Genomic DNA, 108,879 nt, shown 5'->3' with positions numbered 1-108,879 from the left:
GAGCGGCCGAGCCGGGGGAGCCCTCGGCCGACCGCGAGGCCGTCGCTTCCGGCGTCCGGTTCGCGGCCGCCGTCGCCGCGATCAACTGCACGAGCCGGTTCACGCAGCCCGGGCTCCCGACCCGCGACGAGGTCGAGGCGTTCCTCGCCGAGCGCGGGTTCGGGCCCGACGGGAACCCGTAGCGGCCGGGCGGGCGCGCGGGGCGGCCGGCGGGAGCTATCGCGCCTCGTCGGCGGCCGCGACGAGGGCCGCGACGCGGTCGGCGTCGACCGGGGCGGTCGTCTCGCCGCCCGCCTTGAGCGCGGTGCCGACGATCGCGCCGTCGGCGACCGAGAGCAGGTCCGCGACGGTCTCCGGGGTGACCCCGCTACCGACGAGGACGGGCGTGTCGAGGCCGTGGCGCTCGCGCTCCGCGACGACCGACTCCAGCGCGCCGGCGTCGACCGCTTCGCCGGTCCCCGAGCCGGAGGCGATGACGGCGTCGGCGAGGCCGCGCTCGGCGGTGTCGGCGAACGACTCGGCGGTGTACCCCTCGGGCGTCAGCGGCGCGGAGTGTTTCACGTCGGTGTCGGCGAAGACGCCGACGTCGACGCCGAGGCGCTCCCTGAGCCGGAGCGTCTCGTGGGCGCGCCCCTGGAGGATCCCCTGGTCGGTCACGCGGGCGCCGGTGTGGACGTTCGCGCGGACGAAGTCGGCGTCGACCGCGGCGGCGACGGAGAGGGCGGCCTCGGCGTCGTTCCGGAGGACGTTGACCCCGAGCGGGAGGTCGGTCTCGGCCGCGACCGCGGTCGCGGCGCGGGTCACGCCCGCGACGACGTGCGGCGGGACCTCGTCGGGGTAGAACGGCGCGTCGCCGAAGTTCTCGATCACGACGCCGTCGACGCCGCCGCGGTCGAGCGCCCGCGCGTCGCTCGCGGCCCGATCGATCGCCGCGCGCATCGCCGCGCGCCCGTCGTCCGGCGCCCGGGGGGCTCCGGGGAGGGGCGGGAGATGCACCATGCCGAGGAGCGGCGCGGCCGTGCCGAAGGTGGATTCGAACTCCATCGTCGGGAGCGACGCGGCGCCCCGACAAAAGCCTCCCCACAGCGTTTAGGTCGGCGCCCGCCTGAGTCCGACCGAGATGGGAATCGACGCGACGGAGCCCGGCGACGGCGACGTGACGCTCGTCTTCTCGCTCGGGGCCGCGCGCTCGCTCGCCGACCCGGCCGCGGCGTTCGCCGACGCGCGCCGGTGGAGCCGCCACGTCGGCGTCGTCGCGAACGAGGCGGACCGGGTGGCGGCGTTCGCCCGCGAACACGGCGTCGAGAACGACTACGCGCTCCGGAGCTGGGACAAGTGGGGCACGCTCGCCGACGTCCGGGACGAGAGCGCCGCCCCGCGGTACGTGTTCGTCGGCACCACCCGCGCGGACGAGCGCGTCGCGACCGAGACGGGCTACGAGTTCCTCCGGGTCGACGAGGCCGCCGAGAAGGCCGGCTGGGAACTCTCCGAGCCGGGGGCGCCGGACGCCGCCGAGGAGGGGCGCGCCGGTCGGCTCGCGCGGGCCCGGCGCGCGCTCCGGAACGCGCTCTCGCGGTTCCGGTGAGTGACACGCGCCCGTTCGGCGGTCGGGGGCGCCGGCCCTCCGCCCGCGGAAGGTACAAACCCCCCGTCGCCCAACGTGGGGTATGTCCTCACCGCTCGCGGACGAGCCGGTCGAGCCGGCCGGCGACGACGGAGAGCCGCTCGCCGAAGACGAGTACGTCGACTACGCCGACGAACTCGGCGACGCCTGGGAGGTCGTCGACGGGCACCACCTGGAGGCGAGCTACGAGTTCCCAGACTTCGAGACGGCGCTTTCGTTCACGAACGACGTGGGCGAACTCGCCGAGGCGGAGTGGCACCACCCCGACATCGCGCTGTCGTGGGGCGAGGTCGGGATCGAGATGTGGAGCCACGAGGTCGGCGGCCTGACGCGCGCCGACTTCGTGATGGCGGCGCGGATGGACCGCCTGTACGCCGACTACGGGGAGTGACCCGACGCATCAACGAACGGGTTTAAACCCCTGCCGGCGAAACGACGGGTAATGAGCGCGAACGTCTTCCTGGTCCCGATAGACCCGGAGAACTTCGACCGAACGGTCCGGACGCCGGTCGATCTCACCGACTACCCGGATCGCCCCGAACCCCTCGCCGACCTCGACGAGGCCCGCCTGTGGGCCGTCGACGACGACAGCGGCAACGGGTCGACGTTCGAGAAGATGGAGTCGGGCGACCTCCTGCTGTTCTACGCGGACGACGAGTACGTCGCGACCGGCCGCGTCGGCGAGGCGTTCGCGGACGAGGACCGCTGGGCGAGCGGGACGTTCTGGACCGCCTTCCCCACCACCCGCGTGTACACGGTCACCGACTTCGGCGCCGTCTCCGCCCCCAAGCGCGCCGTCAACCGCATCTTCGACTACTCGTCGTCGTACACGCCCGGCTTCATGCGCGTCGCGGACAGCCGCGTGACGACCGAGCTCTCTTCGATCGAGTCCGCGCTGGAACACTACACGAAGCGGAACGCCTGAGCGCGGACCGCGCAGGCGGGTTCTCAGTTCTCGACCGCATCGACCAGCGTCGCGTACGCCGGCTCGTACGCCGCCGCCACGCGGTCGGGCTCGCCGCGGACCTCGCCGGACAGCGCCGGGAGCGGCTCGGTCGCGAGCGGTTCGATCATCTCGGTCACCGCGTCGACGTGCTCCTCGCGGGTCCCCTCGCGCGGGCTGCCGGCGGCGACCGCGCGGGCCTTCGCGTAGCGGTCGCCCGCGTAGATCCGGGCGCGGCCGGGGTCGACGACCGCGACCGCGTCGGTCGCGACCGGGCCGTCGCGAGGCAGCGTCCCGGCCACGTCGGCGTACGATTCGACGACGACCGGGACCGGTGTGCGGGCGACGCGGTCGGCGAGGCGCTCGATCGCCGGTAGGTGCGCCGCGGCCATCACCTCGTTGAACTCGGGCACGTCGCGCACGCGGGTCGCCTCCGCCAGCGGCAGGCGGTCGGTCAGTCCGTCGGGGAGCAGCCCCGCCTCCGCGGCCGCGCCGTTGACGACGAACCGCGTCCCGGCGTCGGTCGTCACGCGGTCGCAGAGGAAGGTGCGGTCGGCGTCGCCGAGCATCCCGGTCCGGCCCGGAGTCGGCTTCCAGAGCCGATGGACCGGGTTGATCGACTCTGGCGTGACGGCCGACGCCGACGGCGACGCGTCGTCGGGCGCCGCCAGCGGGCGAGTGTTCGCGGCCGCGAGCGTGCGGGCGTCCTTCCCGTACAGGCGGCCCGCGTCGGTCGCGACCCGGTAGTCGTCGTGGTCGAACCAGTAGTCGTTGCCGGCGCGGGGCTTGACGCCGACCGCGTCGCCCGCGCGCTCGGCGAGGTGCGCGACCAGCCCCGCCGAGAAGGTGGTCTTCCCGGCGTCGACGCGCGAGCCCCCGGCGACGAGGTAGGTCGGCGGGTCGGAGCGGTCCCCGGTCACGCCGACCCGTCGCCGTCGTCGGCCTCAGCGTCGGCGTCCGGATCGGGCTCGGGGTCCGCGTCGGTGGCGAGCCCGTAGTACCCCGGGCCGTCCTCGGTCAGCGGCTCGGCGACGACCATCTCCTCCGCGTGGACCATCACCCACGGGACCGCCCAGTCGACCAGCACGGCCTCGGTGTCCGGGTCGACCTCGGCGTCCGGCTCTAACCCCTGAAGCAGGCGACCGATCTCGGGGACGGTGTACATCTGGTCCGGCTCGAACAGCTCCGCGGGTTCGTAGAAGTCGCACGGGTAGGTGGCGTCGAACGCCGACTTCGGTTCGGGCATGCGCGGCGATACGCGACCGCGTCCGTAAACGCTGCCGATACGATTTCGACGGTGCGGTGGCGCGTGCCTCCGAGTGGCCGCCGAAGGCGGCCGCGAGGAGCACGCGCGAGGGAGTCAGTCGCCGGAGCGAAGCGACGGCGACTGACGAGGCTGGGGAGGTGTGAGGTGCTGTGCGGTCGCGGTCGGGTGGAACTCCAAGGGGCAGCCGCGAGGGCGACGGCGCGCGACGTAAGGACCGCAAGGAGCGAGCAGCGCGAGCGACTGAGGACCGTGGTTCGAGACGCCTGCGGCGTCTCGTCACCACGAAAGGCGCTTCGCGCCTTTCGAACGACAACGAGCGCACCGAGCCCTCGCGGCTGGGGCTTTGGAAGCGTTCACCGCACACTCGTTGATCGCGTATCGCCGAGCGGCTGGGGCTTCGGAGGTGTTTCTCCCGGTCGTCTACCTACCAACCACTGTACGGAGAGAGGTCACTGATCGGGCGACGTACTGCGAAAAAATGCGGATCTCGACGCGCGTAACGCGTCCTCTCGGGCGCGCTTACTCGAACAGCTCGACGGCCTGCTCGTAGCGGTCCGACGGCTCCTCCCAGTCGACGACCTCGAAGAAGTTGTCGACGAACTCGCCGCGGGCCGGGCCGTAGTCGTGGTAGTAGGAGTGCTCCCACACGTCCAGCGCGAGGATCGGGTGACCGCCCCAGATCGCGCCCTGGTCGTGCTTGTCGACCACGACGTTGCGGAGCTGGTTCGAGAACGTGTCGTACACCAGAAGCGCCCAGCCGCTGGCCGCGGAGGCCGCCGCCTCGAACTCGCCCTTCCAGGCCTCGTACGAGCCGAAGTCCTCCTCGATGCGGTCGGCCAGCTCACCCTCGGGCTCGTCGCCGCCCTCCGGCGACATGTTCTGCCAGAACAGGTCGTGGAGGATGTGACCCGAGGAGTTGTGAGTCACGTCGCGGATGGCTCCGCTAGACGAAGAGAAGTCGTGGGACTCACGGTTCTCTTCGAGCGTCTCTTCGGCGGCGTTCCAGCCGTTGACGTACCCCTGATGGTGGGTGTCGTGGTGCCATTCGAGCACCTGCTCGGAGATGTGGGGCTCAAGCGCGTCGTACTCGTACGGGAGCGGATCGAGTTCGTAGCTCATGCTTGTATCACCTATCACGAACATGTACCGGAAACCTGTTAAAGATAATGCGCCACGCGCTACCACGCGACACCGGACGCGAGTGTTATCGGGAGGTCCGGGTCAGCAACGGTGTCGTTGCGGTTCCGGGAGTTAGGACCGCGCGAGCGGACATCGAGTCTCGATCGGCCGACCGGACGGTGAAGTAACCATATTAAGTTTCGCACCGGAAGACGACCGCTCTCCGATTCGAGTCCAGCACGTGGCGCGCGCCGCGCGGTGTGCGCTGCGCGCTTACGGTGGGACTGGGATTCGAACCCAGGAAGCCGTGAGGCTACCTGCTTTCAAGGCAGGCGCAATGGGCCACTCTGCCATCCCACCACACGTGACCGCTCGGCGTCGGGCGACTAAGTGGTGTCGGATCCGAGGGACCGATCGACGCGCCGCCCCGACCGCTCAGTCTCGCACCAACCGCCCCTCGCCGTCCTCGGCGACCACGTCGAGCCCCTTCTCGTGGACGAACGCGGCCGTGTAGTCGGGCACCACGCGCTCCGCGGCGAACCGCGCGCGGAGCATCGGCACCACGTCGAGCAGGTCGTCGCCGGTCTCCAGCGAGGGCGACGGCTCGACGAAGTCCACCGAGCGGTCTGCGTCGCGGCCGCGCTCCGCGAGCGTCGGCAGCGCCGGCGCCTCGAACGCGCCGTCGAAGTCGATCGGTTCGGTGAACCCCGCGTAGTACGCGCGGCCGTTCGACGAGGGGCCGAGGACGACCTCGGTCGTCCGCAGCTTCATCGCCGCCGAGTCGACGACGGTCCGCGAGAGCAGCGGCGCCGTCGGAGTGACGACCGCGACGGAGTCGGCGCCCTCCTCGCGCAGCAGGTGCGTGACGGTGTTGCCGGCGCGCGCGCCGAACGAGGAGCCCACCTGCCGCTCGAAGCGGACCTCGTCGGTGCCGCCGAGGGTGTCCGCGACGAGCGTCCGGAGCTCCGCCTCGGGGCTCGTCTCGGTCCGGTACTCGGCGGGGAGGTCGTCCTCGTCGGGGTAGTTGACGAGGAGTTCGCCGCCCGAGCGCTCGACCGCGAGGACGGCGTCGCGGAACTGCGCCTCGTAGAGGTCGGCCGCCTCGGCGGGCGACAGCGGCGTCGACTCGGCGATCGCGGTTCCGACGAGCCCCTCGCGGGGCGGGTTCGCCAGCAGGGCGACGACGGTCATATCGGAACGCGGCGCGGGAGCGCCTTCAACTCGCCGCTTCGATCCGGCGGGAGTTCGACCGCGGCGCGGAACCGCGGGACCGGCGCCCGCCGGTCGGCCCGCTCAGGAGAAGTCGCGCCGCATCGCGATCTCGAACCACGGGCAGAGGCGGAGCTGACGGTACAGCTCGGGGTGCTCGTGGAGGTGGTCGTAGTCGGCCCACAGCATGCCGCCGATCTCCTCCTCGTCCGGGTCGAGGGTCGTGTCGTCGAGGGTGACCTTCAGCACCGCACAGACCTCCCACTCGACGCCCTCGTTGGGGTAGTAGCGCTTGTACTCGAACTTGTCCGTCACTCGCAGGTCGTCGTACTGGTCGGGCGAGATGCCGAGCTCCTCTCCGAGCCGCTGTTCGGTGGCCTCCTCCTGCGACTGCCCCTCGACGGGGTGGGAGGCGACCGTGCCGTCCCAGTGGCCGTCCCACAGGCGCTTGGTCGGCGCGCGCTGGGCCAACAGGACGTGTCCGTCCCCGTCGAAGACGAGGCAGGTGAACGCGCGGTGGCGGATCCCGTCGCCGGTGTGCGCGTCGAGCCGGTTCACCGTCCCCTGCGCGACGTCGTCGGGGTCGACGGCGATGACGTCCTGAAGCGCGTTCTCGTGGTCTGCGTCGCTCGTGTCCTCGGGCTCGCTCGCGCCGTCGCCGGCGGGGTCCCCCGATGCGGCCGCGTCTTCGGATCTCATGCGCGGTACGTCGCGGACCAGGGCTAATAAGGGTTCGATACCGCGGCCGCTCGCGCGCCCCAGTGTCGCCTCTCTCCCGGCCGTCGGCGCCCCCGGACGCCCGCACCCGCGCTACCCGCTCTCTGCTCCGGCGTCCGGTCGCGTCCGCCGCGGGGCCGCCCGCGACCGGCGGTGCTTCGACGCTCTTAACCGCGTCCCGGCGCTACTTCGCGCGGATGAGTGACCCGGCGCTCGACGTCGTCGAGTTCGTGTTGACGACGCACTTCTACACGCAGGACCGCGACCTCGACGAGAACGACCTGCCCCCGCGCTTCCGGCAGGTGTTCTGGTCGGCCGACGCCGTCGACGACGCCCCCGGCGGCGTGGAGCGACCGCTGAAGGCGACCGACGAGACCACGCGCACCGCGACCGGGGTCGAGCGGCCGTGGGAGGCGGTCTCCGACCTCCTCTTCACCCAGCGCACGGAGTTCTCCGGCGAGATTTCGCTGACCCAGCCCGCGATGGGGCTGGAGTGGTACCGCGACCGCGCGGACGACGACCGGATCGCCGGGAACCCGACGGTCGTCGCCGCGATGGCGGCCGCCGAGGACCTCGAACCGCCGGTGACCCGCGAGGAGGCTCGAGCGGACGTGCGGCCGGTCCAGGCCGACCGCGTCTGGATCGACGCGCTGCTCGCGGAGTACTTCGACGAGGACGAGGACGGCGAGATGCTCGACCTCGTCAACGTCCGGGCGCCCGAGGAGATCGAGACGACGCTGGCCGACCTCGTGTTGACCGGCGACCAGGAGGGCGAGATCCAGAAGATCGTCAAGGCGATCGAACACCGCGAGTACCTCGCGGAGATCGGCCTCCGCGAGATCGGCAAGCTGCTGTTCGTCGGCCCGCCGGGAACCGGGAAGACGACCGTCTCGCGGGCGCTCGCCCACGAGCTCGGGCTCCCGTTCGTCGAGGTGAAGCTCTCGATGATCACGAGCCAGTACCTCGGCGAGACCTCGAAGAACGTCGAGAAGAGCTTCGAGGTCGCCAAGCGGCTCTCGCCGTGTATCCTCTTCATCGACGAGTTCGACTCGGTGGCGAAGACCCGCCGCTCGGACGAGCACGCCGCCCTGAAGCGCGCGGTCAACACCCTCCTCAAGTCGATCGACGAGGTGTCGCTCGTGCGCGACGAGGTGCTGCTGATCGGCGCGACCAACCACCCGGACCAGCTCGACGCCGCCGCCTGGCGCCGCTTCGACGAGATCGTCAACTTCCCCAAGCCGGACCGCGACATGCGCGCGGACATCCTCCGGGTGGTGACGAAGGAGATGCAGATCGCCGACTTCGACCCCGAGGAGGTGGCCGACCGGACCAGCGGGCTCACGGGCTCCGACCTCCGGATGGTGCTCCGCGAGGCCGTCCTCGGCGCGCTCACCGAGGACCGGATGACGATCACGCAGGCGGACGTGATGGAGGCGGTCCAGGACTTCGAGGAGCGCGACAACCTGAAGAACATGGACATGATCGACGGCGAGGGCGCCGAGGTGCTCGGCGAGACGAGTTCCGGCGACCAGGATCACACCCACGACGAGTCCGGCGACGGCGACGGGTCGCACGACCACGACCACGCCGCCCACGGCGCCTCGCACGACTGACTCGCGGCGACGGAACCGCTCTTCGTCGGAACCGCCGGGGAAAGCACTTATCAAGCGAATTCTAAACTCTCGGCGTGAAGCGTCGGGCGCTCGTCGCGCTGCTCGGAGCCGGGGTCCCCCTCGCCGGCTGTCTGGGTAATTCGGACGCGACCGGTGAACCGGGCCGGCAGTTTACCGGCTCACGTCCCGGGGAGTGCCCCGTTTCGCGGGACTACGGCGTGCCGCTCCCGGACGGGGTGTCCGTGACCGAAGCGCGGTCGTTCGTCGCGGGCTATGAGCCGAAGTACGTCTCCGATCGGCTCGTTGACGCCGACGGCGAACGAGCGTCGGTCGGCGCGGAGCCGTCCACGACCGTCCGAGTGGTCGACGCCGGCGACGACCGGATCGTGGTCGGCGTCGAGACCGTGTGGTCGGTCACGGTCGAGACGGAGAACGGCGAGGGTGTGAAAGATGCGGTGGAGTCCGCGCGGTATTACCTCGACGAACGGGTCGTGAGACGGACGAGCGACCCGGACGAGGACCCCGTTGACGGCGAGCTCGTGGCCTGTGTCCCCGCGTAGTGAATTCGGGCGCGACGACTCACCGCCGCACGCCGACCACCGTGTAGCCGAAGCCGCGGTCGACGATCCGGGGGTCGAGACCGACGCCGTCCATCGCGGCCGCGAGGTCGGCCGGGGTCCTGAACCGCGAGTTCATGCCGATCGCGTGCTCGCCGGCGACGAGCAGTCGCCCGAGCGGGTGGCTCGGGTCGAACTCGCGGATCACGAGCGCGCCGCCGGGCGCGAGCGCGCGGGCCGCCTCCGCGAGCGCGGCGTCGTGGTCGGGAAGGTGGTGGAGGGCGTCGACGGCCGTGACGGCGTCGACGCTCGCGTCGCGGAACGGCAGGCGCCCGGCGTCGGCGGCGAGGCCGGCGAGCCCGCGGCCGCGGCGCGCCCGCGAGAGCATCTCGACGGAGGCGTCGACGACCGCGATGTCCGGGCCCGCCAGCGCGGCCGCCGCGCGGCCCGACCCCCCGCCGACGTCGAGCAAGCGCTCGATCGGCCGCGTCGCGTGGTCGAGGCCGGCCGCGAGCGCCTCGCCGTCCGCCGGCGGCATCGCGAGGTCGTACAGCGGGGCAATCCGGTCGAAGAAGTCCACGTCGCCGAGGCCGTACATGGGCGATCCGACCGCCGCGACGGACAAAGAGCCACCGACCCTATTTACCCGTCCGCCGCCGTACGGTCCCCATGGAGTACGCGCTCGTGTGTCCGCCCGGCGATGGGGAGGCCCTCCGGCTCGACTACCGAGCGTTCGCGTACGCCGGCAAGTTCGTCGTCGGCGGGCCGGGAAAGGCGGTGATCCGGACGCCGGACGGGTCCCCGGCGGCGCCGGGGTGGGAGCCGGACGAACCGCTGCCGGACACGGTCGACCCCGAGGCGTTCGACGACGAGGTGATCGCGGCCGTCTCCTTCTCGGCCGACCGGACCGACCCCGACTGCTGCCGGCTGCGGTACGTCACGGTCCACGCCGCGCGCCGCGGAGAGGGGATCGGTCCGGAGCTGATCGGCGAGACCGTCGCCGACCTTGCCGTCGCCGGCTTCGACCGCGTGAAGATCGCCGTGAACAACCCGTTCGCCTACGAGGCGTGCCACAAGTGCGGCTTCGCCTACACGGGCGAGCGGACCGGGATCGCCGAGCTGGAACTCGAGCGCCTGGCCGGGGCGCCCGCCGACGTCGACCCCGAGCGGTACCGCGGGGGGCTGTCGGCGTTCCGTGAGACGGACGGCGAACTGAGCCGGGCCGAGCGCCGGTTCGTCGCGGAGCGACTGGAGCGCGGGCCGCCGCCGGTGACGGACGCGACGAACGCCGGGGGAGATCCCTAGTTGAGCGACCAGATGGCGTAGTTGAGCGCGGTCGCGAAGCAGACCCACGCGAGGTAGGGGACGAGCAGCGCCGCGGCCCGGCGGTCGACGCGGTCGAACAGCCGGATCGTGGCGGCGACGAGCGGGAGGAGGACGGCGAGGACGGCGAGGCCGAGGTCGGCGCGTTCGAGCCCCCAGAAGGTCGGCGACCACGCGACGTTGACGGCGAGCTGGACGCCGAACAGCGCGAGCGCGGTCCGGACGCGCCCCGCCGGCGCCGCGCCGTCGCGCCCGGCCAGGTAGACGAGGGCCGCGGCGGCGCCGCACAGCGCGTACAGGACCGGCCAGACGACGCCGAACGCCCAGCCCGGCGGGTAGAAGGCGGGGAGCTCCAGCGACGTGAACCACGCGCTCTGCGTCGCCGTGAAGGGGACGCCGAGCGCGCCGATCAGGTTGACCGCGACCGCCGCGGCGGCGATGAGGAGGGCTTCGCGGCGGTCCGGGAGCCGAGAGGTCGCGGTCGTCGCCATGGGCGACCTTCGCGGGCTGAGCGGTTAAATCCGTCAGATCGCGTCGTAGTCCTCGCGGAACGTCTCCAGCGTCGCCGCGAGCACGCCGATCACGATCGGCCCGACGAACAGCCCGGTGAAGCCCACGGAGTAGATGCCGCCGAACACGCCGAGGAGGATGATCCCGGGGTTGAGGTGCGCCCGCTGGTCGATGACGAGCGGCCGGGCGTAGTTGTCGACCATCGCGATCACCGCGACGCCGTACACCGCGAGGAAGATCCCGGCCGTGACCTGGTCGATGATCACGAGGTAGGCCGCGGCGGGCCCCCACACGAAGAAGGCGCCGATGAGCGGTAAAAGCGCCAGCACCGCCATCACGAACGTCCAGAACACCACGTTGGGGATCCCGGCGACCCAGAGCCCGAGCCCGGCGATGACGGCCTGAAGCAGCGAGACGGAGATGTGGCCGATCACCACCCCGCGCGTCATCGCGTCGATCCGGTCGACGAGGTCCGCCGTGACGTCGGGCGGCAGCGGGCTCGTGTCCCGGATCCACCGCACGAACGCCGGCCCGTCGATGAGCGTGTAGTAGAGCAGGAACAGCGCGAGCGACAGCCCGACCGAGGCCCGAAGCCCCGTGGTGACGACGCCGCTGAACCCGCCGAACAGGACCTCGACGAGCAGTTCGCCGGCGGTCTGGAGCAGGTCGGCGACCTCGGGGTCCTGCCCGGTGAGCGCCGCGATCTCCGCTTCGATCGCCGCGACGTTGATCGCGGTGTCGCCCGCGGCGATGGCCGTGAGGTCGCGCACGAACACCCACGAGATGTACGCGAGCGGGAGGATCACCGCGACGATGGCGGAGAAGATGAGCGTCAGCGCCGAGAGCATCTGTCCGAAGCGCTTCGAGACGCGGGCCCGGAGCCACCGCGAGAGCCGGCGGTGGAACGGGTAGAGGACGAACGCGAGGATCGCCGCGGCGATGACGTACTCGACGAACGGGAGAATGACGAAGAGGGTCAGCAGCGCGACCGACCCCATGAGGAGAAGCAGGAACGATTGCCCGCGGTTCATACCCCTCCCTCTGCCCGGCGAACTATAAACGTGGTCGGCGAGTCGAAAGGGATCGAACGACCGCGGCGGCGGAGCCGAGGGTCGGTCGACCCGACGGCGCTCAGGCGCTGGCCTCGTCCTCGTCGAGCCCGGGCGCGGCCGCGGCGTCGACCTCGTCCGGCTCCTCCGTGTCGCCGCCGACGACCGTCTCGCCGTCGTCGGTCTCGACGTACACGTCGTCCGCGAAGCCGGCCAGGGCGTTCTCGTACTCCGGCGAGGCGAGCTTCTCCGGGGTCTCCGGCGCGTCGACGATTCCATCCGGGGGGCGGAAGTCGCCGAGCGGGTCGTCGATCGTGATCCCGTAGTCGGTGAAGAAGGACTCGTACCGGCGGTAGTGGGCCTCCAGCTCGTCGCCGGGGATCTCCATCATCTCCGTCCAGCCGTGGTTGAAGAAGTCGAAGTTCGCCTGGACGTGAGTGATCTCCCGAGCCTCGGCCTCCGGGAAGTCGGCCTCCAACGCGGCGACGTAGGTGTCCATCGTCGCGTCGAAGAAGCTGTCGAGGTGGTCGCGGCGCTCCTCCCGGCGGTCCTCGTCGGCCTTGTTGAGGAAGATGCTCGTGTGGAGGTCGACGAGCTTGTCGTTGGCGACGTCGCCGACGACCGGCGTGGTCAACGCCTTCTTGGCGGCCCAGTGGCGGATGTTCTGCCGGATTTTCATACGCGTCGTTGGGTCGGGACGCTCTTGAATGTGTGGCGTCGAACCGGTTCGGAGCGCCGGCGATAACCACCCCCGGAGAACCCGCTTCCGGCTCAGGCCTCGCCGAGGGCGTACACGTCGCCAGCGTGCGTCGCCGCGACGACGACACTGCCGACGACGGTCGGCGGCGCCCGAACGCCCTGGAGAAAGGCGTCAGTGGGGGACCGCCTGCGAGTGCGGAACGACCACAGTTCTGTCCCGTCGTCGACCGCGATCGCGCGGACGGTCCGACCGTCGCCGAGGTACGCGGTTCCGCCCGCAACCATCGGTGCGGTCGCGCCGGCGACCCCCTCGTCGCTCCACAGCCGCTCGCCGTCGTTGCCGACGGCGACGAGACCGAGTTCGGTCGGAACGACCGCTCGGTCGTCCGCGACAGCGGCCGACCGGCGGACCGGACCGGGGAGGTCGACGGTCCACGCCGCCGAGCCGTCGCTGAGGTCGAGCGCGTACAGCGTTCCGGCCCGCGTACCGACCAGGACGCGACCGTCGGTGACGGTCGGCGTCGCGGTCGCGTCGCCGTCGACGTCGGCCGTCCACAGCTCCTCGCCCGAGGTGGCGTCGTAGGCGACGACGCGGGGGCCGCCCGCCCCGTAGACGACGGTTCCGTCGGCGACGGCGGGCGCGGAGGCGTACTCGCCGAGGTCGTTGCGCCACCGTTCGGTCCCGTCGTGGTCGAACGCCGCGACGGTCTGCGTCTCGTAGCCGCCTCCCACGAACACCCCCTCGTCGGTCACCGCCGGTGCCGTCGTCACGTCCGTGTCGGTCAGCCGCCGCCACATCACCTCGCCGCTCTCCGCGTCGACGGCCGCCAGTCCGCGGTCGGTCTCGTCCCCACCGTTCCAGACCGTCACGTATGCGATGCCGTCGCGAACCGCCGGCGTCGACGACCCGTCGTGACCGACCTCCGTCGACCACCGTACCTCGCCGGTCGCGAGGTCAAGACGAAACAAGGCCCCCGAGAAAGAGACGTACACCCGATCGCCCACGACGACCGGCTGTGAATGATCGTACCGGTACGGCGTCCGCCGCCAGAACACGTCGACATCGTCTGTCGGTCCCGCCTCCTCACGGCATCCCGCGTGCGTCGGTCCCCACTGGAACTGCGAGCGGGACCCGTCCTCAACGCCCTCCGTCTCGACCTCCCGGTTCAGTTCGGGATCCGGTCGGTCTCGGGCCGCCTGTTCGTCGTCCCCGCCGATACGTACGTTGCCGAGGCAACCAGCGACTCCGACGAATCCACCGACCGCCAAGGTGGAGAGGGCAGTTCGTCTGTTCACGGCTCAACGTCCCCGAGAACGCTATAAGTGCCTTCTGTCGTCGGCGCGGTCGAGAGTTCCGCGGTCGGAATTGTTATTGTGCGCGCGGCGCAATACTAAGGTAATCATGGACGCCGAGACCGCGGACGACTGGGCGGCGCAGGTGGAGGCGCAGCGGGAGGCGAAAATCGAGCGGTTCCGCGAGTCGGCGCGGTCGCCGCTGCCGGTCTCGATGCGGGGCGACGGCTTCCCCGGACTGGCGTACTACGATCCGGACCCGGCGTACCGGTTCGTCCTGCCGCTTCACGAGCACGACGAGAAGGAGACGGTGACCGTCGAGACGACCGCCGAGGGCGAACAGACGTACAGCCGGTGGGGGGAGTTCCGCTTCGAGGTCGACGGCGAGGCAGCGACGCTCCAGGCGTATCGGCCGGCAGACGGCGCGGACCGGTTCTGGGTACCGTTCCGCGACGCGACGAGCGGCGACGAGACGTACGGCGCGGGCCGGTACCTCGACTTGGATCCCGACCGCGACCGCGTCGACGGCGAGTGGGTCGTGGACTTCAACCTCGCGTACAACCCCACGTGCGCGTACAACCACGCCTACGAGTGTCCGCTCGTCCCGACGGAGAACTGGCTCGACGTCGCCGTCGAGGCCGGCGAAAAGGACTTCCCCGCGGAGCCGGCCGGAGCCGACCACTGACCGGGGGCGAGGGCCGGTGGTCGTCGGTCGGAGCCGCCGATCGGCACGGCGGGGCGCAGGACGACGACCCCGAGCGCCGGCCGGCGTGAGAGTTTCCGACGGAACGCGTCACTTCGGCCGTTTTCTCCGGCCGTGCGTGTCCGTCGCACGCCCCCGGACGCGGATGACAACCCACATTAACCATGAATCCGAACGGCCGGACATGAGCGATTCGTACGTGATCATCGGTGACGGTATCGCGGGCGCGTCCGCGGCCGAGACGCTCCGCGAGGAAGCGCCCGACGCCGAGATCACGGTTCTCACGGACGAGGGTGAGTCCCTCTACAACCGGATTCTGATCAAGGAGTACGCGAAGGGGAAGCTCCCCGAGGCCCCGATCTCGATCCACCAGGAGGACTGGTACGACGAGCACGACGTCGACCTCCGGCTGAACACGGTCGTCGTCGACATCGACGTGGACGAGGACGCGGTCCGCACCCACGAGGGCGAGACGTTTGAGTACGACTCCCTCCTGCTCGCCATCGGCGGCACGCCCCAGCAGCTCCCGGTCGAGAACGCCGACGCCGACGGTATCCACCACTTCTGGACGTTCCAGGACGCCCGCAACATCAAAGAGAGCGTGGAGGGCGCCGAGAAGGGCGTCATCGTCGGCGCCGGGCTGCTCGGCATCGACTTCGCGGCCATCTGCGGCGCGCAGGGCGTCGAGGCGAAGTACCTCATGCGCGGCGACTGCTGGTGGCGCTACGCGCTCTCCGAGGAGGGCGCGGAGATCATGCACGAAGCGATGCGCGAGCGCGGCGTCGATCCGGTCTTCGACTCCGGCGTCGACCGCTTCGAGGTCGACGACGAGGGCCACGTCGAGGCCGCGGTCGACCCGAACGGCGAGCGCTACGAGTGCGACTTCGCCGGCGTCGCCATCGGCCTGAACTTCAACACCGAACTCGTCGAGGACACGCCGCTGGAACTCGACGACGGCATCGTCGTCGACGAGTTCATGCGCACCAACGTCGACAACGTGTTCGCCGCGGGCGACATCACCACGTTCAACGACCTCATCCTCGGCGAGCACGCGAAGAACGGCTCGTGGGGCTCCGCGAAGGAGCAGGGCACCATCGCTGCCCGCAACATGGTCGACTACGGCAGCGACGAGTTCCGGTGGGTCTCCTCGTACTCGATCACCCACTTCGACTTCCCGTTCCTCTCGTTCGGGCACCCGACGCTCGGCGACGACTCGGTCGAGGCGACCACGGGCGAAAACGAGTGGCGCCGCGTCGCGCTGAAGGACGGAAAGGTCGTCGGCGGCGTGCTCATCGGCGACCTCTCGCCGCAGTCTGCGTTCAAAGAGCTGATGCGCGAGGGCCGCGACGTGAGCGGACAGACGGACCTCCTCATGGAGCCCGGGTTCTCCGTCGACGACCTCGCGGCGACGACCGAGCAGTAGCTCCGGACAGCGGCCACCCTTCGTCCGTTCGCTTCTCGGCAATCGAGCCGCGGGTGTCGCCCTCGTGGCGACCGGCGTCACGTCCGCCGCGAAACGCTTATGATTAATCGTGCCATACGGTAACACATGTCGCTCAGAGACACCGGGCGACGGCTGCGGCTCCGCCGCACCGGCCGCGTCCCGTCGGACGCGCGCGTCCGCCACTACGACGAACTGGACGACGACGAGCAGGGCGTCGTGCGGGAGCTGGCGGGCGAGCCGTGGACGGCGCCCGAGACAGGCGACCTCGACGACGGCGACGTGGTGAAGTTCACCGATTACTACCTGGTCCGGTCGCGGTGACGGCGGCCGCCCACCCCGGGCGACCGGCGGGCTACGCGGAAGCGAAGTTGTTTTCGCCGGCGGGCGGTAAGCGGGGCGCATGGACAGCGGCGGATCTACAGACATGACGCTGGCGTTCGAGTTGGAGGCGCTGAAAGCGCTCGCGGACCCCAACGCGGTGTTCAACAACGCCCGGCAGTGGACGGAGTACGTCGGGGTCGTCAGCGAGAAGCCCACCTACGTCGTCACGAACTTCACGCGGAAACACCGCGTGCGACAGGACTTCTTCTCCGGCCCGCGCGGCGTCGAGGAGAGCTTAGAGAACATCGGCGGGCAGTTCGATACGGACCGGCACGTCTTCGTCGGCGTCGACGACGAGGACGAGGCCGTCGCCGAGGCGACCGGCTGGGAGTTCCTCCAGGTCGAGGACGCCGCCGAGGCCGCGGGGTGGACGCTCGCGACGGGCGATCCGGACGACGACGCGCCCGAGGAGCAGGCGCGCGACGACTGGCCCTGAAGAGACCGGGAGGTGTTTTGACGCGGGCGCCGAAGGCGGACGTATGACCGACCACGGCGACGATAGCCACGACGGCGACCGTTCTGGAGACGGCTATGATGGCCACGGTCACGACCACGGCCACGATGACCACGATCACGACCATGGTGACCACGACCATCACCACCACGACGCGGACTCCGTCGCGGCCGCGGTCGTCACGGTCTCCTCGTCGCGGGGCGCGGACGAGGATCCGGCCGGCGACTACGTCGCGGCGGCGTTCGAGGAGGCAGGCCACGAGGTGTCGGTCCGCGAACTGATCCCGGACGACTACGACAGCGTCCAGGGCACCGTCGACCGACTCGCTCGCCGGAGGGACACCGACGTGGTGGTGACGACCGGCGGGACGGGCGTCACGCCCGACGACGTGACGCCGGAGGCGGTCCGCGGCCTGTTCGCGAAGCGGCTCCCCGGGTTCGGCGAGCTGTTCCGCCGGCTCTCCTACGAGGAGGTCGGCACGCGGACCATCGGCTCGCGCGCCGTCGCCGGCGTCGTCTCCGACACGCCGGTGTTCTGTCTCCCGGGCTCGGAGAACGCGGTCCGGCTCGGCGTCGACGAGGTCGTCCTCCCCGAGGTCGGCCACCTCGTCGGGCTCGCCGGCCGCGGGCTCGACGACGACGGCGAACCGGCCGAGGACGAGAACGGAGAGGGAGGGCCGGGCGACGACGGCGACGGCAACGAAGGCGGCGAAGAAGGCGGGGACGCCTGACTCAGGGGGCGCTCAGACGGCGGTGAGGAAGTTCCGGATGAGGTCGTGGCCCGATCCGGTCAACACGCTCTCCGGGTGGAACTGGACCGCCTCGATCGGGTGCTCGCGGTGGCGGATCCCCATCACGATCGACTCGCCGCCGTGGTCCGTGGTGGCCGTGACGTCGAACGCCTCGGGGACCTCGGTCGCCGCCAGCGAGTGGTAGCGGCCGGCGCGGAACCCCTGGTCGAGCCCGCGGAACACGCCCTCCCCGTCGTGGTCGACGGGGAACGCCTTGCCGTGGACGGGCTCGGGGGCGTGCCCGACGGTCCCGCCGTACTCGTAGACCGCGGCCTCTAAGCCGAGACAGACGCCGAGCGTCGGCACCGACGGCGACAGGTCGCGGAGCACGGACATCGTCACGCCCACGTCGCGGTCGTTCTTCGGGTGCCCGGGCCCCGGGCTGATGATCACGGCGTCGGGATCGGCGGATTCGATCTCGTCGAGCGACGCCGTGTTCTTGAACACGTCGACCGCGACCGGCCCCCCGCCGACCGTCTGGTCGGAGACGTACTCGACGAGGTTGTAGGTGAACGAGTCGAAGTTGTCGACGACGGCGACCTTCATCGCTCCGCCTCCGTGCCGGTGGCGAGCGCCCCGTCGTCGTCCTCGGCGGGCGCCGCCGAGTCGGCGTCGCCGTCCCGCGCTTCGCCCTCGCGGATGCGGTCGATCGCGGTCAACACGCCGTCCATCTTCTGTTCGGTCTCCTCGTACTCGGCCGCGGGGTCGGAGTCGGCGACGAGGCCAGCGCCGGCGCGCACGCCGACGACCGACTCGTCGCCCGACTCGTCGAGCGTCGCGGTCCGGATGACGATCGCGAAGTCGGCGTCGCCGGTCCACGAGTAGTAGCCGACGCCGCCGCCGTACGCCTCCCGCGGGGTCGTCTCCAGGTCGTCGATGATCTCCATCGCGCGCACCTTCGGCGCGCCGGTGAGCGTCCCGGCCGGGAACGTCGCGCGCGTCGCGTCGAACGCGTCGGCGTCGGCCGCGAGCGTCCCCGTCACGGTCGACTCGATGTGCTGGACGTGGCTGTACTTCAGCACGTTCATGAACTCCTCGACGCGGACGGAGCCCGGCTCGGAAACGCGCCGCACGTCGTTACGCGCGAGGTCGACGAGCATCGTGTGCTCGGCGCGCTCCTTCCCGTCCGCGAGCATCTCGCCCGCGAGCCGGCGGTCCTCGACCGGGCTGGTCCCGCGCGGGCAGGTGCCGGCGATGGGGTTCGAGACGACGCGGTCGCCCTGGACCGACACGAGCGTCTCGGGGCTCGCGCCGACGACGGTCCGGTCGTCGTGCCGGAGCACGTACATGTACGGCGAGGGGTTCACGTCCCGGAGCGCCGCGTACAGCCCGAGCGAGTCGACCTCGCCGCGAAGCTCGCGGCTCCGCGAGATCACGCCCTGGTAGATGTCGCCGTCGAGGACGTGGCGCTTGGCGGTCCGAACCGCCTCCTCGTACTCCTCGCGCGGGTCCGCCGACTCCTCGCGCACGCGGACCCCGTCCGGGTCGGGCGGCGCGGCCTCGCGCAGTTCGGCCGCGACCCGCTCGGCCTCGTCGACCAGGTCGTCGTAGACGGCGGCGGGGTCGTCGTCGACGCCGATCACCGGCGTGAACACCAGCTCGGCGCCGCCCTCCCGCTCGTCGAAGACCACAGTCCGCGTCGTGAGCGCGAACTCGGCGTCGGGGAACTCCGTCTCGGGGCGCTCGACGCCGACCTCCTCCAACCAGAGGTCGTACACCGCCTCGTACGCGAGGAACCCGACGAAGCCGCCCGAGAGGATCTGCCGGTCGGTGTCCGGGAAGCCGCGCAGGCTCGCGTCCGGGAACGCCGCGCGGACGCGGTCGACCGCGTCGCCCGCGGCGGGCCCGAGGTCGCCGTCGGTCGCGTCCCCGTCCGCGCCGACGAAGTCGGCGGCCGGCCCCAGCTCGGTCACCTCGGTGCGGTCCGGGTGGACCGAGACGATCGCCTCCGGGTCGTAACCGACGAACGAGTACCGGGCGTGACGGTCCGCCTTGCCGTCCGCGGTAAACGCGCCGTCCGGGTCGCTGGAGGCGACCTTCTCCCCGGACTCTAAGAGGAAGCCGTACGGCCCCTCGCCGACGAGGGTCGCGTACGCGCCCACCGGGGTCACGTCCGCGTCGAGCGCGGCCGACGCGCGGACCACGACCGGCCGCTGGGCGTCGGCCGCGAGGTCGACGAACTCGGCTTTCGTCCGGTCAAGCGGGGGCGCGTCGCTCATGCCAGCTCCATCTCCCGGCCCGCGTTCGCGACGAAGCGGGCGACCGCGTTGTGGTCCTTCCGTCCGCCCTCGATCTCGACGCCCGAGGCGACGTCGACCGCGAAGGGGTCGGCGACGCGGACCGCCTCGGCGACGTTGTCGGCCGTGAGCCCGCCCGCCAGCACGACCGGGGTCGTGAGCCGGGCGGCGAGGTCGCCGGTCGCGCGCCAGTCGTGCGTCTCGCCGGTGCCGCCCGCGCCCGAGTCGTCGGTGGAGTCGACGACCAGCGCGTCGACCGCGCCGTCCAGCTCCTCAGCGCGGGCCGGCTCGTCGGCGTCGACCGTGAGCAGCACCTTCCGTTCCGTCTCCGCGCGGACGTACCGCAGCTCGTCGAACGTCCACTCGCCGTGGAGCTGGATCGCGTCGGGGGCGACCGTCCGGGCGAGCTCGACCGCGCGCTCGGCGGAGTCGGGCATCGTCACGAGCGTCGCGGTGACGAACGGGGGCACGGCGGCGAGCAGCTCGGCCGCCGTCGCCGGGTCGACCTCGCGCGGCGAGTCGACCGGCACCTCCGTGATCACGCCGACCGCGTCGGCGCCCGCGTCGACCGCGGCGCGGAGGTCGGCCTCGTCGGTCAGCCCGCAGATCTTCACCCGGGTCATCAGTCGTCGTCCTCCGCGGTCGCCCCGAGCCCGCCGTCGGCCGGCTCGCCGTCGCCGCAGAGCGCCGCGAACTTCTCGGCGGCCGCGCCGGAGTCGATCGCCTCGGCCGCCCGCTCGACGCCCGCCGCGAGCGTGTCGGCCTCGCCGGCGACGTAGATCGCCGCGCCCGCGTTCGCCAGTATCAGGTCGCGCTTCGGGCTCGTGACGGAGCCGTCGACGATCCCGCGCAGGTCCGCCGCGTTCTCTTCGGGGCTTCCGCCCGCGACCGCGTCGATCGGGGCGCGGTCGAGCCCGAGGTCCTCCGGCGCGATGGTGAACTCGGTCACCGCCTCGCCGTCGACCTCGGCGGCGACGGTCTCGTCGTGGATCCCGATCTCGTCCATGCCGGCGCCGTGGACGACGAGGGCGCGCTCAACGGGCATGTGCGCGAGCGAGCGCGCGATGACGGGCACGAGGTCGGGATCGTAGACGCCGAGCACCTGCGCGTCGGCGCCGGCGGGGTTCGTGAGCGGCCCGAGGATGTTGAAGATCGTCCGCATGCCCAGCTCCTTGCGCGGGCCGATGACGGCCTTCATCGCCGGGTGGAAGACGGGCGCGAGCATGAAGCCGATCCCGTCCGCCTCGATCGCCGCCTCGACGGCGGGCGGCTCGGCCTCCACGTCGGCGCCCGCGACCTCCAGCACGTCCGCGCTTCCCGACGAGGAAGAGACGGAGTAGTTGCCGTGCTTCGCGATCGGCACCCCGGCCCCCGCGGCGACGATGGCGGCGGTCGTCGACACGTTGATCGTGTCGTAGTCGTCGCCGCCGGTGCCGCAGGTGTCGACGAGCGGGTCGCGGTCGGGCTCGATCGTGCGCGCCGCGTCGCGCATCCCCCGCGCGAAGCCGGCGATCTCGGCCTCCGTCTCGCCCTTCGTCCGGAGCGCGGCGAGCAGCGCCCCGATCTGGGCGTCCGTCGCCTCCTCGAAGACCAGCCGCGCGGCCTCGCGCGCCTCGGCTACGGTCAGATCCTCCCCGTCCGTCACGCGCTCGACCGTGTCGTTGAGATTCATTGTGTCCACCGATGTAATATTCCGCGTTGTGATGTACAAGTATGTACACTAATTTAACGCTGTCGCCGCGACGGGAAGCGGTACCGTGGTTCGAGAACGCGGAAGAACGCGGGGAGCGGCGGCCGAGAGCGGAGAAGCGACGGCGGCACGGGCCGGTCCCTACGCCGGGTCGAGCGCCCGCGACCCGTCGGCTTCGACGACGACGACGGGGACCTCCGCGTCGCCGATGACGGTGTCGGTCGTGGAGCCGAAGACGAAGCGGCCGACCGTCCCGGTGGTCGGCGCGCCGACGACGACGAGGTCGTAGTACGCGGACTGCTCGACGATGGCGCCCGCCGCGGTCCGGTCCTCGACGAGCCATCGGTCCGCGCGGTCGAACCCGCCGAGCCTGTCCTCGGCAGCGTCGAGGAGCCGCTCGCCGGCCGCGGCGTAGTCGGTGTCGTCCGCGTCGCCTGCGTCGACGACCGTTCCGGAGGCGTCCTCGTCCGGGCCGGCGTCGGCCAGCGCCGCGTCCGAGGGGACGACGTGGAACAGTTCGAGCCAGGCGTCGGTCGCGGCGGCAATCTCCCGCGCCACGTCGACGGTCGCGCCCGAGTGCGGGCCGGGGCCGACGGCGACGAGGACCGAGGAGACCCGGTCGGGGCGGTCCGCGCGGTCGGCGCCGTTCAGCGACACGGCGGCGGCGGCCGGGACCCCGCCGGCCTCGTCGACCGCGGGTCGGATGACGGGGTCGCCGACCGCGGGCTCGCCCGCGTGGCCGGCGCCCCCGGTTCCGGCCGAACCGCCCGACCCGCCGCGGGCCCCGCCGTTTCGCGTCCCGCCCTCGCGGGCGTTTCCGCCGTCGGCGTCGCTCCCGTTCATGTGCGAACGTCTGACGCTCGTCAGATAAATCCCGTTGGTTCCGAGACCGTTACGGTCCGAGGCGGTGCGCTGCGGGGCCGGACCCGGGACGAGGAGACCCTGGATGCGGGCGCGCTACTCCCGGAAGAACGCCTCGTCCTCGAACGGCTCGTCTTCACCCTCCACCGCGAGCACGTCGAGCGCCGTCACCTCGGCCCCGACGCCGAGCAGGCCGGCGAGGCTCGGCTCGGTGCGTCCCTCGTCGCCGGAGATCAGCTCCTTGATGTAGAGCCCGCCCTCGCCGCCGATCTCGACGGTCGCGCGCCGCGGGCCGCCGAGTTCGGCGGTCGCCTCGTACACGTCGCGCTCGCGGGTGATGCTCGCGCGGCGGTGGTCGACGCGGTTCGGCGTGTACTGCTCGACGGTCGCTCCCTCCAGCTCCGCGACCGCGTCGGCGAGCGCGTCGGCGTCGACGTCGGCGTCGAACGCCACCTGCGCGCGGTACCGCTTCCCGGCGTCGTGCTCCTTCACGCGCTCGACCATCTCGTAGGTCGCGAGCCGGAGGCCCTCGACCTCGACCGCGCCGTCGGCGAACGCGTTGATGTCCGACTGGAGGCGGTCGGTGTCGACCCGGCGCCGGCGCGGCTCCTCAACCTCGATCACGAACGGGCGGCCGGTGCCGAGCATGAGGGCGTCGACGTCCTCGCGGCCCGCGCCGTGGAACGTCGCCTCGGTCCCGTCCATCACGTCCTCAACGATCGGCGCGGTGTACTCCTCGACGCTGTCGTCGTAGAGGTAGCCGGAGCCGCCGCAGTGGTCGCAGGGGTCGGCGCCCTGTCGCCCGGACCCCTTACACTCGCGGCAGGGCCACTCGGTCTGGGGGATGTCGCGCTCTAGCTTCCGGTACCGGCCGTAGACGAACGTGGAGTTCACCTTCGCGTCGATGGCGTCCTCGGCCAGGTCGATCGTGAACTGGACGTCCGGGCGGTCAAAGGAGACCTCGGCGCCCGTGGTCCGCCCGACCCGCTTGCCGACCTCGCGGTTGAACTCCGACTTGAACGGCTCGCCCGCGTCCTCGTCGAGGCCGGCGTCGGCGCGGAGCAGGGCCTCGTTCTCCTCGATCAGCGGCGGCGGGCGCGTGCCCACGTTGTACGTGTCGAACTCGATCCCCTCGACCGCCTCGGCGGCGCGGGCGGCCCAGTCGTCGAACTCCGCGCAGCGCCCCTCGCACACCCAGCAGTCCGCGGTGTCGACCGCCTCGTGGTCCTCGTCGTCGCGCAGCGCGAGCGACACCCGGAGCGCCGAGCCGCGGTCGGCGTTCGACAGCCCGAAGCTCCGGTCGGCGACGAGCCGGCCGAGACAGGCGTCGCACACGGGCCCCGTCTCGGTCGCGCGCGCCGCGACGTCGAGTACGTCCATACGCCAACCAGCGCGCCGGGTGGTAACTGTCTTACTACTCGGTCGAGACGGGGCGGCCGAGCGACGCCTCCCCCCGCGAACGGGGGGCGGAGTCGGATCGTTCAATGCCGCCCGGGCGGAGGGGATCGGTATGGGAACGCCACGCGATACGCGGGAGGAGCAGGTCGCGGAAGTCCTCGACCGGCTCTACGAGGAGTACCCGGACTCGACCATCTCGCTCAACTACTCGAACCGGCTGGAGCTGCTCATCGCCGTGATCCTCTCCGCCCAGTGTACCGACGAGCGCGTGAACTCGGTGTGCGCCGACCTGTTCGAGACGTACGAGACGCCCGAGGAGTACGCGAGCGCGCCCCAGGAGGAACTCGCGGAGGCGATAAACTCGATCACCTACTACAACAACAAGGCGAAGTACATCCGCTCGGCGTGCGCGGACATCGCCGAGGAGCACGGCGGCGAGGTGCCGGACACGATGTCGGAGCTGACCGATCTCGCGGGGGTGGGCCGCAAGACCGCCAACGTCGTCCTCCAACACGGCCACGACGTCGTCGAGGGCATCGTCGTCGATACCCACGTCCAGCGGCTCACGCGGCGGCTGGGGATCACCGAGGAGGAGCGTCCGGAAGCGATCGAACAGGACCTGCTCGACGTGGTCCCCGAGAGCGACTGGCAGCAGTTCACGCACCTCATGATCGACCACGGCCGCGCGACGTGTACCGCGATCAACCCCGACTGCGCCGACTGCGTGCTCGCCGACGTCTGTCCCTCGGAGAAGGGCGACGGCGACCTGGACCTCGCGAGCGGCGAGGCGTGGTGAGCGGGTCGGAGAGCGCCCGGGACCGATAACGTTCGGCACGGGTATTTAAACACCCCACCGATGCGGGGGACACCACGGATCCGTCTCGCCGCGAGGGAACGCGCTCGCCGATTTATACGGGAATTCGGCGTATCGGTAACCGAGGAGAGACACTATGTCCACCAAAACCACGAACGAGTTCGGCGGCGAGATCGGCGGCATCACCCTGTCGGGGAAGGCGCACTCGCTGTCGGCGCTGTTCATCGTCCTGCTCCGGGCGACCATCGGCGGGATGATCCTGTTCGCCGGCCTCGGGAAGGTCTCCGAGTGGCCGTTCGACGCCGCGGGGTACCTCGCGAACGTCGGCTCGGCCAGTCCGGTCAGCGGGCTGTACGCCGCGATGGCGTCGAGTCCGGCGCTCATGGAGGTCGTCAACGTGATCGTTCCGGTCACGCAGGTGCTCATCGGCGCGGCGCTCATCGCGGGCGCGTTCGTCCGCCTGGCCGCGCTCGGCGGCGCGATCCAGATGCTGCTGTTCTACCTCGGCGGGTGGAGCGGTGAGGCGATCGCGCTGTTCGACTCGACGCTGGTGTACGCGATGGTGTTCCTCACCGTCGCCGCGTTCGGCGCGGGTCGCGTCCTCGGACTGGACGCCTACATCGAGCGGATCGAGGTCGGGGGGCAGGCGCTCGTCGAGCGGTTCCCGAAGCTCCGCTACGTCCTCGGCTGAGCGGGACGGTGTCGAGCGCGGTGGGGGAACCGGGCGCGTGACGGCGCGCCGCCGACTCGTTTTCGATCGGGTCGGGGTGCTGTCGGGCCGCTTTTTCGACACCGGTTCGCAGGGAGCGGTACGGCCGGCCCTGCCGATGCCGCCACCGATCGACGAGGCTGGGGGAGACGCCGGATCACCCGTCGGCGACGGTGATCGGGAAGGATTCGCGGACGCTTCGCTCGGAGTCCGCGTCCGGGTAAACGGTTACTCCGTACTGATACTCGCCCGGCTCGGCGGACTCGCCGACGGCGATCGGGACCCTGACAGTCACGCTGGTACGTCCGGACCAGAACCACCGGCGGCGGATAGGAGTCCGCCCCCGAGTCCGGCGACGGGGTGACCTCCCGCTCCGAGGCGCTCAGCCCGAGGGTGATGCCGTCCGGCGGGGGGCGAAAAGAGAAGCCGCCCACGTCGGTGGCCTCGACCGTGACGGTCGCCTCGCCCCCGCGCGGGATCGTCGGCTCTTCGCCGTCGATCGTCGGGTCCCACTCGCCGTCGCGGTCGCCGGCACAGCCGGCCAGCGCGGCCGCGCCGGCGGAAAGGAGTCCGGCGACGAACCGGCGTCGGCTCATGTCTGTGAACGGCGCTCGACGCAGCAAGTGTCTTGTGGGGCGCGTCCGGACTGTGCGGCCGCTTCTGAGCGCGCGTCCGGACCGCCGCCGCGTCTTCCGTCTTCCAATCCTTATAAGAGCGCGCGACCGGTACGAGGCGGTAATGGAACTCGGTTCGCGGGACGCGTTCTCCCGGATGGGGACGCTCGGCATCGAGGAGGAGTTCTACATCGTCGATGCCGAGGGCCGCCCGACGTCCGGGACCGACGACCTCGTGTACGGTCGCGACCCGCCGGCTGCGGTGCCGGAGGGGTTCGACCACGAGCTGTTCGAGTGCACGATAGAGGCCCAGACCGAGACGATGGCGGACCCCGCGGACGCCGCGGACGCGCTCGCGACCGTCCGCGAGGCGCTCGTCGACCACGCCGCCGCCGACGGGTATCGGATCGCGGCCGCCGGCCTCCACCCGGCGGCGAAGTGGCGCGAGCTCGACCACGTGAAGAAGCCCCGGTACCAGGCCCAACTGGACCGCATTCAGTACCCGCAACACCGGAACACGACCGCGGGGCTCCACGTCCACGTCGGCGTCGACGACGCGGACAAGGCCGTCTGGGTCGCGAACCGCCTGCGGTGGCACTGTCCCGTGCTGCTCGCGCTGTCGGCGAACTCCCCGTTCTGGAACGGGTTCGACACCGGGCTGGCCTCGGCCCGCGCGAAGGTGTTCGAGAACCTCCCGAACACCGGCATCCCGTCGGCGTTCGACGACTTCGACGCGTTCCGGCGGTACGAGCGCCGGATGGTCGAGACCGACTCCATCGCGGACCGCGGCGAGCTGTGGTTCGACGTGCGCCCCCACACCGGCCACGGCACGGTCGAGGTGCGGGCGCCGGACGCCCAGCGCGACCCCGAGGTGACCCTCGCGCTCGCCGAGTACGTCCGGGCGCTGGTCGTCGACTACGCCGAGCGGTACGAGGACGGCGAGTCGCCCCCGTCGCTGCGCAGGGAACTGCTCGACGAGAACAAGTGGCGCGCCATCCGGCACGGACACGACGCCGCGTTCGTCGACCGCGACGGCGAGGGGACGACCCCGCTGGGCGAGGTGGTCGACGTCGAGTGCGACCGGCTCGGGATCGACGGCATCCGGGAGGTGTACGAGGCCGAGAGCGGCGCCGCGCGCCAGCGCCGGATCCGCGAGGAGTCGGGCGCCGACGCGCTGCGCGCGGACCTCGTCGTCGCCCCCTGACACCGTCCTCAACCCCTGACACCGAGGCCGAAAGCCCCGAGGCGCGTTCTCGGCGTTCCGTCGGAACGAAAGCGACGAGAAACCCTTTTGCCCGCGTAGCTCCCACTCTCTGTCATGACCGCGAACGATTCACCCTCTGAACCGGGAGACGACGCGGAGGAGTCTCCGACGGAGCGGACCCGGGAGGAGCTGCGGAAGACGAAAGAGCGCCTCGGCGAGGGCGCCGACAGGGCGGTGAAGGGGTTCGACGACAACGTGGTCGACCTGCTCGCGTGGCTGCTCGACACCGAGACGCGGGCGCGCATCTACGTCTACCTCCGCGACAACCCGCACAGCACGAGCGACGAGGTCGCCGACGGCACCGGCCTGTACCCGAGCACCGTCCGCGAGGCGCTCGCCGAGCTCCACGACGAGGGCACCGTCGAGCGCGACAAGCGGAAGGCCGAGGGCGCGGGCAACAACCCCTACGAGTACGAGGCCATCGCGCCGAGCGACCTCGTCCGCGGGGTCGTCGGCGACGTCCAGGCGGAGCTGAACGCCGTCTTCAACCTCGACCGGCGGCTCGGCGGCGAGTCGCCCGACGGCGACACCGAGCCCGTCCAGATATCCGTGGACGGCGACGGCGAGCCCGTCGGCGACGGCGAAGCGGACGCGGACGACGGCGGCGACGAGCCGTCGAACTGAGCCGCCGACGGCGGTTCGGGACCATTTAAGTTCGACCCGCGTAACGGAGAGGCATGAACGTCGCGCTGGGGGGTACGTTCGATCCCGTTCACGACGGCCACCGCAAGCTGTTCGAACGGGCGTTCGAGCTGGGTGACGTCACCGTCGGGCTCACCTCCGACGAGCTGGCGCCCGAGACCCGACACGTCGAGCGGTACGTCCGCCCCTACGACCGGCGCGAGCGCGACCTCGAAGCGGAGCTGGCCCCGCGCGCCGAGGCGCACGGCCGCGACTACGAGATCCGCGAGCTGACGGAGCCGACCGGCATCGCGGTCGAACCGGAGTTCGACGCGTTGATCGTCTCCCCCGAGACAAAGGCGGGCGGCGAGCGGATCAACGAGATCCGCGCCGAGCACGGCCGCGACCCGCTCGACCTGGTCGTCGTCGATCACGTGGCGGCGGAGGACGGCGAGCGCATCTCCTCGACGCGGGTCGTCGCGGGCGAGATCGACGAACACGGCAACCTCACCCCCGACCGAGAGGGGCGGGGCGCGACGCGTCCGGAATGACCGACAGCGACGCGAGCGAGGCGGACGCGGCCGCGTCCCGACGCGCGGCGCTGCGCCAGATCGCCCTCGGCGAGACCGGCTTCGAGCGGGCGACGGTGTGGAGCGCGGTCGGCTTCGCGCTGTCGTACGCGGCCTTCGACGCGACGGCCGCGGTCGGCGTCGGCGACCCGGCGGTCGTCGGGGCCCTGGCCGCGGTGACGGCGGTCGCCGCGGTCGCGTTCGCGGCGACCGGGGGCGGCGCGTTCCCGGCGATCCTGCTGACGTACGGCCCGTTCGCGGGGACGTTCCTCCGGGGACTCGGCCCGGAGCCGTACGTCCTCCCGTTCACCGCCGGCGGCCCGGCCGCCGCCGCGTTCACCGCCCCGCTCGCGCTCGCCGTCGCGGTCGCGGTCGCGGTCGGCGCCGCGTCGACGGTCGTCGGGTACGTCTTCTCGCGCATCGCCGCGTCGCGGTAGGGGACGGAATCCCCCCGTCTCAGTCGTCGAGCGTCCCGTTCAACACCTTCGCGGCGACGAGTATCGGGTCCCACACCGGGCTGAACGGCGGCGCGTACGCGAGGTCGAGCCGCTCGATCTCCGGGACCGTCATGTCCGCCTCGATGGCGGTCGCGAGCGTGTCGATCCGGACCGCCGCGCGGTCGGTACCGACGATGCTCCCGCCGAGCAGCCGTCCCGTGTCGCGGTCGGCGACGAGCGTCACGTCCGTCTCGGCCGCGCCGGGATAGTAGCCGGAGCGCGACCCCGCGGTCACCGTCTCGCTCACCGGGTCGAACCCGGCGGCCTCGGCCTCGTCGCGGTCCAAGATTCCGACGCGAGCGGCCTCGGCGTCGAACGCCTTCACCGCCGCCGTACCCGCGATGTCGCCGACCGGCGTCGGGTCGCCGGCGACCGTCGCCCCGATCGCGCGCCCGGCGCGGTTCGCGGTGAGGCCGAGCGGGACCCAGTCCGGCTCGCCGGTCACCGCGTGGCGCGCGGTCGCGCAGTCGCCCGCGGCGTACACGTCCGGAAGGCTGGTGCGGCCGTGATCGTCGACGCGGACCGCTTCGCCGGGCCCGAGGTCGACCCCGGTGCCGGCGAGCAGGTCGGTGTTCGGCCGGATCCCGACGCCGACGACCGCCATGTCGACGGGGACTCGCTCGGAGGCCTCGCCGCCGCCGCGTCCGACCTCGATCGCCTCGATCCGGCCGTCGCCGACGAGCGCGTCGACCGGGGCGTCGGTGTGGACGGTCACGCCCTCGGCTTCGAGCGCCGCCTCGACGCGGTTCCCGACGGTCTCCCCGAACGGCGAGAGGAGGTGGCCCGAGCGGTGGAACACGTGGACGTCCAGCCCGCGCTCGGTGAGGGCCTCGGCGACCTCGACGCCGACGTACCCGCCGCCGACGACCGCGGCGGTCTCGGGGGCCGGCATCGCGGCGTTGCGGTCGACGCGCTCGCGGTCGACGGCGCTCACGTCTGCGCGGGCCGCGTCGTAGGCGTCCGGCTCGGAGACGTAGGCGTCGATGGCGGCGGCCGCGTCCATGTTGTGTAACGTGAACGCGCCGTCGACGCCGCGTACGTCGAAGGGACCGGTGGTCGCGCGCGCGCCGGTGGCGACGAGCAGGTCGCCGTACGCCCGCTCGAAGCGGTCGCCGTCGGACGTCTCGACCGTCACGCGCTTCGCGTCCGGGTCGACGGCGACGACCTCGCGGCCTCGCCGGAGGTCGATCCCCCGCTCGTCGACCTCGCTCGGCGACAGCGACAGGAGGTCCGACATGCGGTCGACGTAGCCCGCGATGAAGTACGGCATCCCGCAGTAGGCGTACGATATCCACCGGCCCTTCTCGAAGACGACGGCCTCGCGGTCGGGCGCCTCGCGTCGGAACTTACTGGCCGCACTCAACCCCGCCGCGTCGGCCCCGACGACCACGAACGGATCGCTCATAGCCGGATATCGACGGGGCGGGTGAAAAAGTCACGCCGCGGGTGCGGGCCGGGCACGCGACCGGGCGGGTGCGGGCGCGGGGCGCGGAGCGGTCAGTCGCCGTCGTCGTCAGCCAGCCGCGAGAGGGTCTCGCGGGCGTTCGCGACCGCCTTCTCCTTTTTCGCCGGGTACGCTTCGACCTTCGTCCGGACGGTGACCCCCGGGCCGAGCCTGACGTCGCCGCGGAACGCCGCCTGCTTGTCGACGCGGAGGAACAGCGCGCAGTTGTCGTCGACCCGCTCGTCGAGCTCGTCGAGGACGCGGTCGAGGTCCTCCAGCTCGGAGAGCCGGTCGAGGACGTGGCGCATCTCGTCGGCCCGCTCGACCCGGGCCGAGAGCACGACGATCCGGTCCCCGTGGTGGCCCGCGTTCTCGACGCGGTCGAGTTCGACGTCCTCGGGCAGGAGCGAGCGGAGCGCCTGCTCGACGCGTTTGACGTCCTCCGTGGCGTACGAGAACGCGCGGAGGTCGACGTAATGGAAGGGGACTTTCGGCATGCGGTACGGGTGGAGGCGGCGTTACTCCTCGCTCTCGACGGCGTCGAGCGCGTCCTCCGGGACGCCCGTCTCCTGGCCGTCCTCGAAGCTGACCGTGTACGTCGCGTCGCCGAACATCGTCTCCATCACCTGCGTGATCTTCCCCGTCTCGCCGTCGTACTCGCTGTGTTTGTCGTGGAGCACGACCTCGTCCTCCTTCTCGAAGCTCATGGCGATTCGTTCCGCCGGGACGGTTAAAAGCGCGCGGATCCCGACCGAGACGGAGGTGCGAGTCGGCGGCGGCGGTCTCGGGGAACCGCTCCCCGTCGCCTCACGTCACGGCGAGCAGCGCCGCGCCGAACGCGATCATCAGCGCGAGCCCGACCGCGAGCCAGACGAGGGCGCTGTCGACGGCGACCGCGACCGCGACCGCGGCGCCGACCGCGACGAGCCCGAAGACCGCGCCCGCGACCCCGCCGCTCCTGACGAGGCGGTCGAGCGCGTTCACCGCGCGCTGCCCGGGCGGAATCTCCGGGGGCCGCTCCGGGGGCGCCGAGAAGGTCTCGTCGACCGCGACCGACTCGCTCGGGGTCTCGGGCGACGGGTCGATCCGAACGTCGACGTACGCCGTGTTCGAGCCGTAGCCGGTGACGATCTTCAGTTTGCCGCGGACCGGTTCGTCGACGTCGGCCGTCGAGACGTGGACGCGGCGGGTGGCCTCGTCGGCGACGAAGTGGTTGCCGTCGTCGAGCGCGGCCGCCCGGTCGAGGTCGTCGTCGAAGTGGAGGTGGACGTGCGTCGAGCGCCCGCTGTTCTCGAGCACGACCGGGAACGGTCCGTCGGTGACGAACGAGTCCGGCGCGTCGATGTCGTGGACCGCCTCCCCGTTCAGTTCGACGTCGAGTGTCGGCACGAGTGGGACCACGACCCCGCACTAAAAAAAGATTCACACGACCGAGATGTTCCCGGAGACGCGGCGGCCGATCGCCGGAGCGCGGGCGGACGGTCGGGTCCGCTACGCCGCCGCCTCTTCGCGCATGTCCGGCGGCAGGAGGTTCGGGATCCCGTCCTCGATGGGGTACGTCTCGCCGCACTCCGTACAGGTGAGCGTCCCCGCGAGCACCTCCTCGTCGTCCGCCTCGTCGGCGTCGAGTTCGAGGGTCGCCTTGTCGAGCGGACAGCAGATCACGTCCATCAGGGATTCCTTCATACCGCTCAGTTGGAGTGGACCGATAAAAAAGCGTGCGGGTCGCGACCGTCGCGCCGTCTCGGACCGGCCGACCGGGGCGCCGCGGCGCCGTGGTCACCTCGGATAACAACCTCTTTGCCGCCGCGCGCCGCCCTCCGTGACATGGGCATCCCGGCGGAGCGGATCGAGCGGCTGTTCGCCCTCGCGCGCGAGGCGGTCGTCGACGACGAGTACGACCGCGCCCGCGAGTACGTCGCCCGCGCCCGCCGGATCGCCGAGCGGAACCGCTGCGGCGTTCCCAGCGAACTCTCTAGGCGCGCCTGCGACGACTGCGCCGTCTACCTCCGTCCCGGGAAGACGAGCCGCGTCCGGACGCGACCCGGGCGCGTGGTCGTCCGCTGTACGGAGTGCGGCGCGACGGCGCGGTACCCCTACGAGGAGTGACCGCGGCTACTCCGCGCGCTCGCGCAGCCGGTCGAGCACCGAGGCCGTCCCGTCCATGAACCCCTCCGAGACCACCTCGTCGGCGGCCTCGCGGGCCGCGTCGTCCGCGTTGGCGACGGCGTACGACTCGCCGGCGACCTCGAACGTCGAGACGTCGTTCTCGCTGTCGCCGACCGCGACGAACTCGTCGGCGGCGAGCCCGAGCGCGTCGGTGACGACGCCGAGCGCCCGCCCCTTGCTCACGCCCGTCGACTTCACGTGGTAGGCGTAGCCGGTGTCGACGACCTCCACGTCGTCGACGGCCGCGGCGACCTCTCGCAGGAGCGCCTCGTCGGCGTCGGGCGAGCACGCCACCTCCGTCTCGCGCCAGCGGTTCACCGTGTCGCCGTCCCCCCACCCGACCTCGCCGCCGCGCTCGCGAAACGCCTCGACGACGGCCCGCGCCGCGTCCGGGTCGCCGACGACCGTCGTCTCGCCGTCGACGTACGCGACGCCGCCGTTCTCCGCGATCACCGTCTCCTCGCGGCCGAGGAAGTGCGCGAGCGCGACCGGGTACGGGAACGCCTTCCCGGTGGCGAAGACTATCGGGGCGTCCCAGTCGGGCAGCAGCTCGAAGGCCCGCGGGTCGATCCGGTGGTCCGGCGTCGTCAGCGTGCCGTCGATGTCGAGCGCGAGTGGCGGGACCATACCCCGAGTCGGCGGCTCGGCGACAACTGTCTTCCGTTCGAACGAAGCGCGGTCGGGTCGGCCGCGCGCCGTCCGCACGCGGGGCGCCCGCCCGGGACGAGCGCGGAGCGCAGCCGAGGGGTCGAGCGGCGCTACCCGGTCCGGACGCGGCGGTCGAACAGCTCGCGGAAGACGACCGTCGGGAACAGCGGCACGAGCCGGCTCGGCGGCCGGCCCTTGCCGTCGCTCCGGTGGACGGTGACCCGTTCGAGCAGGCCGGCGTCGGCCAGCTCGTAGAGGACGCGCCGCACCGTCGACGCCGACAGGTCGACCCCGGGGCGCCCCGCGATGGCCTCCGTCGCCATCCCCACGGTCGACCGCTCCTCCTCCGTGAGTCCGGCGAGCTCGTAGAGGAGCCGCTGGCGGCTCTCGGGCAGCGCGAGGACGCGGCCCAGCGCCACGCAGGGGCGCGGGACCCCGTCGGTGCCGGCGTCGACGTCGCCCGCTCTGACCGTGGACGCGCCGGCCCGCTCCGCGTTGACAGCCGCGCCCATCACGGCGGCGAGCGCGTCGTGGGCGTCGCCCGCGGCCCACTCGACTATCTCGCGGATCTGGTCGTGGCTGAGCGCGTCGCGGCCGAGCCCGGTCGAACACCGGCTCGTCAGCAGCTCGACGAGCACGTGCCGGCGGTACTTCGCGAACTCGACGGTGGTCTCCGGCTCCCAGTCGACCGCGTCCGGCGGGTCGCGGCCGATACAGGCCGGCGTGAGCTGCTCGCCCACGTCGGTGAGCCAGTCGACGAGCGTCGCCGCGGTCGGCGTCTCGGCCTCGTTCGTGTGGTCGACCGCGACGACCAGGTCGGGCCCGGTGCGCATCGCGTCGCGCAGCGAGTCGGCCAGGTCCTCGGTACCGATCCCGTGGTCGGGGACGTGTTCGTCGCTCATCGCGGCCAGCATCGCGTGGTACAGTCGGAACCGGGTCGAGGCGTTCCGCGCGTCGACGTACACGAACCCGGGAATCGTCGGCTCGACCGCCCGCGTAGTCGTCTGGATCGCCCGGCGCGGGCCGCTGTGGCTCGCGAGTCGGTCGAACAGCGCGGAGACGACCGCCGACTTGCCGCTCCCCTTCGGTCCGTACACGTAGACGCTCGGCGGGAGCGACCCGGAGAAGGCGGGTTCGAACACGTCGAGGAGCCGCTCTATGGCCGGCCCGCGGCCGACCGGCGAGTCGACGTGTCTGACCGGAGACACGGCTTCGAAGTCGGCGAGGACGCTCATGCCGGCGTCGTAGCCGAGCCGCCGCTCGATCCGGTCGTCGATGTTCACGGTCGACCCTCCGGGATAGTCGAACAAAACGGCCCCGAATCGGGACCGGACGACGGCCCTCGGGGCGGACCGCTTCGCTCGCCTGAGCCGCCTACCAGTGGGCGGGCTTGTACCGGTTGATGACGACCGTCGAGACGACGAAGACGACCCCGCTGATGACGCCGGCGATCGCGCCGACCGCCAGCCGGACCGCGGGCGTCCCCTCGGAGACGAGCGCCGTCACGACTGCCACGGCCCCCATCACGACGAGGAGGTTCCGTCGGTCCCGCCGGTCCAGCCCGATCCGGTCTAGCATACCACGTCGTCTCGGCCGGGGCAGTTAAACGCCCCGCGTTCGGCTCGCGACCGCGTCCCGTCGGGCGGGCGGGCGGCGCCGCGGTCCTCCGCGGGCGACGGTCGAGGTCGGGGCGATGGAAACCTATACGACCGTCGGGCGGACTACGACGGGTATGTCGAACGAGGCGGCCGTCGAGACGCTGCACACGGTCGACGACAGGAGCAAGGTCGTCGCGGTCCTGTCGACGGCGGCCGCGTTCGGGGCCGGGATGCTCGCGATCGGCGACATCGAGTTCGTCTCGATCGCCGCGGCCGCGTTCGGGATCGGCGTCCGCTTCGCGTCCGTCTGGGCGGGCGTCCGCGCCTTCGTCGACGACGACGCGGTGACGATCGCCGACCAGCCCTCCGCGGGGAGCTTCCACCACGGCGCGACCGGCGTCGCGCTCGCCGCGGCCGGCGCGACCGCGCTCGTGGGCCGTTCCCTCGGCGTCGAGGTCGTCCCGATCGCCGTCGCCGCGGCGGCCGTCGGCGTCGTCGGGTTCCTCGGGCTCTCGGTGCTGCTCCCCGACTGAGTGACGTGCGCGCTCGGCCGTGGTATCGTGCGTGCCGCTCGTCGACCGGTTCCGAGCGACCGCGGGTGAGCGAGGTTCCATGTTAAAAAGTGCTGCCGGGTGTGAGGTCGCGTTAGATTCCCGTGCCGGGGATCCAGACGCCCCAGTTGAGCAGCCCCGCGATGACCAGCAGGCCGATCGTCAGCGTCCAGACGACGATGGCGGCCGCCGGCGGGTCGAGGTGGGTGTCGCCGTGCGCGTAGAACACCCGCTGTGACGCCTCGCCGGCGAGCGCCGCGAACACGCCGAACAGGGCGCCGAAGAGCAGCGCGGGCGCGGCGCCGAACGCCAGGGGCGCGGTCAGGTCTCCGGCCGACAGGTCCGTGAGCATCAGGATTCCCTCCTGCCACGTCGCGAGGAACGCGGTCGCCCCCGCGAGCGTCATGTGGTGGGTGACCGGGATGCGGTCGACGCCGAGGTTCAGGAACAGCAGCGACGCCGCGCTGATCCCGAAGCCGGCGAACACGGCGATGAGGCCGTGCCCGCCGCTGATCATGTTGTACGTGATGACGCCCGCGCCGAGTCCGGTGAAGAAGCCGATCGCGGCGACGTGCGACCACTTGTACATGTTCGGCAGCCACGGCTCGACGGCGAGGCGGTCCTCGCTGGCCTTCCCGCCGTCGCCTTTGACCTCGCCGGGCTCGCGCATCTCCTCGCGCTCGAACGGCCCCATGTCGAAGTAGCCGTCGGCCTTGTCGCTGACCTTGCCGACGATGCTGTAGCCGAAGACGGCGCGGACCACGAGCGCGCTGATGACGATGCTCACCGGGATCGGGTCGACCGGGAGCGCGAGCTGTCGGGAGATCTGTTCGATGAGGACGCCGAAGACGCCGAAGACGGCCCCCACGGCGAGGACGTCCGGCTTACTCCCCAGCGCGAAGCCGATGTCCTTCGCGTTGTGGTAGTCGAACCCGGACTCCATGTAGCCCTTGTCGGCCGCGTACGCGGCCGCGGCGGCGCCGCCCGCGAACGAGATGTGCGGGCCGAACACCGGGCCGAAACCGACGTCGACGCCGAATCCGCCACCCCCGAGCGAGCCGCCGATGACGAGGAACCCGGTGAAGATGAACGCCGGCAGCGCGCCCAGCGCCGCGCCGAACGCCCCGCCGGCGAGCGCGCCGAGCAGGATGGTCGGGTCGGTGAGGCTCTCGATCACGTCGGTCGGCGCGCCCGGCTCGTAGCCGACCTGTAGCACGGTGTCGGCCGCGACGGCCAACTCCGGGAGCAGTTCGACGCCCATCTACTCGTCCTCCTCGTCTATCGCCCAGTTCTTCGAGCGTTCGACCGCGTCGTCCCAGCGGCTGTACAGCTTGTCGACCTCGTCCTGCGACTTCTCCGGGGTGAACTCGCGGTCGATCTGCCAGTTGTCGCGGAGCTCGTCGACGGTGTCCCAGTAGCCGACCGCGAGCCCGGCGGCGTACGCCGAGCCGAGGGCGGTTGTCTCGTCGACCTCCGGTCGCGCGATCTCCGTCTGGATGATGTCGGACTGGAGCTGACAGAGGAAGTTGTTCTTGACCGCGCCGCCGTCGACGCGGAGGCTCGTCGTCTCCACGCCGGAGTCGGCCTCCATGGCCTCGGCGATGTCGCGGGTCTGGTAGGCGATCGATTCGAGCGTCGCCCGCACGATGTGCTCCTTGCTCGTCCCGCGCGTCATTCCGACGATGGTGCCGCGAGCGCGACCGTCCCAGTGCGGGGCGCCGAGCCCCGTGAACGCCGGGACCATGTAGACGCCGTCGGTCGAGTCGACCGACCGTGCCAGCTCCGCGGTCTGGGCCGCGTTGTTGATCAGGTCGACGTCCTCGAGCCACTCGATGGCGGCGCCGGTGATGAAGATGGACCCTTCGAGCGCGTACTGGACGGGCTCGCCGGACATCTGGAACCCGATCGTCGTCAGCAGCCCGTGGTCGGACTCGACGGCGTCGGTGCCGGTGTTCATCAGGTAGAACGAGCCGGTGCCGTAGGTGTTCTTCGCGTCGCCCTCGTCGAAGCAGGTCTGCCCGAACAACGCGGCCTGCTGGTCGCCCAGCGCCCCGGCGACCGGGACCTCCTCGCCGAGGAAGCCGTCCGGGTCGGTGTGGCCGTAGTAGTCCTCGTCGGAGGACGGCCGCACCTCGGGCACCATCTCCTTCGGCACGCCGAACTCGTCGAGCAGCTCGTCGTCCCACTCCAGGTCCCGGATGTTGTACAGCATCGTCCGGGAGGCGTTGGTGACGTCAGTGATGTGGTTGCCCGTCAGGTTGTAGATGAGCCACGAGTCGATGGTGCCCATCACGAGTTCGCCGGCGCGGGCGCGGTCGCGCAGGTCGCCGCCGCGCGAGCTCTGCATCTTCAGCGGCTCGGCGTTGTCGAGGATCCACTCCGTCTTCGTCGCGGAGAAGTACGCGTCGGCCTCGAGGCCGGTCTTCTCGCGGATCTCCTCGACCTTGTCCGCCTCTTGGAGCTCCTCGACGCGGTCGGTCGTCCGGCGGTCCTGCCAGACGAGGGCGTTGTGGACCGGCTTCCCGGAGTCCTTGTCCCAGACGATCGTCGTCTCGCGCTGGTTGGTGATGCCGATGGCGTCGAGCTGGTCGGCGTCGAGGCCCGCGTCCGCGAGGCCGTCGAGGACGACCTGCTGGGTGTTCTCCCAGATCTCTATCGGGTCGTGTTCGACCCAGCCCGGGTTCGGGTAGATCTGTTCGTGCTGTTCGTAGGCGTTCGCGACGACCTGGCCCTCGTGGTCGAACACCATGAATCGAGTTCCGGTCGTCCCCTGGTCTATCGCACCGACGTACTGTGTCATGTTGTGGATCCCTCCTGTGGCGCTGGTCCGTGCGCGGCGATGACCCGCTCTCCCTCGCCGTCGAGGGAGAGTTCGGGCTCGCGTCCGCCGCCGCGGCGCGCGACCGATCGGTCAGGCCCGTCCGGAGCCGACCCGAGACGGTCGCGAGACGCGCCGCGGCATATCTTCACGGAAGCTACCACGCCGATCGTGAACATAATGTACTACCATAATAATCTTCCTGTTGGAATCCCGGTTCCGACGCGAGTGAAAAAGTTCAATACGTAAATCCGTCGACTGCGTCAGCGACTATAGTACTTGAATGACCCTGATAATTACTGTTAGGGCCCACCGGGAGGTAAAGTAAAGTGGACGTGGTCCAAGGACCTCGCATGGACAGACAAGTGGACGTCGTGGTCGTCGGTGGGGGCTCGACGGGGTGCGGCGTCGTCAGGGACCTGGCGCGGCGCGGACTCGACACGGTCCTCGTCGAGAAGGGGAACCTGACGCACGGCACGACCGGACGGATGCACGGACTCCTTCACAGCGGGGGCCGGTACGCGGTCTCCGACCAGAAGAGCGCGAAGGAGTGTATCGAGGAGAACAGGGTCCTCCGCGACATCGCGGCCCACTGCGTCGAGGAGACGGGCGGGATGTTCGTCAAGCGGCCCGAGGACTCCGAGGAGTACTTCCAGGAGAAGCTGGAGGGGTGTAAGGCGTGTGACATCCCGGTCGAGGTGATCGACGGAGAGGAGGCGCGGCGCCGCGAGCCGTACCTCGCGCGCGACGTGGAGAAGGCGATCGCCCTGCCGGACGGCGCGGTCGACCCCTTCCGGCTGTGCGTGTCGAACGCCGCGGACGCCCGCGAGCACGGCGCGCGGATCGAGACCCACGCCCCGGTGACGGACGTGCTCGTCGAAGACGGGGAAGTCGTCGGCGTCGAGATCGAACACGAGACCGGGCCGGGCAAGCGCGTCCACCGCGAGCCGGGGACGACCGAGGAGATCCGCGCGCGCCACGTCGTTAACGCCACGGGCGCGTGGGCGGGCAACGTCGGCGAGATGGCCGGCGTCGACGTGGAGGTCCGCCCCTCGAAGGGCGTGATGACCGTGATGAACACCCGGCAGGTCGACACCGTGATCAACCGCTGCCGGCCGAAGGGCGACGCCGACATCATCGTCCCCCACGAGACCGCCTGTATCCTCGGCACGACCGACGAGGAGGTGGACGACCCGGAGGACTACCCCGAGGAGGAGTGGGAGGTCGACCTGATGATCGAGACGCTCTCGGAGCTGGTGCCGGAGCTCAGGGACGCGCGGACGCTCCGCTCCTTCTGGGGCGTTCGCCCGCTCTACGAGCCTCCGGGAACGGGCACCGAGGACCCGACCGACATCACGCGCGACTACTTCCTCTTGGACCACGGCGACCGCGACGACCTCCCCGGCATGACGACCATCGTCGGCGGGAAGCTCACCACCTACCGGATGATGGCCGAGTCCATCTCCGACCACGTGTGCGAGACGCTCGGCCACGAGGCGACCTGCGACACCGCCGACGCGCCGCTCCCGGGCTCGGAGAGCGAGGCCCGCATGGAGGAGCTGATGGACGAGTTCGGCCTGCGCTCGCCGGTCGCGCGCCGCTCGGGCCAGCGGCTCGGCTCCCGGGCCGACGACGTGCTCGACGAGTACGACCCGAACCCGATCGTCTGTAACTGCGAGAGCGTCACCCGCGCGGAGGTCCGGGACGCGATCGGCGAGGCCGGCTCCGACCTCAACGCGGTCCGCCTCCGCACCCGCGCCTCGATGGGGAACTGCCAGGGCGGCTTCTGTACCCACCGGATCGCCGCGGAGCTCGCCGAGGAGTACCCCGAGCCGGTCGTGCGGGACGCCGAGGACGAGCTGTACCAGGAGCGCTGGAAGGGCCAGCGCCACGCGCTGTGGGGCGAGCAGCTCTCGCAGGCGATGTTGAACCACATGCTCCACGCGACCACGATGAACCGCGACGGCGATCCCGCGAACCTCGACGAGGAGGTCGACTTCGGCGCGTTCGACGCGGGCGCGGGGGCGCCGAGCCCGGGCGATTCCGACGGGGAGACCGGAACCGCCGCGGCGGACGGTGGCCGCGCAGATGACGACGCGGCGACCGATGGCGGCCGCGCAGATGACGACGCGGCGACCGATGGCGGCCGCGCAGATGACGACGCGACCGCCGACGGAGGTCGCTGATGGCGATCAACAGCGACGTGCTCGTGATCGGCGGCGGGCTCGCCGCGGTCACGGCGGCGGTGTCGGCCGCCCGCGAGGGCGCGGACGTGCGGCTCGTCTCCCACAAGGCGAGCACGCTGCGGCAGGCCTCCGGGCTGATCGACGCGCTCGGCTACGTCCCGGCGACCGAGCCGGCGAAGCCGCTCCGCGACGGGCCGCCGACCGCGGGCCGCGAGCTCGACCGCGACGAGTGGCCGGACCCGGAGGGGCCGCTCGCCGACCCGTTCGAGGGGATCGAGCGGCTGCCGGAGTCGCACCCGTACCGGGTGGTCGGCGCGGACGCGCTCCGCGACGGGCTCGCCCTGTTCGACGACCTCGCGGGCGACGCGTACCGCGGGGGCCACACCGACCGCAACGCGCTCGTCCCGACGTTCGGCGGCGCAGTGAAGCCGACCGCGCGGTACCCGGCCGCGGCCGAGGCCGGGCTCGCGAGCGACGAGCGGCCGATGCTGATCGTCGGGTTCCGGTCGCTGACCGAGTACGACGCGCGCGCCTTCGCCGGGCGCTTGGAGGCGGCGGGCGTCCCGTTCGACGCCGCCGGCGCGGAGGTCGAGTTCGCGGAGGCGTTCCGCGCCGGCGCGAAGATCACCCGGCTCGCGAAGGCGCTCGACCACGACGAGGACATCGACGGCGTTCCCGCCCGCGAGGCGCTGGCGAAGGCGGTCGCGCCGCACCTCCACGACGTGGTCGACGCGGACGGCGGCGTGGACCGCGTCGAGCGCGTCGGCTTCCCGGCGTTCCTCGGCGACGACCGGGGCGACGAGGTGCGCGCGGAGCTCGCCGACCGGCTCGGCGCCGACGTGTTCGAGGTCCCGATGGGACCGCCGAGTCTCCCGGGACTCCGTCTGGAGGACCGCCTGTTCGACGCGCTCGACGCCGAGGGCGTGCGGTTCGAGACCGGCAACCCCGTCGTCGGCGTCGAGTCCGCGAGCGACGGGCGGGTCGAGTCGGTCGCGGTCGACCGGAAGGGTCGGACGGCGCCGTACGGCGCCGACGCGTTCGTGCTGGCGACCGGGGGGCTCGTCGGGAAGGGGCTCGACTCCGACCGCGAGGGCGTCCGCGAGCCCGTCTTCGACCTGTACGTCGACCAGCCGGACGACCGGTACGAGTGGTTCGTCGACGACGCGTTCGGCGACCAGCCGTACGCGCGGTTCGGCGTCCGGCCCGACGAGCGGTGTCGGCCCACGGACGCCGACGGGGAGGCGCAGTACGAGAACGTGTTCGCGGCCGGCGGCGTCGTCGGCGGCGCGGACGCGGCGCGAGAGAAGTCCGCGAGCGGGGTGTCGCTCGCGACCGGCCTCGCGGCCGGGCGGCAGGCGGCGACGGAGGCGAGCCAATGACACGAGACACGGCGGACGACGGCGACGGGGGGGACGCGAACGGGACGACCGAACCGAGCGGCGGACGCGGCGGGGGCCGCGGGCGCGCCGGGTGCGGGAACTGCGGCTGCGGGGAGCCGAGCCCGGGCGTCCCCGAGGCGGGCCGCGACGAGCAGCCGTCGATATTCGTCCCTGACGAGGGGGAGGTCCCGGACGACGGCGCGGGGGCGGCCGCGGACGCGGCCGGCGCCGCGGAGCGCGCCGCCACCGACGGCGGCGTCGAGAGCGCGTCGGGCGGCAGCGACTCGACCGAGCTCGACCCGGACGCGTACGACCCGGTGGACGTGTTCCCCGGCGGCGACCTCGACCTCCGCGAGGGGGCCGACTCCTGTTACAAGTGCACGAGCTGCGACACCTCCTGTCCGGTGGCGGAGGTCGACGACGAGTTCCCCGGGCCGAAGTTCCAGGGCCCGGAGCAGTGGCGGCTCAAGCGGAAGGACGACCACGACATCGACGAGTCGATCACCTCCTGTTCGAACTGCATGCGCTGTGACGACGCCTGCCCCTCCGGGGTGCCGCTCTCGCAGATGCACAACGAGGCGCGCGGGCAGTTCGTAGAGCGACAGATGGAGAAGCTCTCGATGGAGTACGTTCGGAACCGAATCTTGGCCAACTACCGCACGTCGGCGAGCCTCGCGAGCATGTTCCCGCGGACGGCGTCGTTCGCGATGAACTTCGGGCCCGCCCGGTGGGCGATGGAGAAGGTGATGGGGATCCCCAAGGAGCGCGACTTCCCCGAGTTCGCCACGGAGACGTTCCGCGAGTGGTGGAAGGCGCGCGGTGGCGCGCAGGTCGAAAATCCCGACAAGCGCGTGGCCTACTTCCACGGCTGTTACTCCAACTACAACACCCCCGAGGTCGGGAAGGCCATGGTCCGCGTCTACGAGCACTTCGGCTACGAGGTCATGGTGCCGCCCCAGAAGTGCTCGGGCACGCCGATGTTCGCGAACGGGATGCTGAAGGACGCCCGACGCCACGCCGAGACGAACGTCGAGAACCTCGTCGCGGCCATCGGCGAGGGCGCGGACGTGATCGCCTCGTGTACCTCCTGTTCATTGTCGCTGCGCCAGGAGTACCCGGAGCTGTTCGACCTCCACGGGATCGAGGACCTCGCCGAGCACACCTTCGAGGCGCTGGAGTACCTCCGGATCCACGAGGACCTGGAGGGCGAACTCGACGCGGCCGGCGGGCTCGACGACGAGCGCGCGTTCGCGTACCACGCGCCGTGTCACGCGCGCAACCAGGGGCTCTCCCGGCAGGCGGTCGAGACGTTCCGCGGCGTCGACGGCGTTCGGATGGAGGACGTGGGCGACTCCTGTTCGGGGATCTCCGGGACGTACGGCTGGAAGGAAGAGAAGTACGAGAAGTCGATGGAGATCGGCGCGGAGATGTTCGAGCACATGGAGGACGCCGAGGGCGAGGTCGGCATGACGGAGTGTCCGACCTGCGCGATGCAGATGGAGCACGGCACCGGCTACGAGATCGAGCACCCCCTGCAGCTGCTCGAGGACGCGCTCGGCGCGTAGGCGGGGCCGTCCATGACCGGGGGTAAACGCCGCCGAGACGGCGCCTCCGCGGACCGCGCTCGCGCCGCGTCTCGTCGCCGGCGCGCGCGTTCTCAGCGCCGATAACCGCGTGGGAATCCTTATGCGGGGAACCCCCTCAGAGGGGGTACGTGACGCTCGAACAGTTTCTCGATCGCTTCGACGGTCCCGAGCGGTCCGTGGTCGTCGTCAACCGAAGCGACCCGGATCCCATCTTGAACATGCTCGTGGACACGTTCGGCGACGACGCAGTGCGGGTCGTGGAGGGCCGTGTGGTCGAAGGTCCGGACGACCCCGACGCGGGCGGCGCCGGGGACGACGACCGGCTGACCGACGGCGCCGGAGCCCCGCGGCTCGATCGGACGGGCGGTCTCACGGCGCGAGAACTGGCGACGAACGCCGTCATCGACGGGGAGGGCGACGCCGTCCCGTCGCTCGACGTCGAGGTGCTCCGCCGCCACGAGGACGTGCCGTTCGACGGCGGCGACCCCTCCGATATCGAGAACCTCGTGCTGCTCATGGAGGGCGACGAGGTGGTCGCCGGCTCGACGCTCGGCGAGCTCGGCGACGCCGTGCTGTTCGTCAACTCCGACCTGTACATCACCGGCAGCCGGTCGCTCGCCGACGTGGAGCTTCCCTCGGTGATAAGCGGCCTCGACGACGCGACGTTCACGCTCCGCGGGTACCCCGAGTCGAACCGACAGAAGCTGCTGCTCATCACCATCTCGCGGTTCATCGAGCGGGTCGCTTGGACCGCGGGCGACGGGACCCTCCGGTCGTCGTTCCAGCGGCTCTCGCGCATCGACGACGAGGTCGGCACGCGGGACGTGTACGAGCGCGTCGCCGACACCGGCGTCGACACGCACCTCTACGGCGTGCCCGACGAACTCCCGCAGGACCTCGCCGCGGTGATCCACGCCGGGAACGACCCCGACTTCACCGACAGCTGGTTCGTGGTGTACCGGCCCCCGGAGGGACCGCACCCCGCGCGGAGCGATCCGGAAAGCGACCTCGTTCGAGGGGTCGAGGGGGGCGTCGGGCTGCTCGCGGTCGAGACGGAACCGCGCGTCTGGCGCGGCCTCTGGACGTTCGACGCGGACCGCGTCTCGCGGATAAACCGGTACATCGAGCGCAACCTGTAGGCCGATCGAGGATTTCCTCCCGCCGGCGACCGGTCGTATCCAACCCGTGCGTTCATATTCTCGGAGCGGTGACGGGCGGCCATGTTCACGGAGCGGTCCGCGCTCGTCGACGACGGGCGCCCGATGCGCGGGTACGGCGTCGCGGTGACGCCCGGCCGCGACGGGCCGCTCGTCTTCGTGGCCGGCTACGGCGAGCCGAACCGGCTGTACGCCCGCGAGGGCGGCCGCTTTTCCGACACCGCCTGCGGCATCGTCGCCGACGGGACCCGCCACGGGATGGGGGTGTGCGCGTCCGACCTCGACGCCGACGGGTGCGAGGAGGTGTACGTCCACAACTGCGCGCGCGGCGTCGACGGCGGCGACCCCGACCTGCTCTTGAGTCGCCTAGAGGCCGACAGGTACCGCTGGACGGACGTGTTCGCGCGCGAGGTGAACGCCGACCGCATCGACGTGCGCGCCGGGCGGTCCGTCGCGGCGCTCGACCGGCTGGGGACCGGTCGCTACGGGGTCGCCGTCTCCGGGTACGCCGCCCCGCTCGCGTTCTACGAACTCGGCGACGACGGCGAGGTGACCGACATGGCCGAGGCGGTCGGCCTGGAGGTCGACGGGGGCTGCCGGTCGCTGCTCGCGGTCCCGTACCGCTCGCGCGAGGGCGACCTCTTCGCGGGGGTCGAGGGGGGACCGAACCGGCTGTTCAGCAACCGGGACGGGCACTACGACCGGACGGACGGCGGGCCCGACCTCTCGGACCCCGGCGGCGACACGCGGGGCGCGGCGGTCGTCGACGAGGGCGGGACGTTCGCGCTCGCGGTCGGCAACGAGTCGGCGCCGAGCCGGCTGCTCCGCTGTTCGCCCGACGGCGGCTACGACGACGTGGCCCCCGACGCGCTCCGCGACGTGGGCCCCGTCCGGACGGTCGTCGCCGCGGACTTCGACAACGACGGCCGCGAGGAGCTCTTCTTCAACGTCTGCGGCGCGGAGAACCGGCTGTTCGAGCGCGTGGACCGGTCCGGCGGGCCGCCCCGGTGGGAGCCTGCGGACCTCGGGCCCGCCGCGGAGCCGGACGGGTTCGGCACCGGCGCGGTGGCGGCCGACCTCGACGGCGACGGCGCGCTGGAACTGCTCGTCGTCCACGGCGAGGTCGCCGCCCAGCCCGTGACCGCCTACGGCGTCCCCGAGGCGCCCGACGCCGGGTGGCTGCGCGTGCGCCCGACGACGCGACACGGCGCCCCCGCGCGCGGCGCCGTCGCCACCCTGGAGACGACCGAGGGCGTCCAGCGGCGGACGGTCGACGCCGGGGGCGGCTGCCTCTGTCAGACGGAGCCGGTCGCGCACTTCGGGCTCGGCGGCGCGGAGCCGCTGCGCGTCGACGTGCGGTGGCCGGACGGGCGCGAGCGGACCGTCGTCGGCCCGAGCGCCGACCGAGAGATAACGGTCAGGCACCCGTCTCGCAGGGCGACGGACCGCGACGCCCGGACGCGGCGGTAGCGATCGCGCGGCCCCGAGCGAGGGACCGCCGGGGCGGCGGCGGCCGCCGTGGCCAGAACTGCCGCCCTTCGCGGGTTCAAGTGTCCCCGGGCGTACGGGGAGGTATGGTGGATCCGACCTCGGAGCTCGAGGAGGACGTCGACGAGGAGTCCGCGCCGACCTGCGCGACGTGCGGCGAGCCGGCGCTGGGGACCGGACACCGAACGGTCACGTGGGTCGACGGCGGCGACGCCGTCCACCGACACTTCTGTTCGGCGTCGTGCCGCGCGGACTGGGACGACGAGCGGCCCTCCGCGGGCGGGTAGTCGGGGGAGCGACGACGCGACGACCGGGGCGGTGACCGGAGGGCGGACGCGACGACGCGGCGCGGCGGTCGGCGACGGCGGGAGGCTTTTTGCCCGCGGGGGTGGTAGCGTTCGGTATGATATCGCTCGACGAGGCCGTGACGGCCCGACTGGAGTCACACGGGGAGCGGTTCGAGGTCCTGATCGACCCCGACGCCGCCCTCGCGATCAAGCGCGGCGAGTTCGACGACGACTTAGCGGAGGTCATCGCCGCGGAGGACGTCTTCGAGAACGCCTCGCGGGGCGACCGCCCGGCCGAGGAGGACCTAGAGACCGTCTTCGGCACCACGGACCCGCTGGAGATCATCCCGGAGGTCGTCGAGCGCGGCGAGATCCAGATCACCGCCGAGCAGCGCGCGGAGATGCAGGAGCGCAAGCACAACCAGCTGGTGACCACCATCACGCGCAACGCCGTGAACCCGCAGATGGACGACTCCCCGCACCCGCCCGAGCGGATCGAGCGCGCCCTGGAGGAGGCCGGGTTCCAGATCGACCCGATGGAGCCCGTAGAGAACCAGGTCGACGACGCGCTCGACGCGCTGCGGCCGGTGATCCCGATCCGGTTCGAGGAGGTGACGATGGCGGTCCAGCTCCCGGCCGACTACGCCGGGTCCGGCCAGGCGCAGATCCGCGAGTTCGGCGACCTCGAACGCGAGGAGTGGCAGAACGACGGATCGTGGGTCGGCGTGCTCACCTTCCCGGCCGGCCTCCAGAACGACCTCTACGACCTCGTCAACGAGGTCACCTCGGGCGAGGGCGACGCCCGCGTGATCAAGGACAAAGACGAGCTGCGGACCCGCTGACCGGACCGCCGGCTCGCGACGTAACTTCACCGCCTCCGCGGGGTTGATACGGGCGGGCCGCGGCTCGGATCGCATGCATCCACGCGCGGCGGAGTTTGAAGAACTGGCGGCGGAGCGGCACGGCGTCGACGTCGACGTCGACGTGCTGGAGTTCGACGCGGGCACGGAGACGGCGGCCGCCGCGGCCGACGCCGTCGGCTGCGAGACGGGCGCCGTCGCGTCGACCATCGTCGTCTCCCTCGTCGGCGGCGACCGAGAGGGGGCGCACGTCGCGGCGATCACGAGCGGCGCGAACCGACTGGACCTCGACGCGGTCGCCGACTTCTTCGAGGCCGACGCCGCCGAGATGGGCGACCCGGAGCGGGTCCGCGAGGTCGTCGGGTGGAGCATCGGCGGCGTCCCGCCCATCGGGCACGACGCCGCGCTCCCGACCGTCTTCGACCCGACGTTGGCCGAGTACGACACCGTCTACGCCGCCGCCGGGACGCCCAGCGCTGTGTTCGCGATCGGTCCGGACGCGCTCGCCGACCTCGCGGACGCGACCGTCGTCGACCTCACGGAGTGAGTAGCGACGTTCCCGGCGCGCGGAGCCGCCGGCGCGTTGTTAAGCGAGCGCGCTCTCGGCGACTGAGTTATTAACTATGTCTTGTGAAATAATAACCTTTTTCTATTAATCTGCGATACGGATCGGTATGACTCACTCACGACGGTCGGTGCTGCGGCGCGGCGCCGGGCTCGCGGTCGCGGGCTCGGCGGCGTCGCTGGCGGGATGCTCGGGCGGGGGAACCGGCGGCGCCGAGGGGTTCGACTCGGGCTACGCCGCCTTCTTCACCCTCAACGACTGGGCCAACGAGGTCGCGGGCGAGAACGCGACGTTCGAGGACCCTGTCGACGTGGGTCAGCTCGGCCACGGGTGGACGCCGGACGGAACGCTCGCCGCCGAGGTCGCCGCGACGGACGCCTTCGTCTACCTCGACAGCCCGGAGTTCTCGTGGGCGCAGGACCTCGCGGCGACGCTGGAGAGCGACTACGACTCCGTCGCCGTGGTCGACGTGCTCGACGGACTGGAGGGCGATCTGCTCGAATGGGACCACAGCCACGGCGGAGAGGGCGGCAATCACGACGGCGAGGACCACGACGGGGAAGGCGGCACCCACGAGGGCGACGACCACGAGGGCGACGACCACGAGGGCCACGACCACGGCGGCGAGACCCGGCACGACCCGCACGTCTGGGTCGACCCGGTCCTCGCGGCCGAGATGGTCGAGACGATCGCCGCGGGGCTCGGCGAGGCGGACCCGGAGCACGCCGAGGCGTACGCCGCCAACGCCGAGGCGTACGCCGAGGAACTCGGCGCGATCGACGACGCGTTCGAGTCGATCGCCGAGCGCGCCGAGCGCGACGTGGCGGTGTTGGCGGGCCACAACTCCTTCCAGTACCTGGAGGCGCGCTACGGCTTCCGGCTCCACTCGCCGGTCGGGGTCTCGCCGCAGAACGAGCCGACGCAGTCCGAGATCGCCGACACGATCGACATCGTCGACAGCGAGGGGATCGAGGTCGTGCTGTACGACCGCTTCCAGTCGCCCCGGCTCGCCGAGTCGATCGTGGAGAACAGCGACGCGACGGAGGCGGTCCCCGTCACGCCCGCCGGGGGGACGACGCGGGAGTGGAACGACGCCGGCTACGGGTACGTCGACCAGATGACCGAGATCAACGTCCCCGCCTTCGAGCGGGCGTTCGGCGCGCAGTGACCCGGTCGCCGCTCGCTCCGCCCGCGGCGCGGCCCGCCGACGGCGCCGGCGGCGGAGTAAAAGAGCTAAACGTGCGGCCGACCCAGGTCCGGCACACGCAGTGAGCGCAATCGTCGACCTCGACGGCGTGACGTTCGCCTACGGCGACACCGTCGCCGTGAGAGACGTCTCTCTCACCGTCGAAGAGGGGGAGTTCCTCGGGCTCGTCGGGCCGAACGGCTCCGGGAAGACCACGCTCCTCCACCTCATGCTCGGGCTCCACGAGCCCGACGCGGGGTCGGTCGAGCTGTTCGGTCGCCCCGTCGAGGAGTTCGACGACGGCGGGCGGATCGGCTACGTCTCTCAGAAGGCGACCAGCCGGGGCGGCGCGATGCCGGTCACCGTCCGCGAGTGCGTCACCATGGGCCGGTTCGCGCACGCCGGGCGGGGCCGGCTCTCGGCGGCCGACCGCGCCGCCGTCGCGGACGCCATCGAAACGGTCGGCATCGGTGACCTGACGGACCGGCTCGTCTCGGAGCTGTCCGGCGGCCAGAAGCAGCGGGCGTACATCGCTCGCGCCCTGGCGAGCGACGCGGACCTGCTCGCGCTCGACGAGCCGACCGTCGGCGTCGACGCCGAGTCGCGCGACGCCTTCTACGCGCTCCTCGACGAGCTCAACGGCGACGGGATAACGATCATCCTCATCGAGCACGACATCGGCGTCGTCACCGACCGCGCGAACCGCATCGCCTGCGTCAACACCGAGCTGTACCACCACGGCGACACCGAGTCGTTCGTCGAGAGCGACGCCCTCGCCGAGGCGTACGGCACGACCGGACAGGTCGTCCACCACCACCACTGATGAGCGGAGAGTCCGCGGCGGCGGACGGCGAGAGCTCCGCGCGCGACGCGGCCTCCCGCGGTCGGGGCCGACGCCGGACCGCCGAGCTCGCGGGCGTCGGGATCACGGCCGTCGTCGCGGTCGGGATGCTCGGGTTCCTCCTGCTCTACTGGGCGCAGGACCTCCCGGTCGCGAGCGAGCTGTACGCCGCGTTCCGCTCGGTCGGTCGGGGGATGGACGCCGCGCTCGGCACCAACGTGTTCCGGCACCCGGTCATGTGGCAGTCGATGGCGGTGGGGGTGCTCGTCGGGATCGTCGCCCCGCTCGTCGGGTCGTTCCTCGTCCACCGCGAGATGGCGCTGATCGGCGAGACGCTCGCGCACACCGCGTTCGCGGGCGTCGCGGTCGGCATCCTCGTCACCTCCTCGACCGGGTGGAACGGGTCGCTGCTGCTCGTCGCGCTCGCGGTCGGCGTCCTCGGCGCGCTCGCGGTCCAGTGGCTCACGGAGCGCACCGACGCCTACGGCGACGTGCCCATCGCGATCATGCTCAGCGGGAGCTTCGCGGTCGGCACGCTGATCATCAGCTACGGCGACGGGCTCACGGGCGTCAACATTCAGGGGTACCTGTTCGGGAACCTCGCGGTCGTCACGCCGGAGGGCGCGCGCCTGATGGGCGCGCTCTCGCTCGCGGTCGTCGCGGGCGTGGCGCTGGCGTACAAACAGCTCCTCTTCATCACCTTCGACGAGCAGGCCGCGCGGGTCGCCCAGCTGAACGTCACCGGCTACAACACCCTGCTGGTGGTGCTGACCGCGGTCGTCGTTGTCGGCGCGATGCAGGTGCTCGGCGTCATCCTCGTCGCCGCGATGCTGGTCGTCCCCGTCGCGGCCGCCTCGCAGGTCGCGCGGAGCTTCCGCGAGACGATGTACCTCGGCGTGATCTTCGGACAGCTGTCGGTGCTGGGCGGCTTCGCGATCTCGATCGGGTTCGGGCTGCCCTCCGGGGGATCGATCGTCGTCACGGCCATCGCGGTGTACCTCGCGAGCGTCCTCGTCGCCGGGACCTCCGGAACGCCCGTGTCGGCGCACGGCTGACGGCGAGCGGCCGACGTTCCCGTCGCGTGAGCCGGTTCGCGTCCGGTTTCCACAGACCCTTATGTCCCGGCCGCCAGGCACGTCCATGGGAGACACCGAGACCTACACGGTCACCGGCCCCGACGGTGACGAAGAGTCGTTCGAACTGCCCGCCGGCCTCGTCGACGTGCTCAGCGAGCAGGGCGAGCCCTCGACCGCCGTCGTCTCCGACGTGGTCGTCCAGGCGATGGCCCAGCAGGCACACGTCATCGTCCACCACAGCGAGGGCGACGTGCCCGAGGACATCGCGGAGATGGAGGAGACCGCCGCGGAGCTGTTCGAGGAGCGCTTCGGGCAGTCGCTCGAAGACGCGCTCGGCCACTCGCACTGAGCGGAGTCGGCGCCGCTCGGCGCCCGAACGAGTTCGCCCGACCGGCCGCTTAAGCCGGTCGAGTCCCTACGTTTTCGTATGTCTACCGACCCGGCCGGCGCGGACGCGCCGGTGTTGATCTTCGACGGCGACTGCCCGTACTGCTCGGTCGCGGCGGTCGCGCTGCGCCGGCTCGACGGCGTGGTCGCGGTCCCGTGGGAGGCCGACCCAGTCGGGCCGTTCCTCGACGCGCAGTTCGGCTCCCGGCCGTTCGCGATGGTGCTCGTCGACCCCGCAGAGCGCCGCGTGTACGCCGGCCGCTCGGCCGCGGAGGAGCTGGCCGACCGCGCGGGCACCCCCGGGATCGTCGGCGGGCTGGTCCGCGACAACTACGACCGCATCGCCGACGTGGTCGGGACGCTGTCGGGGCGCGCCCGCGACCCGGACGACTTCCACGACACCTACCGCCTCGACGAGGAGGCGGGCGACCTGGTGGGATCGCTCCGGACGGCCGCCTCGGAGGCGCCGGCCGCGCTGTCGTGACCGGGGCGCCGACAGCGGCCGCGACGGGGAGCGACCGATGAGCGACGCGACCGGCGGCAGCTACACGCTCGTCGTCGGCCTCGCTGCGGACGCGACGGTGACGGCGGGGGCGCTCGGCGACCACCGGCTCCCGGCGGGCGCGTACGCCTACACGGGGAGCGCGCTGGGCCCTGGCGGGTTCTCGCGGGTCGACAGGCACCGCCGGACCGCGCGCGGCGACAGCGAGACCCAACACTGGCACGTCGACTACCTTCTCAGTCACCCGGCGGCGCGGATCGACCGCGTCGTGCGGAGCGTCGGCGTCGACGTCGAGTGCGCGGTCGCCGAGCGCCTGCCGCCCGGGCCGATCGACGGGTTCGGCGCCTCCGACTGCGGCTGCGGGGCTCACCTGGCCGGCCCCGAGGCGCTCGACGCCCTCGCGGAGCGCGCGCTGACGGCGCACGAGGCCGCGGTCGCGTCGTCCGGGGACCCGAACGCGACCGTCGACGTGGTCGACGGCTCCGCGGAGTGAGGCGCCGGGCGGCTCCCCTCAGAGGTCGTACCGGTCGACCACCTGCCGGAGCTGCTCCTCGCGCCCCTCCATGGCGTCGTCGCGGAGGGCCGCCTCGTCCTCGGTGGGACAGTCCAAGTCTGGGACCGGCGTGGGGCGCCCGTCGTCGTTGAGCGCGACGAACGTGAAGTAGGAGGTCGTCGTCCGTCGCGTCTCGTCCGTGCGGGGATTCTCGGCGCGCACGTCGACCTTCACGTCGACGCTCGTCCGGCCGGTGTTGAACACGTACCCCTCGACGATGGCGACCTCGCCCATCTCGATGGGCGCGATGAAGTCGACGTGGTCCATCGAGGCGGTGACCACCTGCCGGTTCGCGAAGCGCATGCCGGCGATGGCGCCGCAGATGTCCATCCAGTGCAACACGGCGCCCCCGAGCGCGCGGCCGAGGTTGTTCGTGTCGTTCGGGAGCAGCATCTCCGTCATCTCGGTGTGCGAAGAGGCGAGCGTGGCCGTCTCGTCCATGCCAGTCGTGGGAGGGCCGGCGACTTGAACGGCCGGCTTCCGGCACGGGCGGCGGCCGGCGGACGCGGCGCGAGTACGCTACCGCTCCTCGGAGGGTCCGTCGTCGTCGAACCGGATCGAGTCCGGCGGCCGACCGGCCTCGTCTATCACCTCGTCGGTGACGACGATCGGACAGTCGACGCGGACCGCCAGCGCGAGCGCGTCCGACGGGCGGGCGTCGAAGACGAACCGCTCCGGCTCGCCGTCGTCGTAGCGCTCGGCGTCGACCTTCGCGTAGAAGGTTCCGTCGCGGAGGTCGTCGACGCGGACGCGGTCGATCGCGCCCCCGAACTCCGTGAGGATGTCCACGAGGAGGTCGTGCGTGAGCGGTCGGTCGAACGGTTCGCCCTCCAGCGCCATTCCGATCGACCGCGCCTGGTCGCCGCTGACGAATATCGGGACGTACTCGCCGCGCGCCGAGAGGATCACCGCCGGGACGTCACCGCTCGGCGCCGAGCCCGCACCGACCCCGACGACCTCGGCTTCGTGTTCCATACGGGAACGTGGTGGCGGCGGCTTGAATAGCTGTCCCACGCGCGGCCTCAGTTCGACGCGCGGTACCAGTACGCCCACGCGAGCGTGAACACGAGCGCGGCCCCGAGGAAGAACACGGCCCCCGGCTCGACGAGCGAGACGGCGTACTGCGCGACCGGGTCGCCGACGAGCTCGACCGCGCCGTCGGCTCCCTCCGCGGCGGTGTTCTGGTCCGGGACGCTCTCGACCGTCGGACCGCCGCCGTCGCCGCCGTCCGCGGTGGCGGTTCCCACGTCGCCGCCGCCGGAGCGGGCGGTGAACTGCGAGCCGAGCGAGCCGACCGCGAGCAGGCGCTGGACCGCGACCGCCGCGAGCCCGATGACCCCGTAGCCGCCGAGCAGCCGCATGAGCGCGGTCTTGATCCCGGTCGACTCCTCGGACCCCCCCGCGAACAGCACGAGCGGCTCGTCCGCAGCGGCGTACACGTCCATCTCGCGGCCCTTCTCCGAGTAGGCGGTGTCGACCACGTCGACGAGGTCGGCCTCGTCGAGCCGCGAGAGGTGGTACTGGACGTTCTGGAGCGAGGTGTCGACCTCGTCGGCGATCTCCGACTTCGTCGCCGGGCGGTCGTGGAGCGTCGAGAGGATGGCCCGCGCCGTCTCGGAGCCGAGGGCGGCGATGAGGTCGTCGGCCTCGTCGTCGTCGACGCCGACGACCCGGGGTTCGCGCTCCTCGGGAGTCGCGTCCGGCAGGGAGGGCAACAGCCGAGACATACGCTCTCATGGGGCGCGTGAGGATACAAACTTGTTGGATCGTCGGGGACGAGTCGGCGCTCGCGGGGCGGATCCCGCGATCGACTCACAAACCCTAAACGCGGCGACCGAGTACGACGGGTGATGACAGAGACGTCACGGGGGAGCGGCGACGCGCCCCCGTCGACCGACCGGTCCCCGCGGGCCGACGGCGGCGACGTGGAGGGGGCGACGCGACGCGCGCGCTCCGGCGGCGAGGGGAGCGTCACGGTCGTCGGGACCGCGCACGTGTCGGAGCGCTCCGTCGACGAGGTCGAGGAGACGATAGAGCGGGAGCGGCCCGACGTCGTCGCCGTCGAACTCGACGAGGGGCGCTACCGGCAGCTCAACGGCGAGACCCCGGACGACCTCGACGCCGGCGACCTGCTCAAGGGGAACACCGTGTTCCAGTTCCTGGCGTACTGGATGCTCTCGTACGTCCAGACGCAGCTGGGCGAGCGGTTCGACATCGAGCCGGGCGCAGACATGAAGGCCGCCGTCGACGTCGCCGAGTCGCTCGGCATCGACGTCGCCTTGGTCGACCGCGACATCCAGACGACGATCCAACGGTTCTGGGCGCGCATGACGATACCGGAGAAGCTCCGGCTCGTGGGCGGGCTGGCGTTCGGCGTCAGCGACCCCCGCGTCGCCGGGGTGATCGGCGGGCTCATGGTCGGGATCCTCGCGGGCCCGGCGATCGGGCTCTTCGGCGGCGCCGTCGGGATCACGACCGGGGTGCTGACGAGCGTCGCCGCGGGCGTCCTCGTCGCGCTCGTCGTCGGCATCGCCGTCGATCAGGTCGGTACGCTCGCGCTCTCGCCGGACCAGCGGCTCTACGCCGCGGCCGGCACCGGGCTGGCCGCCGGCGTCGCGGCCGGGGTCACCGGCGTCGCGAACGGCCTCGTCTCGACGTACCTCGGCGGGTTCCCCGTGGCCGCCATCGGCGGCTTCGGGATCGGGATCGGCCTCGGGCTCGTCGTCGGGGCCGTCCTCGCGCTCGCGGTCGGCGCGTTCGCCGGCGGCGAGGTCGACCCCGAGGCCGGCGGGATCGAGGAGCTCGACGAGGCCGACCTCACCGACACGGACGTGGTGACGATGATGATGGAGGAGTTCCGGCAGTTCTCCCCGGGCGGCGCGGAGGCGCTCATCGACGAGCGCGACGCGTTCATCGCCCACCGGCTCGTTGCGCTCCGCGAGGCCGGCCACGACGTGGTGGCCGTCGTCGGCGCCGGCCACCGGGCGGGGATCGAGGGCTACCTCGCCGACCCCGCGACGCTCCCGCCGATGGAAAGTCTGGTCGGCCAGGAGTCCGGGCGCGGGCTCCCGTGGAAGAAGGCGATCGGCTACGCGATCACCGTCGGCTTCGTCGGCTTCTTCCTCCTGCTCGCGCTGGGCGGAGCCGGGAACGCCTTCCTGCTCCGCCTGTTCGGCGCGTGGTTCCTTATCAACGGCGTCTTCGCGTTCGCGTTCGCGAAGGTCGCGGGCGCGCGCTGGCTCTCGGCCGGCGTCGGCGGCGCGGTCGCGTGGCTGACCTCGATCAACCCGCTGCTCGCGCCCGGCTGGTTCACCGGCTACGTCGAGCTTCGCAGCCTGACGGTCAACGTCGCCGACATCGGCGCGCTCAACGACCTGCTCGCCGACGAGACGCGGTCGGCCGCCGAGCTGGTCTCCGCGATGCTCGACGTGCCGCTGTTCCGGCTCATCGTCGTCGTCGCGATGACGAACGTCGGGAGCATCGTCGCCAGCTTCCTGTTCGCGGCGTACGTCATCCCGGCGATGTTCGGCGCCGAGGTCGGCGGCGTCGAGGACGTCGGCCGGCTGCTCGTCGAGGGGGCCATAAACGGCGCGGACCTCGTCCGCGGCGCCGTGGGGGGGATCGCATGAGCGGCGGGAGCGCGGTCTCCGGGCGCCGGATCGCCGGCCTGTACTTCAGCGGGACCGAACTCCGCGACCTGCTCGTCGCGTGGCTCGCCCTCGGCGTGGCGTTCATGCTATTCTTCGTCGGCGGCTCGGGCGGGATCGGTCGCATCCTCGCGGCGGGCGTGGTCCCGCCGCTGTTCGTCGCCCTCTCGACGGCCGGGGTCGCCTTCCTCCTCCACGAGGTCGCGCACAAGGTCGTCGCCGTCCACTACGACCAGGTCGCGGAGTTCCGCGCGGACAACAGCATGCTGTTCCTCGCCGTGATGAGCTCGCTCCTCGGGTTCATTTTCGCCGCGCCGGGCGCCGTCCACCACCGCGGCCGGCTGACGCCCCGCGAGCACGGCCACATCGCGCTGGCCGGCCCCGTCGTGAACCTCGGGCTGATGGCCGTCTTCTTCCCGCTGTTCGCGCTCGGCGGGATCGTCGGGAGCGAGATCGTCACGGTCCTCGGCGCGCGCGGCATCGCGATCAACGCGTTCCTCGCGGCGTTCAACCTCGTCCCGTACGGCCCGCTCGACGGGAAAACGGTGCTGTCGTGGAGCAAGCCGGTGTGGGCCGCCGTCTTCGTCCCCTCCGCGCTGCTCGCGTTCGGGCTCGTCTTCGTCCTCGGCCTCGGGTTCGGCGGGCCGTTCTGACGGGCGACGCGACCGGCCCGCGACGGGCCCAGCGGAACGGTGCGTTTTTGCTCCGCGGGCGTGCCCCCACAGACATGACCGAGGGCGACGGGAGCGACGACGGGGGACCGGACGCCGACGACGAACTCACCTACGCGGACGCGGGCGTCGACATCGACGCGAGCGAGGCCGCGACCGCGGCGCTGATCGGCGCGGTCGGCGCGGACACCGAGGCGGAGGGCTCCGGGAGCGAGTACGCCGGCCTGCTCGACATCGGCGACCGCTACCTCGCGCTGGCGACCGACGGGGTCGGGACGAAGCTGCTCGTCGCGGAGGCGCTCGGCGACTACTCGACGGTCGGCATCGACTGCGTCGCGATGAACGTCAACGACCTCGTCGCGGCCGGCGTCCGCCCCGTCGCGTTCGTCGACTACCTCGCGGTCGACGAGCCTGACGAGCGGTTCGCCGAGCAGGTCGGCGAGGGGCTTGCCCGCGGCGCCGACCTCGCCGACATCGAACTCGTCGGCGGCGAGACGGCCGTGATGCCGGAGGTGGTCAGCGGGCTCGACCTGGCGGGCACCTGCGCCGGCCTCGCCGCGAAGGACGGCGTGTTCGACGGGCGAGCGGAGCCGGGCGACGCCCTGGTCGGCTGGCGCTCGTCGGGGATCCACTCGAACGGGCTCACGCTCGCCCGAGAAGCCGTGACGCGCGACCACGAGTACGCCGACCCCTGCCCGTTCGACGGCTACGAGACGCTCGGCGAGGCGCTGCTCGAACCGACCGCCGTCTACACCGACCTCCTCGACCCGATGCGCGCCCACGGCGTGCGCGGCGCGGCCCACGTGACCGGCGGCGGCTGGACGAACCTCGAACGCCTCGGCGACCGCCGCTACGTCGTCGAGGACGCGTTCGACCCCCAACCCGTCTTCGAGTTCGTTCGGCGCGAGGGGAACGTCTCCGACGAGGAGATGCACCGCACGTTCAACATGGGGACCGGCTTCGTCGCCGCCGTCGAGCCGGACGCGGCGGAGTCGCTGGCGGCGGAGACGGACGGCCGCGTGATCGGCCGCGTCGAGGCCGGAGTCGACGCCCCGGACGGCGACGCGACGGTCGCGATCCGCGGGCTGGAGCTCTGAACGGTCGCGTCCGAGGTACCGGCGAGCGTTGCGGCCGCCCCGGAGCGGCGGCGTCGCGTGCCGCCGAATGACGCCTTATCACCGCCGTCGGCGTAGTTCATGACGATGACCGACGGGGGCGCCGCGGACGACGAGACGGGAGGAGACGGAAGCGGCGGCTCCCGACGGGACGACGAGCGCGACGGCGACGAGGAGGAACCGGACCGGGGACACCTCGACGACGTGGAAGACGGCGCGGGCTGTACGGAGATCTGGGAGCGGCTCTCCGAGCGCCGGGAGGAGTGAGCGCGGCCGCGCGTCTGGAGTCGTGAACGCGGCCCCGCGTCGAACTCTTACGACAGCTGCGCGGCGATGTCGGCCTCGGTGATGATCCCGACGGTCTCGCCGCCGTCGGTGACCATTACAGCCTTGTAGTGGTCGAGGAGGTTCCGGACCTCGTCGACGGTCGCCGACGGCGCGACCGTCGGGAACGACTCGCTCATCACTTCGCTGACGGGGTGGTCGCCGACGTTCTCGCCGGCGTGGACGACGTCGCCCTGGCTGATCGACCCGACGGGCACGCCGTTCTGGAGGACGGGGAGCTGCGAGTACGCCTCCGCCTCCATCAGCTCGACCGCCCCGCTCACCGCGTCGTCCGGCGCGACGCTGATCACCGTCTCGTTCATCAGGTCGGCCGCGCGGACGACCTCGCCTTCCGCCTCCTGGAGGGCGTTGACGATCCGGCGCAGCGTCGAGAGCCGCGGGTCGACGTCGCCGCCTTCGATCCGCGCGATGAGGGGCTGGGAGACGTCCGCGGCGTCGGCGAGCTCGCTCTGGGTCAGCTCCAGCGCGGTCCGGCGCTCGCGGAGGTCTTGGGGCGTCGGCAGTTCCATACCGCTAAATTACCCGAGGTTATTAGAAAAGCTTTCGGCACCGACCGATCTCGCGCTCGCGTTTACCGCTCCGGCGCCTCCTCGTCCTCGTCCGCCTCCGTCTCGAAGACGTCGATGACTTCGAGTGGCACGTCGCGGAGCGCGCCGCCGACCTCGCTTTTCGCGATCCGCTCGGCGTGCTCCTCGCTGTCGGCGTTGAAGATGTCGATCTCCAAGAGGAGTCCCACGAGGGCCGTGTTGGCCGCGAGGAACGCGGCGTCGAACGGCTCGCCGCAGGCCGGACAGCCGGTGACGCCGGGCTCGACCTCGACGTACTGCTTGTCCGTCTCGTTGAGTCGCTTACCGGCCTCGCTGACCGCGACGCCGATGGCGTCGTCGGTCTCCTCGACGTCACGGACCAACCAGGCGGCTTCCATCGCGACTTCGTAGTTGCTCATATCCGGCCGGATGGGCCGCAGGGTTTCTTGTCTTGTGGTTCGCCCGCGGCGGCGCGAGCGCTGAAGCCGGACCGATCGGCGGCGAAACGCGCCTTACAGGCGGTCGACGACCGCCGCGGTGACCTCGTCGGTCGTCGCCGACCCGCCGAGGTCGCCGGTTCGAGGCCCGTCGGAGAGGACGCCCTCCACCGCGTCGCGCACCCGCCGGCCCTCCTCGACGTGCCCGAGGTACTCCAGGAGCATGGCCGCCGAGAGGATCGCCGCCGTGGGGTTCGCGACCCCCTCGCCGGCGATGTCGGGCGCGGTCCCGTGGACCGGCTCGAACAGCGCGTTGTCGTGGCCGACGTTCGCCGAGGGGAGCAGGCCCAGCCCGCCGACGAGTCCCGCGGCCAAGTCGGAGAGCACGTCGCCCGCGAGGTTCGGACAGACGACCACGCCGTACCCGCTCGGGTCGAGCGGGAGCTTCGTCGCGAACGCGTCCATCAGCTCCTCGTCCGCGTCGACGCCGCGCTCGGCGGCCACGTCAAGCACCTCCTCGCGGAACCGGCCGTCGGTCTCGCGCATCACGTTCGCCTTGTGCGCGACCGTGAACCCCTCGTCGGGGTCGCCCGCGGGGCCGCGCCCGTCGCGGACGAACTCGCAGGCGTACTCGGCCAGCTCCCGGGACGCCGACGAGGTGACGACCCGCGTCAGCGTCGAGAGGTCGTCGGAGAGCCGGTCCTCGTGGCCCGAGTACACGCCCTCGGTGTTCTCGCGGAGGAACACCACGTCCGTCTCCGGGCGGAGCGCGTCGACGCCCGGGAACGCCTTCGCGGGCCGGACGTTGACGAACGAGTCGACCGCCTCGCGCAGCGGGAGGATGACGTCGGCGGCCGTCTCGCCGGCCGCGCCGAACAGCGTCGCGTCCGCGCCGGCGACGCGGTCGTACGTCTCGGCGGGGAGCGCCTCGCCGGTCGCCGCCTTCGTCGCGTCGCCAGCGTCGGCGGCGACGAACTCGAACTCGACGTCGAGCGACTCCAGCACCTCGACGGCGGCCGGCACGACCTCGCGGCCGATGCCGTCGCCCTCGATGACGACTATCTCGTCGGGCATCCGGTCAGTCGTCCCCCTCGACGTACGGCAGGTCGGCGACCGTCTCGTCGACCTTGCTCCGGTTCGAGTACATCAGCGCGGTCGTGTCCCAGATCCCCTCGACCAAGGCCTCGCGCATCGCGTCGTCGACGTCGACGTCGATGACGGTGTCGCCGTAGGTGACGGTCTCGTTCTCGACGTCCACGTCGATGTCGCCGTCGGGGTTCGCCTCGATCCACTCCTGGAGTTCGACGACCGTCTCGTGGTCCGTCGTGACCGCCGGGATGCCCAGCGACTTGCAGTTGTCGCGGAAGATCTCCGCGTACGACTCGCCGACGACGCCGTCGATCCCCCACCGCATCATCGCCTGCGGCGCGTGCTCCCGGGAGGAGCCGCAGCCGAAGTTGGAGTTGACGACCGCGATCGACGCCCCCTCGAAGCGGTTGAGGGGGTGGTCGTTGAACTCGCCGTCGTCGTCCCGCCGGGCGTCGTAGAAGAGGTAGTCCGCCATGTTGTCGAACGTGACCTCCTTCATGAACTTCGCCGGCAGGATCTGGTCGGTGTCGACGTCGTCGCCGGGGATCGGGACCCCCGTGCCGGACACCTCGGTGATGTGCTGGTCTTCGCTCATCGCGTCTCACCCCCGGTGAGACCGATGGCGAAGGCGTCGTCGCACGACGGAGTCGCGCGACGGAAGTCGTCTGCGTCGTTCGCGCTCATCAGTCGGCCACCTCCTCGACGCCGCCGGCGCCCCCGGTCGGCCCGTCGTCGAGGTACTCGCGCGCGTCGGCGACCTCGCCCTCGACGGCCGCGGCCGCGACCATCGCGGGGCTCATCAGGACGGTGCGGCCGTCCTTCGACCCCTGCCGCCCGATGAAGTTCCGGTTCGACGAGGAGGCGCACACCTCGTCGCCCTCCAGGGCGTCGTCGTTCATCGCTAGGCACATCGAACAGCCGGCGCGGCGCCACTGGAAGCCGGCCTCGATGAACGTCTGGTCGATGCCGCGCTCCTCGCACTGCTGGCGGACGGTCTCGGAGCCGGGGACGGCCAGCGCGCGGACGTCCTCGTCGACCGTGTTCCCCTCCAAGATCTTCGCCGCCTCCTCGAAGTCGGAGAGGCGGCCGTTGGTACAGGTGCCGAGGAACGCCACGTCGACGTCGTAGCCGAGCATCGACTGGCCGGGCTCGATCTCCATGTGGTCGAGCGCCTGCGCCGCGGCCTCGCGGTCGGTCCGGGCCTCGAAGTCGTCCGGGTGTGGGACCGGCTCCGAGATCTCGATCACCTGTCCGGGGTTGATCCCCCAGGTGACGAGCGGGTCGAGCCCGTCGGCGTCGACGGTGACCACGTCGTCGTACTCGGCGTCGTCGTCGGAGGCGATCGACTCCCAGTACGCCTTGCGCTCCTCGAACGCCTCGCCCTCGGGGACGTACTCGCGGCCCTTCAGGTACTCGTAGGTGGTCTCGTCCGGGTTGATGTAGCCGGCGCGGGCGCCGCCCTCGATGGACATGTTACACACCGCGAGCCGGCCCTCCATGTCGAGCGCCTCGATGGCGGGGCCGCCGTACTCGTACACGTGCCCGACGCCGCCGTCGACGCCAAGGTCCTGGATCACTTTCAGGATCACGTCCTTCGCGTAGACGCCCTCGCCGAGCTCGCCCTCGACGTCGACCCGGCGGACCTTCTGCTTGTCCGCGGCGATACAGCCGGTCGCGAGCACGTCGCGGATCTGGCTCGTCCCGATGCCGACGCCGATGGAGCCGAACGCGCCGTGGGTCGCGGTGTGGCTGTCGCCGCAGGCGACGGTCATCCCGGGCTGGGAGAGCCCGAGTTCCGGGGCGACGACGTGAGTGATCCCCTGCTTGCCGGACTCGAAGCCGAAGAACGTGATCCCGCTGTCGCTCACGTTGCGTTCGAGCGCGGAGAGCATCTCCTCGGCCTGGTCGTCGGCGAGGGGACGCTCGCGCTTGTCGGCCTCGGTGGGCGCGATGTGGTCCGTCGTCGCGAACGTCCGGTCGGGATACGCGACGTCGAGATCGCGCTCGCGCAGCATGCCGAACGCCTGCGGGCTCGTCACCTCGTGGACGAGGTGGAGCCCGATGAACAGCTGGTCCTGCCCGTTCGGGAGTTCGGTGACCTTGTGTCGGTCCCACACCTTGTCGTACAGCGTCCCCTCGCTCATCAGGCGGTCACCTCTGCCGACTCCTCCTCGTCCTCGTCGGCCGACTCCTCCCACGCGAACAGGCCGCGCAGCTCGTCGCCGACGGCCTCGATGTCGTGGTTCTTCTCCGCGGTCCGGAGCTGCGTGTAGGAGGGCCGCCCGGCCTGGTTCTCGGCGATCCACTCGCGGGCGAACTGCCCGTTCTGGACCTTCTCTAAGACCGCCTCCATGTTCTCGCGGGCGTGCTCGTCGACGACCGCGTCGCCCTGCGTGAGCCCGCCGTACTCCGCCGTGTCGGAGACGGAGTCCCACATCTCGCCGAGCCCGCCCTCGTACATCAGGTCGACGATGAGCTTCAGCTCGTTGAGGCACTCGAAGTACGCCATCTCGGGGGAGTAGCCCGCGTCGACGAGCGTCTCGTACCCCTGCTTGACGAGCGAGGTGACGCCGCCACAGAGGACGGCCTGCTCGCCGAACAGGTCGGTCTCGGTCTCCTCGCGGAACGTCGTCTCGACGACGCCGGCGCGCGTACAGCCGATGGCGGCCGCGTACGCGAGCCCCTCGTCGCGGGCGTCGCCGGTCGCGTCCTGATACACCGCGAGCAGGCCGGGCGTCCCCTGGTCGTTCTCGTAGTTCCGGCGCACGAGGTGGCCGGGCGACTTGGGCGCGACCATCGTCACGTCGACGTCCTCCGGCGGCTGGATCTGGTTGTAGTGGATGTTGAACCCGTGCGCGAACTGCAGCGTGTCGCCCGCGTCGAGGTTCGGTTCGATCGCGTTCTCGTACACGTCCGGCTGGACGGTGTCGGGGACGAGGACGCTCACCACGTCGGCCTCGGCGGCCGCGTCGGCGGGGGTCTCGACGCGGAGCCCGTCGCTCTCGGCGGCGGCCCGCGAGGAGCTGTCCTCCCGGAGGCCGACGATCACGTCGACCCCGCTGTCGGCGAGGTTCTGCGCGTGGGCGTGGCCCTGCGAGCCGTAGCCGAGGACGGCCACCGTCTTGTGCGCGATGGCCTCCTCGTCCGCGTCGTCGTCGTAGTATACTGTCGAGTCGAACGTCTGCGTGTCGTCTTCGGTCATGTGTATCGTGTTGTGTCCGCGTGGGTCCGCGTGTCAGTCGTCGTGCGTCGTCGGCTCGCCGGCCGTTCCGGGTTTCTCTCCTGGCGCCGTGGGGGTGTCGCCGCGCGCGAGGGCGGTCGGGCCCGTCCGCGCGATCTCGACGATGCCGAACCGGTCGAAGGCGCTTATCGCGCTGTCGACGCTCGCCTTGTCGCCGGTGAGCTCGACCGTGATCGTGTCCGGGCCGGCGTCGACCGTCCGGCCGTCGTACATCTCGGAGACGGCGTGGACCGCGGCGGGGTCGTCGGCCTCGACCTTCAGCAGGACGAGCTCCGAGGTGACCGCGTCGCCCGCGACCTCGCCGACCGAGATGACCGGCTTCAGCTTCGCCATCTGCTTTTCGATCTGGTCGATGCCGGGGTCCGTCTCCTCGACGACCATCGTGATCCGCGAGTGGCCGTCGACGGTCGTCGGCCCGACCGTCAGGCTCTCGATGTTGAACTGCCGGCGGGAGACGAGTCCGGAGACGCGCGCGAGCACGCCGGGCTCGTCCTCGACGAGCGCCGAGATGACCGCGCGCCGCGACTCGTGTTCGGCCTCGACGACCGGGTCGATCCGGATCCCCTCCAGATTCCGGCGCCCCTCGGGGTGGTCGCGCTCGTCCGGCCCGGGCTGCTCGTCGGGGAGGGGCCGCGAGTCGGCCTCCGGCGCGCCGGCGGACGGGGAGTCGCCGCTCATAGCTGGTCCTCCGCGGCCGCGAACTTCCCGTTCGCGCCGCCGCTCGGCACCATCGGCAGGACGTTCTCCCCGGGGTCGACGTGGAAGTCGACCACGGCCGGCCCCTCGTAGTCGAGCGCTTCCTCGACCGCGGGCGCGACCTCGTCGTAGTCGTCGACGCGCAGCCCGAGGGCGCCGAACGCCTCCGCGAGCTTGTCGAACTCGGGCATCCACGTGTAGTCGGACGCCATGTGGCGCCCCTCGTAGAAGGCGTCCTGCCACTGCCGCACCATGCCGATGTACTCGTTGTTCAGCACCGCGATGGTGACGTCTAGCTCCTCCCGGACCGCGACCGACAGCTCCTGCATCGTCATTAGGAAGGAGCCGTCGCCGTCGAAGCAGACGACGTCGCGGTCCTCCTCGCCCATCGTGTCGGCGGCGACGCGCGCGCCGACCGCGGCGGGCACGCCGTACCCCATCGTGCCGAGCCCGTGCGAGGAGACCCACGTGCGAGGCTCCGTGTACGTCCAGAACTGCGAGGCCCACATCTGGTGTTGCCCGACGCCGGTCGTCACGATGGTGTCGTCGTCGGTCGCCTCGTCGAACGCCTCGACGACGAACTGCGGCTTCAGCGGCTCGTCGTCCGGCGTCGCGTACGTGAGCGGGTACGTCTCCTTCCACTCCTCGCAACGCTCGCGCCACGCGGCGGCGTCGGGCGCCTCGCGGACCGCCGCCGTCAGCTGGTCCAACACGCGCCCGGCGTCGCCGATCAGCGGGTAGTCGGCGTGGACGTTCTTGCTGATCTCCGCGGGGTCTATGTCGACGTGGATCACCTCGGCCTCGGGCGCGAACGTGTCGATGCCGCCCGTGAGGCGGTCGTCGAACCGCGTCCCGACCGCGATCAGGCAGTCGGTGTGAGTGATCGCGAGGTTCGCGTAGCCGGTGCCGTGCATCCCCGCCCACGAGAGCGAGAGGTCGTCGTCCTCGGGGAACGACCCGATCCCCGGCATCGTCGTGGTCACGGGGATCCCGTAGCTCCGGGCGAACGTCCGCGCCTCGTCGCTCGCGTCGGCCTTGATGACGCCGCCGCCGAACAGACAGAGGGGACGCTCGGCGGCCTCGATGGCGCGCGCGGCCGCCTCGACCGCGTCGGCGTCGGCGTTCGGGTCGGGGTCGGTCCCCGCGGGCGGCGTCGCCGGCCCGGGCGTCCGATCGGTCTCGTCCTGCGTCACGTCCTTCGGGAGGTCGACGAGGGTCGGCCCCGGGCGTCCGGCCCGCGACAGCTCGAACGCCTCGCCGACGGTGTCGCCGACGGTGTCGGCCCCACCCGCGAAGTAGTTGTGCTTCGTGATGGGGCGGGTGACCCCGATCGTGTCCGTCTCCTGGAACGCGTCGTTCCCGACGAACTCCGTCGGGACCTGGCCGGTCAGCGCGACCATCGCGTCGGAGTCCATGTCGGCGTCGGCGATGCCCGTGACGAGGTTCGTCGCGCCCGGGCCGGACGTGGCCATACAGAGGCCCGGCTCGCCGGCGACGACGCCGTACGCGTCGGCGGCGTGGGCCGCGCCCTGCTCGTGGGCCATCGTCACGTGCCGGATCGACGAGTCGTACAGGGCGTCGTAGACGGGCATGATCGCGCCGCCCTGAACGCCGAAGGCGGTCTTCGCGCCCGCGGCCTCGAGGGCGGCGACGACCGACTCGGCGCCGGTCGAGACGGCGCCCGCGGCCGGTCCGTCGTCCGGGTCGGTCGGTTCCTCGGTCGCGCCGTCGTCCGACTCGTCGGCGTCGGATCGCGGCTGTGCTGCTGTGTCGCTCATTGTCGTGGTGGTGTGCGGTGTTGCATCTGGCGGGTTGTCGTGTCGGTCGCTGCGAACGCGGGGCGGCCGGGGGCGGCCTCGACCCGTCGAGCGCGGCACTCCGGGGTTCGGGAACGGTCCGGCCGCCGGCGTTCGGCGGTGCGTCGCGTCGGTGAGGAAGGGGTAGTGTAGGGGGTCAGACCCCTACGATGATCGGCGCGACGGCTCCCGGGACGCTCGCGCGCGCCGCGGCCGTGGAACGCCGTCGCATCTCGCCCGAGGCAACGCGGCCGGGGTATAAATTCCTGTCGGGGGACGCGGCGCCGGGCGGCGCGCGGCCCCTCGGTCGGGTGCTCCCGCGACCGTCCTCGCGGTCGCTCGGGGGGCGCTCCGGTCGGGACGGGGTCCATCAGACCCGGACCTCCTCCTCGCGCGCGACGCCCGCCTCCTCGGCGAACCGCTCGACGTCGCCGGCGGTCACCTGCCGCTTGCCGGCGCCGTACTCCTTGACCCGCTTGGTTATCTTCCGGACCTCGCTGTCCGTCGGGTCGAAGCCGGCCTCCACCAAGTGCTTGCGCACGCTGTGCGTGCCGGTGTGTTTGCCCAGCACGAACTCGCGCTCCGCGCCCACCATCTCCGGGGTCATCACGCCGGTCTCGAACGTGTCGGCGTTCTCGATGACGCCCGCGGCGTGGATGCCGGACTCGTGGGCGAACGCGTTCCGCCCGGTGATCGGCTTGTTCGCCGGCACCGGGATGTCCGAGGCCTCCTCGACGATCCGGGCCAGCTTGGTGATCTGGGTCGTGTCGATGCCCGTGTCGACGCCGTACACCGACTCGACGGCCATGACGACTTCCTCGTAGGCGGCGTTGCCGGCGCGCTCGCCGATCCCGTTGACCGACACCTGCGCCTGCTCGGCGCCGTTCTCGAAGCCGGCCACGGCGTTCGCCGCCGCCATCCCGAAGTCGTCGTGGGTGTGGACGTCGACGCGGGCGTCGGTCGCCTCCACGACGGCCTTCACCGTCTCGCCGAAGCTGGTCGGCATCCCGACGCCGCAGGTGTCGGGGATGTTGATCCAGTCGGTGCCGGCGTCGGAGACGGCCTCGACGATGTCGATCAGGTACTCCGGGTCCGTCCGAGTGGCGTCCATCGGCGAGAACATACACTCGACGCCGGCGTCTTTCACCTGCTCGACGGCGTCGACCGCGCGCCCCTTCGCCTCCTCGCGGGTCGCGTGCATCGAGTCCTCCAGCTGGACGTCGCTGGTGGAGACGAACACGTGGACCATCTCGACGCCGGAGTCGAGCGCGGCGTCGATGTCGCCCTCGACGACCCGCGCCAGCCCGCAGACGGTGGTGTCCGTCGCGGCGGCGATGTCGCTGACGGCCTCGAACTCCGCGTCCGAGTTGACCGGGAACCCCGCCTCGATGACGTGGGTGTTCATGTCGTCCAGCGTCGCCGCTATGCGGCGTTTCTCGTCGTAGCTGAACGACGTCCGTGGTGACTGTTCTCCGTCTCGCAGGGTCGTGTCGAAGATCCGTACCGGACCTATGTCGACGTTAGAAGCTATCGTGCCCTGGAAGAACTCGATCCGCCGGGGTGTCCGACGAAGCCTCCGTGATGTCTGTCATCGACTCACGACAAGACGGTCGGCTACTTAACGGTTTGGACGATCGCAAAATCGGAGCGGACCGGCAGTTCGGCGCGCCGCGAGGGGAACCGAAAGAACCGCAGGACAGCGCCGGCATCATTACACCTTAAGGAGATTATACACACACCGGTGATCGGGGACGTATTCCGATCCGGAAGCCGATTAATAAGCCGGATCGACGTTCGTTTCTTTCGCTCCGCAACCGGCGCGCGGTGGGAACGCGCGTCGCGACACGCGGTGGCACGAGGCGACGGAAGGCGGCGGGCAGCGCGCGGCGCCGCGGATCGGCGTGCGGCGCCGCCGGTGCGCGTCAGGGATCGCTGCGGTGCGCCCTCACCGACCGAGCGCCGCCGTCACCTCGCGCCGGAGCGCGACCAAGTCGGCGTCCGCCCGATCGCGGGGGCGGTCGATGTCCACGTCGACGACCGACTCGACCGTGCCGGGCTGGCCGCCGAGGACGGCGACGCGGTCCGCGAGGTAGACGGCCTCCTCGACGTCGTGGGTGACGAGGACGACGGTCGTTCCCCGCTCCGCCCACACGTCGAGCAGGTGGTCCTGCTGGTCGGCCTTCGTCAGGCGGTCGAGCGCGGAGAAGGGCTCGTCGAGCAGCAGCACGGACGGGTCGTAGGCGAGGCCGCGCGCGAGCGCGACGCGCTGGGCCATGCCGCCGGAGAGTTCGCCCGGGCGGCTCTCGGCGAACCCGTCGAGCCCGACCGTCTCGATCAGGTCGTCGACGCGCTCGCGGGCCGCCTCGGTATCCGGGTCCACGTCGGCCGGGAGCCCGACGGCGACGTTCTCGCGCACGTCCGCCCAGTCGAGCAGCCGCGGCTCCTGGAACACCATCCCGACCGCGTCGCTGCCGCCGTCGCGCACGTCCGTCCCGTCGACCGTGACGCGCCCGCCGAACTCGGCTTCGAGCCCCGAGAGCACGCGGAGCAGCGTCGACTTGCCGCAGCCCGACGGGCCGACGACGGCGACGAACTCCCCGTCCACGACCGCGAGGTCGACGCCGTCGAGCGCGACGGTGTCGTCGTACCGCACCCGGAGGCCGTCGACCGCGAGGACGGGGTCCGCGTCCGGGGGCGCGGCGTCGGCGGTCGGCGGCGCGAGGTCGGCGTCAGCGTCCGACGACACGGTCTCTCACTCCCTTCACCGCGAGGTCCGAGCAGTTGCCGAGGAACGCGAAGAGCAGGATCGACCCGACGATGACGTCGGGCCGCGCGAGGGTCCGCCCGTCGCTCAGCAGGAACCCGATCCCCTGGCTCGCCGCGATCAGCTCCGCGGCGACCACGAACATCCACGCCAGCCCGACGCCGCCGCGGACCCCGACGAGCAGGTCCGGGAGCGCGGCCGGGAACACGACCCGCCGCAGCGACTCGAGGCGGCCGAGGTCGTACACCTCGGCGACTTCCAGCAGCTCCTCGTCGACCGCGGCGATACCGGTCGAGAGGTTGAGGTACACCGGGAAGAACGCGCCGACGGCGATGAGCAGCACCTTCGCGGTCTCGCCGATGCCGAACCAGAGGAGGAACAGCGGCACCCACGCCAGCGACGGGATGTTCTTGAGGCTCTGTAAGAGCGGGTCGAGGAGGTCGCTCGCGGTCCGCGAGAGCCCGGTCGCGGTCCCGAACAGAATTCCGACGGCGATTCCGAGGCCGGCGCCGAGAACGACGCGCTGAACCGTGATCGCGACGTGGCCCCACAGCTCGCCGGAGGCGGCCATCCCCCGGAGCGTCTCCGCCACCCGCAGCGGCGCCGGCAGCTGGTGGGCCGCGAAGACCCCGGTCGCGACCGCGACGTGCCAGCCGACGACCAGCGCGGCGGGGACGAGCAGGCCGAGCAGCGGCCGAAGCCGGCTCGCGGCGGAGAGCGGGACCGGCCCGAGACCGCGCGACTCGGCGCTCCGGGCCGACCCGTCGCCGTCCGACCCGCGGCGGGCCTCGGACTCGTGAGGGGTGTCCGCGGCCATCTCAGGCGACCTCGGTCGCGAACTCGGAGTCGATCAGCTCGTCGACGGCCCCGGCCGGGTCGGCGTCGTCGGTCACGAGCCCCTCGCGTTCGAGGACCGGCGAGAGGTCAGAGAGCAGTTCGCGGTGCGGTTCGCCCGGGATCGGCTCGGAGAGGTCGGTCCGCCGAGTGAACACGCGCTCCGCGACCGGCGCGGACATCTCGGAGGCGTCCGCGAGGATCCCCGCGGTCGCCTCGGGGTTCTCGACCGCCCACTGGCGGCCGCGCTCGTAGGCTTCCAGGACGCGGCGCGCCTGCTCCGTGCGGTCCGCGAGGAACCCGTCGAGGAAGTTCAGGAAGCCGTAGGTGTTGTACCGCGGCTCGCGGAAGAACAGCTCGGCCCCCTCGTGTTCGAGCTCGAGCTCGGCCATGTGCGGGTCGAGCCCGGCCCACGCGTCCACGTCGCCCCGGACCAGCGCGGACTGCCCCTCCGGGTGCTGGAGGTTGACGACCTCGACGTCGTCCTCGCTCAGCCCGGCGTCACCGAGCGCCTGGAGCAGGAAGAAGTACGGGTCCGTCCCGCGGGTCGCGGCGACCCGCTTCCCCTCCAGGTCTGCGACCGACTCGATCCCGGTCTCCCGGAAGGTGACGAGGGCCGTCCACTCCGGCTCCGAGTAGACGTACGGCGTCGTGATCGGCACGCCGTTCGTGCGCGCCATCAGCGCCGCGATGCCGGCGGTCGAGGAGACGTCGGCCTCGCCGCTCTGCGCGTACTCGTTCGCCTGGTTGCTGCCGAGGCTCAACACCCACCCGACGTCGGTGCCGGTGTCCGCGAACGTCGCCTCGAGCCAGCCCTTCTCGCGCAATACGAGGCTGACCGGGTTGTAGTACGCGTAGTCGACCGTCACCGTACCCGAGCCGCTCCCGCCCCCGACACAGCCCGCGGCGAGCGAGCCGCCGATCGCCGCGCCGGTACCGCGCAAGAACTGTCTTCGCTCCATCGTGACTCCTCGTACCGGTGCCGCTCATAAACCGATATGGCTATTGAGAATATTCATCCACGCCTATGATGCCCTATGGTTATTTATTTTCATCAGTGGCGACGGTTCACACGCGAACAGACCGCGGCGTCGCTCGCGCTGTCGCCCGGACGCGCGGTTCGCTCGCGGTCGCTCGACCGCTCGAAGGCGTTCGGCTCGCGTTCCGGGTACCGGATCATGTTGCGGAGTCCTCGCGGCGTCCGGTCTCGGCCGCGAAGAGCATCCACTGAGGAAACGAGTTCCTCCGCGATTACATCCCCATGTCGGCGGCGGCGTCCGGCACCGGGAGGTCGGGGACGGCGACGCCGAGGAGTTCGGCGGCGTGATCGAGCGCCATGTCGAGCCCGTAGTACCGCTCCAACTCGTCGCCGTCGGGGCCGGGCCGGACCTTCAGCATGGCGTACCCCTCGACGTTCTGCGCGACGGTCGCCTCGCGGCCGTCCCGCGAGAAGGTGAGCCGTCGTTCGCCGTCCGTCTCCTCGTACCGCGCCTCGATCCCGTTCGCCGACGCGGCCTCCGTGTCGGTCATACCCGCGATACGGGCCGGACCCTGTCGAACCTGTCGGTCGTTACCGGGGGTCCCACCCGTGGAACTCGGTTCCGGGCTCCAGTTCGAGGTCGAACGCGTCGATCATCCCGCCGAGCGCGTCGTACCCCCGCGCGGTCGCGGCGATACCGACGATCGCCTCGTCGTCGTACAGCGCCGCGACCTCGTCGTGCGCCACCGCGTCGACCTCGCCGCGGACGACCGCGAGGGCGTACTCGATCAGGGTCGTCTCGCCGTCGCCGAAGGGACCGGTGTCACCGCGCCCGAGCGCTGCGATCGCGTCGTCGTCGACCCCAGCCCCACGGGCGATGTTGACGTGTTGGTGCCACTCGTAGCGGTTGCCGACCTCGCTCGCGACCGCCAGGATGACGAGCTCGCGCTCCCGCTCCGTGAGGCCGCTGTCGGTCCACAGCGACCCGAGGAACGACCGCAGCCCCGCCAACACCTCGGGGTTGTTGCCGACCGACTGGTACACGCGGAGCGGTTTTCCCTGAAGCGACGACTCCAGGAGGTCCTCGTGCTCGTCCGGCACGTCCGACGCCTCGGCGTAGGGAACGCGGGCCATGGCGCCCGGTCGCGCTCGGGGAGCATAGGTGTGTGCCACTCGGTATCGCTCGCCGCGAGCGGCCGCGGGGGCGCGGCGGCGATCCGCGATGGCAAGCTTAAGGGACGCCACGCACCAACCGAGGGTAATGAGCACCGAGGTCACCCGCCGGCGGGCGTGGCTGATCGCCGCCCGGCCGCAGACGCTCCCGGCCGCGGCCGCGCCGGTGATCGTCGGCGTCGGCTTGGCGCTCGCGGACGGGGTGTTCGCCCCGCTGCCCGCGCTGGCGGCGCTCGTCGGCGCGGCGCTGATCCAGGTCGGGACGAACTTCGCGAACGACTACTACGACGCGATCCAGGGCGCCGACACCGACGACCGCGAGGGGTTCACCCGCGTCGTCGCCAGCGGCCTCATCGAACCGGCCGAGGTGAAGCGGGCGATGTGGCTCACCTTCGCGGCCGCCATCGGCGTCGGCACCTACCTCGTCGCCGTCGGCGGCGTCCCGATCCTCGTGATCGGACTCGCCTCCGTCGCGGCCGGGATCGCGTACACCGGCGGCCCGTACCCGCTCGGCTACCACGGGCTCGGCGACCTCTTCGTGTTCGTCTTCTTCGGCGTGATCGCCGTGACGGGGACGTACTACGTCCAGGCCGCGGCGCTCCTCGCCGGGTGGTTCCCGGTCGGGGTGCCCGGTGAGGCCGTCACCGTCGGGGCCGCGGTCGCGAGCCTCCCGATCGCCGCGCTGTCGACGAACATCCTCGTCGTCAACAACCTCCGCGACCGCGAGGAGGACGCCTCGACCGGCAAGCGCACGCTCGCCGTCCGCTTCGGCTACCGGTTCGCCCGCGGCGAGTACCTCGCGATGCTCGCCCTCGCGTACCTCGCCCCGCTGTGGTTCGTCGCGCGCGGGGACGGCCTCGCGACGCTGCTCCCGCTCGTCACGCTCCCGCTGGCGGCGACCGTCGCGCGGACCGTGTTGACCGAGACCTCCGGCGAGGCCCTCAACCCCGCGCTCGAATCGACCGGCAAACTGCTCGCCGCGTACGCCGTCGCGTTCGCGGTCGGACTGGCGGTGTGACCGACGACGACCCGCGCGGCGGGGAGCCGGCCCGGACCGTTCGACACCGGCCGTTCGCGCTCGACCTGACCGGACCGCTCGGCACCGCCCGCGGGGAGATCGGCCGCCGGGAGGGGTTCGTGGTCACCGTTGAACGAGAGACGGCAGAGGACGGCGCGGCCGGCCTCGGCGAGGCGACGCCGCTCCCGGGCTGGACGGAGTCGCGGGAGGCCTGCGAGGCCGCGCTCGACGGCCTCGGCGACCGGAGCGAAGTCGACTCGCCCGCGGAGGCGCTGGACGCGGCGTCGACGCCGGCCGCGCGCCACGGCGTCTCCCTCGCGGTCGCCGACGCCGCGGCCCGCGAGCGCGGACGGCGCCTCGCCGCTCACCTCGCGGACACGGCCGGCGCCGGGGTCGCCCCCGCGGACGCGGTCCCGGTCAACGCGACCGTCGGAGACGGCTCTCCGGCGGAGACCGCCGCCGACGCGAGGCGCGCGGTCGAGGCGGGGTTCGACTGCCTGAAGGTGAAGGTCGGCGCCCGCGGCGTCGGCGCCGACGTCGAGCGCGTCCGCGCCGTCCGAGAGGCCGTCGGCGACGCGGTCGCGCTCCGCGCCGACGCGAACGGCGCGTGGGACCGCGAGACGGCGTCCCGCGCGCTGGACGCGCTGGCCGCCTTCGACCTCGCGTACGTCGAACAGCCGCTCCCGGCGGACGACCTCGACGGCCTGGCGGCGCTTCGCCGGGGCGACCCGGCCGACGGCGACGGGAGCGACGGCGGAGGCGAGGGCGACGACGGGAGAGACGACGGCGGCGGCGCCCCGATCGCCGCCGACGAGTCGGTCGCGGCCCGCGGGATCGGCGCGGTGCTCGACGCGGGCGCGGCCGACGCGGTCGTGCTCAAGCCGATGGCGCTCGGCGGGCCGGATCGCGCGCTCGCGGCCGCGATGCGGGCGCGAGAGTCCGGCGTCGACCCGGTCGTCACCACCACGATCGACGCGGTGGTCGCCCGGACGGCCGCCGTCCACGTCGCGGCCGCGGTCCCAGACGTGTCGCCCTGCGGCCTCGCGACCGCGTCGCTGCTCGACGGTGACCTGGCGCCGGACCCCTGTCCGGTCGAGGGCGGCCGGATCGCGGTCCCGACGGGTCCCGGTCTCGCCGGGGGCGCGTTCGACGACCTGCGGCGGTAGCGGGACGGGGGCGGACCCGGCGCTCGCCGCGGGGGGACGGACTTTTCACCGCGACCGGCGAACGGAGGGGTATGAGCGAGTGGACCGACGCCATCGTCGGCGAGCGGATGACCGTCGACAACCAGTTCAACGAGCGCGTCGCGGCGTCGCGCTTCTCCAGCCAGGAGTGGGGACTGATCATGACGGCCACGGAGTTCGAGATAAAGAACGCCGACGATCCGGAGGCCGCCCGCGTCGTCGCGGACACGTCGAGCCTGCCAGCGATCATGCCCGAACTGGAGAACCTCCGGTCGCAGATGGCGGGGATGGGCGGCGCCCCCGGGGGCGACTCGGGCGGCTCCGGCGGCGGCGGCGTCGTGGACTCGATCAAGGGCGCGCTCGGGCTCGGCGGTGGCGGCGGCGGGCCGTCCGACGAGGAACTGGAGGCCGCCGAGCGGCTCGTCCAGGAGTACGCCGACGAGCTACAGGCGCACCTAGAGGAGGTCGGCAAGTGGGAACAGGTCCGCGTCGCGTATCAGGAGTAGCGGGGCGGCCCGGGACGCGGGGGCGACGCCGGACTTACTTCAGGTCGCTGCCGCGGAACAGCGTCAGCTCCTCCGCCTCGTAGATGTTGATCAGTTCGCTCACGACCTCGTCGTACTCCTCGTCGTCGACCCGGAGCGCGTCGAGCCGCTCGACCGTCTCCTCGTCGAGGTGGATCTGGGGCATACACGGAGATTGGTCGGCCGAGGGATAAAAAATGTCGCCGGGCGTGATCCGCGACGGCGTCGCCGAGGCGGACTCGGTTCGCGGCGCTCGGCGCAGCGTCAGTCGCGTCACTCGGACTCGCTGCGGAGTTCGGTCGGATCGCCGGCGCCGGACTCGTCGGTCGCGAGCGCCTTCCGAGCCGATGCTTCGACGTCCTCGACGGTGAGATCGACTGTCGGGGGCACGAACTGACCGTTGAGGAACAGCGTGGTGTCGGGCTCGGTCGACCAGTCTGCCACCACTTCCGAGGAGAGAATCGGCCGCTCCGTCGGGTCGCGTCCCACGAGCCGGGTCTTCTCGTCGAAACAGTCGTAGACGATCTGATACTCCGCCCCGAGCCACGAAGCCGGGGAAAGCACCGTTCGCCAGGTGACTCGGTGTTGCGACTCCGAGACCGACTCGACGGAGATGAGCCTCGGCGTCGGAGGGTTCGGAGGCATCACGTTGGTCGAGCAGTTGCCCGCGAAGCGGACCGGGGGGTGACTGGGAAGCCGTAGCGTCGCGAGGGCCGTGTCGAGCGGGAGGCCTTCCGCGGCGAGCAGTTCGATCGCGGTTCGAATCTGGTCCGCCGGGATGTGACCGTCGATCACCGCGGCCCCGGTGCCGCCGCGGCGGACCGTGTCGACGGCGACGGCGGGACGTGAGCTTCCCTCGAAGACGCTGACGGCCGGAGCCGATCGGTCGTCGGCCGCCGGGTAACGAGGGAGGTCGTCCGCGACCGGCAGGCCTTCGCGAACGGAGAGATCGGAGTACAACAGGTCGATCGACGGGTCCGACAGCGCGTCCGCGACTGAGTCCGTCGTCGGCGTTTCGAGAATCGAGAGCGACCCGACGCCGGCCGGCGTCGACGGGCTCGTGAGCGCCTCGCGCAGTCGCCGCGCTCGCTCTTCGGACCGAACGAGGAGGGTGACGTTCGCGCCTCCGGCGTCCGGGGGCGTCCGCCGAAGCTCGTGTTCGTACGCCGCCGGGAGCGCCGCGGCGGTCCACTCCGGTATCGAGTCCGGGACGGGAACCGAGTCGCCCTCGCAGGAGGAGAGCGATCGGCTGCCGGTCGGCCAGTCCGCCGTCGTGACTCCGACCGGATCTCCCGAGCGAACCCCCTCGGCGGAGCCACGGACTCGAATCGGCGCGAGAATGTTGGCCAGGTGCGGCAGGAGCTCGGCCCCTTCGGGGCCGGGACGAAGCACCGCTTCCGCCGCCCACTCGGGAGCGTACGGCTCAACGGTTTCCGCGTCGACCTCGAGGAACTCTATCAGCCGTTCGCTCAGCGGGAGATCGGCTAGGTTCGGCGGGTAAAACGGCAGTTGCGGGCCGACCAGGTCGTACTCCGCCCTGTCGGAGATCGTGTAGCCGTCGGTCCGCACGAGCGTGTCGAGGAAGAACCACGTGCGAAGCAGGTCCGCTGCCCGCTCTTCGAGCCGGTGGCCGTCGGTGGGAAGCCGCTCCGTGTACCCGTTGTCGAGCCGGACGGCCGGCGCCTCGCCGATCGTCATCCGGGCCCCGAGGTAGTAGGCGAGCGTCGAGAGGCGGTACACGTCGGCGTACGTCGGTCGGACGACCACCTCGACGCCCGTGTCCGGGACGGTCAGCGGGCTCGGGATTTCGAGCGACTCCCCTCGGTGGATGCGGGGCGGGTACCCCCGAAGCGTCGGCCAGGACCGCTCCGCGGAAAACTCCCTGATGGACGATCCCAGCACCGACACCGCCTCCGCGAGGGCTTCCGGGTCGTCCGGGACGGTGATCGTCGCCTCCGGCCGGGTATGGAGCGAGCGGACGCCGAGGGAGACGGTCGCGGGACGGTCCAGCGATATCTCGACCGATTCCGGTCCCTCGACGCCGCTGACCGACACCTCCGCGTCTTCAAATCTGAGGGTCGACTTCACTGCGCCCGTGGTCTCGACACAGTACGATCCCCGCGGGAATTCCGTTGGATCGTTCGGGCGCTCGACGAACTCGCCCTCGGCGTCGCGAACGACGATCGACGTGTACGCCGGGACGGCGAGCGACGTCGCCTCGAAGCTGACGGCGTTGTCGACCGGGGAGGGGAACAGGGCCGGGAGCGCCGGCGAGAGCTCCGGCTCGCGGTCGGCGCGGAACTCCATCTCTTCGCCCTCGATCACGTCGCGGACCGTGAGCGTCGTCCCGTCGACCTCGAACCCGATGCGCTCGCCCGAAACCCCGTCTTTCACGAGCTTATTCTGGTTCGCCAACACGTATGAGCGTGTCGATAATCACGCGGTAACAGGATTCTGAAACGTATTCCGAGCGCTCACGCACCACGGCAAATGCCGTCCTGACAAAAATATTAACACGCCCCCGCACGGAAAAAGAGTATGAACGGTGCCGGGTCAGAGCCGATCGAACGGGCACTCGCGGCGGCGTTTCCGGACCGGGCCGTGGACCGATTGACGGGCGTCGGCCCCTCGTGGAACGGCGCCAACGAGACGGTTGGCGTCGTCTTCGCCGACGGCGGCCGGGCGTTCCTCAAGGTCGCGCTGGCCGACGAGAGCCGCCGACTCGCCCGCGAGCGCGCCGTGCTCCGCTACGTCGCCGAACACGGGCCACTCGCGGTTCCCGAGGTGCTGGCGGCCGAGCCCGACGGCAACCCGGCGTACCTCGCGACGGCGCCGGCGCCCGGTCGCGGGCTGTTGGACGCCTACGAGGCGGCGAGCGGCGACGAGCGCGAGCGACTGCTCCGCCGCGTCGGGGCCGCGCTCGCCGCGCTCCACGCCGACCGGTTCCCGGACCACGGGGAGATCGTCGGCGCGGGGACGGAGCGCGGGAGCGCGGCGGAGCGCGCGGCGACCGCGGAGAAAGAAACGTCCGCGGGACCCGACGGGCCGACCGGGCTCTCGATAGCGTTCGCGCCGTGGTCCGACGTGCTGCTCGCAACGGTCGAGCGGACGCGCGAGATCGGCACCAGCGAGCGGCTCGCGAGCCACTACGACGCGGTGATCGACTGCGTCCGCGCGAACCGGGAGACGCTCGACGAGGCGCCGGCCGCGCTGCTCCACGGCGACGTCACGAAGCCGAACCTCTTCGTCGACGCCGACGCGGTGGCGGCGATCGACTGGGAGCTGTCTCACGTGGGCGACCCGGCGCGGGACCTCGTCCGCGCCGAGGACCAACTGCTCAACGGCTTCGATTCGACCGGCCCGGAGCGGTTCGCCGCCGCCCTCCGCGAGGGGTATCGCGAGCGGGCCGGGGGGCTCCCGGCGGGGTTCGAGCGGCGCCGCCCCGTCTACGAGGTCGTCAGGGTGCTCGGGCGGTCGGGGTTCGTCGACCAGTGGGCGACGTACCTCGACGAGCCGGTCGACGCCCTGATCGAGCGCGCGGACGCCGAGTTACGGGCGCGGCTCGACGCCGTCTGACCGCGGCGGGGGTTCGGCCGCCCGCCTCAGCGGTTCCACGCCGCGTCGTCCGGGTCGATCCGTCGATCGCCCGGGTCAAGCGCGTCGATGGCGTCGAGGTCGGCGTCGGGCAGGTCGACGTCGAGCGCGCGCAGGTTCTCGCGCACGTGGTCGCCGCGCGCCTTCGGGATCGGGGCGACGCCGCGGTCGAGCGCCCACGCGAGCGCGACGACCGCGGGCGAGCAGTCGTTCCGCTCCGCGATCGCGGCGACCTCCGGGTTGTCGAGGATCTCGCCCCGACCGAGCGGGGAGTAGCCGACGAGGCGGTGGTCGAACTCGGCCGCGAGCCCGCGCAGCTCCGGCTGGCGGAACCGCGGGTGGCACTCGACCTGGTGGGCCGCGATCGGCGCGTCGAGGATCTCGCGCGCCTCGCGCAGCAGGTCGGGGGTGAAGTTCGAGACGCCGACGTGGTCGGTCACGCCGGCGTCGCGGAGGTCGTCGAACGCCGGCAGCGTCGCCTCGGCGTCGTACGCGCGGATCGGCCAGTGGACGTACAGGAGGTCGACGCGGTCGGGTCCGAGGCGGTCGAGGCTCTCGCGCGCCGTCTCCCGCACGTCGTCGGGGGCGAGGTTCTCGGGGTGGACCTTCGTGGCGACGACCACGTCGTCGCGGTCGACGTCGCTCGCGGCGATCCCCGCGCCGACCGCGGCCTCGTTGTCGTACATCTGCGCGGTGTCGACGTGGCGGTAGCCGGCGTCCAGCGCCGCGGCGACGGTGTCGGTACAGGTCTCGGGGTCGTCGAGCCCGGACGTTCCGAGCCCGATCGACAGGTCGAGCGGTGGCACGCGAGACGGTTCCGGGCGCGGAGTGAAAAAGGCGCGCGAGCCGGCACGCGGCGATCCGACGCCCCGGCCGGTGCCGCCGCCTCCAGCGTTCCGTCCCGCACGCTTAATCCGTCGCGGCCGTAGGGTGGCCTGATGCCGACCGGCCCGGCGCTCCCCTCGACCCCCGAGCCGCTCCGGCTCGGCGCGTTCGCCGACCCGGTCCTCGTCGACCCGGGACCGCGGCTGCTCCGCGCCGTCGTCGCGGGGTACCGCGAGGCCGCGCCGGCGCTCGTCGAGCCGAGCGTCGCGGACCTGTCGGGCGGCGCGGGCGACACGGGCGCGGACGACCCCGACCCGTCGGAGATCCCGACGCTGAAGGTGCTCGCGGGCGAGAGCGCGGTCGACGACGCGACGGCGGGGTTCCGGTCGGCGAGCCGGCTCGCGGCGCTCGTCGACGCCGACGCCGTCGAGCTCCGCGTCCTCGACGCGCCGCAGCCCAACCCGGTGCTGGCGGGCGAGGAGACCGGATTCGCCCTGATCGGCAGCGAGCGCGCCGGGGCGGCCGCGGAACCGGGTGGGTGGTACCCGGTCGGCGACGACGCCTCGCTCCGCGAGCGGTACGGGTCGCGGTTCGCCGAGGCGGAGCCGTACGGGCTCCGGACGCCCAGTCGGCGGCGGGTGTACGAGGGGATCGCCGCGCGGTGCGACGAGTCGGTCGCGGCGGCGGTCCTCCGCGCGCTTGACGTGACGGACGGCGCGGGCGACACGGGGGACGACGCCGGCGATACGGTAGACAGCGCGGGCGACACGCCGGGGGGTTCGGGCGACGCGAGCGCGGACGGTCCCGACCCGGAAGCGGCCCGCGTCCGCGCCTACGCGGTCGGCGCGCGAGAGGGCGTCCTCGACCGCACCCTCCGGCGGGCCTGCGAGGACGCGGGGCTCGGGAGCCCCTCGACGTTCACGCGGATAAAGCGGCTCCTGCGGGCGGCCGACCTGATCGAGACGGTCGCCGAGCCGCAGCCGGTCGGGCGACCGCGGGAGCGGCTGGCGCCCCGCGGCGCGCTCGCCGCGGCCAAGACCCCCGAAGAGACGGTCGCGGCGGTCCGCGACGTGACGGAATGAGAACGGTGCGAGCGACGAGGCCGCGGAACCGATCGCGGCTCGTCAGTCGTCGGTCGTCTTGATGTCCGCGGAGAGCCCCTGCGCCATCTCGATCTCCTTCGAGTTGTTCAGGGTCCACGCGGTGCGGTCGGTGACGGCCTCGATGGCCTCGCGGGCGGAGGGGTAGCCGTTACCGGACTTCTTCACGCCGCCGAAGGGGAGCTGGACCTCGGCGCCGATACACGGGAGGTTCCCGTACGCCAGCCCCAGCTCGGCCCGGTCGCGGTAGTAGTTGATCTGTCGGTAGTCTTCGGAGATGATCGCGCCGGCCAGCCCGTAGTCCACGTCGTTCTGGATCTCCACGGCGCGCTCGACGCCGCCCTCGTACTCCAGCAGGGCGACGTGGGGCCCGAACACCTCCTCGTGGGTACACCGCAGGTCGGCGTCGGGGTCCGCCTCGTAGACGAACGGGCCGATCCAGTTGCCGTCCGCGTGGCCGTCGGGGACCTCGTCGGCGTCGAGTTCCGTCCGGTCGACGAGGACGTTCACGTCCTCGTCGCGGGCGAGCTCGTTGTACTCGGTGACCTTCTCCAAGTGCTCCGGGTCGATCAACGGCCCCATGAACGTGTCCTCGTCGAGCGGGTCGCCGACCGCGACCGACTCCGCGACCTCGACGAACCGCTCTTTGAACTCGTCGTACACGTCGGTGTGGACGATCAGGCGCTCGGAGGAGACGCAGCGCTGGCCCGTCGTCTTGAACGAGGACATCACCGCGGAGTGGACCGCGACGTCGAGGTCCGCCTCCTCGGTGACCACGACGGCGTTCTTGCCGCCCATCTCGCAGGCCGCGCGCTTTCCGGGGACGCCGCCGAGCTTCTCCTGGATGTGGTGGCCGACCTCCGCGGAGCCGGTGAAGAGCACCGTGGAGACGTCCTCGTGTTCGACGATCGCGTTACCGGCGTCGCCGAACCCCTGGACCATGTTGAACACGCCGTCCGGGATCCCGGCGTCGTCGAACATCTCCGCGATGATCTGCGCGCACCACGGGGTCTGTTCGGCGGGCTTGAACACGACGGTGTTCCCCTCGACCAGCGCGATGGCCATGTGCCAGTACGGGATCGCGACCGGGAAGTTCCACGGCGTGATACAGCCGGTGACGCCGCGCGGCTTCCGGCGCATGTACGCGTCCTTCGAGGGGATCTCCGAGGGGACGATGTCGCCCTTCGGGTGGCGGGCGTCGCCCGCGGCCCACTCGACCATGTGCGCGGCCTCGACCACGTCGGCTTTCCCCTCGCTGATCTCCTTGCCGCACTCCTTCGAGACGATCGCGCCGAGCTCGTCCGTCCGGTCGCGGAGCTCGTGGTAGACGTCCCACAGGTACTCCGCGCGCTGGATACGCGAGAGCTCCCGCCACTCCTCGAACGCCGCGTCCGCGGCGTCGACCGCGCGCTCGACGTCCTCGGGAGTCCCGCGTCGGAACTCGCCTAAGGACTCGCCCGTCGCGGGGTTCGCGCTCTCGAAGGTCTCGGACCCGTCGCCGTCGACCCACTCGCCGTCGATGTAGTGCTGGTAGGGCTGCGCCATGTGTGGCGGTTACCGTCGGCACGTCCAAATAACCCACCCTACCATGGGCGGCAGGGTCTTTGTGGTGCGCTACCAACTGTGTCGGATAATGGCGACGACCGACGCGGAGGGGCGGGAGGACTGGGGCGGGACCAGGCTGACGCTCGACCTGTGGCATCCGAACTGCTGGGCCATCGAGGCGACGGGCAGGACGGACGGCGGGGTGCTCGCGCACGCCATCTACAACTCGCCGCGGACCGACGCCGACGCGCCCGACTCTGTGAACGGGCTGTTCACCGCCTTCGCGGACACCACGGACGAGGTCGAGGCGCTCCTCGACGCGATCCGCGACTCCGACCGCGCCGGCAACCTCCTGGAGCTACAGGAGCGGTTCGGCCGCGCGCGGGACGCCCCGGGGAACGTCGTCCGCGAGTTCTTCCTGGAGTACGACCCCGCAGACATGGTGTGTCCCACGCTGCTCGAACACGGCTTCGTCCACAGCGCGCCGGTCCGGATCGAGGACGGGCGAGAGGAGTGGCAGGTGTGCTTCGTCGGCGAGCGGACGGACATCCGCGAGTCGCTCGACGCGGTCCAGGCGGCGTCCGGCGCCGAGGTGACGGTGGAGTCGATGTCGTCGACCGGGCACGCGGGGCGGACCCCCCGCGAGCAGCGGCTCGACACGTTGACCCCGACCCAGCGAGCGGTGTACGAGCACGCGCGCGAGGTCGGCTACTACGAGTGGCCCCGCGAGGCGTCGACCCGGGAGCTCGCCGACGACATGGACGTCTCGAAGACGACGCTGCTCGAACACCTGCGGAAGGCGGAGTCGAAGCTCCTGGACCCGTGACCCGGGGCGCGGGTCAGCGGCCGACGACGGCTCGCAGCGCGAACAGCGCGTTCGACTTGCGCTCCCGGACGCGCCGGTAGAAGTACGAGAACCACTTGCTGCCGTACGGGATGTACTGGTACACGGTCACCCCGTCCGCCGCGAGGTCGAATTGCGCCGACTCGCGGACGCCGGTCAGCATCTGGACCTCGTAGGGGGTCCCGTGTTCGGCGTGGAGCTCGGCCGCGTGCTCGATCATCGCCGGGTCGTGGCTCCCGACCGCGACCCCGTCGTCGAACGCCTCGAACATGTACGCGAGGCAGTCGCGGTACGACTCGTCGACGCGCGCCTTCTTCTTGTAAGAGATGTCGGCGGGCTCGTCGTAGGCGCCCTTGACCAGCCGGACCTTGCCCGGCAGCGCCGCGAGCCGTTCGAGGTCGCCCCGGGTCCGCTTCAGGTTCGCCTGGACGCAGACGCCGACGTTGCCGCCGGTCTCGCGCGCGTGTCGCTCGAAGGCGTCGAGCGTCACGTCGGTGGTCTCGTGGTCCTCCATGTCGATCCAGACGAACGTCCCGTCCCCCTCGGCCCCCTCGTTGGCCGCCGCGACGATCCGCGCGAGGTTCTCGCGGAAGACGCTGTCGCCGACGTCGAGGCCGATCTGACTCGACTTCACCGAGACGCAGGCGTCGACATCGCGGTCCGCGATCGATCCGACGAGGTCGACGTAAGCGTCCGCGTCCTCGTCGGCGGGCGGCCGCTCCTCGTAGTGCTCGCCGAGCAGGTTCAGGATGCCGGCCACGCCGCGGTCGTTCAGCCCCTCGACGTGGGCGAGCGCCGCCTCGGGCGTCTCCCCGGCGACGAAATTGCTCGCGATGGGCGGTAGCATGTGTACACCGCGACCCCGGGCCGGTATATACTGCCACCCGACCAATTCTTGCGAACGTATATGAGTTGTATAAATACTCGACGCTGCCCGTACGTACGAATTCGGCGGGCCGAACCGCTCGTCCCGACCATGGACGGGCCGGGGTTGAGATACCCGGATGTGCTCGGAACTACCGGATACATATGTCACGAGATACCACGGACGTGGCGGACCGGCGTACCCTGCTGAAACTGACCGGCGGTGCGGGGCTGATCGCCCTGTCCGGCTGCCTGAGCACGACGGACGACGGCGGTGACGGGAGCGACGGGGGCGACGGCAGCGACGGGAGCGACGGGGGCGACGGCAGCGACGGAAGTGACGGGGGCGACGGCGGCGACGGGAGCGACGGCGGCGGCTCGACCGGCCCGTACGAAATCGGGATGGTCGACTCGCTGACCGGGTCGCTGTCGGCGTTCGGCGAGCGGAACCAACGCGGCGTCGAGCTCGCGCTGTCGCGCGTCAACGACGTCGGCATCAACGGCCGCGACCTCGCACTGATCACCGAGGACTCCGAGAGCGAGAACCAGGGCGGCATCGCCGCCGCGCAGAAGCTCGTCAACCAGGACGGCGTCCCGTTCCTCATCGGCGCGGTCGGCTCCGGCGTCTCGCTCGCTATCTACGAGAGCGTCGTCGAGGGGACCGACGTGGTCCAGCTGAGCCAGAACTCCACCGGGCTCAACCTCACCGACTTCCCGGGGCTGCTCCGGATGTCGCCGTCCGGCCGCAGCCAGTCGCTCGCGCTCTCGAACATCATCGCCGACGACGGCTACGACGAAGTGGCGATCACCTACGTCAACAACGACTACGGGCAGAGCCTCACCGACGCGTTCGTCGAGGCCTACGACGGCGACGTGGTGTACAACACGCCCCACGACCAGGACCAGCAGTCCTACTCCGGCGTCGTCTCCGAGATGAACGGCTCCGGCGCGGACGCGTGGCTGTTCGTCACCTACCAGGCCGAGTTCGCCACGATGGTCAACGAGGTGTTCTCGTCGGGCTACGAGGCGCAGTTCTACGGCGCCGATTCCGTCTCCGGCGACAACGTCTTGGAGAACACCCCTGAGGGGAGCATCGACGGCATGAAGATCGTCGTCCCCTCCGCGCCCGTCGAGGAGGAGAACTACCAGTCGTTCGCGGACGCCTTCGAGTCGGCGTACGACCGGCAGCCCACCTCGTGGGCCGCGTACGCGTACGACTGCGTCATCAACGCCGCCTTGGCGATCCAGGCCGCCGACGAGTTCAGCGGCGCGGCGCTTCAGGATACCGTCCGGCGCGTCTCCGGCCCCGAGGGCGAGCAGGTGACCTCGTTCGAGGCCGCCAGCGAGATCCTCGCGGACGGCGGCGGTCCCGACGACGTGGACTACCAGGGGGTCAGCGGGCCCATCGACTTCAACGAGGCCGGGGACCCGGTCGGGTTCCTCCAGGTCTTGGAGGTCCAGAACCACGAGTACGAAGGCATCGACTTCGTCGAAGGCTGACTCCGACCGATGACCGTCCTCGGATACCTGGCCAACGGGCTGGTCTTCAGCAGCATCATCGTCCTCGGGAGCATCGGGCTGTCGCTCGTGTACAGCATCGCGGACTTCGCGAACTTCGCGCACGGCGACACGATGACGATCGGCGCGTACACCGCGCTCGTGACGTTCGGCGCGATCGGCGGGCTCGGCGGCGCGGTGCTCGGACTGCCGTTCGGGTTCTTCGTCGCCTTAGTCGTCGGCATCGTCGCCGCGGCGGTCGTCGCGGTCGTCACCGAGCGACTGATCTACGAGCCGCTGGAGATCGACTCGATCGGCCTGCTTATCACCTCCATCGGGATCGCCTTCGTCTACCGCGCGCTGATCCAGATCCGGTTCGGCTCCGACTTCACGCGGTTCGACATCCAACCGCTGCGGCCGATCGAGTCGCTCGTCCCCCTCGGGATCCGGGTGACGCTCCACGACGTGGCGATCGTCGTCTCGGCCGTGATCCTCGTCGTCGGGCTCCACGTGCTGCTCCAGTACACCGACCTCGGCCGGAAGATGCGCGCGATGGCCGACAACCCCGACCTCGCGCGGGTCAGCGGGATCCGGACGAAGCGGGTCAAACTCTGGACGTGGGTCATCGGCGCCGGGCTCGCCGGCGCCGGCGGCGTGTTCCTCGGGCTGTTCAACCAGCTCTCGCCGCGGATGGGGTTCAATCTCCTCCTCGTGATCTTCGCGGCGGTGATCCTCGGCGGGATCGGCTCCGTCTACGGCGCGATGGCGGGCGGCTTCCTCATCGGCATGATCAACCAGCTCACACCGTTCTTCTCCGACGTGGTCGAAGCGCTCCCGATCTGGCCGGGGTGGCTCGCGCGCCTCCTCGAGAGCCTGGTCAGCATCGAGTACGCGAACGCGATCGCGTTCGTGATCATGGTCGCGGTGCTGTTGGTTCGCCCCAACGGGATCGCCGGCGAGGGGGCGACATGAGCCGACTCGACGACGCGAAGGCGGCGGTGACAGACCTGAGTCACCCGGAGCGGTGGGTCCTCGGCGTCAGCGCCGCGTTCGCGCTGTTCCTGCTGGCCGCGCTGCTGACGGGGGGGCTCGGGCCGACGTACTTCCTCTTCCTCGTCGGGCTCGCAGGCATGTACGCGCTGCTGTCCTTCGGGGTGAACGCGCAGTGGGGATACACCGGGCTGATCAACTTCAGCGTCGCCGCGTTCTTCGGGATCGGCGCGTACGGCTCCGCGCTGATGACCGCCGAAGGCTCGCCGATCGCGGGCGGGCTCAGCCCGCTCGTCGGCCTCGCCGTCGCCCTGTTCGTCGCGCTCGTGCTGGCGCTCCTCATCGGGATCCCGACGCTGCGGCTGCGGGCCGACTACCTCGCCATCGCGTCGCTGGGGCTCGCGGAGGTCATCCGGCTCGTCGTCCTCAACGAGCGCTGGCTGACGAACGGCAGCGCGGGGGTCCGGGGTATTCCCGGGTTCTTCGCCGGCTGGCCGGTGCTGTCGACGTTCCCGGAGGCGATGCCCGGGCTCCGGCTGGAGGTCGTGCCGGGGTCGCCGGTGTTCTTGGAGACCGCGTTCTGGCAGGCCTCGCTGAACGTCCTGCTGGTGCTCGCGTTCGCGGGGGCGACCTACTTCGTCCTCCGGCGCGCGCACCGATCGCCGTGGGGCCGAGTCCTGCGGACGATCCGCTCCGACGAGGACCTCGCGCGGGCGCTGGGGAAGAACACCTACTCGTTCAAGATGCAGTCGTTCGTCCTCGGGAGCCTGATCATGGCGCTGGCGGGCGTGTTCTACACGCACCTGAACCTCTACGTCGGACCGGGCGACCTCGACCCGATCACGACGTTCTACGCCTGGGTCGCCGTAATCTTGGGCGGCAGCGGCTCCAACCGGGGCGCGCTGTTCGGCGGGATCGTGATCGTCGCGATCCGCGAGGGGACACGGTTCCTCAACGACGTGGCGCTGCCGGTCGACCCCGCGCCGCTGCGGCTGCTGCTCATCGGCGTCGTGATCATCGCCGTCATGCGCTACCGGCCGCAGGGGGTCCTCCCGCCGCAGCGGGAGCTGATCTGGCCGAGCGCGGTCGACGGGGGCGGACGCCCCGAGCGGCCGGACAGCGGCGTCCGCGAGCGCAAGGGAGGTGGTGACGGTGAGTGAGGGCGCGCTCCCCAAGCAGGACGCCGTGTTGCGCGTCGACGACCTCCAGAAGTCGTTCGGCGGGCTCGCGGCGACCGACCACGCGACGTTCGCCGTCGAGCGCGGCACGATCACCGGGCTCATCGGGCCGAACGGCGCCGGCAAGTCGACGCTGTTCAACCTCATCTCCGGCTTCTACGAGCCGGACGGCGGGACGGTGGAGGTCAACGGGACCGACGTGACCGGCATGGAGCCGTATCAGGTCGCCGACCACGGGCTCGTCCGGACGTTCCAGACGCCGCGCAAGCTGGAGGGGATGACGGTCCGCGAGGCGATGCTGGTCGGGCCGCGGAAGCAGCCCGGCGAGTCGTTCCTGACGCTGTTCGCGTCGCCGGGGACGGTCGCCGACAGCGAGTCGGCGAACCTCGCCGAGGCCGAGCGGATACTGGCGGACTTCGAGATCGACCACCTCGCCGCGCAGCCCGCGACGGACATCTCCGGCGGGCAGATGAAGCTCGTCGAACTCGCGCGGGCGATGCTCGCCGAGCCGGAGGTCCTCCTGCTCGACGAGCCGGTGGCGGGGGTGAACCCGACGCTCGCGAAGAAGCTGAAGCGACAGATACGGCGGCTCAACGACCAGGGGACGACGTTCCTGCTCATCGAGCACGACATGGAGTTCGTGATGGACCTCGCCGATCCGATCGTCGTCTTAGACCAGGGGCACGTGCTGACCGAGGGGACGCCCGAGGAGGTCCGGAGCGACGACCGCGTCATCGACGCGTACCTCGGGGGTGGCGCGTGAGCGACGCTTCTGAGGCGGGCTCGGCCGCCGGGACCGACCCGGTGCTCGCGCTGTCGGGCATCGACAGCGGGTACGGGGAGGTACAGGTGCTCGACGACTGCTCGGTCCGGCTCGACCCGGGCGAGATCGTCTGTCTCGTCGGCCCTAACGGGGCCGGGAAGTCGACGGTGCTCAAGACGGCGTTCGGCATGCTGACGCCGTGGACGGGGACCGTCGAGTACCACGGTCGCGAGATCGGCGGCATGGCGCCCGAAGAGATCGTCCGCGAGGGGATCGGCTACGTGCCGCAGACCGACAACGTGTTCGGCTCGCTGACGATAGACGAGAACCTCCGGATGGGCGGGGTCGCCCGCGACGGCGGCCTCGACGCGGTCATCGAGACGCTGTACGACCGGTTCCCGATCATCGAGGAGAAGCGGACCGCGAAGGCCAAGACGCTCTCCGGCGGCCAGCGCCAAGTGCTCGCGTTCGCGCGGGCCCTCGTGATGGAGCCCGACGTGCTCCTCATCGACGAGCCGTCGGCCGGCCTCGCACCGAACACCGCCGACGACGTGTTTGCGGACGTCCAAGAGGTCAACGACATGAACACGGCGATCCTGATGGTCGAGCAGAACGTGACGAAGGGGCTCGGCATCTCCGACCGCGGCTACGTCCTCGACCAGGGAACGGTCCGGTTCGAGGGGACGCCCGAGGAGCTGTTGAACGACGACGAGGTCTCGCAGCTGTACCTCGGGGGGTGATCCCCCGCGGTCCGGTCGCGCGGCTCCGGGTCACGTCGTCCGCTTTTCGAGTTCGCCGGTCAGCTCCGCTGCGTCGAAGTCGTGGTCCGGCCGGATCGCGACGAAGTCGAGGAACCGCCGCGCCGCGAGGAGCTCGTCCGTCGAGTAGCTCGTCAGCGCGGCCGAGACCGTCTCGGCGGCGCCGACCAGCGGCTCCAGCGCCGCCAGCGCGCTCGCGAGGTCGTAGGCGCGCGCCGCCTCGCGGCCGTCCTCGCTCACGCGGGTCGCGTCGATGACGTGGAGCTCGCCGTCGGCGACGAGGACGTTCTCGGCGCGGAGGTCGCCGTGCGCGAGGCCGGCGTCGTGGATGGTCCGGAGCGTCTCGAACAGCTCGGGGGCGAGCTCGGCGACGGCCGCCGCGTCGAGTTCGCCTAAGGTGCGGAACTCGGGCAGGTACTCCAACACGAGCACGCCGAGGTCGCCGACCTCGGACGCCTCGACCGGCTCGGGCGCGTTGACGCCGAGCTCGCGGACGCGCCGGGTCGCCTCCAGCTCGTGGCGCGCCATCTCGTAGGGCGTCTCGTGGCGCTCGAAAAAGCCCTCCGTGCCGGCCGAGAACGCGCCGAGGTTCCGCCCGGTGGTGAACAGCGCGTGGACGAGCGTGTTCTGTCGCGTGATCACCTTCACGAAGAGGTCCTCGTCGACGACCATCGGCGTCGACAGCCAGTTGTCGGCGTCGAGGAAGCGCACCCGCATCTCGTCGCGGTCGTACCGGGCCGCCAGCTCGCGCGCGACCCGCTCGATGTCGGGCCAGTCGACGCGACCGCGGACGAGCTGCCGAAACTCCATACCGTCGGAACGCGGCGACGCGTCATAAGTCGTCGGCTCGCGGACCGTCCGGCGCCGCGGTTTATCACGGTCGTTCGCATCGTTTATGTCCGCGGGTCGCAATCCTTGCCCATGGACTTCGAGGTACCCGGCGAGCACCGGATGATACGCGACACCGTCCGGGAGTTCTGCGAGGAGGAGATCGCGCCCATCGCACAGGAGATCGAGGACGAACACCGCTTCCCCGAGGAGGTGTTCGAGTCGCTCGCGGACCTGGACATGATGGGCGTCCCGGTCTCGGAGGAGTACGGCGGTCTCGGCGGCGATCAGCTGATGTACGCGCTGGTCACGGAGGAGCTCGGCCGCGTCTCCGGCGGGATCGGGCTCTCGTACGCGGCCCACACCTCGCTGGGCGCGAAGCCGATCGACCTGTTCGGGACCGACGAACAGAAGGAGCGGTGGCTCCGCCCGCTCGCGGAGGGGGAGGGGCTCGGCGCGTGGGCGCTCACCGAGCCCGGCAGCGGCTCGGATGCCTCCGACATGGACACGACCGCCGAGTACGACGCCGACGCGGACGAGTACGTGCTGAACGGTACCAAGCAGTTCATCACGAACGCGAACGTCGCCGACTCGATCCTCGTGAAGGCGGTGACGGACCCCGAGGCGGGGTACGACGGCATCTCGACGTTCATCGTCGACCCCGACGCCGACGACGGGTTCGAGGTGACGACCGTCTGGGACAAGATGGGCCTGAACAGCTCGCCGACCTGCGAGATAGCCTTCGACGACGTACGGATCCCGGCGGACCGGCTGCTCGGCGAGGAGGGCGACGGCTGGACGCAGACGATGAAGACGCTCGACGGCGGGCGGATCTCCATCGCCGCGCTCTCGGTCGGGCTCGCGCAGGGCGCCTACGAGGCCGCGAAGGGGTACGCGGGCGAGCGCGAGCAGTTCGGCAAGCCGATATCGAAGTTCGACGCCGTCCGCGACAAGGTGGTCCACATGCACCGGCAGATCGAGCGCGCCCGCCTGCTGACCCACCGCGCCACGTCGAAGTACGACGCCGGCGAGTCGGTCACGCGCGAGTCGGCGCTCGCCAAGCTCGACGCCAGCGAGGCCGCCCGCGAGGTGGCCGAGGAGGCGGTCCAGACGCTCGGCGGCTACGGCTACACCACCGACTTCGCGCCGCAGCGCTTCTACCGCGACGCGAAGCTGATGGAGATCGGCGAGGGGACGAGCGAGATCCAACACGTCGTCATCGGGCGCGAACTCGGCCTCTGAAGGGACCGTCTCCCGCCCTCAGCCGCCCGCCGGCCGTCTCAGGGGAACTCGATCAGGTCGTCGTCGACGCCGCGTAAGCTCTCGGCGAGCCGCGACCCGTCCGGCACCGCTCGCACGAACGGCGCCGACCCGAACGCCGCGTCGCCATTGACCGACACGAGGCCGAGGTCGGCCGGGTCGCCCTCCAGCCCCGTCAGGAACGCGACGGTGCGGACCGCCGGCACGTCGCCGGCGTACGCGTCCCGGTCGACGGAGCCGTACAGCGTGCGGTTCGTCGCGACGTGATGGACGCAGGTGGGCGTCGGCGCGAAGCAGAGCAGGTAGCGGGCGCCCGGCTCGGTCCGCCCGAGCTTGGGACGCAGCGCGTGGCGCTCGTCGGCGTGGAAGTACCGCTCCATCCGCCGGTACTGTCGGAGGACCTCGTTCGCGCCGGTGGCGCGGCGGACCGCGGCGTCCGCCTTGAGCTCGATCACGCGGTCGACCGGCTCCGGCGTCCGCGTCCGGACGAACAGGTCGACGACGCCCTCGCGCCCGTCGGCGTCGTACGGCTCTTCGAGGCGGATCGCCGGGTCGTCGCCCGTCGCCTCGTAGTGTTCGACGAGCCGCGTCGCCAGCGCGTCTTCGCGCATGTCTCTCGGGAAGCGTCGGAGCGCGATAAAGCCGGGCTTCGTGACCCGATTCGGCGGGGGAATACGTGAGCCTCACACCGTCGTGCATTCCCGAAAATCGAAACGTATCGCGGGGTTTGTATGGCTCGAAACCCTACGTTAGGTGATGTCTGATAACTTGTCCAGACGGCGGTATCTCGCCGGAACCGGCGCAGCGCTGACAATCGGAACGCTCGCCGGCTGTTCCGGCGGCGGTGACGGCGGCGACGGCGGCGACGGCGGCGACGGCGGGAACGTCATCGAAGACGTCCCGAGCGAGATCGACGACTACCTGTCGGAGGCCCGCATGTACGACGGGACCATGGCGGATCTCACGGGCCAAGACGAGATTACCATCGAGGTCGGCGCCGGCGACGTGGGGTTCGCCTTCGCGCCCGCCGCGGTCCGGATCGACTCGAGCACGACCGTCGTCTGGGAGTGGACCGGCGTCGGTGGGGGACACAACGTGGCCTCGGTCGAGGGGTCCGAGTCCGACTTCGACAACGGGGAGACCATCGCCGAGGAGGGATACACGTTCGAGCAGTCGTTCGACAACACGGGTATCCAGCTGTACCAGTGTACGCCCCACAAAGCGAACGGGATGCTCGGCGCGATCGAAGTCGTCGAGGCCTAAGCGGGCCCGGTAGGCGGTCCGAAGAGACGCGGTTTTTCTGCGGGGTGCGGAACTCAAGAGAGGAACGACCACCGGACGTCGACGATCCGGTCGTGCTCGCTGGTGACCGTCGGCCGCGCGAGGTGGTCGTTGGCGTTGGCGCCGACCTCGGCGAGCCGCGACAGCGCCTCTTCGAGCGTGCGGTCCGAGCGCCGCACGGCGGCGTCGCGCTCGTAGGGGGCGTCGATCGGGTTCGCCCGGGAGTTCGAGACCGCGATCGCGTCGGTGAGGTCGCCGCCGATCGCGTGCGGCGGCTGGTGGAAGTGCCAGTCGCCGACCGTGAGGAACAGCCACACGTCGCCGTTGATGGCGTGGTACTCGCCGGTGACCCCGTCGGCGTCGTACGCGACCACACGGGAGAGCACGGCGGTCTTGAGCCGGTAGAGGGCGTCCTTGCGGGCCGAGCGGACGTTGCTCTCGGTGACGTCGCCGCGCTCGTAGGCCGCGGTGGCCTCGTCGGCGAACTGCTTTGCGACCTTGTTGACGACGTACAGCGATTCGAGCAGGTCGTCCGTCGGTTCCAGCGGAGTCACGGGAGCACCGGTCGTATGCTGCGACCGACCGCAGGTCCGGTCGTCGCGCGGATAGGCGTTTCGGGATCCGGGACCCCCGGATGGTTAATTCTTTAAGCGCAGGGACGAAGTGGGGCGTAAGATGGCGCACGACTCCGTGAAACTGTATTCGGCGATATACGTCGCCCTCCTCGTCGCGGCGACGCTGAACTTCGCGCTCTTCGAGACGTCGTTCATCGAGTTCTCGTACACGACGGCGATCGCCGGGACGCTGGTGATCGCGACGGTCAAGACGCTGCTCATCGTCGCGTACTTCCAGCACCTCCGGTGGGAGAACCGCTCGCTGACCTATCTGATGGGCCTCGCGCTCGCGCTCACCATGCTGCTGATGGCGGCCGCGACGTACTCCATCTCGTAACGTCCCCGCGACGGCCGCGGACTCTCCTTCCCGAACCTCCTCTCGACACCTCTCGCTTTCCGCGGAGCGATGCCGCCGTTCTCGTTGCCGCCGCATGGTATTACTTGCTAATATTAGTTAGTTATAACACAGTCCGAAACGGACCCTCGGACGAGATGGCGTTCAGCGATCGACTCCTTGAGGCCGGATCGGACATCTGGGACGCACAGAAGGGGCACCCGTTCGTCGTCGAACTGGCGGACGGAGAACTGGACGAGGCGGCGTTCAGACACTGGGTGAGACAGGACTACCGGTACCTGCTCGACTACGCGCGCGTCTTCGCGATCGCGGGGACGAAGGCGGACGACGAGGAGACGACCCGGCGGCTGACGGCGGCCGCGCACGCCACGCTCGACGACGAGATGGACCTCCACCGCTCGTTCGCCGCAGACTACGGCCTCTCGGCCGCGGATCTGGAGGCGGTCGAGAAGGCGCCGACCTGCGCGGCATACACCGACTTCCTCGTCCGGACGGCCCACGAGGGGTCGATCGCGGAGACCGTCGCCGCCGTCTACCCGTGCGGGCAGGGCTACCTCGACGTCGCCGACCACATGGCCGACCGCGCGACCGAGGAGCACCGCTACACCCCGTTCATCGAGAATTACACGAGCGACGCCTTCCGCGAGACGGTCGCCTGGATGCGCGACCTCGTGGACCGGCACGCCGAGGCGTACCCCGGCGAGCGCGACGCGATGCGGGCGGCGTTCCTGCGGAGCGCGCGGCTCGAACACGCGTTCTGGGAGATGTGTTACACCGAAGAGAAGTGGCGCGTCTGACGCGGCGTGTCGACGGAGCGCGCCGGCCAGCGGTCGCACCGACGGCGCGGTCGGCGCAGAACGGGTACTCGCGCGGCTCGCACCGGATAGAGGGACCCGTTGCGTGCGACGGAAATCTCGACCGAGTTTTTAGTAGTCGGGGTGGTATCTACACGCATGGACCTACGCGAAGCAACTGCCGAAGACGTCGACGCGGTCCGGTCGGTCGCCCGCGAGTCGCTCGTGGCGTCGTACGGGCACGCCGTCGACGAAGCGCTGTTGGACGAGGCCGTCGAGGAGTGGTACGACGCCGGAGACCTCGGCGACGACGTCGAGGACGACGACGCGGTGTTCCCGGTCGCCGTGGTGGACGGGGTCGTCGTCGGGTTCGCGGAGAGCTACGTCGTCGGGCGCCGCGAGCGGGTCGGCGAGATAGACTGGCTCCACGTCCACCCCGACCACCGTGGCTCGGGCATCGGCTCGGCGCTGCTAGAGCGGGTCGAGTCGGCGCTCCGCTCGGCCGACGTCGACCGTATCGAGGCGCGCGTCCTCGCCGACAACGAGGCGGGCACGGAGTTCTACGAGCGCGAGGGGTACGAGCTCGCCGGCGAGCGCGAGGTGGACATCGGCGGCGAGCTGTTCGCGGAACGGGAGTTCCGGAAGCAGGTCGGGCGGCTCAGGGGCATCTCCGAGGCGACGTACCAGACGGAAGACGGAGAGACCGTCCACGTCGCGTTCGACGAGAGCGACCGCGGCTCACAGGCCCCGTTCTACGTCGCGTACGTCGACCCGGACCACGAGCGCCGCTACGGCTACCTCTGTGGCAACTGCGAGGGGACGGACATCGCCATCGACACGATGGACCGGATGGAGTGCCGCGACTGCGGGAACCGGCGGAAGCCCGCGCGGTGGGACGCGGCGTACTGAGGGGGCGTCGCCGCCCGGAGCGGCGCGACCGCCTCAGAGCGTCTGCTTCACGCCGATGACGCGCTCCTCGGCCTCGCGGCCGGGGTCCCACTCGCTCCCGTCGCGGTCCGACTCGCGGTGCTCTTCGACGGTCCGCGACATCGCCTCGTCGACCGGCGTCGACTCCCAGCCCAGGTCGGCGAGCGCGCACGTGTCGAGCAGGTGCGGGTACTCGCGGTAGAGGGTGAACTCCTCCGGGTCGAGCCCGCCGGCCGCCAGCGCGTCCGCGCTCGCGGGAACGACGTCGACCTCGGTGTCCGCCGCGTCGGCGATGGTCTCCAGCGTCTCCCGCAGGGTGAGCGCCCGCCGGTCGCCGACGTTGTACGCCGCGCCCGGTTCGCCGCGCTCGGCGACGATCCGCAGCGCGCTCGCGACGTCCTCGACGTACGCCCGGTGCCAGAGGTTCTGTCCGTCTCCGGGGACGACGACGCGGTCGTGGGTGAGCACGCGGTCGATCCAGTAGTCGAGCCGCTCGGTGTAGTCGTACGGGCCGTAGACGATACACGGGCGGACGGCCATCGCGTTGACGCCCGCCTCGGCGGCCGCGAACACCTCGCGGTCGCCCTCGGCCTTCCGGTTGCCGTACGTCTCGTGGCCGTCGTCGACCGCCTGCGCGTCGGTACACGGCTCCAGCGGCGTCTCGCCCTCCCGCTTGGGGATCTCCTCGGCGGCGTAGCTGGAGCCCGAGGAGATGTAGACGTAGCCGTCGACGTCGGCGAAGACGTCGGTCGCGCTCGCCACGTCGGCCGGGTGGTACGCGACGCAGTCGATCACGACGTCCGGTTCGACCGACAGCTTCGCGGCCCGGAGCGCGGTCTCGTCTTTCCGGTCGCCCTCGACGTGGGTCACCCGGTCGTCGTCCGCGAAGGGGTTCTCGTGGTTCCCGCGGTTGAATATCGCGACCTCGTAGTCGTGCGCGAGCAGCTCCGCGACGGTGTGTCGGCCGATGAACCGCGTGCCGCCGACGACGAGCGCCGTGTCTGTCATACGCTAGATCGGACGAGGGACGTGAAAAGCGTGGCCGAACCGGAATTCGAGCCGTCCGGCTCAGTCGTCGTCGCCGCGGGGGCCGTCGCCGCGCCACCGACGGTAGAGGAGGTACACGACGCCGAGGCCGATCCCCCAGGTGCCGACGCCGAACACCGCGACCGCGGCCCCGGAGAGGAACTCGCCGAGCGGAACGCCGAACATACCGTAGTTCGGCGCGTCCGCAACATAAACGCTCCGAGAGAGGTAGGTTCTCGGGGCGGGAGGTCGTACGGGCGCCCATGTCGGAACGCACTCGTCGGCGGCCCTGGCTCGCCGCATTGCTCGCGCTCGTCGTCTCGGGACTGGGTCACGCGTACCTCCGCCGGTGGGCCCGCGGGCTCGGCTGGTACCTGACGGTCGCCGCGGCGGTGTTCGTGTTCGTCCCGGAGTCAGCGATCTCGGGCGCGCTCGCGGGCGACCCGCCGGCGGTCTCGGAGATCGCGCCCGCCGCCGCGGTCGTGGTCGCCAGCGTGGTCGACGCGTACGTCGTGGCGGTCCGACACAACCGGACGTCAGAGCGGGACTCCGACGCGTCCCGAGCGACGGGCTCGCCGGACACGGTACCCGGTCCCGGCGCCGCGTCCGCGGAGGTTGCGGACGGCGAGGCGGAACCGGAGTCCGGCGAGACGATCCGCTGTCCCGAGTGCGGAAGGGAGACCGACCCGACGTTCGACTTCTGTCAGTGGTGCGCCGAACCGGTCGGTGAGAGCGACGCGTGACGGCGAAAAAACGGGGCCGCGAACCGCCTCAGAAGAGGTAGAACAGCGGGAAGACGAACACCCAGACGATGTCCACGAAGTGCCAGTAGAGGCCGAAGTACTCGATCGGCCGCTCGTCGTCGAGGTAGTGACCCTGGTACGCCCTGACGAACAGGAAGATTGCGACCACGAGACCGAGCAGCACGTGGATCCCGTGGAGCCCGGTCGTGACGTAGTAGATCGACGCCTGGATCGGGTCGCCGTGGGCGTTCGCGGAGATGGTCACGCCCTTGTCGAAGACCTCGTGGTTCCACTCCCACATCTTGATCGCCATGAAGACGAACCCGAGCAGGATGGTCGACCCCAGCGACGCCAGCAGGCCCTGCCGGCTCTTCCGGCGGGCCGCGACCAGCGCTAAGATCACGGTGAACGAGGACGTGAGTAGCACGAAGGTGTTGATCAGTCCGGGTAGCGGGTCGGTCAGCGGCTCCCACGTCATCCAGCCGGCGTTGTACCGGATGAAGATGGCCGCAGACAGCAGCGCGCCGAAGACGAGCACGTCGGACGCCAGGAAGAACCACATCCCCAACTTCACCTTCTCGACGCCGTTGAACGGCCACCGCTCGGCGAACTCGGTCGGCGGGGCGTAGAAGTCCTCCGTCCCCCACTTCACGCCGGTGTAGAGGAGTCCGCCGATCCCGGCCAAGATCGCGGTCGGGTAAAGCAGGTTGGAGATGACGACGTCGCTCTGGAGCGCCGTCTCGCCCAGTTCGACGGTCACGGAGTTGGCGAAGCCGGAGAGGCCGAACAGCAGGACGCCGAGGGCGAGCGACAGTGCTAACGGCCAGATGCTCGCGTGACTCGGATGTTTGTCCCAGTGAGCGTAGCTCGAGATGTGCGACGAGTGGGTGTCGCCGCCGTCGGTGGCGACGTTACCGTCCTCGTCCGTCTTCACCGCGGGCCCGCCGTCCGGCACGTAGTCTTTCACGAACTCCAGCTTTCCGGAGGCGTACGACGGCCTGTTCGGCCAGTTCTCCAGCGGCGGGGGCGAGGAGACCGCCCACTCCGCCGTCCGCGAGTAGTCCCACGGGTTGTCGCCGGCCGGCTCGCCGGAGACGTAGGACTGCGCCAGGTTGTAGAACATGATGAAGAAGGAGAGTCCGAGCACGAACGCGCCGATCGTCCCGAACTGGTGGTAGATCTGGAACTCGGGGTTGTACTCGAACACCCGGCGCGGGGTCTCCCAAGCGAGGAACATCGAGAAGTAGACGGCGTTGAAGCCGAGGAAGAACGTGACGAAGTGGAGTTTCCCGAGGAACTCGTTGTACATCTTCCCGGTCACCTTCGGGAACCAGTAGTAGATCGCGCCAACGAGCGCCGTCGCCCCGCCGAACATCACGTAGTGGAAGTGCGCGACCACCCAGTAGGTGCCGCGGAACTCGTAGTCGAGCACGATTGCGCCGAGGAAGACCCCGGTGATCCCGCCGAGGATGAACAGGAGCAGCGCCCCGAACGCGAACAGGAACGGCGTCGTGAACTGGATCCGCCCCTTGATCAGCGTGTAGATCAGCGAGAAGACGATCAGGTCGAAGGGGAGGGATATACCGATCGTCGTCGCCATCATCAGCGTCTTGATCTCCAGGTTAATCGTCGTGAGGAACATGTGGTGCATCCACACGAGGAACGACTGGACGGCGATCAAGCAGATGGAGATGATGACCCACTTGCGACCGACGAGGCGGCGGCCGGAGAACGTCTGGAACAGTTCCAGCATGACCCCGAGCGCCGGGAAGAAGACGATATACACCTCCGGGTGGCCGAAGAACCACCAAAGATGGCTCCACAGCAGGGCACCGCCCTCAGTAGCGGAGAAGTAGACGCTCCCGAGCACCCGATCGGAACCGAGAATCAACAGCGCACCGAGCAGCGCCGCGAACGCGAACAGCATCATCCACACCGTCGCGAGGATCGACCACGAGAACAGCGGCATGTCCATGATACCCATCCCCTCGGCGCGGGAGTGATGAATGGACGTGAGGAAGTTCACGGTCGACGCGGTGACGCCGATAATGAACATCGTGAGCGCGAGAATCGCGCCGGTCGACCCGATGCCGGGCGTGTACATCGGCACGTTGAGCGGCGCGTACATCGTCCAGCCGGCTGTGAGCGTGCCGCCCTGGAAGAAGCTGATCCCGAGCAGCACGCCCGAGAACAGGTACATCCAGTACGATAGGGCGTTCAGCCGCGGGAACGCGAGGTCGTCCGCGCCGATCTGGAGCGGCACGAAGTAGTTCGCGAACCCGAACGCGAACGGCGAGAGGAACCAGAACACCATTATCAGCCCGTGCGCGGTGACGGCCTCGTTGTACGCCAACCCCGAGAGGATCTGGCTCGTCGGGTCCCACAGCTGGAGGCGGATGAGCAGCGCCATCACGCCGCCGAACAGCAGGAAGAACAGCGCGGTGATCGTGTACAGGATACCGATGTCCTTGTGGTTGGTCGTGACCAACCAGCGCTTGACGGAGGTCGTCGGCGGGAGTTCGCTCATGCGTTCACCCCGCTGAGTACTCCGGACTCGTGCGCGGAGGTCTCGATACTGGCGCTCTCCGAGCTGTTTCCGGTGTTAGCGTACCACTCCTCCCACTCGTCTTGCGGAATGACCGTGATCTGGCCCTTCATCTGCGAGTGACCGGGGCCGCACAGTTCGAAGCACTCGACGGGGTACGTCGCCTCGCCGCCTTGCGCCTCGACCTCCGCCGAGCTCACGGAGAACCAGTTATCGTTGTAGTCCCCGGGAATGGCGTCTGTCTTTATGCGTAAGTCCGACGATCCGAAGTTGTGCCAGACGTCCCTCGACGTCACGTTGATGTCGATCCGCTGGTCGGCGGGCACGATCAGCTCACCCCGTTCGGTGTGCCCGTTCGGATACTCGTACTCCCAACCGTACTGGTAGCCTTCGACCATGATCTCGATGTCGCCTTCCTCATCGGTGTCCGGCCCTTCCTCAACGTAGAGGAGGAGCCCGTACGAGTACACGACGAGGCTGATGACCACGATCGCGCTCAACCCGAACGAGAGGAAGAGCTTCTTGGCTTTCGGACCGCCCTGTCCCGTCGGGAGCTCGCCGACGACCGGCGCGTCGAACTCCTCGTCCGACCGGTTCCCGTCGTCGCGGTACTTGTACACGTTCCACAGCGTGTACGCCACGACGATGGTACCGACGAGGGTGCCGAGCGCGAGGAAGACGAAGAAGATCTCGTCGAAGACCTCCGCCTGTGCGCGCCAGTCGCCCCCTTGTTGTAGGATAACTGGATCTATCATGTTCGTCTGTCTGCTCTTGTACCACCCTTAGCGATGGTACACTTATCTCTTGTGTAGCGGGGCGGGCCATCGGGGAGTGAACGGGTCCGTTTCGCCCCCCGAGCGGGACCCCGCCGGCCGGTCGAACGGTGCCGCGGTCGAGGGGACCGATCGGTGCGGAGACCCCGCGTCAAAGGCGCGTCGAAGGGTATTTGTACGCGCGAACGGAGCCCCTAACAACGGAAATCCATGACATCACTCACCCTCTTGAGTACGGGGCTGATGGGCCTCCTCGTCGTCGCCACGTTCGTCGCGGTCGCCGAAATCGGGGCGAAGCGAGTCGCTCCCGGCCGCGACGAGACGGGCGGACGCTACGAGGCCGTCGTCGAGACGCTCGGCGACGTGGTCCGGACGCCGGTCGTGTGGGCGGTCTCGTTCGTCGGCATCACCGTCCTCGTCGGCGGGAGCATCCTCCTCGGCGTCGGGAGCTTCGGGATCCCCGAGGGCCTCGCCGGGACGCTGGTGAACGTCGCCTTCCTGGCCGTCGGGCTGCTGCTCGTCGGCTTCGTCTTCCTCGGCGCCTACTTCGCGACCCGGAGCCGCGGACTCGGGAACGCGCACGGCGTCGCCGCGGGCACCCTGGCGACCGGCGCCGCGTTCCTCGTCCTCGTCACGGTCCAGCTGGTCGTCGGCGTGGTCGGCTGACTCGGTCTCTTCTGTCTCTGCCGTCCGGTCGAAAGTCGCGTGGTACGCAGCGTCAGCGCTCGGCGTCGCGGAGCCCGTCGTCGAGCCCGAGGCCGACGAGCGATCCGTACCGGTCCCACACGACGACGAGCGAGGGGACGAGCAGGATCGAGCAGAGGTAGGCGTAGAACACGCCGAGCGCGAGCAGGACGCCGAAGTCGCGCAGGAGGGGGATGACTGCGAGCCACAGCACGCCGAGCCCGGAGACCGTGGTGAGCATGCTGCCGGTGAGCGCGCCGCCCGTCCCCGCGATGGTGACGTCGAGCGCCTCGTCTATCGGCAAGCCCGCCTTGTACTCGTCGACAAACCGGTGAACGAAGTGGACGGTGTAGTCGACGCCGAGCCCGATGGAGACGGAGAGGATCGGCGCGTTGATCGGCGTCAGCGGGATGTCGAACAGCCGCATCGACCCGACGAGCAGGCCGACGGTGACGAGCACGGGGACCAGATTGAGGAAGCCGTAGACCGCCTTCCCTTCGAGGTAGGCGTACGAGAGCGCTAAGAACAGCGCCGTGAGCCCGAAGGCGGCGAACAGGCTGCGGATCGCCGACTCCGTCAGCAGGTCGATCACCGCCTCGTTGACCACGAGGGATCCGGTCGGAACCGCGTTGAGCGGCGTGCGCTCGGCGAGCTCGCGCACGTCGGCGACCGCCTCGGAGTTGTCGACGCCGGGTCGGATCGTGTAGTCGATCCGCGCGCTGCCGCGGTCGGCGGCGACGTACCCGCGGGCTCGGCCGTCCGCGGAGGAGTCGAGGAGCGCGTCGTACACCTCGTCGACGTTGCGGTCGGGCACGCCGTTGCCGAGGCGGTCGTTGCGCTCGACGAGCGCCGCGAACTCGGGATCGCGCGACGCGCGGTCCCCGATCACGGTGACGACGCTCGTCGCCTGCGCGCGGCGCTCGTCGGTCGTCGCGAAGGTGTCCGGGGGGTTCCGCGTCGTGCGGTGGATCAGCTCCAGGGAGTCGTCGTCCCTGATCGACTGGTCGATGTACAGCGTCACCGACCCCACGAAGTCCTGCTCGAACTCCTCCTCGAAGAGGGTCAACACGTCGAGGAACGTGTACTCCGTCGGCGCGAACGGCTCCGGGAGGTCCGCGTACGTCTCCAGCCGGTCCTGGTCCGGGAAGAACGCCTCCTCGGAAAACTCCGTGTTCACGCCGGTCCCGTAGGCGCCGCCGACCGCGCCGCCGACGAGGAGGAGCGCGACGACCGCGACCGGGGCGATCCGCGAGAGGTCGACGCCGACGTGGAGGACGCGCGCGAGCCGCGAGCCGCCGGCGCCGAGGGCGCTCGTCCCGAACGTCGGGATCGGGAACCGCTCGCGCAGCCGGTCGACGAGCACCTTCGCCGCGGGGAGGAAGACGCCGAATATCACGAGCGTGAACGTGATCCCCGCGGCCGCCACGATCCCGAAGTCGCGGTTCGGATCGAACGGGCTCACGACGTTGGAGACGAGCCCGAACACCGTGGTGATCGTCACCAGCAGGAAGGCGATGAGCAGCTGGTCGGTGGTGGTCCGCATCGACGCCTCGATGCCGGTCCCGGTCGCCCGCTCCTCGCGGTAGCGGTTGACGATGTGGATCCCGAAGTCGATCCCGACGGCGAGCAACAGCGGGAACACCGTCACGAGCGAGTCCGAGAACGGGATCCCGGCGTACCCCATGAAGCCGAACGTCCAGAGGAGCGACAGGAGCAGCGCGGCGATCCCGATCGCCATGTCGAACGGGTCGCGGTACGAGAAGATCAGGAACCCGACGATCAGGATCAGCGCCGCCGGGAAGACGATGATCGCGGTGTCGGTCAACAGCGCCGTGATCTCCGACTGGAGGACGCCGTCCCCGAAGAGGATGACGTTCTCGCCCGCCTCGTTACCCGGAACGGAGTCGACGACCTCGACGCTTCGGGTCTGTAGCTCGGTCACCCGCGCCGTCGTCGCCGCGTCGGGCAGGTCGTAGGTGATCCCGACGATGGCGGTGTCGGCCGCCTGCGCGGTGGGGTTGTAGTCGACCGACACCTGGGCCGCGATCGCGCCCGTCGCGTCGGCGTCGGCGATGGCCGTCCGCAGTTCGGCGGGCGTCGCCTCGGTCACGGCGTCGCGCCGCTCGGCCGCGGTCGAAGCGCTCGGGTCCAACCGCCGCGCGACCGCGTCCGCGTGGCTCGACGTCGACGCGACCCGGAGCGTCGAGCGCGACTCCAGCCGGTGTTGCGTCTCCAAGGTCCGCACGAGCGCGTCGCGGGAGAGGACGTTACCGTCTGAGACGATCACCTGCGCCGACGTCGCGGAGCCGCCGATCGAGGTCTCGAACTCCTCGTCGATGTCGTCGAGCGCGCGCTGGGCGGGAATGTCCTGCGTGAACTGGTCCGCGCCGGCGCTGGTCTCGATGCCCGTCAGCCCGCCGGCGAAGCCGGCCGTCACGACGAGGAACACCGCGACGACCGCCAGCGGCCGCTGCGTGACGACGCGGTCGATCTCCTCGATCAGCCGGTCGGCCGCGGTCACCGGTGCCCCGCTGTCCCGCGGTCGGTCGGCGGGCGGCCCCTCGGCGGGCGACCCGGCGCGGTGGTGCGTCCGCTCATCCGATCACCGTCGTCGGTACCAGACGGCGCCGCCGACCGCGGCGGCGACGAGCAGGGCGGCGACGGCGACGAGGCCGAGCGGCGGCCCGCCGTCGTCGACCGATTCGGTCACGGTCACCGGGACCTGGGTGATGTCCGAGATGCGGTCGTTCCCGCGGGCGTCCTCGTAGCGGAAGTCGAGCTCGACCGGGTGGTCCTCGACGCTCGCGCTCCCCGCGGCGGCCACCTCGAACCAGATCCGCGCGGACTCGCCGGGTTCGAGCTCGTCGACGAACGCCTCGTCGTTGACGGCCGTCAACGGGCTGTCGGCGTAGAGTCCGGCGTTGATCGACGAGAGGGTCTCCGGCCGCCGGTTCGTGATCGTGGCGTTGATCCGGCGGGTGTCGCCCGCCTGGACGGTCGCGTTCTCGACGGCTAACTCGAACTCGGGCTGTCGCGGCGCGACCTCGACGCGCCGGGTCTGCTCGGCAGTGAGGGTCGCGTCGCCGCTCTCGTACTCCGTGGTGAACCGGAACTGCCGCGGCCCGGGGTCGGCGCTCCCGCTCACGTCCGCGTCGAAGGTGAACTCCGCCGACTCCCCGGGCGGGATCCGCGGGAGCGCGTACCGGCTCTCGCCGAGGCTCACGCGGTTGCTCCCGGAGTCGGCGACCAGGACCGCGTTCTCGACGGTACGCGGTCCCTCGTTCGTGATCGTGCCGGTGACCGTCCCGGAGTAGCCGACTTCGAGCGTGCCGGAGACGTCGTCTAAGGAGAACGACTGCTCGCGGAGCGGGACGACCCCGGCGCGGGCGGGCGCCGCCGTCTCGTCGAGGCCGTTCGGGTCGCGGTAGTCGACTGTCGAGGAGAGCGCGTAGGCGCCGCCGGCGAACGACTGCCCGACGGTCGAGTCGAAGGTCACCGTCCGGTTCTCGCCGGGCGCCCAGTCGCCGACGAACGACTGTCCGCCGCCCTGCCCGAGGGTGACGCCGGGCGCGGTCGTGCTCCCGGAGACGACCGCGTCGCGGGCGGTCTCGTCGCCGACGTTCGCCAGCGTGACGGTCACGTCGCCGCTCCCGCCGACCTGCGCGTCGGTGTCGGTCTCTAAGACCGCGAACCGCGCGCCGTCGTCGACGACGATGGTGACGTCGAAGTCGTCGATGCCGCGGCGGTCCTTGTGGTCGTTGAACTCTGGGATGATCTCGAAGGTGTAGCGGTAACGGAGGGTCGCCTCCACCTCGTATCGCCCGTCCGGCACGTCCTCGGGCACGGTCACGTCGAGCGGCACGGCGACCGGGCTCGCGGCGGTCGAGACGTCGCCGACCGGGATCTCGCCGTCCTCGACGTCGATCGGCACGCCGCCGTCGTCGACCTCGACGGTGAGCCCGCGCGCGGTCGTCACACGGGAGTCGAGCTGGTTACCGATCTCCATCTCGCCGGTGTTGACGATGTCGAGCGTGATTGAGGACTCCGCGCCCGCCGGCACCGTTCGCTGCGAGGCGAAGACCTCCAGCACCGGCGACCCGCGGACCTGTCGCGGGGTCGGATCGCTCGTCTGCGCGACGACGCCGTCGGCGGTCGGGGCCCCGGACAGGGCGGCCGAGTCCGCCGGCGATCCGCCCCCGCTCGGCGCCGCGGCGCCGGCGAGCGAGACGCCGACCAGGAGGGCGCTCGCCGCGGCGAGGGCGAGCGCGGCGGTGGCGAGTCGCGCCGGTCGGCTCATCGGTCCCCTCCGGCGGGGCCGCGCGAGGGTCTGGCCGCGCGGAGCGGCCGGTCGTACCGTGACGCGTCGGAACGAGTCATACGTCCCCGAGCGAGCCCCGCGACATAAGCGTGTTGAATGAACGTTCAATCAAGAGCTGTATATACCGGGGGCGAATACGTCGGGTATGGACGACCCGTTCGCGGAGCCCTCGAACACCCGGCAGGCCATCCTCGGCGCGGCGTTCCGCGCGCTCTGCGAACACGGGTACGCGAACGTCACGATCCAGCGGATCGGCGACGAGTTCGACAAGAGCCCGTCGCTCGTGTACCACCACTACGACGGGAAAGACGACCTGCTGCTCGACCTCCTCGGCTTCCTGCTCGACCAGTTCGAGGCGTCCGTCGCGGACGGGTCCCTCGTGGAGCCGGCGGACGACGCCGCGGCGGCCGCGGCCGACGAGGTGCCGGAGATGCCCCCCGAGGCCTTCGATCGCTCGGCCCGGGACCAGCTCGACGACTACCTCACGGCGGTCGTCGACCCCGCGTCGCTCGACGACCCGTACGCCCCCGACGAGCGGTTCGTCACGGTGATGACGGAGCTCCGCGCGCAGGCCGCGAGCGACGAGGCGTACCGCGACCACTTCGACCGCAGCGACCGCGTCTTCGGCGAGTATCTCGAACGACTCGTCCGCGAGGCCGCGGCCGAGACCGACGACGACGGGTCACCGGGCACCGCGGACGACTCACCCGGGCGCGATCCCGACCACGTCGACGCCGCCGAGGTGGCCGTGACGCTCCAGACGTTCGCGACGGGCGGGATGTTCCGCTGGGCGACGGCGAACGGCGGCTCCTGGGTCGCGGGCTCGCGCGCCGGGATCGACCGCTACCTGGAGGCGATGCTCCCGCTCGTCGACGCGAGCGGTGCGGGAGAATAGCGGCCGGAGCCGCTCTCAGCGGTCCGTAACGCCCTCGGCGTCCATCCGCGAGACCTCCTCTTCGAGCCACTCGCGGAGCCACTTCACGCGCTTGATCCGCTGGTGCGCGATGCTCTCGGCGGTGTCGGAGACGACGCGGTCGGTGTGGTCGCGGGCGCGCTGGAGCACGCGGTCGACCATCTTCGCGGCGTCCATGTGCGTCCGCGACTCGTACCCCATGCGCAACAGCATCAGGACGGCGCCGTTGGCCCCGACCTTGTCGAGCACGTCGGCCTCGATCAGGCACCGGCTCTCTAGGGGGACGTCGTCGAGGTCGCCCGTGTACGAGTGGTCGACGACCGCGCCGCACACCTCTTCGATGAACGACTCGGGGTAGTTGCCGCGGCTCTGGAGGTACTCTCGGGTGACGCGCGCGCCGGCCTCCGCGTGGACGTCCTGTTCGGCCTCCAGCTTCGCGACGTCGTGGAAGACGGCCGCGACCCGCACGACGTCCACGTCGGCGCCCTCGGCCTCGGCGATCTCGGTCGCGAGGTCGACGACGTTGAGGATGTGGTTGAAGCGGTACGACGCGGAGTGCCAGGGGTACCAGCGCATCCGTCCGCCGTCGTCCTCGCTCTCGACGCTGGCCGCGAGGTAGTCGCGAACGAACCCCTTCATCTCCTCGAAGTCCTCGTCGCTCACCTCCGTTTCCTTAATTTCGACGCCCACCGGGACCACCTCGGGCGAAAAACTCGTGATTCATTACCGTCACCGAGGAGCGTTTCGGTCTTAGGCGTTACGACGGAGTATCCGGCCGCTGACGCGACGACCGATCGGTCGCGGCGGCGCCCCGGGCGGGCGGCGGCGGCGCGACGCGGGACGCTTAACAGGGTCGGGGGCGCACCGGCGTCTATGCTGAGTCCCTTCGGGAACGACGACCGCGCTCGGTTCCAGCGGGCGGCGGCGGTGAACGTCGCCGGCAACGCCGTGAAGATCGCGGTCGAGGGTGCGGCGGGGCTCGCGTTCGGCAGCGTCGCGCTGGTCGCCGACGCCGCCCACTCGGTCGCCGACCTCGTCGCGAGCGCGGTCGTGTTCGTCTGGGGGGGCTCGCGGTACGAGAGCGCGGACGAGACGCACCCGCACGGCCACCAGCGGATCGAGCCGCTGACGGCGCTTTTCGTCGGCGCGACGGTCGCGATCCTCGGGCTGCTCCTGCTGCGCGAGTCGGTCCGCGGGCTGGTCGGGTCGGCCGAGGTGACGGCGAGCCCGCTCCTCGTCGGCGCGCTGCTGTTCGCGATGGCCGACATGTACCTCCTGTACCGGTACACGGAGCTGGTGAACGCCGACCTGGGCTCGACCGCGCTCGACGCGCTCGCCGTCGACTGCCTCAACGACATCTACACGACGATCGCGGCGCTCGTCGGCGTGTTCGGCGTGTTCCTGAACGTCCCGATCCTCGACCCGGTCGCCGGCGCGCTCGTCAGCCTCCTCGTCGTGTATCAGGGTGTCGAGATCGGCCGCGAGAACGTCACGTACCTCGTCGGGGCGGCGCCGCCTTCCGGCGACCGCGAGCGCGTCGTCGCCGCGCTCCGCGATCACCCGGCCGTCGAGGGGGTCCACGACCTCACCGTCTACTACGACGGGACCGACCTGGAGGTCGAGGTCCACGTGGAGGTGGACGGGGAGATGACGCTCCGGGCGGCCCACGACGTGGAGACGGAGCTCGTCACGAGCCTCCGCGCGCTGGAGGACGTCGGGGACGTCCACGTCCACCTCGACCCGTCCGGGCTCGGGGAGTGGAAGGACGCGCCGGAGTGGGAGGACGCGGCGGACGGGTCGCACGCGTCGGGGGAGTCGGACGCGCCGGCGGAGTGACGCGGGGCGACCGCGTGGTCGGTCTGGAGCCCCGGGGCGCCGGGGGCGTGCGGGTTTTGCCCGTTCGTCCCCTACGATCGGATATGCTGGAACGCCGCTGGCTGGAGATGACGTGGCGGGACGGACTGTTCGCGCACTGGGCCGTCGACCCGTCGACCGTCGCCGCGGCGCTGCCCGACGGGCTGTCGGTCGCGACCCGCGACGGCGACGCCTACCTCGGGGTCGTCCCGTTCGTGATGGACGACATCCGCCCGCGGGGGGTGCCGGTCGGCCTGTCGTTCCCCGAACTCAACCTCCGGACCTACGTGGAGGGCCCGAACGGGCCCGGCGTCTACTTCCACAGCCTCGACGCGGACGACCGGCTCGGCGTGGCGGTCGCCCGCGGGCTGTTCCGGCTCCCCTACTACCGCGCCGAGACGGACGTTCGACGCCCGGGGGCGTGGGACGGGGTCGGCGGCGGGGGCACGGACGCGGGCCGCGCCGTGCGGTTCGCGAGCCGGCGCGTCCACGACGGCGCCCCGCACGCGCGGTTCGACGCGACGTACGCGCCGGCCGGCGAGGCGTTCACGCCGGAACCGGGGTCGCTGCCGGCGTTCCTCACAGAGAACTACCGCTTCTACACCGCCGGCTCCGGCGGGCGGCTGTACGTCGGCGAGATCGAACACGAGCCGTGGACGCTGCGCCCGGCCGCGGCGGAGATACGAGCGAACACGCTGTTCGCGGCCAACGGGTTCGACGAACCGGACGGCGAGCCGCTGCTCCACTACGCCGAGCCGATCGCGGTCGCCGCGGACCGGATCCGCCGGGTCTGAGGGTCGCGGGGCGTCCGCCTCGGCCGCGCGCGACTCGCTACGGGAAGAGCCCGCGGTACTCGTGCGCCTTCGCCGTGCGCTCCAAGGCGAGCGTGTACGCCGCGGTCCGCAGGTCGGGCAGATCCTTCTCGTCGTACTGGTCGATCGTCTTGTCGAACGCGCTCCCGATGCGGCGCTCGAGCTCGGCGTTGACGGTCTCCAGCGGCCACGAGAACTCCTGGGCGTTCTGGACCCACTCCAGGTACGAGACGATGACGCCGCCCGCGTTCGCGAGGATGTCCGGGACGACCTGGATGTCGCGCTCGGTGAGGACCTCGTCGGCGGCGACCGTCGTCGGCCCGTTCGCGGCCTCGACGACCGCCGAGGCCCGGAGGTCGTCGACGTTGTCGGCGGTGATCACGCCCTCGACGGCGGCCGGGATGAGCACGTCGACGTCGAGGGTGAGCAGCTCCGCGTTGGTGATCCGGTCGGGGTCGTCCCAGCTCGACCCGTCCGCGTTCCCCCGGTACTCGTCCGCGACGTACTCCTCGATCAGGCCGCCGGCGTCGACGTGCGCGCCGAGCGCCGCCACGTCGAGGCCGTCCGGGTCGTAGGCCGCGGCGGAGACGTCCGAGGTCGCGACCACGTTGGCGCCGGCCTCGTCGAGGAGCCGGGCCGCGTTCGACCCGACGTTGCCGAACCCCTGGATGGCGACGGAGGCGTCGGAGAGGTCGCGGTCGAGGTACTCGAAGAGCCGCTCGGTGACGAGCGAGACGCCGCGGCCGGTCGCCTCCACGCGGCCCGGCGTCCCGCCGATCTCCAGCGGCTTCCCGGTGACGACCTGGGGGACGGAGTACCCCTCGTACATCGAGTAGGTGTCCATCATCCACGCCATCGTCTGCGGGTTCGTGTTCATGTCGGGCGCGGGCACGTCGATCTCGGG

121 protein-coding genes and 1 tRNA gene (2 of these 122 running past the window's edge) are annotated in these 108,879 nt (G+C 71.1%); 59 read left to right on the top strand and 63 right to left on the bottom strand.

Annotated elements, in window-relative coordinates:
* Positions 1-182, top strand: the 3' end of a protein-coding gene (locus EXE50_RS01770) for a carbohydrate kinase family protein (RefSeq protein WP_137704186.1). It extends 979 nt beyond the left edge of the window; 182 of the gene's 1,161 nt are visible here — the last part of the coding sequence; its start codon lies beyond the left edge, outside the window; its stop codon occupies positions 180-182.
* A gap of 34 nt (positions 183-216) precedes the next feature.
* Here EXE50_RS01770 and EXE50_RS01765 read toward each other — a convergent pair whose 3' ends face one another.
* Complete coding sequence (locus tag EXE50_RS01765; RefSeq protein WP_137704185.1) at positions 217-1,044, bottom strand: BtpA/SgcQ family protein; 828 nt, start codon at positions 1,042-1,044, stop codon at positions 217-219.
* A gap of 76 nt (positions 1,045-1,120) precedes the next feature.
* Between EXE50_RS01765 and EXE50_RS01760 the strand changes: the two genes are divergently transcribed.
* From EXE50_RS01760 to EXE50_RS01750, 3 genes are all read left to right on the top strand, one after another.
* Positions 1,121-1,585: a hypothetical protein gene (locus tag EXE50_RS01760; protein WP_053772098.1), complete on the top strand. Its 465-nt coding sequence runs from the start codon at positions 1,121-1,123 to the stop codon at positions 1,583-1,585.
* Between the two features lie 82 nt (positions 1,586-1,667).
* The gene (locus tag EXE50_RS01755; RefSeq protein WP_137704184.1) at positions 1,668-2,015 is read left to right on the top strand and encodes a 4a-hydroxytetrahydrobiopterin dehydratase; all 348 of its coding nucleotides are present in this window, start codon (positions 1,668-1,670) and stop codon (positions 2,013-2,015) included.
* Positions 2,016-2,066: 51 nt separating this feature from the next.
* Positions 2,067-2,549 carry a hypothetical protein gene (locus tag EXE50_RS01750; protein ID WP_137704183.1) on the top strand — a complete coding sequence of 161 codons (483 nt, stop codon included), beginning with the start codon at positions 2,067-2,069 and terminating at the stop codon, positions 2,547-2,549.
* 23 nt (positions 2,550-2,572) lie between these two features.
* On the opposite strand, the gene EXE50_RS01745 is transcribed toward EXE50_RS01750, so the two are convergent.
* The 6 genes from EXE50_RS01745 to EXE50_RS01720 all read right to left on the bottom strand — a co-directional run bounded on the left by EXE50_RS01745 (position 2,573) and on the right by EXE50_RS01720 (position 6,861).
* On the bottom strand, positions 2,573-3,487 hold the full coding sequence (locus EXE50_RS01745) for an ATPase (RefSeq protein ID WP_053772101.1): 915 nt from the start codon (positions 3,485-3,487) through the stop codon (positions 2,573-2,575).
* Positions 3,484-3,813, bottom strand: coding sequence for a DUF5827 family protein (locus EXE50_RS01740; RefSeq protein ID WP_053772102.1), 330 nt, complete (start codon positions 3,811-3,813; stop codon positions 3,484-3,486). The genes EXE50_RS01745 and EXE50_RS01740 overlap by 4 nt, the downstream gene beginning before the upstream one ends.
* Positions 3,814-4,353: 540 nt before the next feature.
* Positions 4,354-4,953 (bottom strand): superoxide dismutase, encoded by a 600-nt coding sequence (gene sod, locus EXE50_RS01735; protein WP_053772103.1) that lies wholly within the window; start codon positions 4,951-4,953, stop codon positions 4,354-4,356.
* A gap of 276 nt (positions 4,954-5,229) precedes the next feature.
* A tRNA-Ser gene (locus tag EXE50_RS01730) sits at positions 5,230-5,313 on the bottom strand.
* A 75-nt stretch (positions 5,314-5,388) separates the two neighbouring features.
* Entirely contained in the window at positions 5,389-6,144 is a 756-nt protein-coding gene (locus tag EXE50_RS01725; RefSeq protein ID WP_053772104.1) for a DUF2064 domain-containing protein, read from the bottom strand.
* 102 nt (positions 6,145-6,246) lie between these two features.
* Positions 6,247-6,861, bottom strand: a complete 615-nt coding sequence (locus EXE50_RS01720; RefSeq protein ID WP_137704182.1) for an NUDIX domain-containing protein — start codon at positions 6,859-6,861, stop codon at positions 6,247-6,249.
* Positions 6,862-7,076: 215 nt separating this feature from the next.
* On the opposite strand from EXE50_RS01720, the gene EXE50_RS01715 reads away from it, so the two are divergent.
* Positions 7,077-8,492 (top strand): ATP-binding protein, encoded by a 1,416-nt coding sequence (locus EXE50_RS01715; RefSeq protein WP_053772106.1) that lies wholly within the window; start codon positions 7,077-7,079, stop codon positions 8,490-8,492.
* Between the two features lie 74 nt (positions 8,493-8,566).
* Positions 8,567-9,052 (top strand): hypothetical protein, encoded by a 486-nt coding sequence (locus EXE50_RS01710; protein WP_053772107.1) that lies wholly within the window; start codon positions 8,567-8,569, stop codon positions 9,050-9,052.
* A gap of 19 nt (positions 9,053-9,071) precedes the next feature.
* Here EXE50_RS01710 and EXE50_RS01705 read toward each other — a convergent pair whose 3' ends face one another.
* On the bottom strand, positions 9,072-9,647 hold the full coding sequence (locus tag EXE50_RS01705; protein WP_137704181.1) for a class I SAM-dependent methyltransferase: 576 nt from the start codon (positions 9,645-9,647) through the stop codon (positions 9,072-9,074).
* Positions 9,648-9,718: 71 nt separating this feature from the next.
* On the opposite strand from EXE50_RS01705, the gene EXE50_RS01700 reads away from it, so the two are divergent.
* Positions 9,719-10,354 carry a GNAT family N-acetyltransferase gene (locus EXE50_RS01700; protein ID WP_137704180.1) on the top strand — a complete coding sequence of 212 codons (636 nt, stop codon included), beginning with the start codon at positions 9,719-9,721 and terminating at the stop codon, positions 10,352-10,354.
* Here EXE50_RS01700 and EXE50_RS01695 read toward each other — a convergent pair.
* From EXE50_RS01695 to EXE50_RS01680, 4 genes are all read right to left on the bottom strand, one after another.
* On the bottom strand, positions 10,351-10,863 hold the full coding sequence (locus EXE50_RS01695) for a TspO/MBR family protein (RefSeq protein ID WP_137704179.1): 513 nt from the start codon (positions 10,861-10,863) through the stop codon (positions 10,351-10,353). The genes EXE50_RS01700 and EXE50_RS01695 overlap by 4 nt on opposite strands.
* Positions 10,864-10,896: 33 nt before the next feature.
* Positions 10,897-11,913 carry an AI-2E family transporter gene (locus tag EXE50_RS01690; RefSeq protein ID WP_053772111.1) on the bottom strand — a complete coding sequence of 339 codons (1,017 nt, stop codon included), beginning with the start codon at positions 11,911-11,913 and terminating at the stop codon, positions 10,897-10,899.
* Positions 11,914-12,013: 100 nt separating this feature from the next.
* Complete coding sequence (locus tag EXE50_RS01685; protein ID WP_053772112.1) at positions 12,014-12,610, bottom strand: DUF6149 family protein; 597 nt, start codon at positions 12,608-12,610, stop codon at positions 12,014-12,016.
* 92 nt (positions 12,611-12,702) lie between these two features.
* Complete coding sequence (locus tag EXE50_RS01680; RefSeq protein ID WP_137704178.1) at positions 12,703-13,926, bottom strand: PQQ-binding-like beta-propeller repeat protein; 1,224 nt, start codon at positions 13,924-13,926, stop codon at positions 12,703-12,705.
* Positions 13,927-14,032: 106 nt separating this feature from the next.
* Between EXE50_RS01680 and EXE50_RS01675 the strand changes: the two genes are divergently transcribed.
* The 5 genes from EXE50_RS01675 (at position 14,033) to EXE50_RS01655 (ending at position 17,635) form a co-directional block, all read left to right on the top strand.
* The gene (locus EXE50_RS01675; RefSeq protein ID WP_053772114.1) at positions 14,033-14,608 is read left to right on the top strand and encodes a DUF1684 domain-containing protein; all 576 of its coding nucleotides are present in this window, start codon (positions 14,033-14,035) and stop codon (positions 14,606-14,608) included.
* A 202-nt stretch (positions 14,609-14,810) separates the two neighbouring features.
* Entirely contained in the window at positions 14,811-16,049 is a 1,239-nt protein-coding gene (locus tag EXE50_RS01670) for an NAD(P)/FAD-dependent oxidoreductase (RefSeq protein ID WP_137704177.1), read from the top strand.
* Between the two features lie 126 nt (positions 16,050-16,175).
* On the top strand, positions 16,176-16,391 hold the full coding sequence (locus EXE50_RS01665; protein ID WP_233559299.1) for a hypothetical protein: 216 nt from the start codon (positions 16,176-16,178) through the stop codon (positions 16,389-16,391).
* A gap of 79 nt (positions 16,392-16,470) precedes the next feature.
* Positions 16,471-16,887, top strand: a complete 417-nt coding sequence (locus EXE50_RS01660; protein WP_137704176.1) for a hypothetical protein — start codon at positions 16,471-16,473, stop codon at positions 16,885-16,887.
* Positions 16,888-16,930: 43 nt separating this feature from the next.
* Positions 16,931-17,635 carry a molybdenum cofactor biosynthesis protein B gene (locus tag EXE50_RS01655; RefSeq protein WP_137704175.1) on the top strand — a complete coding sequence of 235 codons (705 nt, stop codon included), beginning with the start codon at positions 16,931-16,933 and terminating at the stop codon, positions 17,633-17,635.
* A 12-nt stretch (positions 17,636-17,647) separates the two neighbouring features.
* On the opposite strand, the gene trpG is transcribed toward EXE50_RS01655, so the two are convergent.
* From trpG to EXE50_RS01625, 6 genes are all read right to left on the bottom strand, one after another.
* Positions 17,648-18,241 (bottom strand): anthranilate synthase component II, encoded by a 594-nt coding sequence (gene trpG, locus EXE50_RS01650; protein WP_137704174.1) that lies wholly within the window; start codon positions 18,239-18,241, stop codon positions 17,648-17,650.
* Positions 18,238-19,914 (bottom strand): anthranilate synthase component I, encoded by a 1,677-nt coding sequence (gene trpE, locus EXE50_RS01645; protein ID WP_137704173.1) that lies wholly within the window; start codon positions 19,912-19,914, stop codon positions 18,238-18,240. Before trpE ends, trpG begins: the two co-directional genes overlap by 4 nt.
* The gene (locus tag EXE50_RS01640; RefSeq protein ID WP_137704172.1) at positions 19,911-20,555 is read right to left on the bottom strand and encodes a phosphoribosylanthranilate isomerase; all 645 of its coding nucleotides are present in this window, start codon (positions 20,553-20,555) and stop codon (positions 19,911-19,913) included. Before EXE50_RS01640 ends, trpE begins: the two co-directional genes overlap by 4 nt.
* Positions 20,555-21,604, bottom strand: a complete 1,050-nt coding sequence (gene trpD, locus EXE50_RS01635) for an anthranilate phosphoribosyltransferase (RefSeq protein WP_137704171.1) — start codon at positions 21,602-21,604, stop codon at positions 20,555-20,557. The genes EXE50_RS01640 and trpD overlap by 1 nt, the downstream gene beginning before the upstream one ends.
* A 159-nt stretch (positions 21,605-21,763) precedes the next feature.
* Positions 21,764-22,465, bottom strand: a complete 702-nt coding sequence (locus EXE50_RS01630; RefSeq protein WP_137704170.1) for a universal stress protein — start codon at positions 22,463-22,465, stop codon at positions 21,764-21,766.
* Between the two features lie 114 nt (positions 22,466-22,579).
* Positions 22,580-23,863: a tRNA pseudouridine(54/55) synthase Pus10 gene (locus tag EXE50_RS01625; RefSeq protein ID WP_053772123.1), complete on the bottom strand. Its 1,284-nt coding sequence runs from the start codon at positions 23,861-23,863 to the stop codon at positions 22,580-22,582.
* Positions 23,864-23,993: 130 nt separating this feature from the next.
* On the opposite strand from EXE50_RS01625, the gene nth reads away from it, so the two are divergent.
* Positions 23,994-24,677 (top strand): endonuclease III, encoded by a 684-nt coding sequence (gene nth, locus EXE50_RS01620; protein WP_137704169.1) that lies wholly within the window; start codon positions 23,994-23,996, stop codon positions 24,675-24,677.
* A gap of 154 nt (positions 24,678-24,831) precedes the next feature.
* The gene (locus EXE50_RS01615; RefSeq protein WP_137704168.1) at positions 24,832-25,386 is read left to right on the top strand and encodes a DoxX family protein; all 555 of its coding nucleotides are present in this window, start codon (positions 24,832-24,834) and stop codon (positions 25,384-25,386) included.
* Between the two features lie 175 nt (positions 25,387-25,561).
* On the opposite strand, the gene EXE50_RS17100 is transcribed toward EXE50_RS01615, so the two are convergent.
* A complete protein-coding gene (locus EXE50_RS17100) occupies positions 25,562-25,699 on the bottom strand; it encodes a hypothetical protein (protein ID WP_158293647.1) in 138 nt (45 codons plus the stop codon).
* Between the two features lie 443 nt (positions 25,700-26,142).
* On the opposite strand from EXE50_RS17100, the gene EXE50_RS01610 reads away from it, so the two are divergent.
* From EXE50_RS01610 to EXE50_RS01595, 4 genes are all read left to right on the top strand, one after another.
* The gene (locus EXE50_RS01610; protein WP_137704167.1) at positions 26,143-27,222 is read left to right on the top strand and encodes a glutamate--cysteine ligase; all 1,080 of its coding nucleotides are present in this window, start codon (positions 26,143-26,145) and stop codon (positions 27,220-27,222) included.
* Between the two features lie 114 nt (positions 27,223-27,336).
* Entirely contained in the window at positions 27,337-27,906 is a 570-nt protein-coding gene (locus tag EXE50_RS01605; RefSeq protein ID WP_053772128.1) for a winged helix-turn-helix domain-containing protein, read from the top strand.
* A gap of 53 nt (positions 27,907-27,959) precedes the next feature.
* The gene (locus EXE50_RS01600) at positions 27,960-28,454 is read left to right on the top strand and encodes a phosphopantetheine adenylyltransferase (protein ID WP_053772129.1); all 495 of its coding nucleotides are present in this window, start codon (positions 27,960-27,962) and stop codon (positions 28,452-28,454) included.
* Positions 28,451-28,909, top strand: a complete 459-nt coding sequence (locus EXE50_RS01595) for a hypothetical protein (protein ID WP_137704166.1) — start codon at positions 28,451-28,453, stop codon at positions 28,907-28,909. Before EXE50_RS01600 ends, EXE50_RS01595 begins: the two co-directional genes overlap by 4 nt.
* A 19-nt stretch (positions 28,910-28,928) precedes the next feature.
* On the opposite strand, the gene EXE50_RS01590 is transcribed toward EXE50_RS01595, so the two are convergent.
* From EXE50_RS01590 to EXE50_RS01570, 5 genes are all read right to left on the bottom strand, one after another.
* Positions 28,929-30,374 carry an FAD-dependent oxidoreductase gene (locus tag EXE50_RS01590; RefSeq protein ID WP_137704165.1) on the bottom strand — a complete coding sequence of 482 codons (1,446 nt, stop codon included), beginning with the start codon at positions 30,372-30,374 and terminating at the stop codon, positions 28,929-28,931.
* A gap of 92 nt (positions 30,375-30,466) precedes the next feature.
* Positions 30,467-30,910 carry an RNA-binding protein gene (locus tag EXE50_RS01585; RefSeq protein WP_121598950.1) on the bottom strand — a complete coding sequence of 148 codons (444 nt, stop codon included), beginning with the start codon at positions 30,908-30,910 and terminating at the stop codon, positions 30,467-30,469.
* Positions 30,911-30,931: 21 nt separating this feature from the next.
* Positions 30,932-31,120, bottom strand: coding sequence for a hypothetical protein (locus tag EXE50_RS01580; RefSeq protein ID WP_017342881.1), 189 nt, complete (start codon positions 31,118-31,120; stop codon positions 30,932-30,934).
* A 100-nt stretch (positions 31,121-31,220) separates the two neighbouring features.
* Positions 31,221-31,802, bottom strand: coding sequence for a hypothetical protein (locus tag EXE50_RS01575; RefSeq protein ID WP_173228113.1), 582 nt, complete (start codon positions 31,800-31,802; stop codon positions 31,221-31,223).
* 102 nt (positions 31,803-31,904) lie between these two features.
* Entirely contained in the window at positions 31,905-32,099 is a 195-nt protein-coding gene (locus EXE50_RS01570; RefSeq protein WP_199236359.1) for a methytransferase partner Trm112, read from the bottom strand.
* Between the two features lie 141 nt (positions 32,100-32,240).
* Here EXE50_RS01570 and EXE50_RS01565 point away from each other — a divergent pair, with 141 nt between their 5' ends.
* Complete coding sequence (locus EXE50_RS01565) at positions 32,241-32,522, top strand: ribonuclease P protein component 4 (RefSeq protein WP_053772134.1); 282 nt, start codon at positions 32,241-32,243, stop codon at positions 32,520-32,522.
* Between the two features lie 6 nt (positions 32,523-32,528).
* Here EXE50_RS01565 and EXE50_RS01560 read toward each other — a convergent pair whose 3' ends face one another.
* From EXE50_RS01560 to EXE50_RS01550, 3 genes are all read right to left on the bottom strand, one after another.
* A complete protein-coding gene (locus EXE50_RS01560; RefSeq protein ID WP_053772135.1) occupies positions 32,529-33,209 on the bottom strand; it encodes an HAD-IIB family hydrolase in 681 nt (226 codons plus the stop codon).
* 131 nt (positions 33,210-33,340) lie between these two features.
* Positions 33,341-34,513: a Cdc6/Cdc18 family protein gene (locus EXE50_RS01555; RefSeq protein WP_137704164.1), complete on the bottom strand. Its 1,173-nt coding sequence runs from the start codon at positions 34,511-34,513 to the stop codon at positions 33,341-33,343.
* A gap of 91 nt (positions 34,514-34,604) precedes the next feature.
* The gene (locus tag EXE50_RS01550) at positions 34,605-34,808 is read right to left on the bottom strand and encodes a hypothetical protein (protein WP_053772137.1); all 204 of its coding nucleotides are present in this window, start codon (positions 34,806-34,808) and stop codon (positions 34,605-34,607) included.
* Between the two features lie 154 nt (positions 34,809-34,962).
* Here EXE50_RS01550 and EXE50_RS01545 point away from each other — a divergent pair, with 154 nt between their 5' ends.
* Positions 34,963-35,361, top strand: a complete 399-nt coding sequence (locus tag EXE50_RS01545) for a hypothetical protein (protein ID WP_137704163.1) — start codon at positions 34,963-34,965, stop codon at positions 35,359-35,361.
* 112 nt (positions 35,362-35,473) lie between these two features.
* On the opposite strand, the gene EXE50_RS01540 is transcribed toward EXE50_RS01545, so the two are convergent.
* Together EXE50_RS01540 and glpK are read right to left on the bottom strand one after the other, a co-directional pair.
* Positions 35,474-36,640 (bottom strand): hypothetical protein, encoded by a 1,167-nt coding sequence (locus EXE50_RS01540; RefSeq protein WP_077152306.1) that lies wholly within the window; start codon positions 36,638-36,640, stop codon positions 35,474-35,476.
* Entirely contained in the window at positions 36,641-38,179 is a 1,539-nt protein-coding gene (gene glpK / locus EXE50_RS01535; protein ID WP_121598956.1) for a glycerol kinase GlpK, read from the bottom strand.
* A 371-nt stretch (positions 38,180-38,550) separates the two neighbouring features.
* Between glpK and glpA the strand changes: the two genes are divergently transcribed.
* The 14 genes from glpA (at position 38,551) to EXE50_RS01465 (ending at position 52,190) form a co-directional block, all read left to right on the top strand.
* The gene (gene glpA, locus EXE50_RS01530) at positions 38,551-40,383 is read left to right on the top strand and encodes an anaerobic glycerol-3-phosphate dehydrogenase subunit GlpA (RefSeq protein WP_137704162.1); all 1,833 of its coding nucleotides are present in this window, start codon (positions 38,551-38,553) and stop codon (positions 40,381-40,383) included.
* On the top strand, positions 40,383-41,762 hold the full coding sequence (glpB, locus tag EXE50_RS01525; protein WP_137704161.1) for a glycerol-3-phosphate dehydrogenase subunit GlpB: 1,380 nt from the start codon (positions 40,383-40,385) through the stop codon (positions 41,760-41,762). Before glpA ends, glpB begins: the two co-directional genes overlap by 1 nt.
* A complete protein-coding gene (locus EXE50_RS01520) occupies positions 41,759-43,327 on the top strand; it encodes an anaerobic glycerol-3-phosphate dehydrogenase subunit C (RefSeq protein WP_137704160.1) in 1,569 nt (522 codons plus the stop codon). The genes glpB and EXE50_RS01520 overlap by 4 nt, the downstream gene beginning before the upstream one ends.
* Before the next feature lie 149 nt (positions 43,328-43,476).
* Positions 43,477-44,487, top strand: a complete 1,011-nt coding sequence (locus EXE50_RS01515; protein WP_053772143.1) for a hypothetical protein — start codon at positions 43,477-43,479, stop codon at positions 44,485-44,487.
* A gap of 81 nt (positions 44,488-44,568) precedes the next feature.
* Positions 44,569-45,975: a CRTAC1 family protein gene (locus EXE50_RS01510; protein ID WP_053772144.1), complete on the top strand. Its 1,407-nt coding sequence runs from the start codon at positions 44,569-44,571 to the stop codon at positions 45,973-45,975.
* Between the two features lie 104 nt (positions 45,976-46,079).
* On the top strand, positions 46,080-46,280 hold the full coding sequence (locus tag EXE50_RS01505; protein WP_053772145.1) for a hypothetical protein: 201 nt from the start codon (positions 46,080-46,082) through the stop codon (positions 46,278-46,280).
* A 116-nt stretch (positions 46,281-46,396) separates the two neighbouring features.
* Positions 46,397-47,122, top strand: a complete 726-nt coding sequence (locus tag EXE50_RS01500; RefSeq protein ID WP_137704159.1) for a ribosome assembly factor SBDS — start codon at positions 46,397-46,399, stop codon at positions 47,120-47,122.
* A 73-nt stretch (positions 47,123-47,195) separates the two neighbouring features.
* Entirely contained in the window at positions 47,196-47,687 is a 492-nt protein-coding gene (locus EXE50_RS01495) for a YbaK/EbsC family protein (protein ID WP_053772147.1), read from the top strand.
* Between the two features lie 127 nt (positions 47,688-47,814).
* Entirely contained in the window at positions 47,815-48,873 is a 1,059-nt protein-coding gene (locus EXE50_RS01490) for a metal ABC transporter solute-binding protein, Zn/Mn family (RefSeq protein ID WP_053772148.1), read from the top strand.
* Positions 48,874-48,973: 100 nt separating this feature from the next.
* A complete protein-coding gene (locus EXE50_RS01485; RefSeq protein ID WP_053772149.1) occupies positions 48,974-49,714 on the top strand; it encodes a metal ABC transporter ATP-binding protein in 741 nt (246 codons plus the stop codon).
* Positions 49,714-50,787: a metal ABC transporter permease gene (locus EXE50_RS01480; RefSeq protein ID WP_137704158.1), complete on the top strand. Its 1,074-nt coding sequence runs from the start codon at positions 49,714-49,716 to the stop codon at positions 50,785-50,787. The genes EXE50_RS01485 and EXE50_RS01480 overlap by 1 nt, the downstream gene beginning before the upstream one ends.
* 85 nt (positions 50,788-50,872) lie before the next feature.
* Positions 50,873-51,157 carry a hypothetical protein gene (locus tag EXE50_RS01475; RefSeq protein WP_121562133.1) on the top strand — a complete coding sequence of 95 codons (285 nt, stop codon included), beginning with the start codon at positions 50,873-50,875 and terminating at the stop codon, positions 51,155-51,157.
* 78 nt (positions 51,158-51,235) lie between these two features.
* Positions 51,236-51,679 (top strand): hypothetical protein, encoded by a 444-nt coding sequence (locus EXE50_RS01470; protein ID WP_053772152.1) that lies wholly within the window; start codon positions 51,236-51,238, stop codon positions 51,677-51,679.
* A 37-nt stretch (positions 51,680-51,716) separates the two neighbouring features.
* Positions 51,717-52,190 carry a DUF123 domain-containing protein gene (locus EXE50_RS01465; RefSeq protein ID WP_137704157.1) on the top strand — a complete coding sequence of 158 codons (474 nt, stop codon included), beginning with the start codon at positions 51,717-51,719 and terminating at the stop codon, positions 52,188-52,190.
* Between the two features lie 18 nt (positions 52,191-52,208).
* On the opposite strand, the gene EXE50_RS01460 is transcribed toward EXE50_RS01465, so the two are convergent.
* The 3 genes from EXE50_RS01460 to EXE50_RS01450 all read right to left on the bottom strand — a co-directional run bounded on the left by EXE50_RS01460 (position 52,209) and on the right by EXE50_RS01450 (position 53,977).
* On the bottom strand, positions 52,209-52,691 hold the full coding sequence (locus EXE50_RS01460) for an acyl-CoA thioesterase (RefSeq protein ID WP_053772154.1): 483 nt from the start codon (positions 52,689-52,691) through the stop codon (positions 52,209-52,211).
* Positions 52,692-52,769: 78 nt separating this feature from the next.
* Positions 52,770-53,225, bottom strand: a complete 456-nt coding sequence (locus EXE50_RS01455) for a bifunctional nuclease family protein (protein WP_053772155.1) — start codon at positions 53,223-53,225, stop codon at positions 52,770-52,772.
* Between the two features lie 47 nt (positions 53,226-53,272).
* Positions 53,273-53,977, bottom strand: a complete 705-nt coding sequence (locus tag EXE50_RS01450; RefSeq protein ID WP_053772156.1) for a winged helix-turn-helix domain-containing protein — start codon at positions 53,975-53,977, stop codon at positions 53,273-53,275.
* A 123-nt stretch (positions 53,978-54,100) separates the two neighbouring features.
* Between EXE50_RS01450 and EXE50_RS01445 the strand changes: the two genes are divergently transcribed.
* The 4 genes from EXE50_RS01445 to EXE50_RS01430 all read left to right on the top strand — a co-directional run bounded on the left by EXE50_RS01445 (position 54,101) and on the right by EXE50_RS01430 (position 57,950).
* The gene (locus EXE50_RS01445) at positions 54,101-55,879 is read left to right on the top strand and encodes a TraB/GumN family protein (RefSeq protein ID WP_137704156.1); all 1,779 of its coding nucleotides are present in this window, start codon (positions 54,101-54,103) and stop codon (positions 55,877-55,879) included.
* On the top strand, positions 55,876-56,550 hold the full coding sequence (locus EXE50_RS01440; protein WP_053772158.1) for a metalloprotease: 675 nt from the start codon (positions 55,876-55,878) through the stop codon (positions 56,548-56,550). Before EXE50_RS01445 ends, EXE50_RS01440 begins: the two co-directional genes overlap by 4 nt.
* A 74-nt stretch (positions 56,551-56,624) precedes the next feature.
* On the top strand, positions 56,625-57,665 hold the full coding sequence (purM, locus tag EXE50_RS01435) for a phosphoribosylformylglycinamidine cyclo-ligase (RefSeq protein WP_121598973.1): 1,041 nt from the start codon (positions 56,625-56,627) through the stop codon (positions 57,663-57,665).
* A gap of 105 nt (positions 57,666-57,770) precedes the next feature.
* Positions 57,771-57,950, top strand: a complete 180-nt coding sequence (locus EXE50_RS01430; protein ID WP_053772160.1) for a hypothetical protein — start codon at positions 57,771-57,773, stop codon at positions 57,948-57,950.
* A gap of 47 nt (positions 57,951-57,997) precedes the next feature.
* Here EXE50_RS01430 and EXE50_RS01425 read toward each other — a convergent pair whose 3' ends face one another.
* From EXE50_RS01425 to EXE50_RS01360, 15 genes are all read right to left on the bottom strand, one after another.
* Entirely contained in the window at positions 57,998-58,537 is a 540-nt protein-coding gene (locus tag EXE50_RS01425; RefSeq protein WP_006628588.1) for a CBS domain-containing protein, read from the bottom strand.
* Positions 58,538-58,599: 62 nt separating this feature from the next.
* Positions 58,600-58,974 (bottom strand): DUF555 domain-containing protein, encoded by a 375-nt coding sequence (locus tag EXE50_RS01420; protein WP_121598975.1) that lies wholly within the window; start codon positions 58,972-58,974, stop codon positions 58,600-58,602.
* A gap of 93 nt (positions 58,975-59,067) precedes the next feature.
* Complete coding sequence (locus EXE50_RS01415; RefSeq protein ID WP_053772162.1) at positions 59,068-60,066, bottom strand: isocitrate/isopropylmalate family dehydrogenase; 999 nt, start codon at positions 60,064-60,066, stop codon at positions 59,068-59,070.
* A 4-nt stretch (positions 60,067-60,070) separates the two neighbouring features.
* Positions 60,071-60,676: a 3-isopropylmalate dehydratase small subunit gene (leuD, locus tag EXE50_RS01410; protein WP_053772163.1), complete on the bottom strand. Its 606-nt coding sequence runs from the start codon at positions 60,674-60,676 to the stop codon at positions 60,071-60,073.
* An 88-nt stretch (positions 60,677-60,764) separates the two neighbouring features.
* The gene (leuC, locus tag EXE50_RS01405) at positions 60,765-62,225 is read right to left on the bottom strand and encodes a 3-isopropylmalate dehydratase large subunit (RefSeq protein WP_137704155.1); all 1,461 of its coding nucleotides are present in this window, start codon (positions 62,223-62,225) and stop codon (positions 60,765-60,767) included.
* Positions 62,225-63,283, bottom strand: coding sequence for a ketol-acid reductoisomerase (gene ilvC / locus EXE50_RS01400; RefSeq protein WP_053772165.1), 1,059 nt, complete (start codon positions 63,281-63,283; stop codon positions 62,225-62,227). The genes leuC and ilvC overlap by 1 nt, the downstream gene beginning before the upstream one ends.
* 33 nt (positions 63,284-63,316) lie before the next feature.
* Entirely contained in the window at positions 63,317-64,000 is a 684-nt protein-coding gene (ilvN, locus tag EXE50_RS01395) for an acetolactate synthase small subunit (protein WP_053772166.1), read from the bottom strand.
* Positions 63,997-65,796, bottom strand: a complete 1,800-nt coding sequence (gene ilvB / locus EXE50_RS01390) for a biosynthetic-type acetolactate synthase large subunit (protein ID WP_053772167.1) — start codon at positions 65,794-65,796, stop codon at positions 63,997-63,999. Before ilvB ends, ilvN begins: the two co-directional genes overlap by 4 nt.
* 388 nt (positions 65,797-66,184) lie before the next feature.
* Positions 66,185-67,345, bottom strand: a complete 1,161-nt coding sequence (locus EXE50_RS01385) for a LeuA family protein (RefSeq protein ID WP_199241413.1) — start codon at positions 67,343-67,345, stop codon at positions 66,185-66,187.
* Between the two features lie 414 nt (positions 67,346-67,759).
* On the bottom strand, positions 67,760-68,560 hold the full coding sequence (locus EXE50_RS01380) for an ABC transporter ATP-binding protein (RefSeq protein WP_053772169.1): 801 nt from the start codon (positions 68,558-68,560) through the stop codon (positions 67,760-67,762).
* A complete protein-coding gene (locus tag EXE50_RS01375) occupies positions 68,544-69,395 on the bottom strand; it encodes an ABC transporter permease (RefSeq protein WP_053772170.1) in 852 nt (283 codons plus the stop codon). Before EXE50_RS01375 ends, EXE50_RS01380 begins: the two co-directional genes overlap by 17 nt.
* Before the next feature lies 1 nt (position 69,396).
* Positions 69,397-70,374, bottom strand: a complete 978-nt coding sequence (locus tag EXE50_RS01370) for an aliphatic sulfonate ABC transporter substrate-binding protein (RefSeq protein ID WP_137704154.1) — start codon at positions 70,372-70,374, stop codon at positions 69,397-69,399.
* Between the two features lie 92 nt (positions 70,375-70,466).
* The gene (locus tag EXE50_RS17835) at positions 70,467-70,592 is read right to left on the bottom strand and encodes a hypothetical protein (RefSeq protein WP_255510278.1); all 126 of its coding nucleotides are present in this window, start codon (positions 70,590-70,592) and stop codon (positions 70,467-70,469) included.
* Between the two features lie 71 nt (positions 70,593-70,663).
* Positions 70,664-70,942: a hypothetical protein gene (locus tag EXE50_RS01365; protein WP_053772172.1), complete on the bottom strand. Its 279-nt coding sequence runs from the start codon at positions 70,940-70,942 to the stop codon at positions 70,664-70,666.
* Between the two features lie 40 nt (positions 70,943-70,982).
* Positions 70,983-71,525 carry a carboxymuconolactone decarboxylase family protein gene (locus EXE50_RS01360; protein WP_053772173.1) on the bottom strand — a complete coding sequence of 181 codons (543 nt, stop codon included), beginning with the start codon at positions 71,523-71,525 and terminating at the stop codon, positions 70,983-70,985.
* A gap of 127 nt (positions 71,526-71,652) precedes the next feature.
* Between EXE50_RS01360 and EXE50_RS01355 the strand changes: the two genes are divergently transcribed.
* The 3 genes from EXE50_RS01355 (at position 71,653) to EXE50_RS01345 (ending at position 74,272) form a co-directional block, all read left to right on the top strand.
* Positions 71,653-72,582 carry a 1,4-dihydroxy-2-naphthoate polyprenyltransferase gene (locus EXE50_RS01355; protein WP_053772174.1) on the top strand — a complete coding sequence of 310 codons (930 nt, stop codon included), beginning with the start codon at positions 71,653-71,655 and terminating at the stop codon, positions 72,580-72,582.
* Complete coding sequence (locus EXE50_RS01350; RefSeq protein ID WP_137704153.1) at positions 72,579-73,748, top strand: mandelate racemase/muconate lactonizing enzyme family protein; 1,170 nt, start codon at positions 72,579-72,581, stop codon at positions 73,746-73,748. The genes EXE50_RS01355 and EXE50_RS01350 overlap by 4 nt, the downstream gene beginning before the upstream one ends.
* 71 nt (positions 73,749-73,819) lie before the next feature.
* Positions 73,820-74,272 (top strand): DUF5799 family protein, encoded by a 453-nt coding sequence (locus EXE50_RS01345; protein ID WP_137704152.1) that lies wholly within the window; start codon positions 73,820-73,822, stop codon positions 74,270-74,272.
* A gap of 34 nt (positions 74,273-74,306) precedes the next feature.
* Here the strand turns inward: EXE50_RS01345 and EXE50_RS17290 are convergent, their stop codons facing one another.
* Positions 74,307-74,456: a hypothetical protein gene (locus tag EXE50_RS17290; RefSeq protein ID WP_199241412.1), complete on the bottom strand. Its 150-nt coding sequence runs from the start codon at positions 74,454-74,456 to the stop codon at positions 74,307-74,309.
* Positions 74,457-74,563: 107 nt separating this feature from the next.
* Positions 74,564-76,684, bottom strand: a complete 2,121-nt coding sequence (locus EXE50_RS01340; protein WP_137704151.1) for a hypothetical protein — start codon at positions 76,682-76,684, stop codon at positions 74,564-74,566.
* Between the two features lie 144 nt (positions 76,685-76,828).
* Between EXE50_RS01340 and EXE50_RS01335 the strand changes: the two genes are divergently transcribed.
* Entirely contained in the window at positions 76,829-77,866 is a 1,038-nt protein-coding gene (locus tag EXE50_RS01335) for a phosphotransferase family protein (protein ID WP_137704150.1), read from the top strand.
* A 26-nt stretch (positions 77,867-77,892) separates the two neighbouring features.
* Here EXE50_RS01335 and EXE50_RS01330 read toward each other — a convergent pair whose 3' ends face one another.
* Complete coding sequence (locus EXE50_RS01330; protein ID WP_137704149.1) at positions 77,893-78,690, bottom strand: aldo/keto reductase; 798 nt, start codon at positions 78,688-78,690, stop codon at positions 77,893-77,895.
* A 132-nt stretch (positions 78,691-78,822) separates the two neighbouring features.
* Here EXE50_RS01330 and EXE50_RS01325 point away from each other — a divergent pair, with 132 nt between their 5' ends.
* The gene (locus tag EXE50_RS01325; RefSeq protein ID WP_137704148.1) at positions 78,823-79,791 is read left to right on the top strand and encodes a DUF5821 family protein; all 969 of its coding nucleotides are present in this window, start codon (positions 78,823-78,825) and stop codon (positions 79,789-79,791) included.
* A gap of 42 nt (positions 79,792-79,833) precedes the next feature.
* On the opposite strand, the gene EXE50_RS01320 is transcribed toward EXE50_RS01325, so the two are convergent.
* The gene (locus EXE50_RS01320) at positions 79,834-81,354 is read right to left on the bottom strand and encodes an aldehyde dehydrogenase family protein (RefSeq protein ID WP_137704147.1); all 1,521 of its coding nucleotides are present in this window, start codon (positions 81,352-81,354) and stop codon (positions 79,834-79,836) included.
* An 88-nt stretch (positions 81,355-81,442) separates the two neighbouring features.
* Here EXE50_RS01320 and EXE50_RS01315 point away from each other — a divergent pair, with 88 nt between their 5' ends.
* Positions 81,443-82,180, top strand: a complete 738-nt coding sequence (locus tag EXE50_RS01315) for a helix-turn-helix domain-containing protein (RefSeq protein WP_137704146.1) — start codon at positions 81,443-81,445, stop codon at positions 82,178-82,180.
* A 13-nt stretch (positions 82,181-82,193) separates the two neighbouring features.
* Here the strand turns inward: EXE50_RS01315 and EXE50_RS01310 are convergent, their stop codons facing one another.
* Positions 82,194-83,045 carry a proline dehydrogenase family protein gene (locus EXE50_RS01310; protein WP_137704145.1) on the bottom strand — a complete coding sequence of 284 codons (852 nt, stop codon included), beginning with the start codon at positions 83,043-83,045 and terminating at the stop codon, positions 82,194-82,196.
* A gap of 182 nt (positions 83,046-83,227) precedes the next feature.
* Between EXE50_RS01310 and EXE50_RS01305 the strand changes: the two genes are divergently transcribed.
* From EXE50_RS01305 to EXE50_RS01285, 5 genes are read left to right on the top strand one after another with little or no spacing between them, the layout of a single operon-like run.
* A complete protein-coding gene (locus EXE50_RS01305; protein ID WP_137704144.1) occupies positions 83,228-84,562 on the top strand; it encodes an ABC transporter substrate-binding protein in 1,335 nt (444 codons plus the stop codon).
* Positions 84,563-84,571: 9 nt separating this feature from the next.
* Positions 84,572-85,531 carry a branched-chain amino acid ABC transporter permease gene (locus EXE50_RS01300; protein ID WP_137704143.1) on the top strand — a complete coding sequence of 320 codons (960 nt, stop codon included), beginning with the start codon at positions 84,572-84,574 and terminating at the stop codon, positions 85,529-85,531.
* On the top strand, positions 85,528-86,709 hold the full coding sequence (locus tag EXE50_RS01295) for a branched-chain amino acid ABC transporter permease (RefSeq protein ID WP_137704142.1): 1,182 nt from the start codon (positions 85,528-85,530) through the stop codon (positions 86,707-86,709). Before EXE50_RS01300 ends, EXE50_RS01295 begins: the two co-directional genes overlap by 4 nt.
* The gene (locus tag EXE50_RS01290) at positions 86,702-87,490 is read left to right on the top strand and encodes an ABC transporter ATP-binding protein (protein ID WP_137704141.1); all 789 of its coding nucleotides are present in this window, start codon (positions 86,702-86,704) and stop codon (positions 87,488-87,490) included. The genes EXE50_RS01295 and EXE50_RS01290 overlap by 8 nt, the downstream gene beginning before the upstream one ends.
* Positions 87,487-88,230 carry an ABC transporter ATP-binding protein gene (locus EXE50_RS01285; RefSeq protein WP_137704140.1) on the top strand — a complete coding sequence of 248 codons (744 nt, stop codon included), beginning with the start codon at positions 87,487-87,489 and terminating at the stop codon, positions 88,228-88,230. Before EXE50_RS01290 ends, EXE50_RS01285 begins: the two co-directional genes overlap by 4 nt.
* 30 nt (positions 88,231-88,260) lie before the next feature.
* Here EXE50_RS01285 and EXE50_RS01280 read toward each other — a convergent pair whose 3' ends face one another.
* Entirely contained in the window at positions 88,261-89,058 is a 798-nt protein-coding gene (locus tag EXE50_RS01280; protein WP_137704139.1) for an RIO1 family regulatory kinase/ATPase, read from the bottom strand.
* 111 nt (positions 89,059-89,169) lie between these two features.
* Between EXE50_RS01280 and EXE50_RS01275 the strand changes: the two genes are divergently transcribed.
* On the top strand, positions 89,170-90,318 hold the full coding sequence (locus EXE50_RS01275) for an acyl-CoA dehydrogenase family protein (RefSeq protein WP_137704138.1): 1,149 nt from the start codon (positions 89,170-89,172) through the stop codon (positions 90,316-90,318).
* A gap of 38 nt (positions 90,319-90,356) precedes the next feature.
* On the opposite strand, the gene EXE50_RS01270 is transcribed toward EXE50_RS01275, so the two are convergent.
* Complete coding sequence (locus tag EXE50_RS01270) at positions 90,357-90,947, bottom strand: hypothetical protein (RefSeq protein ID WP_053772183.1); 591 nt, start codon at positions 90,945-90,947, stop codon at positions 90,357-90,359.
* A gap of 145 nt (positions 90,948-91,092) precedes the next feature.
* Here EXE50_RS01270 and EXE50_RS01265 point away from each other — a divergent pair, with 145 nt between their 5' ends.
* Complete coding sequence (locus EXE50_RS01265; protein WP_137704137.1) at positions 91,093-91,599, top strand: halocyanin domain-containing protein; 507 nt, start codon at positions 91,093-91,095, stop codon at positions 91,597-91,599.
* A 53-nt stretch (positions 91,600-91,652) separates the two neighbouring features.
* On the opposite strand, the gene EXE50_RS01260 is transcribed toward EXE50_RS01265, so the two are convergent.
* Complete coding sequence (locus EXE50_RS01260) at positions 91,653-92,171, bottom strand: hypothetical protein (protein WP_121598995.1); 519 nt, start codon at positions 92,169-92,171, stop codon at positions 91,653-91,655.
* A gap of 121 nt (positions 92,172-92,292) precedes the next feature.
* On the opposite strand from EXE50_RS01260, the gene EXE50_RS01255 reads away from it, so the two are divergent.
* From EXE50_RS01255 to EXE50_RS01245, 3 genes are all read left to right on the top strand, one after another.
* A complete protein-coding gene (locus EXE50_RS01255; protein WP_053772186.1) occupies positions 92,293-92,568 on the top strand; it encodes a cytochrome C oxidase subunit IV family protein in 276 nt (91 codons plus the stop codon).
* Between the two features lie 155 nt (positions 92,569-92,723).
* Positions 92,724-93,383, top strand: coding sequence for a thiaminase II (tenA, locus tag EXE50_RS01250; RefSeq protein WP_137704136.1), 660 nt, complete (start codon positions 92,724-92,726; stop codon positions 93,381-93,383).
* 156 nt (positions 93,384-93,539) lie between these two features.
* On the top strand, positions 93,540-94,289 hold the full coding sequence (locus EXE50_RS01245) for a GNAT family N-acetyltransferase (RefSeq protein ID WP_121598997.1): 750 nt from the start codon (positions 93,540-93,542) through the stop codon (positions 94,287-94,289).
* A 33-nt stretch (positions 94,290-94,322) separates the two neighbouring features.
* Here EXE50_RS01245 and EXE50_RS01240 read toward each other — a convergent pair whose 3' ends face one another.
* Together EXE50_RS01240 and EXE50_RS17285 are read right to left on the bottom strand one after the other, a co-directional pair.
* Positions 94,323-95,315 carry an NAD-dependent epimerase/dehydratase family protein gene (locus tag EXE50_RS01240; protein ID WP_121598998.1) on the bottom strand — a complete coding sequence of 331 codons (993 nt, stop codon included), beginning with the start codon at positions 95,313-95,315 and terminating at the stop codon, positions 94,323-94,325.
* A 60-nt stretch (positions 95,316-95,375) separates the two neighbouring features.
* A complete protein-coding gene (locus tag EXE50_RS17285; RefSeq protein WP_199241411.1) occupies positions 95,376-95,519 on the bottom strand; it encodes a hypothetical protein in 144 nt (47 codons plus the stop codon).
* Between the two features lie 77 nt (positions 95,520-95,596).
* Here EXE50_RS17285 and EXE50_RS01235 point away from each other — a divergent pair, with 77 nt between their 5' ends.
* Positions 95,597-96,076 carry a zinc ribbon domain-containing protein gene (locus EXE50_RS01235; RefSeq protein WP_137704135.1) on the top strand — a complete coding sequence of 160 codons (480 nt, stop codon included), beginning with the start codon at positions 95,597-95,599 and terminating at the stop codon, positions 96,074-96,076.
* Between the two features lie 28 nt (positions 96,077-96,104).
* Here EXE50_RS01235 and EXE50_RS01230 read toward each other — a convergent pair whose 3' ends face one another.
* Positions 96,105-98,603 (bottom strand): cbb3-type cytochrome c oxidase subunit I, encoded by a 2,499-nt coding sequence (locus tag EXE50_RS01230; RefSeq protein WP_137704134.1) that lies wholly within the window; start codon positions 98,601-98,603, stop codon positions 96,105-96,107.
* On the bottom strand, positions 98,600-99,376 hold the full coding sequence (coxB, locus tag EXE50_RS01225; RefSeq protein WP_053772192.1) for a cytochrome c oxidase subunit II: 777 nt from the start codon (positions 99,374-99,376) through the stop codon (positions 98,600-98,602). The genes EXE50_RS01230 and coxB overlap by 4 nt, the downstream gene beginning before the upstream one ends.
* 261 nt (positions 99,377-99,637) lie before the next feature.
* On the opposite strand from coxB, the gene EXE50_RS01220 reads away from it, so the two are divergent.
* The gene (locus EXE50_RS01220; RefSeq protein WP_053772193.1) at positions 99,638-100,060 is read left to right on the top strand and encodes a hypothetical protein; all 423 of its coding nucleotides are present in this window, start codon (positions 99,638-99,640) and stop codon (positions 100,058-100,060) included.
* Between the two features lie 52 nt (positions 100,061-100,112).
* Here EXE50_RS01220 and EXE50_RS01215 read toward each other — a convergent pair whose 3' ends face one another.
* Together EXE50_RS01215 and EXE50_RS01210 are read right to left on the bottom strand one after the other, a co-directional pair.
* Positions 100,113-102,599, bottom strand: coding sequence for an RND family transporter (locus tag EXE50_RS01215; protein ID WP_137704133.1), 2,487 nt, complete (start codon positions 102,597-102,599; stop codon positions 100,113-100,115).
* Between the two features lie 81 nt (positions 102,600-102,680).
* The gene (locus EXE50_RS01210; RefSeq protein WP_137704132.1) at positions 102,681-104,375 is read right to left on the bottom strand and encodes a COG1361 S-layer family protein; all 1,695 of its coding nucleotides are present in this window, start codon (positions 104,373-104,375) and stop codon (positions 102,681-102,683) included.
* Between the two features lie 166 nt (positions 104,376-104,541).
* Between EXE50_RS01210 and EXE50_RS01205 the strand changes: the two genes are divergently transcribed.
* Positions 104,542-105,291, top strand: a complete 750-nt coding sequence (locus EXE50_RS01205) for a TetR family transcriptional regulator (RefSeq protein ID WP_137704131.1) — start codon at positions 104,542-104,544, stop codon at positions 105,289-105,291.
* A gap of 15 nt (positions 105,292-105,306) precedes the next feature.
* On the opposite strand, the gene EXE50_RS01200 is transcribed toward EXE50_RS01205, so the two are convergent.
* Positions 105,307-106,008, bottom strand: a complete 702-nt coding sequence (locus EXE50_RS01200) for an HD domain-containing protein (protein ID WP_053772197.1) — start codon at positions 106,006-106,008, stop codon at positions 105,307-105,309.
* A 174-nt stretch (positions 106,009-106,182) separates the two neighbouring features.
* Here EXE50_RS01200 and EXE50_RS01195 point away from each other — a divergent pair, with 174 nt between their 5' ends.
* Entirely contained in the window at positions 106,183-107,145 is a 963-nt protein-coding gene (locus EXE50_RS01195) for a cation diffusion facilitator family transporter (protein WP_137704130.1), read from the top strand.
* An 83-nt stretch (positions 107,146-107,228) separates the two neighbouring features.
* Positions 107,229-107,957, top strand: a complete 729-nt coding sequence (locus tag EXE50_RS01190) for a YqjF family protein (RefSeq protein ID WP_137704129.1) — start codon at positions 107,229-107,231, stop codon at positions 107,955-107,957.
* A gap of 37 nt (positions 107,958-107,994) precedes the next feature.
* Here EXE50_RS01190 and EXE50_RS01185 read toward each other — a convergent pair whose 3' ends face one another.
* A protein-coding gene (locus EXE50_RS01185; protein WP_137704128.1) for a Glu/Leu/Phe/Val dehydrogenase crosses the window boundary here: on the bottom strand, positions 107,995-108,879 show its 3' portion. 405 nt of this gene lie beyond the right edge of the window; only the last 885 of its 1,290 coding nucleotides appear in the window; its start codon lies beyond the right edge, outside the window; its stop codon occupies positions 107,995-107,997.

This window comes from Halorubrum sp. ARQ200, from assembly GCF_005435115.1.
Taxonomy (GTDB): domain Archaea; phylum Halobacteriota; class Halobacteria; order Halobacteriales; family Haloferacaceae; genus Halorubrum; species Halorubrum tropicale.
The sequence above is the reverse complement of the archived record's forward strand: the minus strand, read 5'-3'. Positions and strand labels throughout refer to the sequence as shown.

Coding starts and splice junctions, on each gene's coding strand:
- EXE50_RS01440 (WP_053772158.1), top strand. CDS start 55,876: ATGAGCGGCGGGAGCGCGGTCTCCGGGCGCCGGATCGCCGGCCTGTAC.
- EXE50_RS01640 (WP_137704172.1), bottom strand. CDS start 20,555: ATGACCCGGGTGAAGATCTGCGGGCTGACCGACGAGGCCGACCTCCGC.
- EXE50_RS01255 (WP_053772186.1), top strand. CDS start 92,293: ATGGCGCACGACTCCGTGAAACTGTATTCGGCGATATACGTCGCCCTC.
- purM (WP_121598973.1), top strand. CDS start 56,625: ATGACCGAGGGCGACGGGAGCGACGACGGGGGACCGGACGCCGACGAC.
- EXE50_RS01375 (WP_053772170.1), bottom strand. CDS start 69,395: ATGGCCGCGGACACCCCTCACGAGTCCGAGGCCCGCCGCGGGTCGGAC.
- EXE50_RS01205 (WP_137704131.1), top strand. CDS start 104,542: ATGGACGACCCGTTCGCGGAGCCCTCGAACACCCGGCAGGCCATCCTC.
- trpE (WP_137704173.1), bottom strand. CDS start 19,914: ATGAGCGACGCGCCCCCGCTTGACCGGACGAAAGCCGAGTTCGTCGAC.
- EXE50_RS01465 (WP_137704157.1), top strand. CDS start 51,717: ATGAGCGACGCGACCGGCGGCAGCTACACGCTCGTCGTCGGCCTCGCT.
- EXE50_RS01235 (WP_137704135.1), top strand. CDS start 95,597: ATGTCGGAACGCACTCGTCGGCGGCCCTGGCTCGCCGCATTGCTCGCG.
- ilvC (WP_053772165.1), bottom strand. CDS start 63,283: ATGACCGAAGACGACACGCAGACGTTCGACTCGACAGTATACTACGAC.
- EXE50_RS01365 (WP_053772172.1), bottom strand. CDS start 70,942: ATGACCGACACGGAGGCCGCGTCGGCGAACGGGATCGAGGCGCGGTAC.
- leuD (WP_053772163.1), bottom strand. CDS start 60,676: ATGAGCGAAGACCAGCACATCACCGAGGTGTCCGGCACGGGGGTCCCG.
- EXE50_RS01240 (WP_121598998.1), bottom strand. CDS start 95,315: ATGACAGACACGGCGCTCGTCGTCGGCGGCACGCGGTTCATCGGCCGA.
- EXE50_RS01270 (WP_053772183.1), bottom strand. CDS start 90,947: ATGCGCGAAGACGCGCTGGCGACGCGGCTCGTCGAACACTACGAGGCG.
- EXE50_RS01615 (WP_137704168.1), top strand. CDS start 24,832: ATGTCCACCAAAACCACGAACGAGTTCGGCGGCGAGATCGGCGGCATC.
- EXE50_RS01500 (WP_137704159.1), top strand. CDS start 46,397: ATGATATCGCTCGACGAGGCCGTGACGGCCCGACTGGAGTCACACGGG.
- EXE50_RS01470 (WP_053772152.1), top strand. CDS start 51,236: ATGTCTACCGACCCGGCCGGCGCGGACGCGCCGGTGTTGATCTTCGAC.
- EXE50_RS17835 (WP_255510278.1), bottom strand. CDS start 70,592: ATGATCCGGTACCCGGAACGCGAGCCGAACGCCTTCGAGCGGTCGAGC.
- EXE50_RS01565 (WP_053772134.1), top strand. CDS start 32,241: ATGGGCATCCCGGCGGAGCGGATCGAGCGGCTGTTCGCCCTCGCGCGC.
- EXE50_RS01370 (WP_137704154.1), bottom strand. CDS start 70,374: ATGGAGCGAAGACAGTTCTTGCGCGGTACCGGCGCGGCGATCGGCGGC.
- EXE50_RS01545 (WP_137704163.1), top strand. CDS start 34,963: ATGTCGAACGAGGCGGCCGTCGAGACGCTGCACACGGTCGACGACAGG.
- EXE50_RS01610 (WP_137704167.1), top strand. CDS start 26,143: ATGGAACTCGGTTCGCGGGACGCGTTCTCCCGGATGGGGACGCTCGGC.
- trpG (WP_137704174.1), bottom strand. CDS start 18,241: ATGAAGGTCGCCGTCGTCGACAACTTCGACTCGTTCACCTACAACCTC.
- EXE50_RS01460 (WP_053772154.1), bottom strand. CDS start 52,691: ATGGACGAGACGGCCACGCTCGCCTCTTCGCACACCGAGATGACGGAG.
- EXE50_RS01450 (WP_053772156.1), bottom strand. CDS start 53,977: ATGTCTCGGCTGTTGCCCTCCCTGCCGGACGCGACTCCCGAGGAGCGC.
- EXE50_RS01740 (WP_053772102.1), bottom strand. CDS start 3,813: ATGCCCGAACCGAAGTCGGCGTTCGACGCCACCTACCCGTGCGACTTC.
- EXE50_RS01655 (WP_137704175.1), top strand. CDS start 16,931: ATGACCGACCACGGCGACGATAGCCACGACGGCGACCGTTCTGGAGAC.
- EXE50_RS01520 (WP_137704160.1), top strand. CDS start 41,759: ATGACACGAGACACGGCGGACGACGGCGACGGGGGGGACGCGAACGGG.
- EXE50_RS01195 (WP_137704130.1), top strand. CDS start 106,183: ATGCTGAGTCCCTTCGGGAACGACGACCGCGCTCGGTTCCAGCGGGCG.
- EXE50_RS01230 (WP_137704134.1), bottom strand. CDS start 98,603: ATGAGCGAACTCCCGCCGACGACCTCCGTCAAGCGCTGGTTGGTCACG.
- trpD (WP_137704171.1), bottom strand. CDS start 21,604: ATGAATCTCAACGACACGGTCGAGCGCGTGACGGACGGGGAGGATCTG.
- EXE50_RS01510 (WP_053772144.1), top strand. CDS start 44,569: ATGTTCACGGAGCGGTCCGCGCTCGTCGACGACGGGCGCCCGATGCGC.
- EXE50_RS01670 (WP_137704177.1), top strand. CDS start 14,811: ATGAGCGATTCGTACGTGATCATCGGTGACGGTATCGCGGGCGCGTCC.
- EXE50_RS01420 (WP_121598975.1), bottom strand. CDS start 58,974: ATGAGCAACTACGAAGTCGCGATGGAAGCCGCCTGGTTGGTCCGTGAC.
- EXE50_RS01335 (WP_137704150.1), top strand. CDS start 76,829: ATGAACGGTGCCGGGTCAGAGCCGATCGAACGGGCACTCGCGGCGGCG.
- EXE50_RS01690 (WP_053772111.1), bottom strand. CDS start 11,913: ATGAACCGCGGGCAATCGTTCCTGCTTCTCCTCATGGGGTCGGTCGCG.
- glpK (WP_121598956.1), bottom strand. CDS start 38,179: ATGACACAGTACGTCGGTGCGATAGACCAGGGGACGACCGGAACTCGA.
- EXE50_RS01595 (WP_137704166.1), top strand. CDS start 28,451: ATGACCGACAGCGACGCGAGCGAGGCGGACGCGGCCGCGTCCCGACGC.
- EXE50_RS01665 (WP_233559299.1), top strand. CDS start 16,176: ATGTCGCTCAGAGACACCGGGCGACGGCTGCGGCTCCGCCGCACCGGC.
- EXE50_RS01625 (WP_053772123.1), bottom strand. CDS start 23,863: ATGGACGTACTCGACGTCGCGGCGCGCGCGACCGAGACGGGGCCCGTG.
- EXE50_RS01685 (WP_053772112.1), bottom strand. CDS start 12,610: ATGAAAATCCGGCAGAACATCCGCCACTGGGCCGCCAAGAAGGCGTTG.
- glpA (WP_137704162.1), top strand. CDS start 38,551: ATGGACAGACAAGTGGACGTCGTGGTCGTCGGTGGGGGCTCGACGGGG.
- ilvN (WP_053772166.1), bottom strand. CDS start 64,000: ATGAGCGGCGACTCCCCGTCCGCCGGCGCGCCGGAGGCCGACTCGCGG.
- EXE50_RS01560 (WP_053772135.1), bottom strand. CDS start 33,209: ATGGTCCCGCCACTCGCGCTCGACATCGACGGCACGCTGACGACGCCG.
- coxB (WP_053772192.1), bottom strand. CDS start 99,376: ATGATAGATCCAGTTATCCTACAACAAGGGGGCGACTGGCGCGCACAG.
- tenA (WP_137704136.1), top strand. CDS start 92,724: ATGGCGTTCAGCGATCGACTCCTTGAGGCCGGATCGGACATCTGGGAC.
- EXE50_RS01490 (WP_053772148.1), top strand. CDS start 47,815: ATGACTCACTCACGACGGTCGGTGCTGCGGCGCGGCGCCGGGCTCGCG.
- EXE50_RS01590 (WP_137704165.1), bottom strand. CDS start 30,374: ATGAGCGATCCGTTCGTGGTCGTCGGGGCCGACGCGGCGGGGTTGAGT.
- EXE50_RS01585 (WP_121598950.1), bottom strand. CDS start 30,910: ATGCCGAAAGTCCCCTTCCATTACGTCGACCTCCGCGCGTTCTCGTAC.
- EXE50_RS01310 (WP_137704145.1), bottom strand. CDS start 83,045: ATGCTACCGCCCATCGCGAGCAATTTCGTCGCCGGGGAGACGCCCGAG.
- EXE50_RS01605 (WP_053772128.1), top strand. CDS start 27,337: ATGACCGCGAACGATTCACCCTCTGAACCGGGAGACGACGCGGAGGAG.
- EXE50_RS17285 (WP_199241411.1), bottom strand. CDS start 95,519: ATGTTCGGCGTTCCGCTCGGCGAGTTCCTCTCCGGGGCCGCGGTCGCG.
- EXE50_RS01715 (WP_053772106.1), top strand. CDS start 7,077: ATGAGTGACCCGGCGCTCGACGTCGTCGAGTTCGTGTTGACGACGCAC.
- EXE50_RS01425 (WP_006628588.1), bottom strand. CDS start 58,537: ATGGAACTGCCGACGCCCCAAGACCTCCGCGAGCGCCGGACCGCGCTG.
- EXE50_RS17290 (WP_199241412.1), bottom strand. CDS start 74,456: ATGCCCCAGATCCACCTCGACGAGGAGACGGTCGAGCGGCTCGACGCG.
- EXE50_RS01315 (WP_137704146.1), top strand. CDS start 81,443: ATGGCGACGACCGACGCGGAGGGGCGGGAGGACTGGGGCGGGACCAGG.
- EXE50_RS01300 (WP_137704143.1), top strand. CDS start 84,572: ATGACCGTCCTCGGATACCTGGCCAACGGGCTGGTCTTCAGCAGCATC.
- EXE50_RS01220 (WP_053772193.1), top strand. CDS start 99,638: ATGGGCCTCCTCGTCGTCGCCACGTTCGTCGCGGTCGCCGAAATCGGG.
- sod (WP_053772103.1), bottom strand. CDS start 4,953: ATGAGCTACGAACTCGATCCGCTCCCGTACGAGTACGACGCGCTTGAG.
- EXE50_RS01355 (WP_053772174.1), top strand. CDS start 71,653: ATGAGCACCGAGGTCACCCGCCGGCGGGCGTGGCTGATCGCCGCCCGG.
- EXE50_RS01630 (WP_137704170.1), bottom strand. CDS start 22,465: ATGAACGGGAGCGACGCCGACGGCGGAAACGCCCGCGAGGGCGGGACG.
- EXE50_RS01755 (WP_137704184.1), top strand. CDS start 1,668: ATGTCCTCACCGCTCGCGGACGAGCCGGTCGAGCCGGCCGGCGACGAC.
- EXE50_RS01360 (WP_053772173.1), bottom strand. CDS start 71,525: ATGGCCCGCGTTCCCTACGCCGAGGCGTCGGACGTGCCGGACGAGCAC.
- EXE50_RS01495 (WP_053772147.1), top strand. CDS start 47,196: ATGCATCCACGCGCGGCGGAGTTTGAAGAACTGGCGGCGGAGCGGCAC.
- EXE50_RS01305 (WP_137704144.1), top strand. CDS start 83,228: ATGTCACGAGATACCACGGACGTGGCGGACCGGCGTACCCTGCTGAAA.
- EXE50_RS01750 (WP_137704183.1), top strand. CDS start 2,067: ATGAGCGCGAACGTCTTCCTGGTCCCGATAGACCCGGAGAACTTCGAC.
- EXE50_RS01505 (WP_053772145.1), top strand. CDS start 46,080: ATGGTGGATCCGACCTCGGAGCTCGAGGAGGACGTCGACGAGGAGTCC.
- EXE50_RS01245 (WP_121598997.1), top strand. CDS start 93,540: ATGGACCTACGCGAAGCAACTGCCGAAGACGTCGACGCGGTCCGGTCG.
- EXE50_RS01280 (WP_137704139.1), bottom strand. CDS start 89,058: ATGGAGTTTCGGCAGCTCGTCCGCGGTCGCGTCGACTGGCCCGACATC.
- leuC (WP_137704155.1), bottom strand. CDS start 62,225: ATGAGCGAGGGGACGCTGTACGACAAGGTGTGGGACCGACACAAGGTC.
- EXE50_RS01475 (WP_121562133.1), top strand. CDS start 50,873: ATGGGAGACACCGAGACCTACACGGTCACCGGCCCCGACGGTGACGAA.
- EXE50_RS01760 (WP_053772098.1), top strand. CDS start 1,121: ATGGGAATCGACGCGACGGAGCCCGGCGACGGCGACGTGACGCTCGTC.
- EXE50_RS01445 (WP_137704156.1), top strand. CDS start 54,101: ATGACAGAGACGTCACGGGGGAGCGGCGACGCGCCCCCGTCGACCGAC.
- EXE50_RS01695 (WP_137704179.1), bottom strand. CDS start 10,863: ATGGCGACGACCGCGACCTCTCGGCTCCCGGACCGCCGCGAAGCCCTC.
- EXE50_RS01455 (WP_053772155.1), bottom strand. CDS start 53,225: ATGGAACACGAAGCCGAGGTCGTCGGGGTCGGTGCGGGCTCGGCGCCG.
- EXE50_RS01600 (WP_053772129.1), top strand. CDS start 27,960: ATGAACGTCGCGCTGGGGGGTACGTTCGATCCCGTTCACGACGGCCAC.
- EXE50_RS01325 (WP_137704148.1), top strand. CDS start 78,823: ATGCCGACCGGCCCGGCGCTCCCCTCGACCCCCGAGCCGCTCCGGCTC.
- EXE50_RS01725 (WP_053772104.1), bottom strand. CDS start 6,144: ATGACCGTCGTCGCCCTGCTGGCGAACCCGCCCCGCGAGGGGCTCGTC.
- EXE50_RS01720 (WP_137704182.1), bottom strand. CDS start 6,861: ATGAGATCCGAAGACGCGGCCGCATCGGGGGACCCCGCCGGCGACGGC.
- EXE50_RS01275 (WP_137704138.1), top strand. CDS start 89,170: ATGGACTTCGAGGTACCCGGCGAGCACCGGATGATACGCGACACCGTC.
- EXE50_RS01430 (WP_053772160.1), top strand. CDS start 57,771: ATGACCGACGGGGGCGCCGCGGACGACGAGACGGGAGGAGACGGAAGC.
- EXE50_RS01210 (WP_137704132.1), bottom strand. CDS start 104,375: ATGAGCCGACCGGCGCGACTCGCCACCGCCGCGCTCGCCCTCGCCGCG.
- EXE50_RS01345 (WP_137704152.1), top strand. CDS start 73,820: ATGAGCGAGTGGACCGACGCCATCGTCGGCGAGCGGATGACCGTCGAC.
- EXE50_RS01190 (WP_137704129.1), top strand. CDS start 107,229: ATGCTGGAACGCCGCTGGCTGGAGATGACGTGGCGGGACGGACTGTTC.
- EXE50_RS01660 (WP_137704176.1), top strand. CDS start 16,471: ATGGACAGCGGCGGATCTACAGACATGACGCTGGCGTTCGAGTTGGAG.
- EXE50_RS01705 (WP_137704181.1), bottom strand. CDS start 9,647: ATGTACGGCCTCGGCGACGTGGACTTCTTCGACCGGATTGCCCCGCTG.
- EXE50_RS01580 (WP_017342881.1), bottom strand. CDS start 31,120: ATGAGCTTCGAGAAGGAGGACGAGGTCGTGCTCCACGACAAACACAGC.
- ilvB (WP_053772167.1), bottom strand. CDS start 65,796: ATGAGCGACACAGCAGCACAGCCGCGATCCGACGCCGACGAGTCGGAC.
- EXE50_RS01570 (WP_199236359.1), bottom strand. CDS start 32,099: ATGAAGGAATCCCTGATGGACGTGATCTGCTGTCCGCTCGACAAGGCG.
- nth (WP_137704169.1), top strand. CDS start 23,994: ATGGGAACGCCACGCGATACGCGGGAGGAGCAGGTCGCGGAAGTCCTC.
- EXE50_RS01480 (WP_137704158.1), top strand. CDS start 49,714: ATGAGCGGAGAGTCCGCGGCGGCGGACGGCGAGAGCTCCGCGCGCGAC.
- EXE50_RS01700 (WP_137704180.1), top strand. CDS start 9,719: ATGGAGTACGCGCTCGTGTGTCCGCCCGGCGATGGGGAGGCCCTCCGG.
- EXE50_RS01550 (WP_053772137.1), bottom strand. CDS start 34,808: ATGCTAGACCGGATCGGGCTGGACCGGCGGGACCGACGGAACCTCCTC.
- EXE50_RS01320 (WP_137704147.1), bottom strand. CDS start 81,354: ATGGCGCAGCCCTACCAGCACTACATCGACGGCGAGTGGGTCGACGGC.
- EXE50_RS01265 (WP_137704137.1), top strand. CDS start 91,093: ATGTCTGATAACTTGTCCAGACGGCGGTATCTCGCCGGAACCGGCGCA.
- EXE50_RS01295 (WP_137704142.1), top strand. CDS start 85,528: ATGAGCCGACTCGACGACGCGAAGGCGGCGGTGACAGACCTGAGTCAC.
- EXE50_RS01415 (WP_053772162.1), bottom strand. CDS start 60,066: ATGCCCGACGAGATAGTCGTCATCGAGGGCGACGGCATCGGCCGCGAG.
- glpB (WP_137704161.1), top strand. CDS start 40,383: ATGGCGATCAACAGCGACGTGCTCGTGATCGGCGGCGGGCTCGCCGCG.
- EXE50_RS01765 (WP_137704185.1), bottom strand. CDS start 1,044: ATGGAGTTCGAATCCACCTTCGGCACGGCCGCGCCGCTCCTCGGCATG.
- EXE50_RS01675 (WP_053772114.1), top strand. CDS start 14,033: ATGGACGCCGAGACCGCGGACGACTGGGCGGCGCAGGTGGAGGCGCAG.
- EXE50_RS01540 (WP_077152306.1), bottom strand. CDS start 36,640: ATGGGCGTCGAACTGCTCCCGGAGTTGGCCGTCGCGGCCGACACCGTG.